The organism is Variovorax sp. VNK109 (genome assembly GCF_049445855.1).
In the GTDB taxonomy this organism is placed as follows: Bacteria; Pseudomonadota; Gammaproteobacteria; order Burkholderiales; family Burkholderiaceae_C; genus JAGOCV01.
On the sequence record NZ_JBMSDV010000001.1, the window covers coordinates 790,822 to 900,255 of the forward strand.

Annotated in this window: 115 protein-coding genes and 5 tRNA genes (1 of these 120 only partly in view); 53 read left to right on the forward strand and 67 right to left on the reverse strand. The window is 65.1% G+C overall.

Annotated features, from left to right (window positions below; all coding sequences use genetic code 11):
• Positions 1-155: 155 nt before the first annotated feature.
• Positions 156-1,217: a ParB/RepB/Spo0J family partition protein gene (locus ACO2Q9_RS03820; protein ID WP_423308474.1), complete on the forward strand. Its 1,062-nt coding sequence runs from the start codon at positions 156-158 to the stop codon at positions 1,215-1,217.
• Between the two features lie 90 nt (positions 1,218-1,307).
• Positions 1,308-2,579, forward strand: a complete 1,272-nt coding sequence (locus ACO2Q9_RS03825) for an AAA family ATPase (protein ID WP_423308476.1) — start codon at positions 1,308-1,310, stop codon at positions 2,577-2,579.
• A 3-nt stretch (positions 2,580-2,582) separates the two neighbouring features.
• On the opposite strand, the gene ACO2Q9_RS03830 is transcribed toward ACO2Q9_RS03825, so the two are convergent.
• The 11 genes from ACO2Q9_RS03830 to ACO2Q9_RS03880 all read right to left on the reverse strand — a co-directional run bounded on the left by ACO2Q9_RS03830 (position 2,583) and on the right by ACO2Q9_RS03880 (position 9,276).
• On the reverse strand, positions 2,583-3,860 hold the full coding sequence (locus ACO2Q9_RS03830) for a zonular occludens toxin domain-containing protein (RefSeq protein ID WP_423308478.1): 1,278 nt from the start codon (positions 3,858-3,860) through the stop codon (positions 2,583-2,585).
• A 27-nt stretch (positions 3,861-3,887) separates the two neighbouring features.
• Positions 3,888-4,223 carry a DUF2523 family protein gene (locus ACO2Q9_RS03835; RefSeq protein ID WP_423308480.1) on the reverse strand — a complete coding sequence of 112 codons (336 nt, stop codon included), beginning with the start codon at positions 4,221-4,223 and terminating at the stop codon, positions 3,888-3,890.
• A gap of 3 nt (positions 4,224-4,226) precedes the next feature.
• Positions 4,227-5,588, reverse strand: a complete 1,362-nt coding sequence (locus ACO2Q9_RS03840) for a hypothetical protein (RefSeq protein WP_423308482.1) — start codon at positions 5,586-5,588, stop codon at positions 4,227-4,229.
• A 99-nt stretch (positions 5,589-5,687) separates the two neighbouring features.
• Positions 5,688-5,927 carry a hypothetical protein gene (locus tag ACO2Q9_RS03845; protein ID WP_423308484.1) on the reverse strand — a complete coding sequence of 80 codons (240 nt, stop codon included), beginning with the start codon at positions 5,925-5,927 and terminating at the stop codon, positions 5,688-5,690.
• 88 nt (positions 5,928-6,015) lie between these two features.
• Entirely contained in the window at positions 6,016-6,444 is a 429-nt protein-coding gene (locus ACO2Q9_RS03850) for a hypothetical protein (protein ID WP_423308486.1), read from the reverse strand.
• 108 nt (positions 6,445-6,552) lie between these two features.
• Positions 6,553-6,714, reverse strand: coding sequence for a hypothetical protein (locus ACO2Q9_RS03855; RefSeq protein ID WP_423308488.1), 162 nt, complete (start codon positions 6,712-6,714; stop codon positions 6,553-6,555).
• Between the two features lie 13 nt (positions 6,715-6,727).
• Positions 6,728-6,898 carry a hypothetical protein gene (locus ACO2Q9_RS03860; RefSeq protein WP_423308490.1) on the reverse strand — a complete coding sequence of 57 codons (171 nt, stop codon included), beginning with the start codon at positions 6,896-6,898 and terminating at the stop codon, positions 6,728-6,730.
• Positions 6,899-6,917: 19 nt separating this feature from the next.
• A complete protein-coding gene (locus ACO2Q9_RS03865) occupies positions 6,918-7,076 on the reverse strand; it encodes a hypothetical protein (protein WP_423308492.1) in 159 nt (52 codons plus the stop codon).
• 29 nt (positions 7,077-7,105) lie between these two features.
• Positions 7,106-7,429 carry a single-stranded DNA-binding protein gene (locus ACO2Q9_RS03870; RefSeq protein WP_423308494.1) on the reverse strand — a complete coding sequence of 108 codons (324 nt, stop codon included), beginning with the start codon at positions 7,427-7,429 and terminating at the stop codon, positions 7,106-7,108.
• An 11-nt stretch (positions 7,430-7,440) separates the two neighbouring features.
• On the reverse strand, positions 7,441-8,625 hold the full coding sequence (locus tag ACO2Q9_RS03875; protein ID WP_423308496.1) for a phage/plasmid replication protein, II/X family: 1,185 nt from the start codon (positions 8,623-8,625) through the stop codon (positions 7,441-7,443).
• 3 nt (positions 8,626-8,628) lie between these two features.
• Positions 8,629-9,276 (reverse strand): hypothetical protein, encoded by a 648-nt coding sequence (locus ACO2Q9_RS03880; RefSeq protein ID WP_423308498.1) that lies wholly within the window; start codon positions 9,274-9,276, stop codon positions 8,629-8,631.
• Positions 9,277-9,387: 111 nt separating this feature from the next.
• On the opposite strand from ACO2Q9_RS03880, the gene ACO2Q9_RS03885 reads away from it, so the two are divergent.
• A complete protein-coding gene (locus tag ACO2Q9_RS03885) occupies positions 9,388-9,651 on the forward strand; it encodes a hypothetical protein (protein ID WP_423308500.1) in 264 nt (87 codons plus the stop codon).
• On the opposite strand, the gene ACO2Q9_RS03890 is transcribed toward ACO2Q9_RS03885, so the two are convergent.
• The 6 genes from ACO2Q9_RS03890 to ACO2Q9_RS03915 all read right to left on the reverse strand — a co-directional run bounded on the left by ACO2Q9_RS03890 (position 9,637) and on the right by ACO2Q9_RS03915 (position 14,182).
• Positions 9,637-9,724 (reverse strand) — tRNA-Ser (locus tag ACO2Q9_RS03890). The two genes, ACO2Q9_RS03885 and ACO2Q9_RS03890, sit on opposite strands and share 15 nt — an antisense overlap.
• Positions 9,725-9,737: 13 nt before the next feature.
• Positions 9,738-10,907 carry a radical SAM family heme chaperone HemW gene (hemW, locus tag ACO2Q9_RS03895; RefSeq protein ID WP_423309914.1) on the reverse strand — a complete coding sequence of 390 codons (1,170 nt, stop codon included), beginning with the start codon at positions 10,905-10,907 and terminating at the stop codon, positions 9,738-9,740.
• Between the two features lie 17 nt (positions 10,908-10,924).
• Entirely contained in the window at positions 10,925-11,524 is a 600-nt protein-coding gene (rdgB, locus tag ACO2Q9_RS03900) for an RdgB/HAM1 family non-canonical purine NTP pyrophosphatase (RefSeq protein WP_423308502.1), read from the reverse strand.
• Between the two features lie 16 nt (positions 11,525-11,540).
• Positions 11,541-12,269: a ribonuclease PH gene (gene rph / locus ACO2Q9_RS03905; RefSeq protein WP_423308504.1), complete on the reverse strand. Its 729-nt coding sequence runs from the start codon at positions 12,267-12,269 to the stop codon at positions 11,541-11,543.
• Between the two features lie 3 nt (positions 12,270-12,272).
• Complete coding sequence (locus ACO2Q9_RS03910; RefSeq protein ID WP_423308506.1) at positions 12,273-13,178, reverse strand: PP2C family protein-serine/threonine phosphatase; 906 nt, start codon at positions 13,176-13,178, stop codon at positions 12,273-12,275.
• Positions 13,175-14,182 carry a serine/threonine protein kinase gene (locus ACO2Q9_RS03915; protein ID WP_423308508.1) on the reverse strand — a complete coding sequence of 336 codons (1,008 nt, stop codon included), beginning with the start codon at positions 14,180-14,182 and terminating at the stop codon, positions 13,175-13,177. The genes ACO2Q9_RS03910 and ACO2Q9_RS03915 overlap by 4 nt, the downstream gene beginning before the upstream one ends.
• Positions 14,183-14,271: 89 nt before the next feature.
• On the opposite strand from ACO2Q9_RS03915, the gene ACO2Q9_RS03920 reads away from it, so the two are divergent.
• The 4 genes from ACO2Q9_RS03920 to ACO2Q9_RS03935 all read left to right on the forward strand — a co-directional run bounded on the left by ACO2Q9_RS03920 (position 14,272) and on the right by ACO2Q9_RS03935 (position 18,425).
• Complete coding sequence (locus tag ACO2Q9_RS03920) at positions 14,272-15,189, forward strand: YicC/YloC family endoribonuclease (protein WP_423308510.1); 918 nt, start codon at positions 14,272-14,274, stop codon at positions 15,187-15,189.
• Between the two features lie 18 nt (positions 15,190-15,207).
• The gene (gene gmk, locus ACO2Q9_RS03925) at positions 15,208-15,828 is read left to right on the forward strand and encodes a guanylate kinase (protein WP_423308512.1); all 621 of its coding nucleotides are present in this window, start codon (positions 15,208-15,210) and stop codon (positions 15,826-15,828) included.
• A 23-nt stretch (positions 15,829-15,851) separates the two neighbouring features.
• Positions 15,852-16,055 (forward strand): DNA-directed RNA polymerase subunit omega, encoded by a 204-nt coding sequence (gene rpoZ / locus ACO2Q9_RS03930; RefSeq protein WP_423308514.1) that lies wholly within the window; start codon positions 15,852-15,854, stop codon positions 16,053-16,055.
• A gap of 114 nt (positions 16,056-16,169) precedes the next feature.
• The gene (locus ACO2Q9_RS03935) at positions 16,170-18,425 is read left to right on the forward strand and encodes a RelA/SpoT family protein (protein ID WP_423308516.1); all 2,256 of its coding nucleotides are present in this window, start codon (positions 16,170-16,172) and stop codon (positions 18,423-18,425) included.
• A 14-nt stretch (positions 18,426-18,439) separates the two neighbouring features.
• On the opposite strand, the gene greB is transcribed toward ACO2Q9_RS03935, so the two are convergent.
• Positions 18,440-19,006 carry a transcription elongation factor GreB gene (gene greB, locus ACO2Q9_RS03940; RefSeq protein ID WP_423308518.1) on the reverse strand — a complete coding sequence of 189 codons (567 nt, stop codon included), beginning with the start codon at positions 19,004-19,006 and terminating at the stop codon, positions 18,440-18,442.
• Between the two features lie 70 nt (positions 19,007-19,076).
• A tRNA-Arg gene (locus ACO2Q9_RS03945) sits at positions 19,077-19,153 on the reverse strand.
• A 139-nt stretch (positions 19,154-19,292) separates the two neighbouring features.
• Here ACO2Q9_RS03945 and ACO2Q9_RS03950 point away from each other — a divergent pair.
• Positions 19,293-19,439, forward strand: a complete 147-nt coding sequence (locus ACO2Q9_RS03950; RefSeq protein WP_423308520.1) for a hypothetical protein — start codon at positions 19,293-19,295, stop codon at positions 19,437-19,439.
• A gap of 33 nt (positions 19,440-19,472) precedes the next feature.
• On the opposite strand, the gene ACO2Q9_RS03955 is transcribed toward ACO2Q9_RS03950, so the two are convergent.
• From ACO2Q9_RS03955 to ACO2Q9_RS03990, 8 genes are all read right to left on the reverse strand, one after another.
• Positions 19,473-20,012 (reverse strand): exopolysaccharide biosynthesis protein, encoded by a 540-nt coding sequence (locus ACO2Q9_RS03955; RefSeq protein WP_423308522.1) that lies wholly within the window; start codon positions 20,010-20,012, stop codon positions 19,473-19,475.
• A gap of 59 nt (positions 20,013-20,071) precedes the next feature.
• Positions 20,072-20,773, reverse strand: a complete 702-nt coding sequence (locus tag ACO2Q9_RS03960; protein WP_423308524.1) for a DUF899 family protein — start codon at positions 20,771-20,773, stop codon at positions 20,072-20,074.
• Positions 20,774-20,791: 18 nt separating this feature from the next.
• The gene (locus tag ACO2Q9_RS03965) at positions 20,792-21,424 is read right to left on the reverse strand and encodes a response regulator (protein ID WP_423308526.1); all 633 of its coding nucleotides are present in this window, start codon (positions 21,422-21,424) and stop codon (positions 20,792-20,794) included.
• Between the two features lie 166 nt (positions 21,425-21,590).
• Positions 21,591-22,082 carry a pyridoxamine 5'-phosphate oxidase family protein gene (locus tag ACO2Q9_RS03970; RefSeq protein ID WP_423308528.1) on the reverse strand — a complete coding sequence of 164 codons (492 nt, stop codon included), beginning with the start codon at positions 22,080-22,082 and terminating at the stop codon, positions 21,591-21,593.
• Positions 22,083-22,237: 155 nt separating this feature from the next.
• On the reverse strand, positions 22,238-22,648 hold the full coding sequence (locus ACO2Q9_RS03975) for a DoxX family protein (protein WP_423309916.1): 411 nt from the start codon (positions 22,646-22,648) through the stop codon (positions 22,238-22,240).
• Between the two features lie 11 nt (positions 22,649-22,659).
• Positions 22,660-23,430: a DNA-binding domain-containing protein gene (locus ACO2Q9_RS03980; protein ID WP_423308530.1), complete on the reverse strand. Its 771-nt coding sequence runs from the start codon at positions 23,428-23,430 to the stop codon at positions 22,660-22,662.
• Positions 23,427-24,272 (reverse strand): DUF692 domain-containing protein, encoded by an 846-nt coding sequence (locus tag ACO2Q9_RS03985; RefSeq protein ID WP_423308532.1) that lies wholly within the window; start codon positions 24,270-24,272, stop codon positions 23,427-23,429. The genes ACO2Q9_RS03980 and ACO2Q9_RS03985 overlap by 4 nt, the downstream gene beginning before the upstream one ends.
• A gap of 19 nt (positions 24,273-24,291) precedes the next feature.
• Positions 24,292-24,585: a DUF2282 domain-containing protein gene (locus ACO2Q9_RS03990; RefSeq protein ID WP_423308534.1), complete on the reverse strand. Its 294-nt coding sequence runs from the start codon at positions 24,583-24,585 to the stop codon at positions 24,292-24,294.
• A gap of 162 nt (positions 24,586-24,747) precedes the next feature.
• Here ACO2Q9_RS03990 and ACO2Q9_RS03995 point away from each other — a divergent pair, with 162 nt between their 5' ends.
• The 5 genes from ACO2Q9_RS03995 (at position 24,748) to ACO2Q9_RS04015 (ending at position 28,742) form a co-directional block, all read left to right on the forward strand.
• Positions 24,748-25,299 (forward strand): sigma-70 family RNA polymerase sigma factor, encoded by a 552-nt coding sequence (locus ACO2Q9_RS03995; RefSeq protein ID WP_423308536.1) that lies wholly within the window; start codon positions 24,748-24,750, stop codon positions 25,297-25,299.
• Positions 25,296-25,937: an NrsF family protein gene (locus tag ACO2Q9_RS04000; protein ID WP_423308538.1), complete on the forward strand. Its 642-nt coding sequence runs from the start codon at positions 25,296-25,298 to the stop codon at positions 25,935-25,937. The genes ACO2Q9_RS03995 and ACO2Q9_RS04000 overlap by 4 nt, the downstream gene beginning before the upstream one ends.
• A gap of 83 nt (positions 25,938-26,020) precedes the next feature.
• Positions 26,021-27,109 (forward strand): ROK family protein, encoded by a 1,089-nt coding sequence (locus ACO2Q9_RS04005; RefSeq protein WP_423308540.1) that lies wholly within the window; start codon positions 26,021-26,023, stop codon positions 27,107-27,109.
• A 24-nt stretch (positions 27,110-27,133) separates the two neighbouring features.
• Positions 27,134-27,991: a DMT family transporter gene (locus ACO2Q9_RS04010; protein ID WP_423308542.1), complete on the forward strand. Its 858-nt coding sequence runs from the start codon at positions 27,134-27,136 to the stop codon at positions 27,989-27,991.
• Positions 27,992-28,043: 52 nt separating this feature from the next.
• Positions 28,044-28,742 carry a glutathione S-transferase gene (locus ACO2Q9_RS04015; protein ID WP_423309918.1) on the forward strand — a complete coding sequence of 233 codons (699 nt, stop codon included), beginning with the start codon at positions 28,044-28,046 and terminating at the stop codon, positions 28,740-28,742.
• On the opposite strand, the gene ACO2Q9_RS04020 is transcribed toward ACO2Q9_RS04015, so the two are convergent.
• A tRNA-Ile gene (locus tag ACO2Q9_RS04020) sits at positions 28,699-28,775 on the reverse strand. The genes ACO2Q9_RS04015 and ACO2Q9_RS04020 overlap by 44 nt on opposite strands.
• Before the next feature lie 47 nt (positions 28,776-28,822).
• The gene (gene hrcA / locus ACO2Q9_RS04025) at positions 28,823-29,830 is read right to left on the reverse strand and encodes a heat-inducible transcriptional repressor HrcA (RefSeq protein ID WP_423308544.1); all 1,008 of its coding nucleotides are present in this window, start codon (positions 29,828-29,830) and stop codon (positions 28,823-28,825) included.
• Between the two features lie 29 nt (positions 29,831-29,859).
• Between hrcA and ACO2Q9_RS04030 the strand changes: the two genes are divergently transcribed.
• The 3 genes from ACO2Q9_RS04030 to rapZ are packed head-to-tail and all read left to right on the forward strand — an operon-like array spanning position 29,860 to position 33,302.
• Positions 29,860-30,756 carry an NAD kinase gene (locus tag ACO2Q9_RS04030; protein ID WP_423308546.1) on the forward strand — a complete coding sequence of 299 codons (897 nt, stop codon included), beginning with the start codon at positions 29,860-29,862 and terminating at the stop codon, positions 30,754-30,756.
• Positions 30,757-30,759: 3 nt separating this feature from the next.
• Positions 30,760-32,418: a DNA repair protein RecN gene (gene recN / locus ACO2Q9_RS04035; protein ID WP_423308548.1), complete on the forward strand. Its 1,659-nt coding sequence runs from the start codon at positions 30,760-30,762 to the stop codon at positions 32,416-32,418.
• Entirely contained in the window at positions 32,415-33,302 is an 888-nt protein-coding gene (rapZ, locus tag ACO2Q9_RS04040; RefSeq protein ID WP_423308550.1) for an RNase adapter RapZ, read from the forward strand. The genes recN and rapZ overlap by 4 nt, the downstream gene beginning before the upstream one ends.
• A gap of 2 nt (positions 33,303-33,304) precedes the next feature.
• Here the strand turns inward: rapZ and mutY are convergent, their stop codons facing one another.
• Genes mutY through mutM form a run of 3 tightly spaced genes read right to left on the reverse strand, consistent with a single transcriptional unit; the run spans position 33,305 to position 37,180 of the window.
• Positions 33,305-34,339: an A/G-specific adenine glycosylase gene (mutY, locus tag ACO2Q9_RS04045; RefSeq protein ID WP_423308552.1), complete on the reverse strand. Its 1,035-nt coding sequence runs from the start codon at positions 34,337-34,339 to the stop codon at positions 33,305-33,307.
• Complete coding sequence (locus ACO2Q9_RS04050; protein ID WP_423308554.1) at positions 34,336-36,309, reverse strand: dynamin family protein; 1,974 nt, start codon at positions 36,307-36,309, stop codon at positions 34,336-34,338. The genes mutY and ACO2Q9_RS04050 overlap by 4 nt, the downstream gene beginning before the upstream one ends.
• Positions 36,310-36,361: 52 nt before the next feature.
• The gene (gene mutM / locus ACO2Q9_RS04055) at positions 36,362-37,180 is read right to left on the reverse strand and encodes a bifunctional DNA-formamidopyrimidine glycosylase/DNA-(apurinic or apyrimidinic site) lyase (RefSeq protein WP_423308556.1); all 819 of its coding nucleotides are present in this window, start codon (positions 37,178-37,180) and stop codon (positions 36,362-36,364) included.
• A gap of 95 nt (positions 37,181-37,275) precedes the next feature.
• On the opposite strand from mutM, the gene ACO2Q9_RS04060 reads away from it, so the two are divergent.
• The 7 genes from ACO2Q9_RS04060 to pth all read left to right on the forward strand — a co-directional run bounded on the left by ACO2Q9_RS04060 (position 37,276) and on the right by pth (position 43,025).
• Entirely contained in the window at positions 37,276-39,033 is a 1,758-nt protein-coding gene (locus ACO2Q9_RS04060; protein WP_423308558.1) for a tetratricopeptide repeat protein, read from the forward strand.
• The gene (locus ACO2Q9_RS04065; protein ID WP_423308560.1) at positions 39,030-39,560 is read left to right on the forward strand and encodes a lipoprotein insertase outer membrane protein LolB; all 531 of its coding nucleotides are present in this window, start codon (positions 39,030-39,032) and stop codon (positions 39,558-39,560) included. The genes ACO2Q9_RS04060 and ACO2Q9_RS04065 overlap by 4 nt, the downstream gene beginning before the upstream one ends.
• A 22-nt stretch (positions 39,561-39,582) precedes the next feature.
• Positions 39,583-40,443 (forward strand): 4-(cytidine 5'-diphospho)-2-C-methyl-D-erythritol kinase, encoded by an 861-nt coding sequence (gene ispE / locus ACO2Q9_RS04070; RefSeq protein ID WP_423308562.1) that lies wholly within the window; start codon positions 39,583-39,585, stop codon positions 40,441-40,443.
• A 30-nt stretch (positions 40,444-40,473) separates the two neighbouring features.
• A tRNA-Gln gene (locus tag ACO2Q9_RS04075) sits at positions 40,474-40,550 on the forward strand.
• 46 nt (positions 40,551-40,596) lie between these two features.
• Positions 40,597-41,571, forward strand: coding sequence for a ribose-phosphate pyrophosphokinase (locus ACO2Q9_RS04080; protein WP_423308564.1), 975 nt, complete (start codon positions 40,597-40,599; stop codon positions 41,569-41,571).
• Between the two features lie 93 nt (positions 41,572-41,664).
• Complete coding sequence (locus ACO2Q9_RS04085; protein ID WP_423308566.1) at positions 41,665-42,297, forward strand: 50S ribosomal protein L25/general stress protein Ctc; 633 nt, start codon at positions 41,665-41,667, stop codon at positions 42,295-42,297.
• A 101-nt stretch (positions 42,298-42,398) separates the two neighbouring features.
• A complete protein-coding gene (gene pth, locus ACO2Q9_RS04090) occupies positions 42,399-43,025 on the forward strand; it encodes an aminoacyl-tRNA hydrolase (RefSeq protein ID WP_423308568.1) in 627 nt (208 codons plus the stop codon).
• Positions 43,026-43,027: 2 nt separating this feature from the next.
• On the opposite strand, the gene ACO2Q9_RS04095 is transcribed toward pth, so the two are convergent.
• Entirely contained in the window at positions 43,028-43,282 is a 255-nt protein-coding gene (locus ACO2Q9_RS04095) for a YfhL family 4Fe-4S dicluster ferredoxin (protein ID WP_423308570.1), read from the reverse strand.
• Between the two features lie 110 nt (positions 43,283-43,392).
• Here ACO2Q9_RS04095 and ACO2Q9_RS04100 point away from each other — a divergent pair, with 110 nt between their 5' ends.
• From ACO2Q9_RS04100 to ACO2Q9_RS04130, 7 genes are all read left to right on the forward strand, one after another.
• Positions 43,393-44,343 carry an ABC transporter permease gene (locus ACO2Q9_RS04100; protein WP_423308572.1) on the forward strand — a complete coding sequence of 317 codons (951 nt, stop codon included), beginning with the start codon at positions 43,393-43,395 and terminating at the stop codon, positions 44,341-44,343.
• Between the two features lie 74 nt (positions 44,344-44,417).
• The gene (locus ACO2Q9_RS04105) at positions 44,418-45,242 is read left to right on the forward strand and encodes an ABC transporter permease (protein ID WP_423309920.1); all 825 of its coding nucleotides are present in this window, start codon (positions 44,418-44,420) and stop codon (positions 45,240-45,242) included.
• 17 nt (positions 45,243-45,259) lie between these two features.
• On the forward strand, positions 45,260-46,252 hold the full coding sequence (locus tag ACO2Q9_RS04110) for an ABC transporter ATP-binding protein (protein WP_423308574.1): 993 nt from the start codon (positions 45,260-45,262) through the stop codon (positions 46,250-46,252).
• Positions 46,249-47,115, forward strand: coding sequence for an ATP-binding cassette domain-containing protein (locus ACO2Q9_RS04115; protein ID WP_423308576.1), 867 nt, complete (start codon positions 46,249-46,251; stop codon positions 47,113-47,115). The genes ACO2Q9_RS04110 and ACO2Q9_RS04115 overlap by 4 nt, the downstream gene beginning before the upstream one ends.
• A 91-nt stretch (positions 47,116-47,206) precedes the next feature.
• Positions 47,207-48,697 (forward strand): ABC transporter substrate-binding protein, encoded by a 1,491-nt coding sequence (locus tag ACO2Q9_RS04120; protein WP_423308578.1) that lies wholly within the window; start codon positions 47,207-47,209, stop codon positions 48,695-48,697.
• Positions 48,697-50,112, forward strand: a complete 1,416-nt coding sequence (locus ACO2Q9_RS04125; protein WP_423309922.1) for an amidase — start codon at positions 48,697-48,699, stop codon at positions 50,110-50,112. Before ACO2Q9_RS04120 ends, ACO2Q9_RS04125 begins: the two co-directional genes overlap by 1 nt.
• Before the next feature lie 18 nt (positions 50,113-50,130).
• Positions 50,131-51,477 (forward strand): tetratricopeptide repeat protein, encoded by a 1,347-nt coding sequence (locus ACO2Q9_RS04130; protein WP_423308580.1) that lies wholly within the window; start codon positions 50,131-50,133, stop codon positions 51,475-51,477.
• On the opposite strand, the gene ACO2Q9_RS04135 is transcribed toward ACO2Q9_RS04130, so the two are convergent.
• Positions 51,432-52,106 (reverse strand): histidine phosphatase family protein, encoded by a 675-nt coding sequence (locus ACO2Q9_RS04135; protein ID WP_423308582.1) that lies wholly within the window; start codon positions 52,104-52,106, stop codon positions 51,432-51,434. The two genes, ACO2Q9_RS04130 and ACO2Q9_RS04135, sit on opposite strands and share 46 nt — an antisense overlap.
• Positions 52,107-52,155: 49 nt before the next feature.
• Between ACO2Q9_RS04135 and ACO2Q9_RS04140 the strand changes: the two genes are divergently transcribed.
• Positions 52,156-52,857 (forward strand): alpha/beta fold hydrolase, encoded by a 702-nt coding sequence (locus ACO2Q9_RS04140; protein ID WP_423308584.1) that lies wholly within the window; start codon positions 52,156-52,158, stop codon positions 52,855-52,857.
• Between the two features lie 24 nt (positions 52,858-52,881).
• Here ACO2Q9_RS04140 and coaD read toward each other — a convergent pair whose 3' ends face one another.
• From coaD to ACO2Q9_RS04160, 4 genes are read right to left on the reverse strand one after another with little or no spacing between them, the layout of a single operon-like run.
• Positions 52,882-53,391 carry a pantetheine-phosphate adenylyltransferase gene (coaD, locus tag ACO2Q9_RS04145; protein WP_423308586.1) on the reverse strand — a complete coding sequence of 170 codons (510 nt, stop codon included), beginning with the start codon at positions 53,389-53,391 and terminating at the stop codon, positions 52,882-52,884.
• A 44-nt stretch (positions 53,392-53,435) separates the two neighbouring features.
• Positions 53,436-54,062 (reverse strand): 16S rRNA (guanine(966)-N(2))-methyltransferase RsmD, encoded by a 627-nt coding sequence (rsmD, locus tag ACO2Q9_RS04150; RefSeq protein WP_423308588.1) that lies wholly within the window; start codon positions 54,060-54,062, stop codon positions 53,436-53,438.
• A complete protein-coding gene (locus ACO2Q9_RS04155; RefSeq protein WP_423308590.1) occupies positions 54,059-55,405 on the reverse strand; it encodes a M16 family metallopeptidase in 1,347 nt (448 codons plus the stop codon). Before ACO2Q9_RS04155 ends, rsmD begins: the two co-directional genes overlap by 4 nt.
• Positions 55,402-56,865: a M16 family metallopeptidase gene (locus ACO2Q9_RS04160; protein WP_423308593.1), complete on the reverse strand. Its 1,464-nt coding sequence runs from the start codon at positions 56,863-56,865 to the stop codon at positions 55,402-55,404. Before ACO2Q9_RS04160 ends, ACO2Q9_RS04155 begins: the two co-directional genes overlap by 4 nt.
• A gap of 28 nt (positions 56,866-56,893) precedes the next feature.
• On the opposite strand from ACO2Q9_RS04160, the gene ftsY reads away from it, so the two are divergent.
• The 5 genes from ftsY to ACO2Q9_RS04185 all read left to right on the forward strand — a co-directional run bounded on the left by ftsY (position 56,894) and on the right by ACO2Q9_RS04185 (position 62,473).
• Positions 56,894-57,961, forward strand: a complete 1,068-nt coding sequence (gene ftsY / locus ACO2Q9_RS04165) for a signal recognition particle-docking protein FtsY (RefSeq protein ID WP_423308595.1) — start codon at positions 56,894-56,896, stop codon at positions 57,959-57,961.
• A 73-nt stretch (positions 57,962-58,034) separates the two neighbouring features.
• Positions 58,035-58,496: a DUF962 domain-containing protein gene (locus ACO2Q9_RS04170; protein ID WP_423308597.1), complete on the forward strand. Its 462-nt coding sequence runs from the start codon at positions 58,035-58,037 to the stop codon at positions 58,494-58,496.
• Positions 58,497-58,594: 98 nt separating this feature from the next.
• Positions 58,595-59,533, forward strand: a complete 939-nt coding sequence (gene rpoH, locus ACO2Q9_RS04175) for an RNA polymerase sigma factor RpoH (protein WP_423308599.1) — start codon at positions 58,595-58,597, stop codon at positions 59,531-59,533.
• Positions 59,534-59,662: 129 nt separating this feature from the next.
• Positions 59,663-61,375 (forward strand): sensor domain-containing diguanylate cyclase, encoded by a 1,713-nt coding sequence (locus ACO2Q9_RS04180; RefSeq protein WP_423308601.1) that lies wholly within the window; start codon positions 59,663-59,665, stop codon positions 61,373-61,375.
• Between the two features lie 72 nt (positions 61,376-61,447).
• Positions 61,448-62,473, forward strand: coding sequence for a Bug family tripartite tricarboxylate transporter substrate binding protein (locus tag ACO2Q9_RS04185; RefSeq protein ID WP_423308603.1), 1,026 nt, complete (start codon positions 61,448-61,450; stop codon positions 62,471-62,473).
• A gap of 97 nt (positions 62,474-62,570) precedes the next feature.
• On the opposite strand, the gene ACO2Q9_RS04190 is transcribed toward ACO2Q9_RS04185, so the two are convergent.
• From ACO2Q9_RS04190 to ACO2Q9_RS04210, 5 genes are read right to left on the reverse strand one after another with little or no spacing between them, the layout of a single operon-like run.
• Complete coding sequence (locus ACO2Q9_RS04190; protein ID WP_423308605.1) at positions 62,571-63,173, reverse strand: SCO family protein; 603 nt, start codon at positions 63,171-63,173, stop codon at positions 62,571-62,573.
• 21 nt (positions 63,174-63,194) lie between these two features.
• Positions 63,195-64,091, reverse strand: a complete 897-nt coding sequence (gene cyoE / locus ACO2Q9_RS04195) for a heme o synthase (RefSeq protein ID WP_423308607.1) — start codon at positions 64,089-64,091, stop codon at positions 63,195-63,197.
• Complete coding sequence (locus tag ACO2Q9_RS04200) at positions 64,088-65,251, reverse strand: COX15/CtaA family protein (RefSeq protein ID WP_423308609.1); 1,164 nt, start codon at positions 65,249-65,251, stop codon at positions 64,088-64,090. The genes cyoE and ACO2Q9_RS04200 overlap by 4 nt, the downstream gene beginning before the upstream one ends.
• Before the next feature lie 5 nt (positions 65,252-65,256).
• The gene (locus tag ACO2Q9_RS04205; protein WP_423308611.1) at positions 65,257-65,976 is read right to left on the reverse strand and encodes a hypothetical protein; all 720 of its coding nucleotides are present in this window, start codon (positions 65,974-65,976) and stop codon (positions 65,257-65,259) included.
• Entirely contained in the window at positions 65,924-66,676 is a 753-nt protein-coding gene (locus ACO2Q9_RS04210) for an SURF1 family protein (RefSeq protein WP_423308613.1), read from the reverse strand. The genes ACO2Q9_RS04205 and ACO2Q9_RS04210 overlap by 53 nt, the downstream gene beginning before the upstream one ends.
• A gap of 15 nt (positions 66,677-66,691) precedes the next feature.
• On the opposite strand from ACO2Q9_RS04210, the gene ACO2Q9_RS04215 reads away from it, so the two are divergent.
• On the forward strand, positions 66,692-66,916 hold the full coding sequence (locus ACO2Q9_RS04215; RefSeq protein ID WP_423308615.1) for a twin transmembrane helix small protein: 225 nt from the start codon (positions 66,692-66,694) through the stop codon (positions 66,914-66,916).
• Positions 66,917-66,979: 63 nt separating this feature from the next.
• On the opposite strand, the gene ACO2Q9_RS04220 is transcribed toward ACO2Q9_RS04215, so the two are convergent.
• The 8 genes from ACO2Q9_RS04220 to ACO2Q9_RS04255 all read right to left on the reverse strand — a co-directional run bounded on the left by ACO2Q9_RS04220 (position 66,980) and on the right by ACO2Q9_RS04255 (position 73,328).
• A complete protein-coding gene (locus tag ACO2Q9_RS04220; RefSeq protein WP_423308617.1) occupies positions 66,980-67,861 on the reverse strand; it encodes a cytochrome c oxidase subunit 3 in 882 nt (293 codons plus the stop codon).
• Between the two features lie 55 nt (positions 67,862-67,916).
• Positions 67,917-68,135 (reverse strand): DUF2970 domain-containing protein, encoded by a 219-nt coding sequence (locus tag ACO2Q9_RS04225; protein WP_423308619.1) that lies wholly within the window; start codon positions 68,133-68,135, stop codon positions 67,917-67,919.
• Complete coding sequence (locus tag ACO2Q9_RS04230; RefSeq protein WP_423308621.1) at positions 68,132-68,734, reverse strand: cytochrome c oxidase assembly protein; 603 nt, start codon at positions 68,732-68,734, stop codon at positions 68,132-68,134. Before ACO2Q9_RS04230 ends, ACO2Q9_RS04225 begins: the two co-directional genes overlap by 4 nt.
• 13 nt (positions 68,735-68,747) lie before the next feature.
• Entirely contained in the window at positions 68,748-68,855 is a 108-nt protein-coding gene (locus ACO2Q9_RS04235) for a cytochrome oxidase small assembly protein (RefSeq protein WP_423309924.1), read from the reverse strand.
• An 11-nt stretch (positions 68,856-68,866) separates the two neighbouring features.
• Complete coding sequence (gene ctaD, locus ACO2Q9_RS04240) at positions 68,867-70,516, reverse strand: cytochrome c oxidase subunit I (protein WP_423308623.1); 1,650 nt, start codon at positions 70,514-70,516, stop codon at positions 68,867-68,869.
• 30 nt (positions 70,517-70,546) lie between these two features.
• Entirely contained in the window at positions 70,547-71,710 is a 1,164-nt protein-coding gene (gene coxB, locus ACO2Q9_RS04245; protein ID WP_423308625.1) for a cytochrome c oxidase subunit II, read from the reverse strand.
• Positions 71,711-71,779: 69 nt separating this feature from the next.
• Positions 71,780-72,256, reverse strand: a complete 477-nt coding sequence (locus ACO2Q9_RS04250) for a DUF2244 domain-containing protein (protein ID WP_423308627.1) — start codon at positions 72,254-72,256, stop codon at positions 71,780-71,782.
• Between the two features lie 151 nt (positions 72,257-72,407).
• A complete protein-coding gene (locus ACO2Q9_RS04255; protein WP_423308629.1) occupies positions 72,408-73,328 on the reverse strand; it encodes a biotin synthase in 921 nt (306 codons plus the stop codon).
• Between the two features lie 30 nt (positions 73,329-73,358).
• Between ACO2Q9_RS04255 and ACO2Q9_RS04260 the strand changes: the two genes are divergently transcribed.
• Together ACO2Q9_RS04260 and trmL are read left to right on the forward strand one after the other, a co-directional pair.
• Positions 73,359-74,093, forward strand: coding sequence for a ComF family protein (locus ACO2Q9_RS04260; protein ID WP_423308631.1), 735 nt, complete (start codon positions 73,359-73,361; stop codon positions 74,091-74,093).
• Between the two features lie 14 nt (positions 74,094-74,107).
• Complete coding sequence (gene trmL, locus ACO2Q9_RS04265) at positions 74,108-74,584, forward strand: tRNA (uridine(34)/cytosine(34)/5-carboxymethylaminomethyluridine(34)-2'-O)-methyltransferase TrmL (RefSeq protein WP_423308633.1); 477 nt, start codon at positions 74,108-74,110, stop codon at positions 74,582-74,584.
• Here trmL and ACO2Q9_RS04270 read toward each other — a convergent pair.
• Complete coding sequence (locus ACO2Q9_RS04270) at positions 74,529-75,506, reverse strand: LysR family transcriptional regulator (RefSeq protein WP_423308635.1); 978 nt, start codon at positions 75,504-75,506, stop codon at positions 74,529-74,531. The two genes, trmL and ACO2Q9_RS04270, sit on opposite strands and share 56 nt — an antisense overlap.
• Positions 75,507-75,641: 135 nt before the next feature.
• On the opposite strand from ACO2Q9_RS04270, the gene ACO2Q9_RS04275 reads away from it, so the two are divergent.
• Positions 75,642-75,944: a DUF4148 domain-containing protein gene (locus ACO2Q9_RS04275; protein WP_423308637.1), complete on the forward strand. Its 303-nt coding sequence runs from the start codon at positions 75,642-75,644 to the stop codon at positions 75,942-75,944.
• A 212-nt stretch (positions 75,945-76,156) separates the two neighbouring features.
• Positions 76,157-76,492 carry a hypothetical protein gene (locus ACO2Q9_RS04280; RefSeq protein ID WP_423308639.1) on the forward strand — a complete coding sequence of 112 codons (336 nt, stop codon included), beginning with the start codon at positions 76,157-76,159 and terminating at the stop codon, positions 76,490-76,492.
• A gap of 39 nt (positions 76,493-76,531) precedes the next feature.
• Here ACO2Q9_RS04280 and ACO2Q9_RS04285 read toward each other — a convergent pair whose 3' ends face one another.
• From ACO2Q9_RS04285 to ACO2Q9_RS04305, 5 genes are all read right to left on the reverse strand, one after another.
• A complete protein-coding gene (locus ACO2Q9_RS04285; RefSeq protein WP_423308641.1) occupies positions 76,532-76,987 on the reverse strand; it encodes a MaoC family dehydratase in 456 nt (151 codons plus the stop codon).
• A complete protein-coding gene (locus tag ACO2Q9_RS04290; protein ID WP_423308643.1) occupies positions 76,984-77,601 on the reverse strand; it encodes an AAA family ATPase in 618 nt (205 codons plus the stop codon). The genes ACO2Q9_RS04285 and ACO2Q9_RS04290 overlap by 4 nt, the downstream gene beginning before the upstream one ends.
• A 28-nt stretch (positions 77,602-77,629) precedes the next feature.
• Positions 77,630-78,400 (reverse strand): sulfite exporter TauE/SafE family protein, encoded by a 771-nt coding sequence (locus ACO2Q9_RS04295; protein WP_423308645.1) that lies wholly within the window; start codon positions 78,398-78,400, stop codon positions 77,630-77,632.
• 10 nt (positions 78,401-78,410) lie between these two features.
• Positions 78,411-79,613, reverse strand: a complete 1,203-nt coding sequence (pcaF, locus tag ACO2Q9_RS04300; protein ID WP_423308647.1) for a 3-oxoadipyl-CoA thiolase — start codon at positions 79,611-79,613, stop codon at positions 78,411-78,413.
• Between the two features lie 110 nt (positions 79,614-79,723).
• A complete protein-coding gene (locus ACO2Q9_RS04305) occupies positions 79,724-79,945 on the reverse strand; it encodes a hypothetical protein (RefSeq protein ID WP_423308649.1) in 222 nt (73 codons plus the stop codon).
• 192 nt (positions 79,946-80,137) lie between these two features.
• On the opposite strand from ACO2Q9_RS04305, the gene ACO2Q9_RS04310 reads away from it, so the two are divergent.
• Positions 80,138-80,572 carry a DUF1841 family protein gene (locus ACO2Q9_RS04310; protein WP_423308651.1) on the forward strand — a complete coding sequence of 145 codons (435 nt, stop codon included), beginning with the start codon at positions 80,138-80,140 and terminating at the stop codon, positions 80,570-80,572.
• Between the two features lie 55 nt (positions 80,573-80,627).
• On the opposite strand, the gene ACO2Q9_RS04315 is transcribed toward ACO2Q9_RS04310, so the two are convergent.
• The gene (locus ACO2Q9_RS04315) at positions 80,628-81,311 is read right to left on the reverse strand and encodes a c-type cytochrome (RefSeq protein ID WP_423308653.1); all 684 of its coding nucleotides are present in this window, start codon (positions 81,309-81,311) and stop codon (positions 80,628-80,630) included.
• An 87-nt stretch (positions 81,312-81,398) separates the two neighbouring features.
• On the opposite strand from ACO2Q9_RS04315, the gene ACO2Q9_RS04320 reads away from it, so the two are divergent.
• The 9 genes from ACO2Q9_RS04320 to ACO2Q9_RS04360 all read left to right on the forward strand — a co-directional run bounded on the left by ACO2Q9_RS04320 (position 81,399) and on the right by ACO2Q9_RS04360 (position 93,388).
• Entirely contained in the window at positions 81,399-82,253 is an 855-nt protein-coding gene (locus tag ACO2Q9_RS04320; RefSeq protein ID WP_423308655.1) for an AAA family ATPase, read from the forward strand.
• A 31-nt stretch (positions 82,254-82,284) separates the two neighbouring features.
• The gene (locus tag ACO2Q9_RS04325; RefSeq protein WP_423308657.1) at positions 82,285-82,893 is read left to right on the forward strand and encodes a GNAT family N-acetyltransferase; all 609 of its coding nucleotides are present in this window, start codon (positions 82,285-82,287) and stop codon (positions 82,891-82,893) included.
• Between the two features lie 21 nt (positions 82,894-82,914).
• Complete coding sequence (locus ACO2Q9_RS04330; protein WP_423308659.1) at positions 82,915-84,108, forward strand: vWA domain-containing protein; 1,194 nt, start codon at positions 82,915-82,917, stop codon at positions 84,106-84,108.
• Between the two features lie 9 nt (positions 84,109-84,117).
• The gene (locus tag ACO2Q9_RS04335; RefSeq protein ID WP_423308661.1) at positions 84,118-86,031 is read left to right on the forward strand and encodes an autotransporter assembly complex protein TamA; all 1,914 of its coding nucleotides are present in this window, start codon (positions 84,118-84,120) and stop codon (positions 86,029-86,031) included.
• Positions 86,031-89,930 carry a translocation/assembly module TamB domain-containing protein gene (locus tag ACO2Q9_RS04340; RefSeq protein ID WP_423308663.1) on the forward strand — a complete coding sequence of 1,300 codons (3,900 nt, stop codon included), beginning with the start codon at positions 86,031-86,033 and terminating at the stop codon, positions 89,928-89,930. Before ACO2Q9_RS04335 ends, ACO2Q9_RS04340 begins: the two co-directional genes overlap by 1 nt.
• A gap of 34 nt (positions 89,931-89,964) precedes the next feature.
• Positions 89,965-90,039: transfer RNA gene (locus tag ACO2Q9_RS04345), tRNA-Arg, on the forward strand.
• 299 nt (positions 90,040-90,338) lie between these two features.
• The gene (locus tag ACO2Q9_RS04350) at positions 90,339-91,367 is read left to right on the forward strand and encodes an alpha/beta hydrolase family esterase (protein WP_423308665.1); all 1,029 of its coding nucleotides are present in this window, start codon (positions 90,339-90,341) and stop codon (positions 91,365-91,367) included.
• Between the two features lie 12 nt (positions 91,368-91,379).
• Positions 91,380-92,339, forward strand: coding sequence for a succinylglutamate desuccinylase (locus ACO2Q9_RS04355; RefSeq protein ID WP_423308667.1), 960 nt, complete (start codon positions 91,380-91,382; stop codon positions 92,337-92,339).
• Between the two features lie 47 nt (positions 92,340-92,386).
• Positions 92,387-93,388, forward strand: a complete 1,002-nt coding sequence (locus tag ACO2Q9_RS04360; protein WP_423308669.1) for a serine hydrolase domain-containing protein — start codon at positions 92,387-92,389, stop codon at positions 93,386-93,388.
• 314 nt (positions 93,389-93,702) lie between these two features.
• Here ACO2Q9_RS04360 and ACO2Q9_RS04365 read toward each other — a convergent pair whose 3' ends face one another.
• On the reverse strand, positions 93,703-95,340 hold the full coding sequence (locus ACO2Q9_RS04365) for an ABC transporter permease (RefSeq protein ID WP_423308671.1): 1,638 nt from the start codon (positions 95,338-95,340) through the stop codon (positions 93,703-93,705).
• A 68-nt stretch (positions 95,341-95,408) separates the two neighbouring features.
• Here ACO2Q9_RS04365 and ACO2Q9_RS04370 point away from each other — a divergent pair, with 68 nt between their 5' ends.
• Positions 95,409-96,479 carry an ABC transporter ATP-binding protein gene (locus ACO2Q9_RS04370; protein ID WP_423308673.1) on the forward strand — a complete coding sequence of 357 codons (1,071 nt, stop codon included), beginning with the start codon at positions 95,409-95,411 and terminating at the stop codon, positions 96,477-96,479.
• Between the two features lie 21 nt (positions 96,480-96,500).
• Here the strand turns inward: ACO2Q9_RS04370 and ACO2Q9_RS04375 are convergent, their stop codons facing one another.
• From ACO2Q9_RS04375 to ACO2Q9_RS04400, 6 genes are read right to left on the reverse strand one after another with little or no spacing between them, the layout of a single operon-like run.
• Positions 96,501-97,235, reverse strand: a complete 735-nt coding sequence (locus ACO2Q9_RS04375) for a lysophospholipid acyltransferase family protein (protein ID WP_423308675.1) — start codon at positions 97,233-97,235, stop codon at positions 96,501-96,503.
• A 7-nt stretch (positions 97,236-97,242) separates the two neighbouring features.
• On the reverse strand, positions 97,243-98,550 hold the full coding sequence (locus ACO2Q9_RS04380; RefSeq protein WP_423308677.1) for a dihydroorotase: 1,308 nt from the start codon (positions 98,548-98,550) through the stop codon (positions 97,243-97,245).
• Entirely contained in the window at positions 98,547-99,518 is a 972-nt protein-coding gene (locus ACO2Q9_RS04385; RefSeq protein WP_423308679.1) for an aspartate carbamoyltransferase catalytic subunit, read from the reverse strand. Before ACO2Q9_RS04385 ends, ACO2Q9_RS04380 begins: the two co-directional genes overlap by 4 nt.
• 2 nt (positions 99,519-99,520) lie before the next feature.
• On the reverse strand, positions 99,521-100,024 hold the full coding sequence (pyrR, locus tag ACO2Q9_RS04390) for a bifunctional pyr operon transcriptional regulator/uracil phosphoribosyltransferase PyrR (RefSeq protein ID WP_423308682.1): 504 nt from the start codon (positions 100,022-100,024) through the stop codon (positions 99,521-99,523).
• Positions 100,021-100,437, reverse strand: coding sequence for a Holliday junction resolvase RuvX (ruvX, locus tag ACO2Q9_RS04395; protein ID WP_423308684.1), 417 nt, complete (start codon positions 100,435-100,437; stop codon positions 100,021-100,023). The genes pyrR and ruvX overlap by 4 nt, the downstream gene beginning before the upstream one ends.
• 2 nt (positions 100,438-100,439) lie before the next feature.
• Positions 100,440-101,042, reverse strand: coding sequence for a YqgE/AlgH family protein (locus ACO2Q9_RS04400; protein WP_423308686.1), 603 nt, complete (start codon positions 101,040-101,042; stop codon positions 100,440-100,442).
• Positions 101,043-101,076: 34 nt separating this feature from the next.
• On the opposite strand from ACO2Q9_RS04400, the gene ACO2Q9_RS04405 reads away from it, so the two are divergent.
• Positions 101,077-102,594: a cryptochrome/photolyase family protein gene (locus ACO2Q9_RS04405; protein WP_423308688.1), complete on the forward strand. Its 1,518-nt coding sequence runs from the start codon at positions 101,077-101,079 to the stop codon at positions 102,592-102,594.
• Between the two features lie 4 nt (positions 102,595-102,598).
• Here the strand turns inward: ACO2Q9_RS04405 and ACO2Q9_RS04410 are convergent, their stop codons facing one another.
• Together ACO2Q9_RS04410 and ACO2Q9_RS04415 are read right to left on the reverse strand one after the other, a co-directional pair.
• A complete protein-coding gene (locus ACO2Q9_RS04410) occupies positions 102,599-108,826 on the reverse strand; it encodes an Hpt domain-containing protein (protein ID WP_423308690.1) in 6,228 nt (2,075 codons plus the stop codon).
• A gap of 26 nt (positions 108,827-108,852) precedes the next feature.
• Positions 108,853-109,434: the 3' end of a methyl-accepting chemotaxis protein gene (locus ACO2Q9_RS04415; RefSeq protein ID WP_423309926.1), read on the reverse strand. It continues 1,518 nt past the right edge of the window; only the last 582 of its 2,100 coding nucleotides appear in the window; the start codon falls outside the window, past its right edge — the gene reads right to left on this strand; its stop codon occupies positions 108,853-108,855.

Below are 109,434 nucleotides of genomic sequence, written 5' to 3' on the forward strand. Positions count from 1 at the left end.
ATTTCGCAGATCCGGCACAGGCCGGATTTTTCTTTTGTGATCAACCAACCCACTCCCCCCCGCCCCTCGCCCTGCGAGGGGAGCGAGGAAGCATTGCTGAAGGTATCCACAAAACAGCCTTCATTCATCAACTTACTTTCGCAGGAGAAAGAACCATGACGCAAGCTTCCACCAACCAAGACCGCAGCATCGATTTCATCGAGCTGGGCCAGATTCGCGCCTTGCCCCAAGTGCGCACCGAGTTCGACGAGAACTCGATTGCCGAGCTGGCCAAGAGCATCCAGGCACACGGCATGTTGCAGCCGGTGTTGCTGCGCGCGAGCGACGAAGGCGGCTATATCGTCATTGCCGGCGAAAGGCGCATCCGCGCTGCGCTGCGAGCGGGCCTGAGCCATGTGCCTGCACTGGTCGGCCAGGTCGACGATGACAAGGCCAATGAGATGCAGCTGGTGGAGAACATCCAGCGCGAGGAGCTGAGCCTGGCCGACACGGCCAAGGGGGTGTTGCAGCTGTATGAGCGCAACAAGAGCCAGGCGAAGGTGGGCGAGATCCTCGGCAAGTCGGTGCCCTGGGTGTCCAAGCACGTCGCAGCGGCGACGAATCTGGGATGGAACACGCGGACATGGTTCGAGCATCCAGAGAGCAAGGCGGACGACCTCGAGCTGGTGCTGACGCTCAACCAGATGGAGAAGCTGGGCAAGTGGTATCCGCGCGTGGAATCACTGACACAGCAGATCGACGAGGGACACGCTGGCCGGGCTGAAGCACGTGAGCTGCTGCAGACGATGCGGCAGGAGATCGAGGAGGAGCGCAAGGCGAAGAAGGCGGAGAGCCAGCACGCTCTGCCGATCGGGGCGCAGGCAGAACCGGAGCCGGCGCCGTGGAATGCGGAAACCGAGCTGCACGATCTGTACGCCCAGCTGGATCGGCAGTATGAAGCGATTGACCAAGTGCCGACGGCCGACCTCATCAAGCATCTGGACAAGGCGCAGCAGGCAGCGATGACCGCTGTGGTGAAAGAGTCGTTCAACGAAGGCAAGAAGATGGCCAAGAAGTCAGACCGGGAAAAGGCGCGTGAACTGGTGGCGCGCTACACGTGCGGCTATGACGATAGGGATTGGGACACCGTCGCGCACTTTCTGGGCATCCAGGGCGACAAGCTGACGCTGGCCGGACTGGTGGTTGAAGCTAGGGAGATGATCCGGCTGGATCACTGAGTTTCGCGTGCGAATTCGGGAGCCGCCTAAGGGCGGCTTTTCTTTTTTGAAACAAAAGGATACATTCTCAGTACCAACCAGAGGAGCCGCATGACCATCGAACACATAGCGATCACGAACTTCAAGGGGATCGACAAAGAAACAACATTCCAGCTTTGCCCAATCACGATCTTTATAGGGGCAAACTCCTCGGGGAAAAGTTCGGTGCTTCACTCAATCGCGGCGCTTTCCCAAACACTAAAGCTTGGAAACACCCTGCCCTCTCTAGTACTGGATAGTGAGTACGCTCATGTTCACTTAGGACGGTTTGTTGAGATTGCTCACTCCAACTCATATGACGACTCCATCTGCATCGCCTTGGATCTCGGTCCAATTGATTTGGAAGCCACACTGCCCGAAGGTGAAGCGCACATAAAAGGCCCGTGTTATGTGAGATATGAGTTCCGCTGCAATAGAAGAACACAGGAGGTCTACATATCCAGCGCAGATTTCGATGTTGGAGGCAATACGGCAAAAATAATACGATCAAAGAATTCGCCTTACAAATTTTATTGCACTACGAATTCTTCTGATCAATCCTTTGAAGTTGAACGGCGCAATAACATTTCTTTTATGCCAATCATCTCTAAGGAGAGGGGAGTAAATCAAGACCTCCTTGGACTTTTTGTTTTTCTCAGTGCGGTACAGCAAAAAATTGAAAGGGCATTGCGCTCAACTTGCTATTTGGGACCATTTAGACAAAGTCCCCTTAGGAGGTATCCGTTTAGAGGATCCTCCGCTTCCGAGGTCGGTGCACAAGGTGAAGCTACCATCACACTCCTTGCATCTGAGTATTCCCGCTCGAAAGGAAAGGCTCATCAAAAGCAGATCAACGGCTGGCTAGCAAGTATGGGACTGGCGAAAGCCGTTGGACTTTCCCGTGTAGGGACTTCAGACCTTCTTGATGTGACGCTTACGCTAGATGACGGCGAGAAGCTCCCCATCGCCGATCTGGGTTACGGACTATCCCAAGTACTTCCCGTGCTCACACAATGCAGCTATGCGACCAAGGGCTCGACGTTACTTTTTGAGCAACCGGAACTCCATCTGCATGAGAAGGCTGCTAAAAAATTGAGTGGGATTTTCATCGAGTCGGCAACCAAGCGTGGGCTTCAATTAATTATTGAAACCCACTCTAGAGACTTAGTGAACGGCGTTTTTGACGGGATCCGATCCGGAAGTATTGATGCAAATGAAGTGGCTCTGTATCGGGTAGATCGTATTGATAAAGCAAGCAGATACAAGCGCATTTCCATAAACTTTGATGGCGCTCACTTGGATGTAGATGACCCTTGGGCCGATGCAGTTCAGGGAACCCCTTGAAATTCAGTTTGCGGCTGTTATTACAGTTGCCCTAGGACTGTCGCAGATAACGGCTCGAACTTTCCCTCTCCAAGCCAGCGCTCCGGCGCAGTCGGTCAACGGTGCCCACCTGTAGCCCATGCTCTCTAGCTCCAGACTGGTCACTGTGTTGACGTACACGGCGCTGTGACTGATTGCGAAGGTGTAGACGGTCCTGCCCTTCATCGTCATGCGCCCCGTCAGATGGATGCCCTTGCTGGTGAACGGCTCCGGCATTTCTCCCGTTGCTACGGGCTGCATGTCGGAAGCCTGGCCGCTCGGGTCAGACAACTGATCCTTGTGCTGCGCGGCGTATTTGGCGGCTTCTGCTTCCGCATCCCACTTCGGTAGCTTCCCGGCCTTCTCCAGTTCCCAGTTGATGCGGGCCGGATGGTCTGGCGGTAGCTTCTCCTGCCATGGTGCGTCTGCTGCTGCCATCTTGGCGGGTAGCGGCTTGGGCTTCTTCTTGTCTCCGGCTGGCCAGAACGCCCAGATGGTGACAACGACGCTGAAGGCGATCCAGCCCCACTTGAAGCGGTTGAACTTGACCATGAAGGGCTTCACGTCGGTGGCTTCGGCCTCGCCGACGCTGTTGCCCTGGGTGTGGCTCTTGTACAGGCCGAAGTACTCGGGCTTGTACTTGCGCTCTTCGCTGCTGATGAGCGCACCACGGTAGCCGGAATGGACGTTGCGGATGTAGTGGTCTGGCTTGCCCAGCACGTCGGCCTTGCGACACTTCACGAGGATGGCGATCAGGCCCGCAATCTCCTGATCCATGTCCCTGAAGTTCTGGGTCATGAGCAGCACGTCGACGTTGAAGTGCCGGTGCAGCTTGAACCACTCGACGACCTGCTTGTTGGTGCCGAGCTTGGGGAAAGGGACGTGGCATTCGTCGATGATGAAGAGCGGCCCCCTGCCCGTCTTCGGGTGCTTCCATTCGGTGTAGAAGTCCCAGACGTGGCCGAAGCGCCGGGTTCCTTCGGGCGGTTGTTCGGTGTGGCGATCCTCGAACAGCTCGAAGGCGTCGCCCTCGCCCGTGTTCTCGTTGATGCGCTCCGCATCCCATGTGCCGCGCACTGGCTGGGCTTTCCAGCGCAGTTCGATCAGGTCCAGCCAGTCCGGGTTGATCGCGCCGAACTGCTCCAGGATCAGCGGCAGGTTGGTGATGACCTTGCGGCCCTGCTTGAGGGCCATGAGGACGTGGAAGGCGACAGACTCGTAGCTCTTGCCGCTACCGGGGATGCCCTGCAATCCGTTGATCATGGGGGTGTCTTTCGCGTGCGAAAGCGCTTACGAGCCCAGTCGCGTGAAGGGGATGAGCTGCAGGACCAGGCGGATGCCGATGGCGGCCGTGATGATCCCGATGGCCTGCGGCACGCCCAGGAGCAGCAGGATGTTGACGACCTCACCGGGCAGCGCGCCCCATGCGGCGAGGTTCGTATCGATGCCGGTGGTGTCGATGCCGCTGGCTGCATTGACAGCGACGCCTAGCGCCTTGTCCATGACCCAGCACACCACGTCGGTGAGGAGCAGCCAGATCGCAGCGAAGACGGCAACGAAGAGGAGCCCGAACCACTGGACGGCGGCGGCGATCTTCGCCAGCAGCATCGAGAAGGCTGCTGCCATGCCTCAGCCCCCGAAGATGAGGGCGCGCGCAAGAAGCAATGCGCTTATGACGATGACGACCTGGCCGAATCCCCAGACCCAGCACGGCGGCGCAACATTGCGTTCGCCGTAGCTCCAGCCGGGCACCGCGAAGTCGAGGTCGATCATCCACGCGGGACAGACGCCCTCGCCTGCCAGATTGGGCATGAGGTTCGTGCTGAGCTGGCCGAGCGGGGTGGCCATCATTTCCGCCTTGCGCGTGCCCCAGACGCCGGCTAGTCCGTCGGGGTACTTCTGCTTGTAGAGCTCAGGAATCTCAGCAAGAGGCGTATCAGACGGAAACTCGTTGTCTTCAGTCTCCTCGACCTCTGTCTCTGTGCCGGTCTTGACACCGGCACTGTTGTAAGTCGTGGTGGTCGTCGTGCGGTTGTCATAGGTGATCGTGTTGTTGTTGATGGTGAAGTTGTTGGTGACGTTGGTCACCGTCTTCGAGCCATCGGGATGCACGGTTTCCTTGGAGCCAGCATCAACGCTGGCCGGACCTGTGATCGAGGGGGTTGGCAGTTCGATGGAGCCGCCTCGATCCAGAACCTCCTGCACAACCGCGCCCGGCATCGGCGAGTTGCGCATGTAGGGCGCAATGTCATCCATGCTCTTGGGCAGCCCGGTTTCACTGACGGCGTACGCCTGGGAATAGCAATTGTGGAACTGGTTTGAACCGTTGTTGTAGGTGAAGCCGTAGAGGTTCTGCGATGTATTCCAGTAGCCTGAATAGTTCGGGCCGGGCGTCTGTCCACCACGCCAGCACATGATGGGTGATGGGCTCAGCGCAACGTAGGTGTTTCGCGTGGCTGCGCAGCTTGCTACGACGTTCGGCGGCGGTGTACAGACGAGGCCGCTTTCCATGAGCAGGAATTCGTCATTGGGACCCGTGGCGTTCGGATTGACCTTGACGTTCGAACTCTGCATCCATGCAGCAATGCCAACAGCGCCGCTTGCAACCAGCCCGGGCCAACCGCCCAACAAGGAGGCAACGCCTATGACGCCATCGAGCACGGCCGACTTGTCGACGGTGTAACCCGCCTGAAACGGGTACTTCGTGCCAGCGATGAACACATCGCCTCCGGCCGACATGGTGAGCGTTGTGCCAGTCGCAGTTGCAGGGACTCCGTAGTTGCCGGCGTACTGCCAGCCGCCGGTGATGGGTGGCGCAACGGGAACAGCGCTGCCCCACTGGGTGCCCTGCCCGGTCGGGCCGAAGGTGACGGAGCGGCCGGCGTTGTTCGTGCCGATCTGCCTGAAGTCAGGCAGCCTGCCTGCGTGCGAAGAGCCAGTCCACACGACGCAGGCGGCGAGGACGAGGAAGTAGCGGAAGAGCTCGATCATCATGCGGACCTCATGCCAACGATGAAGGCGGCAGCACTCATCGCGCCGATCAACGCGATGACCACGAAGAGCAGTGCGGTGAGTGCGCCGATGGTCACATCAGACCTTGCGGATGACGCGCTTGGCGACGTCCGGACCCTTGAACGCCAGCGCGATGCCGACGATGATCACGCCCGCTGCGATCACCTTGGCGGTGATGCCGTCCAGGCTGATCGCGTCGAAAAACGGATCGAACGGGCCTTCGGTGGACTGCGCCATCGCCAGACCCGAGAGCATCAGGCCGGAACCGGCAGCGAGGATCTTCGCGCCGTACTTTTTTGCTTGCTTGTAGAGCTTCATGGATATCTCCAGTTGGTGGCCCGAGACATTCGGGTTGCACCGGTAAGGCCCACGACGTTTCACAACGCTGGCGGGCTTACCGCTGCAATCAGGCTTTCCTGATCAGTCCAACTGCGAGACCTACGCAATACCCGATCACCCACATCGAGAACACCGCGCCAAAGCCCCATGCGTAGGCGTTGGCGATGGCACCCGGCGTGACGCCCAACTGTTCCAGCGAGATCGCAGGCCATGTCAGCTCGTGCTTGACGGTCACCGTGCAGGACGTTGCGCAGTGGATGTCCTGGTCGGGCGACTGCGGGGTGCTTGGCGCTGGAGCGTTCACCGCGCCAGCCGTCAGTTGATAGATACCTCCGTTGAAAGTGAAGTTGACGACGGTCCCGACCTTGATCGGGTTATCCGAGCAGGTAACGCCTTGCGTGCCGGGATAGGTCGTTGCCATGCCCTGGGCGACGGCAGAACACGACGAGTCCGTGACCGGGATCTCGTGTCCGCCGAGGGTGACGCTGGCGCTCATGGCTTGATCCACAGAAGCGGCAGCAACGCCGCGACGGTGAGCACGATGGAGACGATGCAGTAGAGGAACATCCGGTTCAAGGTCATCATTCACCCGCCTGTGTGCAAATCAATACCCGAGGGCTTCACGGTCGAACCAGCCGCACTGTGCGCATGCGGTGTACTCGGTGCCGCCGTCGTACTTCTCCTCTCCCTCTTCAGAACCGCAGTTCTCACAGTGGAAGCGGGAGTACTCGCCGCAGCCGAAGCCGCCCTGATCGTCGTCTTCCATGATTGGCCCTTTCTCAATCAAACTCGCCGATGTTGTGCGATCCGCATTGAGGACACTCCTTCTCGATACGGTCGTCGTCGTTATCGACATCGAAGTCATTGCCATCGGTATTCATGGAGCCAGTGACGAACTCCATGAATTCACCGGGGTACAGGCAGTCCATGCAGACATAGCCGAGAGACATAGGGCAGGTCCTTTCTCAATCAACCCTGGAACATGTCGTCATAGGACTCGCGATGACCGCAGGCGGGACAGATGAATTCGGCTTCGGTAAAGACCGCTTCATCGTCGCCCTCTTCCAGCGGGATCTCGTGGCCACAGTTCGAACATGGTGGCCATTGGCCATCGGTGTCATGGGACATGGGTGGTTTCTTTCGCTTGCGAAAGTCAGTTACTCCACCGCATCGAGCGTCAGGTCCACCGGCGTGACCATCGTCACCTCGCCGGTTTCCTTGTCGGTCGCGCGGAACGCCTTGCGCGTGAAACCGCCAAGGCGGGCCGTCACGCTGATTTCGTCGCCGGACTGACCCAGCGACTGCTTGCTGCGCACTTCCAGAACCTGCGGGCGGCTGTAGGCGTCCGGCGCGGGCGTGAGGATGCGCGTGTAGCGCGTGCCGTCGTGGCGGCGCGATGCCTCGATGCGCCCCTTGATCAGGACTTCCATGGGTGCGGGTGCTTTGCCCGTCGTGGGCAGGTTTTGAACGGCAGCGTTCATGCTTCTTTCTCCTATGCGGCCAAGCGCATCAAATCCCGGCTGACGTGGTACTCGGGGCGGTTCCGAGCCGGTGAGTTACAGAACCGCCTGTCCACGCGTTGCGGCGTGAAATCGTGAATCAGCGAATCGTTCGCCGTGACATGAATGTTTGAAGAGCGCCAGCTCACGCCGGCCTCTTCGAGCAGCTTGCGATTGCGGAAGAACGTGGCGCGGCTGTACTTGTCGCGCACGACGTTCTCGTTGAGCGTGCACATCGCCGACCAGAAGCCGTAGAGCTGGCCTCCTCGCGTGTCGCCGTATGTGTTCTGAAGGCGCGTGATCACCGCCGTCGTGTTGCGGACCGTTTCCATGGAGTGCTTCCCTTCTCTCAGCAGCCGCTCCACCTCGTTGTCGTGGATGCGCTCTAAGTACGCGTCGTCCAGTTCCGCGACCGTCGGGTTCTTCCCGAAGTCGTACTGGAGCTTGTCGCTGTGGATCTCGACCTCGACCCGCAAGCGGTCGTCGGCCAGTCGCTGCAGCGCGTTCAACTTGCGCTCGACCCGCTCGAAATTCTTCGGGTCCGTGCCAAACATGTGATCGAACAGGATGCGGAAGAAGCTGCGCAGGCGGCTGTAGTCGTGCTGCCTGAATTCCGAACCCTTGTGATAGAACTTGACCGTCGTCGTCTTGCCCGCGAAGTACACGGCCATGTCGTACTTCGCCGCCTTCTTCTGGCGCCTGGGGAAGTTGCGTAGCTGGATCGAATCGAAGAATTCCTTGCAGGCCGCCTTGCGCAAGCGAAACACATGCGCCACGTCCACGCGGTGGACGGTCCAGAAGTCGGCGGACATGAGCTCAGTGTCCAGAAGCTTCTCGACCAAGGCGACGAGGTATCGCGCTGCTTCCTTGAAATCAGTCGGCCCGCCGTAGACGTTGTGCCCCAGCATGACCTTGTGCGCGCTGGCCTCGATCAGCAAGTAAGGCTCGCAGGCGTGAAGGCGCGGACGACCGTTCTTGTCCACCACCCAGTCCTGGTACTTCGGGATCACGCTGATCCGTGAATCCCAAGAACCGAGCAGATCGCCGGTGAACAACTCATACAGGACCTCGCCCGTCGCCAAGTCGCAACCCGAGCGGAGGATGCACTGTTGCTCGATGCGTTTCATGACCGTGCGATCGATGGAGGGTGACTTGAGCTTGATCGTGTCGTAGGCCACGCCTCAAGCCCCCGCATTCCGAAAGGAAGCACCCTGCAGCGAATGGGCGCAGCTCAGTTCCTTGGGGAGCGTATGACAGAGCCTTCTCCAGCCCTGTGATGGCTCTGAAAGCATGTAGGCAGCCTGCGTACCCGGCTCAACATGCAAAGTCTCATCGGTGAGACTCTCAGGCGGTGCTACCACGCCCGCCTGAGAAAAACCGCCCCCGTGGAGCCCATCAAAACGCACCTGCTGCGCTTCAGCCGGGTTCCCCGCAAGCGGGGCCCCTCCGGCTGCGCGCGCACAGGTGCAGCGGCCATCGCCGGAGCACAGACGAACATTGCGGGACTCGCACCATGTGATCCCAAGCTGAAGACCTTGCACCTTGAACCACATCCCGCTGTCCATGGTGTCGCCGAGCTTCACGACGTGGGCGCAGTGGACGGAGCCTCGAACGCGCACCTGGACATGGATAGCGGGCTTCTTGGTCTTGTGGCCGTCCCACTGGTTGTAGGCGGCGGCAAAGAAGCGTTCGAAAGTCAGCGGGAAGTGATGGTCGAAAGCGTCGTAGGGACGCGGACCCTTAACTGGTGAACCCCCAGCGACGGCACCGGAAGAGGCACTACCGGTGCCGCCTTGGTGCTGGGGGTTCGAAATCGGTTGTAGGGACATGGTGCCTCCATGGGAAAACTAAGCGGTTCTTAGTCCACGAAGATAAGGACTGCTTAGTCACACGGCAACCAAAATCTGATAAAACCCGCTTATTGCTAAGGGGTATTTACCATGCCAACAACGATGGATTTGTTCGGAAAAGCGCTTGAAGTGAAGCATGCAGCCGCATGGGCGAGGGACTTCAACATCACGCCGGAAACATTCTCAATGGCAAAGAAACAAGGCCGCCTAAGCCCGGTTCTCGCTGGGAACATCGCACTTGAATTGGGAGAAGACCCAGAGCACTGGGTCGCAATAGCTGCGCTTGAAGCTCAGAAGCCCAGCGAACTGCTAGCACGTTTGCAGTCGCGTGCAAAGGTCTGGCGGAGGCGGTGAGATTCGAACTCACGAACGGTTTCCCGTTGCCGGTTTTCAAGACCGGTGCAATCGACCACTCTGCCACACCTCCGGAAGGCGCGATTCTACGCCGTCGGTAGAAAGATCGACTGCAGGTCGCTCAGGAAATCGAAGCCGCGCACGGTCGGGCGCACGCGGTGGAAGTCGCGCTCGATCAGGCCTTTGTCTTCCGCTTCCTTCAATCCTTGCTGGATGGCCGTGATGGCGAGGCCTGTGCGTTCGCTGAATTCGGTAAGGCTGAAGCCTTCCTTCAAACGCAGTGCATTGAGCATGTATTCGAAAGGCAGGTCGGCGCGGCCGATGTCGTCGTCCTGCGTGACGGGGTTGCCTGCGAGCGCGTTGTCCATGTACAGGCGCGGTTCGCGCCAGCGCACCTGCCGCACGACGCGGTGCGCGAAGCTCAGCTTGCTGTGCGCGCCGGCACCGATGCCGAGGTAGTCGCCGAACTGCCAGTAGTTCAGGTTGTGCCAGCAGCGATGGCCGTCTCGCGCATAGGCCGAGACTTCGTAGCGGTACAACCCGGCGTCTCGCGTGCGCTCGGTGATGCGGTCGAGCATGGCGTACGCGATGTCGTCCTCGGGCACCACGGGCGGGAACTTCGCGAACATCGTGTTCGGCTCGATGGTGAGGTGGTACACCGACAGGTGCGGCGGCGCGAGCGACAGTGCGGTGTCCAGGTCCTCATCCAGTTGCGCCAGCGTCTGCCCGGGCAACGCGTACATCAGGTCGAGGTTGAAGGTATCGAAGGCCTTGCTGGCTTCTTCCACGGCCGCGAATGCCTGCGCACGATCGTGCACGCGTCCCAGCGCCTTGAGGTGCGCGTCATTGAAACTCTGCACACCGACCGACAGGCGCGTGACACCCGCCGAGCGGAAGGCGCGGAACCGGTCTTTTTCGAACGTGCCGGGGTTGGCTTCGAGCGTGATCTCGCAATCGGCATCGAGCTTCAGGCGCGCGCGGATGTCGCCCAGCAGCCGGTCGATGCCCTGCGGCGAGAACAGGCTGGGCGTACCGCCACCGATGAAGATGCTGTGGACCGGGCGGCCCCAGATCAGCGGCAGCGACACGTCGAGATCCGCGATCACCGCATCGAGGTAGCGCTGCTCGGGCAGCTCATCCTTCTTCATCTCATGCGAGTTGAAGTCGCAGTACGGGCACTTGCGGATGCACCACGGAAGATGCACATACAGCGACAGCGGCGGCAGCGCAGACAGCTGCAGCGCGCCCGCGCGCATATAGTGCTGGATGTCCTTCACAGCCAGCGCTCGCGCATGAGCACGAGCATGGCGCGCGCGGCCTGGCCGCGATGGCTGCGCGCATTCTTCACTTCGGGCGGCAACTGCGCGAAGGTCTGGCCGAGTTCGGGAATGAACATCACCGGGTCGAAACCGAAACCATGCTCGCCGACCGGCTCGCGCGTGATTTCGCCGACGGCACGGCCGACTGCGATGAGCGGCTCCGGGTCTTCGGGTGTGCGCACGGCGACAAGCGTGCTCACCAGCGCAGCGCGACGTTGCGTCACGCCCGTCATCTGCTCGAGCAAGGCGCGCACGTTGTTGGCGTCGCCCTTCTCGTAGCCAAACTGCGTGGCGTAGTAGGCCGTGTCTACGCCGGGCAGACCGTCGAATGCGTCGACGCACAGGCCGGCATCGTCCGCCAGCGCAGGCAGACCGGTCGCGCGCGCGGCAAAGCGCGCCTTGGCGAGTGCGTTCTCGACGAAGGTGCGGAAGGGTTCTTCCGCCTCGCCCACGCCGAGCTCGGACTGGCGCACGAGCTGCACGCCCAGCGGCGCGAACATGGCCTGCAGCTCGGCCAGTTTGCCGGCGTTGTTGGAGGCGAGGACGAGCTTCACGTTGGCTGTCGATCTCTCAGCCCGCGAGTGCCTGCCGCTGCAAGACGATCAGTTCACCAATGCCCTTGTCTGCCAGCGCGAGCAGTTGATCCATCTCGACGCGCGTGAAAGCCGCACCCTCCGCCGTGCCCTGCACTTCGACGAAGTGACCGGCACCCGTCATCACGACGTTCATGTCGGTATCGCACGCGACGTCTTCGATGTATTCCAGATCGAGCAGCGGAGTGCCTTCGACGATGCCGACCGAAATGGCAGCGACTTCACCCGTCAGCGGCGACTCCTTGAGCTTGCCCGCAGCCATCAGCTTGCCCACGGCGTCCTGCGCAGCGACGAAGGCACCCGTGATGGCGGCCGTGCGCGTGCCACCGTCGGCCTGCAGCACGTCGCAGTCGAGGTGGATGGTGCGTTCGCCGAGCTTCTTCAGGTCGAACACCGCGCGCAGCGAACGGCCGATGAGGCGCTGGATTTCCTGCGTGCGACCGCTCTGCTTGCCGCGTGCGGCCTCGCGGTCGCCGCGCGTGTGCGTGGCGCGCGGCAGCATGCCGTATTCCGCCGTGACCCAGCCCTCGCCGGAACCCTTCTTGTGGCCGGGCACTTTCTCTTCCACCGACGCGGTGCAGAGCACGCGCGTCTGGCCGAACTCGATCAGCACCGAGCCTTCTGCGTGGATGGTGAACCCGCGCGTGATGCGCACGGGACGCAACTGGTCAGCGGCGCGGTTGCCGCTTCTTGAAAATTCGCTCATGGTTCAGGCCTTTTTTGCGGCGGAGCGCCGGATGGCTTCGTTGATTTCGGCGATGGAACGCTCGATCGCGGCGTCGTCCAGATCGTCGGCCGTGGTGTCGAGCACCCCGGCCTGGATGGTGGACGCAAACACGCCGTCGTTGATGCTGTCGGTGGAAATGCCGCGCGTCGATTCGAACGCGTCCGGCGTTTCCCATTCGAGCGCGATCACGGTCACGTTGTCACCATACTCGCCGCCGTTGCGCAATGCCTGCTCGACCATCTCGGGGACGGCGTCGGCCACGTTCTGGCGCGAGAGTTCATGGACGATCTCTTCGTCCTTCAGGCTGCCCCACAGGCCGTCGGAGCACAGCATGACGCGGTCGCCCTGCTGCAGCGTCACAGGGCCGGACACGTCGAAGACAGGTCGCGTAGGCGAACCGAGGCAGGTGTAGAGGATGTTGCGGTTCACCGGCGTGAGGCGCAGCACCGACGACGCTTCGCGATGTTCGAGGTACGAGTGGTCGCGCGTGCGCGTGAGCAGTTCACCCTCGCGCACGACGTACAGGCGCGAGTCGCCGCAATGGATCCAGGTGGCGCTGTTGCCCTGCACGATGGCCGCCACCAGCGTGGTGCGCGGCGTGTCGAGCATGCCCTTCTCGCCGGCGTAACGCATGATCTGGTGATGGGCCGCCATCAGCGAGGCGGTGAGGAATTCGCGCGGATCGCGCACCGTGGGTTTGGCCTCGCGCTGGTACAGCGCCGACACGGTCTGCAGCGCCAGTTGCGCGGCCACCTCGCCTTCCGGATGCCCGCCCATGCCGTCGGCAAGCACGAAGAGGCCGGACTCCCGCGTGTAGCAGTAGCCCATGCGGTCCTCGTTCTTGGCGCGGCCGCCGCGGCGGCTGATCTGGAAGACGGAAAACTTCATTTGATCTTCGTGCTGAAGCCCGTCGCCTTCTTCAGGTTCTTCTTGGTGTCGGTCAGCATGTTGTCGAACTGCAGGCGCACCTTCTCACCGACGGACAGCTTGGTGTAGCGACGCTCGCCTTCGCGGCTGAGTTCCTTCTGCAGCGCGAACACCGATTGTGGGCGCGACAGCGGATCGAGCGACATGCACCATTCCACCACCTCGATCAGGTTGTCGGAGTAGACGCCGCGCAGGCGCGAGAGCGACAGCGACAGGCGGTCCTTCTCGAGTCGCTGGGGCGCGTCGTTGGGAGGGTAGCCTTGCATGCAGGCGTAGATGCAGGCACCGATGGCGTAGATATCCGTCCATGGACCCATCGACGAATCGCGCCGGTACATCTCGGGCGCAGCGAAGCCGGGCGTGTACATCGGGCGGATGAAATTGCCTTCCTTGCTCAGCACTTCGCGCGCGGCGCCGAAGTCGATCAGCACCGCCTTGTTCTCGTCAGTCACGAAGATGTTGGCCGGCTTGATGTCCAGGTGCAGCATCTTGTGCTGGTGCACGATGCGCAGGCCGCGCAGGATTTCGTCGAACAGCGAGCGGATGGTCGACTCGCGGAAGACCTTCTGCTTCTTCAGTTCGCGCGCGGTGATGATGAAGTCCTGCAGGGTCGCACCCTCCAGGTAGTTCATCACCATGTAGACGGTTTCGTTCTCGCGGAAGAAGTTGAGCACGCTCACCACGGAGGCGTGCGAAATCTGCGCGAGCGAGCGGCCTTCTTCGAAGAAGCTTTTCAGGCCAAGGCGGTAAAGCGACAGTTTCTCGGGCTGGACCTGCGGCAGCAACTCACCCACGGCCCTCGTGGCCAGGGACGAAGGCAGGTACTCCTTGACGGCGACCTGCTCACCTTCGTTGTCCACCGCGAGGTACACGACGCCGAACCCGCCTGCCGAAAGCTTGCGGACGACGCGGTAGCCTCCGATGACGGTATCCGGCGGCAGGGAAGCTGGTTTGACCTTTGACATAATTCGGGCGATGAGCTCCGGCCGGGGCACAGCGACACAACGGCTCTTGGCCGCCGCCGGGCACCCCCCTCTACCTTCAGCGAGTCTTGATGCCAGTTTACAGCATGACCGGCTACGCCAGTGCCCAAAAAGGCACGGGTGCAGCCGCTTCCTCCGCGGATTCCGTGTCTCCTGCAACAGTCCGGCTCGGGCTGGAGATCCGCTCGGTCAACAGCCGTTTCCTCGACCTGGCCTTCCGCCTGCCCGACGAATTGCGCCAGCACGAACCCGCCCTGCGTGAACTGCTCACCCAGCGGCTCAAGCGCGGCAAGGTCGAAATGCGTGTGGCCATCGAGTCCTCCAGCGCGTCCAGCGTGACCGAGCCATCGCCCCGCCTGCTGCAGCGCCTGAACGCGGTGCAGGACACCGTCAGGGCCTGGCTGCCCCAGGCCACACCCCTGAGCGTGGGCGAGATCATCCGGCTGGGCAGCCAGGAAGGCCCGACCGGCCACGACTGGAGTGAGGACCTGCCCGCCCTGGCCGAAGAAGCCGTCACCGCGCTGCTGGCCGCCCGCGAGCGCGAAGGTTCACGACTGGCCGAGATGCTCAAGGACCGCATTGCGCAGTTGCGCGCCCTGGCCCAACAGGCCGGCCCGCTGGTGCCGCAGTTGGTGGAGCAGCAGCGCCAGCGCTTCCTCGAACGCTGGAAGGAAGCCATGGCCTTGACCGAAGGAGCCACCCTGCCCGAAGCGGCGCAGGACCGCGCTCTCTCCGAAGCCACGGCCTTCGCCATCCGCATCGATGTGGCCGAGGAATTGACGCGGCTGTCGTCCCACCTCGACGAGATCGGCCGGCTCGTCACCAAGGGCGGCGAAATCGGCAAGCGCCTGGACTTCCTGATCCAGGAACTGCACCGCGAGGCCAACACGCTGGGCTCCAAGTCCGCAGTCCTCGAGATGACACGCATTTCGGTGGACATGAAGGTGCTCATCGAACAGATGCGCGAGCAGGTCCAGAACATCGAATAAGCGAGAATTCAGGCACGCATGGATTACCCCGGAAACCTCTTCGTCGTGGCCGCCCCCAGCGGGGCCGGCAAATCGAGCCTGGTCAACGCATTGCGAGAGCTCGACTCGCTGGTGCAGCCTTCTGTCTCGCACACCACGCGGGCGCCGCGCGGGCAGGAAAAGCACGGCCGCGAGTACTTCTTCGTCTCCCAGGCCGAGTTCGACGCCATGGTGCTGAACAACGCGTTCCTCGAGTGGGCAAACGTACACGGCCATCGCTATGGCACCTCGCGAAAGGCGATCGAGGAGCGCATCTCGCAGGGCGCGGATGTCATCCTGGAGATCGACTTCCAGGGCGCCATCCAGATCAAGCGGATCTTCGCCAACGCGGTGCTGATCTTCATCCTGCCACCGAGCTGGGAAGAACTGCGCTCGCGCCTGCAGCGGCGCGGCGAGGACGCACCGGACGTGATCGAGCTGCGTCTGCAGAATGCCGCCACCGAGATGGCCCAGGCCCATGAGTTCGACTTCGTTATAATCAACGAGTTGTTCGAGCGTGCGCTTTTCGACCTGAAAGCAGTCGTGCACGCGCAGCGGCTGAAGTTTGCGGCACAGCGCAGGACGCGCGCCGATACCTTCCAGGCGCTGGACATTCCCTGATCACATTCCCCCGGAGATCCCAAATGGCCCGCATCACCGTCGAAGACTGCCTGCAGCAGATCCCCAACCGTTTCCAGCTGGTTCTGGCCGCGACCTACCGCGCCCGCATGCTCAGCCAGGGCCACGCGCCCAAGATCGAGAGCAAGAACAAGCCCGGCGTCACGGCCCTGCGCGAGATTGCCGAAGGCAAGGTTGGCCTGGAAATGCTCAAGAAGGTCCCGCTGTAATTAAATTTATTTAATCAGCCCGGTTTTTGGGCTGGTTTTCATGGAAAAGCACCGCATTGCGGTGCTTTTTTTGTTGGCGAGCCGGTGTTTTGCCGCTCTTGCTACATTAAAGCCATGAGCGCATTGATGAAGCCCACCATGCAGGCCGCCGTCCGGCCCGCCGGCGTCAGCCCGGCGGCCCTGAACGCGGCTGCGGCCAGCTTCGCCGCGCTCACCGACAAGATGGTCTATCTGGACGCGTCGGACGTCGAACAGGTTCGCCGCGCCTACCGCTTTGCGGACGAGGCGCATCTGGGTCAGCTGCGCAACAGCGGTGAGCCTTACATCACCCATCCCATCGCCGTGGCCGCCCAATGCGCGGAATGGAAACTCGATGCGCAAGCCCTGATGGCCGCCTTGCTGCATGACGCCATCGAGGATTGCGGTGTCACCAAGCCCGAGCTGATCGAGCGATTCGGCGCACCGGTAGCCGAGCTGGTGGATGGCCTCACCAAGCTGGACAAGCTGCAGTTCCACACACGCGAGGAAAGCCAGGCCGAGTCGTTCCGCAAGATGCTGCTGGCCATGGCGCGCGATGTACGTGTCATCCTGATCAAGCTGGCCGACCGTACGCACAACATGCGCACGCTGCACGACGTGCCACGCGAGAAGTGGTCACGCATCTCGTCGGAGACGCTGGACATCTACGCCCCGATCGCCCACCGCTTGGGCTTGAACCAGACCTATCGCGAACTGCAGGAGCTGGCTTTCACCCACCTGAAGCCCTGGCGGCACACCGTGCTGTCCAAGGCCGTGGCCAAGGCGCGCAGCCGCCGTCGCGACCTCATCCAGAAAGTGCAGCGCGAGGTGGAAGCCGCCTTCACCCAGGCGAAGATCGACGTGCGCATCGCCGGCCGCGAGAAGACGCTGTACTCCATCTACCGCAAGATGGACGAGAAGCACCTGAGCTTCGCGCAGGTCACCGACATCTACGGCTTCCGGCTGATCGTGCCCAGCGTGCTGGACTGCTACACGGCGCTGGGCATCCTGCACCAGATGTACAAGCCGGTGCCGGGCAAGTTCAAGGACCACATCGCGATCGCCAAGCTCAACGGCTACCAGTCGCTGCACACCACACTGGTCGGGCCATCGGGCGTGAACGTGGAGTTCCAGATGCGCACCGAAGCCATGCACGTGGTGGCCGAATCCGGCGTCGCCGCGCACTGGCTGTACAAGGCCAACGAACCCGGTAGCGCGAATGCCGACCGCATGGGCACGAAGTGGCTGCAGTCGCTGCTGGACATCCAGAACGAGACGGTGGACGCCACGGAGTTCTGGGACCACGTCAAGGTGGACCTGTTCCCCGACGCGGTCTACGTGTTCACGCCCAAGAGCCAGATCATGGCGCTGCCGCGCGGCGCGACCGTGGTGGACTTTGCCTATGCCATCCACTCGAGCGTGGGCGACCACACGGCTGCCGCGCGCATCAATGGCGAGCAGGTGCCGCTGCGCACCGAGCTCAAGAACGGCGACATCGTGGAAGTCATCACCGCGCCGATCTCCACGCCCAATCCGGCGTGGCTGGGCTTCGTGCGCACGGGGCGCGCGCGCTCCAAGATCCGCCACTACCTGAAGACGTTGGCGCAGACCGAGTCGCAGGAGCTGGGCGAAAAGCTGTTGCTGCAGGCGCTGCGCGCCGAAGGCATGGAAAAGCTGCCCGACAACGACCCGAAGCGCGGACCGATCTGGGAAAAGCTCCTGCGCTTCACCGGTAGCCGCAATCGTGCCGAACTGCTGACCGACATCGGCCTGGGCAAACGCATCGCCAGCATCGTGGCCAAGCGGCTCGTCGGCTACATGGCCGAAGAAGGCCTGCGCCCAGACGCATTGCTGCTCAGCCGCGAGCGCTACACCGCGCATGAAACCTTGTCGCAAGGCGCGGTCACGCTGGATGGCAGCGAGAACTCCTCCGTGGTATTTGCGCCCTGCTGCCGGCCGATCCCGGGCGACGGCATCGTGGGCTACCTCGGCCATGGCGAGGGGCTGGTGGTGCACACCGACGAATGCGCCGTGGGCCGCCGCCTGCAGTACAAGGACGCCGAGCGCTTCTTCGCCGTGGAATGGGCGGACGAGCCCGTGCGCGCGTTCGAAACCGGCATCATCGTGACCGTGGCAAACGGCAAGGGCGTGCTGGCACGCATTGCCGTGGCACTGGCAGGTGCCGAAGCCGACATCAAGCATGTGGAAATGCCGGACGACGCCGCGCAGGAAGTGAACGACCTGCGCTTCGTGATCGCGGTGCGCGACCGCAGCCATCTGGAGACCGTCTTGCGCAACCTGCGCCGCACGCCCTCGGTCATCGGGGCCAGGCGCGCCATGCCGGCGGGCTGAGCTCCTGCGCCGGCTCAGTCCTTCGCGGGCTCGGGGTAGGTCACGGAAAGAACTTCGATCTCCTGCGCGCCGACCGGCGTGACCAGACGAACCACATCACCCTGGCGCGCCTTGAGCAACGCCCTTGCCACCGGCGCAATCCAGCTCACTTGTTGAAGAGCGCTCTCGGCTTCGTCGATGCCCAGGATGGTGACAGTCCGCTCTGCGCCGGACTCTTCTGCGTAGGTCACCCGGGCACCGAAGAAAATCTGGTCGCTGCCGTGATGCACGCTGGGATCGGCAACCTCGGCGATGTCCAGCCGCTTGGTGAGGAAGCGGATACGGCGGTCGATCTCGCGCAGCCGCTTCTTCCCGTACAGATAGTCGCCGTTTTCCGAGCGGTCGCCGTTGCGTGCAGCCCAGTGGACAGCCTCCACCACCTTGGGCCGCTCGTTGTCCATCAGATCGAGCAATTCAGCGCGCAGGCGCGCGTAACCCTGGGGGGTGATGTAGTTCTTGCCGCCCGCAGGCAACGGCGGAAGACCGGCATCGTCGCCGTCCTCGTCGTCGTGATCGGTTTCCTTGGTGAAAGCCTTGCTCATGAGTCGATGCGCCCAAAGAAAAACGGCCTAGAGCAGGACTCTAGGCCGTTGAATGTTCACTTGCATCAAGTGGTGCGGCTGGCAGGATTCGAACCCACGACCCCTTGGTTCGTAGCCAAGTACTCTATCCAACTGAGCTACAGCCGCGTAGCCCGCTATTGTAGCACGGGTTTCCGGAACGCGAAAATTCCTGTCCGGACGTGGCGGTATGCCCGTTGTGCCCTTGCCAGCATTTCTGGAAACCGTCCTACAGAGGGAAGACACGTGCAACTGCAGAATTCCCCGAATGCCTTCCCTCTCCGAATTCCATTTCAGCTGGCCGCTGGCCATCGGGATCAGCGCAGCGGTGGCCGCGGTCGTACTCATCGTGCTGGTGATCCGGGCGAGACGGCCGCACCCCGAGGCAGAAACGCGCCTTTCCGAGTACGAATGAACCGGCAGCAGCGCATGAGCGCGCACTGCCTGCTCACGACATCGCCATCCATACGGTCATAGAGATGGGCAGCAGTGCGATGGCCACCAGAAGCAGCACGCCGTCGCGCAGCATCAGTGACAGGCCCGTGAGCACGATCACGGACATCGGGATCGACGTCGCGAACGGAATGATCTCCAGCGGAGGCACGGCCAGGGCAAGCGCGATGACGGCGAATGCGACGATCCGGCTAAACGGAGGACGCGTCAGCGCGGAGAGACGCTTGTTGAACAAGTCGTCCGCCTTCAGGGCGACGGGGCGGAGGCGTTGAACGGCGCGTTTGAGCTTGCCGGACGGCAGGCTTCTTCGGGCAAGGAACTGCGGCACCCACATGTGTGTGCGGCCCATGGCCATTTGCGCGGCGAAGAAAACGATGCAGGCGGCGAGCAATGTGGGCATGCCGGGAATCGAGCCGATGGGGGTCAACTCGAACATCGCCGGCAGTGCGATCGCGGGCCCGAAACTGCGATTGCCGAAGCTCTCCATGATGTCGCCGATGCTGACGCGCGGTTCCGAATGCGCAAGCAGGTCCATCGTGTCCAGCATTTCGCCGACGGTCTCGGGCGAATGGGTATTCATCCTTGCTGCCATCTTCAATACCTGAGCTTGGGATACCAATCGGTACCACGGCCCCCGGGCGTGAGATCGAGCACGGACCACAGGGATGCGAGATCGGGTGAATCGCGCGGGTCCTGGCCCGGATCGGCCATGTCCTTCGTCATCTCGCTTGCCCAGAACAGGCGGACCTTGTCGCCGTCGCGCCTGAAGACGGTGAGCGCCGGGTATTCGGATCCATCCGGCTGCAAGACTCCGAGGTCGTTGGCGTAGTCGTCGCCGACGGTCTGCACGAACTCCAGATCGCGCCAGCCGCGCTCCTGTGCAAACGCGAACTGGCGCTCGACCGACGAGCGCCCCAGGATCTTGAGCGCCACGCGCTGCTTGATATCGGCAGCGTTGCCATTCACCGAACCCAACAGGTTGGTGCACATCGGACAGGGCCGCTCGCGCTGGGGACCGTACATCCAGAAATAGGTCACGAGCGTGTCCTTGTCGCCGAAAAGATCGATGAGTCCGACCTCGAAGCCCTGCTCATCCTTGAAGCGGTAGTCCTTGGCGATCACCGGCCCGGGCGGCAGCTTGCGCCGCAGTTCCACCAGGCGCGTGGCGTGGCGCCGCAACTCGATTTCCTCGGCCAGCAAGGCCTCGCGCGCAGCGTCGTATTCGGCCGATGCGCCCGGGAACGGCGTCTTCGCCCTGGTGGCGAGTTGCGTGGCGGGAACGAGTGTCATGTTCATGCCAACAGGTGCGAGGGATCAGTCGATCAGCTTGTTCTTGAGCGCGTAGTACGTCAGGTCGCTGTTGGTGCTGAGGTTCAGCTTTTCCATCAGGCGTGTGCGGTACGTGCTCACCGTCTTGACGCTCAGCGACAGCGTTTCGGCGATGTCGCCGGCCGACTCGCCCTTCGCGAGCTTGAGGAACACCTGGAATTCGCGTTCGGACAGCTGCTCATGCGGGGGCGCGTCATCCTTGCGGTCGAGTTGCCGGGCCAGCAGGTCGGCCACGACGGGCGTGATGTAGCGGCGGCCCAGCGCGATGGTGCGGATCGCATCGACGATGGTCTTCGGATCGCACTCCTTGTTGAGGTAGCCGCTCGCGCCCTGGCGGATCAGGTTCATCGCGTAATGCTCTTCGGGGTAGCCGCTGAGGATGAGGATGCCCACATCCGGTGCCTTGGCGTGGATCATCGACAGCGCGTCGATGCCGCTCTGGCCCGGCATGGACAGGTCCATGACGAGCACGTCGAGTTCGGTGTTGCGTACGAGGTCGATGGCTTCGCGGCCACTGCCCGCCTCGCCCACCACGCGCAGGTCGGTGTGCTCGGAGAAGAACTGGCGCAAGCCAGAACGCACGATGGCGTGGTCGTCGACGATTCCGATTCTGATCATTGTTTGCTTACCTGATGCGTGCTGCCTCCGCTGGATGCGGTGGTTCAGTGCGGCCATTATTGGATGGCATGCGCATGAATTGGCGCTGGCGCTCGCGCGCCGGCACTGAAATGGTTTCAGCCTTACAGGCCAGGCAGGCGCATTCCTACAAACCAGCCCGTGCCGGTCAAAGCACCTTGTGCTCCGCCATGTCCTTCGGCGGCTCGTCCGTGAAGAGCGACTTGGCCATCTTGAAGAGCTGGGTGACTTTCGAGTCCTTCACGTCCCAGTATTCCGCCTCGACGATGCGCACCTGCAGGAGCTGGAGGTCCGGGTCGGCAGGTCCGCCGGGGAACCAGGCTTCTGCGGGCTTGCTCCATAGCCGCTCCACGATCTGCGCATTCTCGATGACGCTGGCCTGTCCGGTGATCGAAACATAACTGTCCTTGCCGGTGTCGGCGTAGGCGATGTTGACCAACCCGTCCGACGCCACGCGCCGCGCCACTTCGCCCGAACGCGACACGAAGAAGTAAAGGTTGCGGTCCGCATCGAGCGACTTGTTCTGTGTCGTCAACGGATGGCTGTGCAGCTTGCCGTCGCTGTGGCGATGCGTGAACATGCCGAAGCGGATGTCCTTGATGAGTTCCCACAAGGTGTCGTGTGCGGTCTTGTCTGCCATGTTCTTGCTCCTGGATGATTGGGTGAAGCAGACATGGTCAGCCAGCCGGACGCTGCAAGCCGTAGTCCCGCGCAGGCGATGCATGTCGGCGCAGGCCTTAGCCACCCGGGAACGATGGCGCGACCGCCTGGCGCGCGGTCAGGCGATGCCGGCCGTCAGAGCCGCCGCGCGATCAGCGCATCCATGCTGAACCGGCCGCCGCCCCTGCCGACCAGGTAGAGCAGCAGGCCAGCCCACGACAGATGGGTCGGCCATGCGTCGGGATAGACGAAGCACTGGATCACCGCCGTCATGCCGAGCAGCGCCAGCGCGGAGAAGCGCGTCGCGAGGCCGAGCACCAGCAGCAGCGGAAACAGATGCTCGGACACCGTCGCGAGTTGGGCGGCGAGTTCGGGCGGCAGCAAGGGCAGCCGGTACTCGTCGCGGAACAGCGCGACCGCACCGTCGCTCACGGTGAACCAGCCTTCGACCTTGGTGCGGCCCGACTGGAAGAAGATGGCGGCGATGGCGACGCGGTTGACCAGCGCCAGCAGTGAATGCGGTGTGAGGGCTTCGAGCCTCGACATGCCGAATCTTTTCACGAGGGGTTCTCCAGGGATGCGAATGCGCCGAGGCCGATCAACCTGACGAGCAGCGCGGCAACGTCTGCGTGCGCGTCCGCTGCGAGCGCGGCACCGGTGGCCTCGCCGAGCGGAAGGCCTCGCGCGCAGGCGTCCAGGAACGCGCAGTCTGCTTCGCCGACCGGATGCCATTGCACGGATTCGCCGGGTCGCGTGAGCAGCGCGCCCTCGCCGTGCCACGGCAGCTCATCGGGCATGGCCACTCCGTCGATGCGGTTGCAGGACCACAGCGTGTATGCCGGATGCTCCGCACACCAGTGCCAGCGCGCCGCAGGATGGGGCTGCAGGCCAAGGGCACCGAGCGCATCGGGCGGCAGGCCGTTGAGCCACCGTGCGTCGAGCGGCGTGGCATCACGGGCCGCATGGCAGAGCGTCCATGCCTGGTCGAGCAAGGCCACGGCCGGAAGGTACGGCAAACCCGACGCCGGTTCGAAATGTTCGAGGAAGCCGGGAAAGCTGTCTCCATAGCGCAGCAGGCGCGGATCGCGCGGCGGGCTCGCGGCCACATGCACGGCCGCAGCGGCGCGGAACCAGTCACGGCCGACCAGCCGCACAACGGCCGGGAAGTTCGCCTCCAGCGCATCGATGCAGGCCTTCATCACCGTGTTGCGATAGACGGCGAAAGCGGGCTGGCGCGCCAGTTGCGGCATGGTGACGCCACTGCCATGCAGCAGCGCATCGACGAAATCACGTTCGAAGGCGATGGCGCCGGTTACGGAATCGTTCACGACATCACCTCCTCGGCAACGCCTTCGAGCATCGAGGCGGCTCGGCTTCGCTCCTGCATCAGCACGTCGAATTCGGGCAGTTCGGCATCGCGTTCGATGAGCGTCGGTCGGGGACCCGCGCGACGCACGGCATCCTCGTACAACGCCCAGACCTCGGGTGCCACGGGCGCGTCGTGCGAGTCGATCAGCAAGTCGGCGCCGAGCTGCGGGTCCTGCGTGTGGCCGGCCAGATGGATTTCCATCACCGCGTCGAGCGGGAAGCGTGCGATGTAGTCCTGCGCGTCGTAGCCGAGGTTGTGCGACGACACGGCGACGTTGTTCACATCCAGCAGCAGTCCGCAGCCGCTGCGGCGCGCGAGCTCGGCCAGGAATTCGCATTCGTCCCACTCGTGCCCGTCGATGCGCAGGTAGTGCGACGGATTCTCGATCGCGACGCGACGACGCAGCCGGTCCTGCAGTTCGCCGACGTGGCGCACGATGCGCGCGAGCGATTCACCGGTTCGCACGACCGGCAGCAGGTCCGGCAGGCAGATGCCGTCGACGGCATTCCAGGCCAGATGCTCCGATACGAGCACTGGTTCGATGCGCCCGGCCAGCGTGGCCAGGCGAGACATGTGTTCGGGGTCGGGCAGCTGCGTGCCGCCCAGTGACAACCCCACGCCATGCAGCGACACTGGATGCCGCGCGCGCACGCGCTCGAGCCACGCGATGCGCGGCCCGCCATCCACCATGTAGTTCTCGGCATGCACTTCGAACCACAGGCCGGGTGCACGTGCCTGCAACGCATCGTCGAAATGCGCGGGCTTGAGCCCGAGTCCGGCTCCGGGTGTGCTCGCTGTCATGGCGCAGTCGTCGCGCGCCTCAGGACTTGGCGGGCGTGAGCGAACCCATGCCCTTGGGGGTCTTGATGCCGACGCAGGTGCCGGCGGGCACGTTCTTCCAGGCATTGGCCTGGTAATCCATCTTCGATGTGCCCGCGCACGTGGTGCCGGGGCCGGCAGCGCAGTCGTTCTTGCCGGCCATGGACACGCCATAGCATTTCTCCATCTTCGCGGCCTTGTCGGCCATGGGTTTGTCCTGCGCGACAGCCACGGTGGCGACACTGGCGGAGAGTGCGGCAAGGGCTGCGCAGACGGCGAGGGAACGGTGGTTCATGGTTTGCTCCTGTAAGGAATACCGGGTCACCATGACCCGGCTGACTCCTAGTTCGCAGCAAACGCGTCTGCGGTTACGCTCTGGGGAAAACCATGACGGTAAAAAATATCTGCCGCGCCTGTAACCGGGTGGCGGCACAGGACGAACTCCATCACGCGCCAGATGATCGCCAGTGAAGTCGAGACCGAATTGCGCGCCCTGTTCCTTGCGGGACTGGGTGGAGACGCGGCCGCCTACCGCACTTTCCTGCAACGTGCGGGACGGCATCTGCGTGCTTTCCTCGCGCGGCGCTTGTTTGGCTGGCCCGATGAAGTGGAGGACCTTGTCCAGGAATGCCTGCTTGCCATGCACAACCAACGCCATACCTACCAGAGCGACCAGCCGCTGACGGCCTGGGTGCATGCCATCGCGCGCTACAAGCTCATCGACCTCCTGCGTGCGAAGTCACGTCGCGAAGCCCTGCATGACCCCCTGGATGACGAGCTCGAAGTCTTCGCGGCTTCAGCGGAAGAGGCGAGCGATGCGCGGCGCGATCTCGACGGTTTGCTCGAATCGCTGCCCGACCGGCAGCGCCTGCCTATCCGTCACGTCAAACTCGAAGGCCTGTCCGTCGCCGAAACCGCCAAACTGACCGGCATGTCCGAATCTGCGGTCAAGGTCGGCATCCATCGCGGCCTCAAGGCGCTGGCCACGCGCATCAGGAGCCTTGCATGAAAACAGACCGTTTGATCGATCTGCTGGCATCGGACGCTGCGCCCGTTGCGCGGAACGTGGCGTCCAGGCGGATGGGCCTCGCGCTGCTGTTGGGGCTTCCCCTGGCCGCGCTGATCGTCGCCACCGAATACGGGTTCCGCGACGACCTGATGCAGGTGGCGGCCCAGCCCATGTTCTGGGTGAAGCTCGGCTTGCCGCTCGTCGTGGCGATTGCCGGCTTCGTCGTGGCCACCCGACTCGGCCGGCCCGGCGTGCGCGCGGGCCTGCCGGTCGCCGGCTTGCTGCTGCCATTGGCGTTCGCCTGGGGTCTGGGCCTGTTCGCCTGGTTCGATGCACCGGCCGCCGAACGCGCATCATTGCTCTGGGGGCAGACGTGGCGCAGTTGTGCGTTCAGCATCGGCCTCATCGCATTTCCTGCCTTCGCAGCCGCGCTGGCGGCACTGCGCTCGCTCGCGCCGACGAAACCTGTCGCTGCAGGTGCCGCGGCCGGCGCCTTCGCGGGCGGCCTGGGTGCGGCGGTGTATGCGCTGCACTGCCCGGAACTCGCGGCGCCGTTCATCGCGGTCTGGTACGTGCTCGGCGTGGCGTTGCCAGTCGTTGCGGGCGCGGTGGCGGGACGCTTCCTGCTGAAGTGGTGAATTGCGGGTCGGGCACCCGTCCTACTCGCGCGAGTCCGGCTCTCCCCTACCCTGCGTTCTTCATCGTCTCGCAGCGGAAATCCATGCCGAACAGGAAAAAAGTCGCCCCGCTTTCCAACGCTTCCCGGCCCGCCCGGCGCAACAGCCACGGCATCCACGACCTGCCGCTGGTCACCATCGACAGCTACAGCCTGGAACTGCGCGACGACGAGCGCGCGGGCTTCGTGGGCGATCGGGCCAGTCGCACGGCTTTCACCGGAATCCTGCATGCCTGGCGCAGGCAGATGAAACGGGTCATGGGTGGCGCAGACCCGCTGGGCGACGTGAAGACGCACGAGCTCGGCAGCAGAACCGACGACCTGCTGCAGGGCGACACACCTGCCGCCCACACGGTGCAGGCGGCCGTGGAGGACTATGCACACCAGCTTGCCCATGTGACGCATCGCTTCATGTCGCACAAGGCGTGGCAGGGGGTCGAGCGCATCATCGTGGGCGGCGGCTTCCAGCAGAGCGAAACCGGCAAGCTCGCGATCGCTCGCGCCGCGCAACTGCTCCGCAGCCAATCGCAGCCCGTGGACCTGCGCCTGCTGCACTACCACCCGGATGAAGGCGGGCTGGTCGGCTGGGCGCACATCGTTCCCGCGCGCGAGCTGCGGGGCATGACGGCTTTCCTGGCCGTGGACATCGGCGGCACCAACGCGCGCTGCGGCATCGTGCGGCCCAACTACGACGAAGCGCACGACCTGCGCAATGCCGAAGTGGTCATGCGCGCGAAATGGGGCCATGCAGCCGACGAGGACGTGACGCGCCGTGCCAACGTGGTGGGCGGCATCGTCGGCATGCTGGAGAAGCTCATCGACAGCGCCAACCGCACAGGCATCGAACTCGCGCCGTTCGTGGGCGTCGCGTGCCCCGGTGTGGTCCGCCGCAACGGCACCATTGCCAACGGCACGCAGAACCTGCCGGGCGACTGGGAGGCACCGAACTTCAACCTGCCCGCGGCCATGCGGGAGAAGCTGCCGAAAATCCAGGGGCAGCAGATCCGCGTCCTGCTGCACAACGACGCGGTCGTGCAGGGCCTGTCGCAACGGCCGTTCACCTCGGACGTGAAGCGATGGGGCGTGCTGACGCTGGGTACCGGGCTGGGGAACGCGAGCTTCACCAACAAGTAATGCCGCGTCGCGTAAAGTCGCGGCGTGAACGGTACCTCGTCATCCGCCCGTCAGGGCATCGTCATGATTCTTGCGGGTGCTGCGTTCCTGTCGGTCAGCGACGCGATCGCGAAGTGGCTGGGCGACTTCTACACACCGGCACAATTGCTGTTCCTGCGCGGGCTGATCGCAGCGCCCGCGCTCGCCGGCGTGATCGTGTGGACGCAAGGTCTCGACGGACTGCGCACGCGCAACGGTGGCCTTCACGTCTTCCGCGGTCTTGCCAACGTCGTCACGGCCAGCATCTTCTACGCGGGGCTTGCCAAGGTGCCGCTGGCTGCCGCCACCGCCGTGGCTTACAGTGCGCCGCTGTTCGTCACGGTGTTGTCCGTCGTGTTGCTGCGCGAATACGTTGGGTGGGTGCGCTGGACCAGCGTCATCGCCGGATTCGCGGGCGTGCTGGTGATCGTGCGGCCGGACAGCGGCGGGTTCGAATGGGCGTATGCATACCCGCTGGCTGCCGCACTCGGTTACGCCATCCTCATGGTCAGCGCGCGATGGATCGACGATGGCGAGGGCATGCTCACGACGATGTTCTACATCGCGCTCGGGCAGATCGTCTTTGCCGGCGTCACCATGCCTTGGCTCTGGACGGGCGTCGAGCTTTCGCATGCACCGGCACTGGCGGCGCTCGCGCTGTGCAGCGCGCTGGGCCTCGGGCTCATCACGCAGGCCTTCCGCCATGCGCCCGCGTCGCTGATCGCGCCACTCGACTACAGCGGACTCATCTGGGCTGCAGCGATCGGCTGGCTTTTCTGGCGCGAAGCCTTCAACGCCAGCTTCTTCCTCGGTGCAGCGCTGATCGTGGCCAGCGGCACTGCCGTGATGCTGCGGAAAGACTGAAGCATTGCAGCACCGAAGCAGCGGAACGCGGCATCGCTGGCATGATGCCGACATGATCATCGTCCACCACCTCGACCACTCCCGTTCACAGCGCGTCCTCTGGTTGCTTGAAGAACTCGGGCTCGAGTACGAGCTGAAGCTGTACCGACGCCATCCGCAGACCATGCTCGCGCCGCCCGAGCTGCGCCAGGTCCACCCGCTGGGCAAGTCGCCCGTCATCGAGGACAACGGCCTCGTCGTCGCCGAGTCCGCCGCCATCCTCGAATACCTGGTCGAGCGCTACGGCAACGGGCGCTTCACGCCGCCCGCCGGAACGCCGGAGGCCTTGCGCTGCCGCTACTGGTTGCACTATGCGGAAGGCTCCGCAATGTCGCCGCTGCTTCTCAAGCTCGTGTTCGACCAGATCGAGACGAAGGCGCCGTTCATCGTCAGGCCGGTCGCGAAGGCGATCGCCAGAACCTTCAAGAAAGGGTTCGTGCTGCCGCAGATCAGGCAGCACATGGACTTCATCGAAGCCGAACTGGGCAAGAGCGAGTGGTTCGCCGGCACGGAGCTGACGCTGGCCGACATGCAGATGAGTTTCCCGCTCGAAGCGGCTGCCGAACGCGCCGCCGCCACGGAGGGACGCCCCGCCATCGCCGCGTGGCTCGGGCGCATCCATGCGCGGCCCGCGTATCAGCGCGCGGTGGCGCGGGGAAACGGTTGGATGGTAGGGCGTGTTGGACTTGAACCAACGACCAAAGGATTATGAGTCCTCTGCTCTGACCAACTGAGCTAACGCCCCACGGATGCGGACCGCGCATTGTAGGCTGCGGCCACCCGTCGGCCGCGCTACTTGGGGTTGTGGCTCAGCGCGTTGCTCACCAGGCGCGAGGTGATGTCCACGATCTGGATCATGCGGTCGTAGGGCATGCGCGTGGGGCCGATCACACCGAGCGTGCCGACGATCTGGCCGTCCACTTCGTAGGGCGCGCTGACCACCGACAGTTCTTCCACCGGCACCATCTGGCTTTCGCCGCCGATGTAGATGCGCACGCCCTCGGCCTTGCTGGACACGTCGAGCAGGCGCGCGAGTTGTGCCTTTTTCTCGAACATGTCGAACGCCCGGCGAAGCTGGCCCATGTCACTCGAAAAATCGCTCACGGCCAGCAGGTTGCGCTCACCGGAGATGACGACATCGTCCTCCTTCTGCGTCAGTGCTTCGGTGCTCACCGTCACGGCCGCCTGCATGAGTGTGGCGATTTCGCCGCGCAGTTGCTCCATCTCGTTCTTCAGGCGCTCGCGCACCTGCTCGATGGCCAGGCCTGCGTAGTTGGCGTTCAGGTAGTTGGCCGCCTCGACGAGCTGCGACTGGTTGTAGTCGGTGTCGGTGAAGATGACGCGGTTCTGCACGTCGCCGTCGGGCGTGACGATGATGACGAGCACACGCTTGTCCGACAGCCGCATGAATTCCATGTGACGGAACACGGACGAGCGGCGCGGCGCCATGACGACGCCGACGAACTGCGACAGGTTGGACAGCAGTTGCGCCGCGTTGGCGATCACCTTCTGCGGCTGGTCAGGCACGAGGTGCGGCGTACTCAGCTCGTGCCGCTGCGCGGTGAGCATGGTGTCCACGAACAGGCGATAGCCGCGCGAGGTCGGGATGCGCCCGGCCGAGGTGTGCGGGCTGGCGATGAGGCCCGCTTCTTCCAGGTCCGACATCACGTTGCGGATGGTGGCAGGCGAGAGTTCGATCCCCGACGCGCGGGACAGCGTACGCGAACCGACGGGTTGTCCGTCGGCGATGTAGCGCTCGACCAGCGCTTTGAGCAACAACTTGGCACGATCATCGAGCATGCAACGATTTTAATGATCTAATTTCCCGCATGAGCAGCAAATTTCGCCAGGTTGCCCTGATCGGCAAGTACCAAGCCGCTGCCCCCGGGGGGTCGGCCGCCACGTCCCGCAAGACGCTGGAAGATCTGGCCAAGTTCGTCCAGAACCTGGGCTGCGAGGTGGTGATCGAGCACGACACGGCCAGCAACTCGGGCATCACCGGTTTTCCCGTTCTCGACGTCGAGGCGATTGGCCAGCAGAGTGACCTGGGCCTGGTGCTCGGGGGCGATGGCACGATGCTGGGCATCGGCCGCCGGCTTGCACCGTACGGCGTTCCGCTGATCGGCATCAACCAGGGTCGTCTGGGCTTCGTCACCGACATCCCCATCGAGAACTACCAGGCCACGCTGACGCCCATGCTCATGGGCGAGTACGAGGAGGACCATCGCAGCCTGATGCATGCGCGCGTGATGCGCGGCGAGGAATGCGTGTTCGATGCCCGCGCCATGAACGACGTGGTGGTGAACCGCGGCGCAACCTCGGGCATGGTGGAACTGCGCATCGAGGTCGACGGCCGCTTTGTCGCGAGCCATCGCGCAGACGGCCTGATCATCGCCACGCCCACGGGCTCGACCGCGTACGCGCTGTCGGCCGGCGGGCCGATGTTGCACCCTTCGGTGCCCGGCTGGGTCATGGTCCCGATCGCGCCGCACACGCTGTCCAACCGTCCGATCGTGCTGCCGGACGCTTCCGAGATCGCCATCGAACTCGTCGCCGGACGCGACGCCAGCGCGAACTTCGACATGCAATCGCTCGCCTCGCTGCTGCACGGCGACCGCGTGACGGTGCGGCGCTCGCAACACCATGTGCGCTTCCTGCATCCGCGTGGCTGGAGTTATTTCGACACGCTGCGCAGGAAGCTGCACTGGAACGAGGGAGGGTCCTGAGCCATGGCGTTGCGGCGCATCGTGCTGCGCGACTTCGTGATCGTGCACGAGCTCGAACTCGACCTGTCCGCAGGCTTCACCGTTCTCACCGGCGAAACCGGTGCCGGCAAATCCATCCTCGTCGATGCCTTGCAGATGGCGCTGGGCGCCCGCGCCGACGCCGGCGTGGTACGTGAAGGCGCGGCCCGCGCCGACATCAGCGCCGAATTCGACGCGCCACCCCAACTGGCGTTCTGGCTGCAGGATGCCGGCTTTGAAGCCAACACTGAGGCAGATTCCGACACGCTGCTGCTGCGCCGCACGGTGGACGCGCAAGGCAAGAGCCGTGCATGGATCAACGGCAGCCCCGCCACCGCCACGCAGTTGCGCGAGGCCGGTGATTTCCTGCTGGACATCCACGGCCAGCATGCGTGGCAAAGCCTGACCCGGCCCGAGTCCATCCGCCAGTTGCTGGACGCGTACGCGGGCGTGAATGCCGGCGAACTCGACGCGCCGTGGCAGCAATGGCGTGCCGCGCAAAAGTCACTGGAAGACGCACGCAATGCGCAGGACACGCTGCAACGTGAACGCGAGCGGCTGGCCTGGCAGATCGGTGAAGTCGACAAGCTTGCACCGGGTGCAGGTGAATGGGACGAACTCAACGCGGCCCATACACGACTCTCGCATGCCCAAGCGTTGCTGGACACGGCCCACCAGGCGCTGAACGCCCTGGAAGACGATGAATCCGGCGCGCTGGCCGGTCTTGCACGGGCACAGACATCGTTGGCTGGTCAGGCGCACATCGACCCCGAATTCCAGGCCTTGTCCGACGTGCTCGCCTCCAGCCTCGCGCAGGCCGAGGACGCCGTCCACACGCTGCACGGCTACCTGCGCAAGACGGAACTCGACCCGTCTCGTCTCGCCGAGCTGGACGAGCGCGTCGCGCTCTGGCTGTCGCTCGCCCGCCGCTACAAGCGCACGGCGCCGGAGCTGCCTGCCCTGCTTGCCGGATGGAAGGAAGAACTGTCGCGCCTGGACGCTGCAGCCGACCTGCACGCGCTGGAGAAGGCCGAAAATGCGGCGCGCGACGGATTCCTTTCGCAAGCGCGCAAACTCTCCCGAGCGCGCGCGAAAGCCGCTCCGCAACTGGCCACGGCCATCACGCAAGCCATGCAGGGCCTGGGCATGCAGGGCGGCCGGTTCGAGGTCACGCTCACCCGGCTCGACGAACCCGCACGCGGCGGACTTGAAGAAGTCGGCTTCCTCGTCGCCGGACACGCCGGCAGCACGCCGCGCCCCGTGGGCAAGGTGGCGTCGGGCGGCGAACTGTCGCGCATCGCGCTAGCCATCGCGGTCACCACCAGCCAGCTCGGCGCGGCGCAGACGCTGATCTTCGACGAAGTGGACGCAGGCGTTGGCGGCGCGGTGGCCGAGACCGTGGGCCGGCTCATGAAGCAGCTCGGCAAGGACCGGCAGGTGCTCGCGGTCACCCACCTGCCGCAGGTGGCTGCATGCGCGGATGCGCATCTCGTCGTCGCCAAGCGTGCCAATGAAGGACGAACCGAAAGCACCGTGCAGCCTGTCATCGGCGAGCAGCGCGTCGGCGAAATTGCCCGCATGCTTGGCGGTGAACGTCTGTCCGGCACGTCACTCGCCCACGCGCGCGAGATGCTGGGAGGTTGAACGTGGAGCTCGTCCTCATCAGCGGCATGTCCGGCTCCGGCAAGTCGGTGGCCCTGCATGCGCTGGAGGATGCCGGCTACTACTGCGTGGACAACTTGCCGCCCGAGCTGTTGCAGCAATTCATCGCGCTCGAAATCCAGCACCAGGCCGCACGCGTGGCGATCGCCATGGACGTGCGAAGCGCGACGTCACTGCCGCTGGTCCCTCAGCAGCTCGCTGAACTGCGCCAGCAGGACATCACGGTGCGCACGCTGTTCCTTGACGCCAACACCGACACACTGGTGCGCCGTTACTCCGAAACCCGTCGCAAGCACCCGCTGTCCGTCTCGCCGGCTCGCGCCGACGTGCTGGAGCAGCAACGCGCTCTGGTCGAAGCCATCGAACTCGAGCGTGAACTGCTGGCCGATATGCGCGACCAGGCCCACGTCATCGACACCAGCCTGATCCGCTCGTCGCAGTTGCAGAGCTACGTCAAGTCGCTCATCTCCGCGCCGGCAAGCGCAATGACGCTGGTGTTCGAATCGTTCGCTTTCAAGCGCGGCATCCCGCTCGACGCGGACTATGTGTTCGACGTGCGCATGCTGCCGAACCCGCACTACGAAACAGACCTGCGCCCGCTCACGGGACGTGACGAACCCGTCGTCACCTGGCTGCGCCAGCACGAGAGCGTCAGCGTGATGTTTGCGCACATCGAGCAGTTCCTCAAGCACTGGCTGCCGGCACTCGCACACGACCATCGCAGCTATGTGACCGTGGCCGTCGGTTGCACGGGCGGGCAGCACCGTTCGGTGTTCCTGGTGGAGCAACTGGCTCGCGTGTTCGGTTCGCACTGGGTCACGCTCAAGCGTCACCGCGAACTCGACAACCAGGCGGAAGGCCGATAGCTTCAGCCGCCGAGCAACTTGCGTACAGGCGCAGGCAGACCGAGCTGCGGCCATCGCGCAGCCTCGACCCACGCCCCTTCCGCCTGGAGCTTTTCGTTCGCAGGCAGCTGGATCTGCACCGGGTGGATGTGCAGGTCCTTGTGCGTCAGCACGTGCGTGAATACCGGCAGATCCACCGCATTGTCCCGTTGAGGCGCGGGCACGGCTGAAGCCAAAGATTCATGGCTATCAAAGACGGGCAGGCAATACAGACCGGCCCAGATGCCCGTGGACGGTCGCTTGTGCAGCCACACCGCGCCGTCCTTCGTGCCCGCCCACAGCAGCCACAGCGACTGCGCGGTGCGCTTGAGTTTGCGCGTCTTCACCGGATACTTCTCCGGTTGCCCTTCGCGCACGGCCGCACAAATGTCCTGCAGCGGGCAGAGCAGGCAGGCAGGCTTGCGCGGCAGGCAGACCGTTGCGCCGAGGTCCATCAGGCCCTGCGTGTAGGCCGGCATGTCGGCCTCGTCGGCCGGCAGCAAAGCGGTGGCTTCGTTCCAGAGCTTCTTCTCGTTCGCCGATGAAGCCAGATCGCCGCCGAAACCCAGTGCCCGTGCCAGCACGCGCTTCACATTGCCGTCCAGGATGGCGACGCGCTCACCGAAACAGAACGACGCGACAGCCGCCGCCGTCGACCGGCCGATACCAGGCAGGGTCTGCAACTGCTCCGCCGTGCGCGGGAATTCGCCACCGAACCGCTCGACCACCTCCTGCGCGCACCGGTGCAGGTTGCGGGCACGGCTGTAGTAACCCAGACCGCTCCACAAGCCCAGCACGTCGTCCTGTCCGGCTGCAGCCAGCGCACCCACATCGGGGAATCGGGCAAGAAACCGTTCGAAGTAGCCGATGACCGTGCTCACCTGCGTTTGCTGCAGCATGATTTCTGAGAGCCACACGCGGTACGGATCGCGCGTGTTCTGCCACGGCAGGTGACTGCGCCCGTGGCTGCGCTGCCAGCGCACCACCCGCGCGGCGAGGCTGGCGGGCGCTCCGCTCATGCAGCGCTGACTTCGGCGTCGGGTGTGGGTGCAGCTGCGGCAACTGCAGTGGGGGGCGGTGTGAGCAGGTGGCTGGTGAGTTCGCGCAGCTTGGCATCGAGCTCGTCGAGCGAAGCACCGTTGCCCTCGATCTCGCCAATGCGTCCGTCCAGGCCCCCAGCCGCTTGCTGGATGCGCTCGATGGCTTCGAGGCGGCGACCGAAATTGCGGCGACGCTCGCGCAGTTGTGCGTCCAGTTGCGCGGCCGCGCCCTTGCTCCACAGTTCCACCTCGCTCAGCGCGTTGTCGTAGAGCATGCGCAGGCGCGTGAACAGCGCCCGCACCAGCCGGTCGGAGAATTCGGGTTGCGCCAGGCGGATGATGTTGCCCACGCCCAGATACTGCAGGTGGCTCTGCTCGATCTGCACGAGCTCATCGACGAACCGGCTCATTTCCGGTTCCTTGGGCGCCTGCAGCGAGAAGCTGTACTCGGCGTTGAGCTGGCGGAACATCGCGCCGAGCATCGCCTGGATTTCGGAAGTGAGCGACTGCACGCGCGTGAGCTGGTCGGTGAGCTTCCTGAACGCATCGTCATAAGACCGCTTCACGCCGAGCTTGATGCCCGGCTGACGCAGTGCGGCATTGAGTTCGCTGAGCGTCGCTTTCAAGCCGTTGGAGCCGAGGATGTCGAACACCTCGCGCAGCAGTTTCAGGTGCACCGAACGCACCGCCTGGATCTTCGCGCCGCTGACTTCGAACTCCACCTGCTCCTGCTCGATGCGCGCGCGCATGTTGCGGATGACGTTGGTGTTCTTGCCCCGCAGGCCCTGCAATTCGAGCATCTGGTCGGCCAGGTCGCGCCGGCGGATATTGAGCACGCGGCTGGCTTCGGTGCGCAATTCGGCGATGCCACCGTCGATGGCGGCACGCAGGATCGCTTCACGCCGGCCGAGCATGCCCTGGCCCAGCACGTCTTCGAGCCGGGGCAGGCCGCTGTGCTTGAGCAGCTTGTCGTCCTTGGACACCTTGGCCAGCAGGCCCTTCTGGGCGGAGACCGGCACCACGCGTTCCTGCGGCAGGCCGAGGATGCCGGCGGCCGTGGTGCGCTGGCGATCGATCTGGGCCTGGATCTGCTCGGCAGTGCTCAGCGCGTCCCACAGCGTGTCGATCTTGTTGAGAACCACCAGCCGCGCGTCGGACCGGTTGCCTTCGGTGATGAGGTGCTCGCGCCAGATGGCAAGGTCGGACTTGGTGACGCCCGCATCGGCTGCCAGGATGAAGACCACCGCATGCGCCTGCGGGATCAGGCTGACCGTCAGTTCCGGCTCGGCACCGATCGCATTCAGGCCCGGTGTATCCAGGATGACCAGGCCCTGCTTGAGCAGCGGATGGGCAATGTTGATGAGCGCATGCCGCCAGCGCGGAATCTCCACGAGGCCTGCGGCATTGGCAATGGGATTGTCGTCGGGCGTTTCGTCGTTCCAGAAACCCAGCGCGCGGGCTTCGTCCTTCGAGACGTGGCGCACTTCGGCCACCTTCTGCATGGCGGAGGCCAACTGTGCGGCATCGCTCACATCCAGGTCGACACGCGTCCACTTCTCGGGCTTCTCGCGCCATTCCATCAGCGTCTGGGGTTGTTCACGCGTCTCGATGGGCAGCAGGCGCAGGCAAGGCGGCACGTCGGCGTCGTAGCCGAGTTCCGTGGGGCACATCGTCGTGCGACCCGCACTGGCCGGCATGATGCGGCGACCGTAGCCGGCAAAGAAGATGGCGTTGATCAGTTCGGATTTGCCGCGCGAGAACTCCGCGACGAAGGCCACCATGACCTTGTCCGAGCGCACCTGCGTCTCGAGCCGGCGCAGGCGCTCCTCGACGGCCGTGTCCAGCAGTTCATGCTCCCCCATCCAGTCGGCCAGGAGCTTCAGACGCAGGGCAAACTGTCGGCGCCATGCGCCATGCTGGTCGAACTGCTGATTGAAGGACTTGGGCACCGGCACTCCTGGAAGGGAATCCAATTTATAGCATCGACTGCCGCGGCGCCCCCTAGTATTTCTGGCACACCGGACAGAAATACGTGGCGCGTTGCCCTTGGCGCAACAGGCGTATGGGCGTGGCACAAGTGCGGCACGGCATGCCCGCGCGGTCGTACACCATGGCTTCCAGCTGGAAGTAGCCGCTTTCACCCCAGGCATTGGAGAAGTCGCGCAGCGTGCTGCCGCCCTTCTGCACCGCCAACGCCAGCACTTCCCGGATGGCTGCATGCAACCTCAGCGCCCGTGGCCGGCTGATGCGCGATGCCGCCAGCGTGGGCCGGATGCCGGAACGGAACAGCACTTCCGACGCATAAATGTTACCGACGCCCACGACCACATCGCCCGCGAGCAGCACCTGCTTGATGGCTGCGCTGCGGCTTCTCAGCCCCGCGAAAAACTTCTCGAACTCGAACGCATCCCCGAGCGGCTCCATGCCCAGGCCGCCGAGCAGCTTGACGGCCACCGGATCCAGCTCGCCGCCATCGGCATACACCACCGCACCGAAACGCCGCGGGTCGTTCAGCCGGAGCAGGCCGCGGCTGGTGATCAGGTCGAAATGGTCGTGCGTCCCCGGCGGTCCGGCTTGCGCGGTGAAACTCAGGCTGCCCGACATGCCCAGATGCATCAGCAGCATGCCGCGATCCAGGTCCAGCAGCAGATACTTTCCGCGGCGACGCACACCCAGCACCTGCCGGCCCGTCAGGATGGCCGGATCGCAACCCAGCGGCCAGCGCAGCGGCTTGCCCATCTCCGCGCCATGGACATGCGCTCCCTCGATGCGCCCGGCAAAACTCAGGCGGGTGACTTCGACTTCTGGCAGTTCGGGCATGGAAAAAGCTTACCGCGGGGCCGACAAGTCGGCTGGCTCGTCGGGTAATACATCAGGTCATACGTGAGCCGATGGGCTTGGATTATTATGGGTCGATGAAGTCATTGCACCGCCTTGCCATGGCCGTCATGGCCGCCTGCGCCATGTCTGCGCATGCCCAGAACATGCAGGCACAGGCCACGCAGAGTCCGCCTGCTGCGGCCACATCCGGCCCCCCCGTTGCGTCGGCGATGGACGCCGAACTGTTCTACCGCCTTCTGCTGGGCGAAATGTCCGTGCGCGCCGGCGAGCCGGACGCTGCTTTCGGCCTCATCCTCGACTCGGCGCGCAAGACTGGCGACGCCGCGCTGTACGAGCGCGCCGTCAACATCGCACTGCAGGCCCGTGCCGGCGAATCCGCACTCCAGGCCGCGCGCGCCTGGAAGGACGCCGACCCGAAATCGCGTGAAGCGAACCGCTACGTGCTGCAGATCCTTCTGGCACTCAACCGTATCACCGAGACCGTCGACCCGCTGCGCGCAGAGCTTGCGAACACGCCACCTGCCGAACGTTCCATGGCGCTGGCCGTCGTGCCCCGCTACTACACGCGCGCCAGTGATCGCAAGCTTGCCGCCACGGTCGTCGAGCAGGCGCTGGCGGCTGACCTGGCCAATCCAGTCACGGCCACTTCCGCATGGACTGCCGTGGGCCGCATGCGCATGGCTGCCGGTGACACGGCCGGCGCCATCCAGGCGGCCACCCGTGGCCAGGCGGCAGACCCGTTCGCCGAAGGTCCGGCGATGCTGGCCATCGAGATGATGGACCCCAAGACACCGCAGGCCGAACCCATCATCAAGCGCTATCTGGATGGCAAGCCCGTGCCGGAACTCCGCATGGGCTATGCGCGCGCGCTGCTGGATGGCCAGCGTTACGCCGAAGCGACAGCGCAACTGCAGATCGTCACGACAGAAAAGCCGGACTTCGCCGAGGCATGGCTCGTGCTGGGCAGCCTGCAGGCGCAGGACAACCAGCAGGACGCAGCCGAAGCATCGCTCAAGCGCTACATCGTGCTGGCGCAGGACGTGCGCGGCGCCGAAGAAAAAAAGCGTGGACTGGCACAGGCGTATCTCGCGCTTTCGCAGATCGCGGAAAAGCGCAAGGACTATGCGGCCGCTGAAGCCTGGCTGTCCCGCATCGAGAACGCCGAAGACCTGCTGGGTGCGCGCACGCGCCGCGCCTCCATCCTCGCCAAGCAGGGCAAGATCGACGAGGCGCGCGAACTCATCCGCACGCTGCCCGGACGCAATGCCGCCGAAATCCGCCTGCGCCTGCTGGCCGAAGTGCAACTGCTGCGGGACAACAAGCGATACCAGGATGCTTATGACCTGCTGTCGAAAGCCATCGCCACCTCGCCGGAAGACACCGATCTGCTTTACGACCAGGCCACGTTGGCCGAAAAGCTCGGCAGCCTGAGCGAGATGGAGCGCATCCTGCGCCGCGTCATCGCCATCAAGCCCGAGGCACACCACGCCTACAACGCACTCGGCTATTCGCTGGCCGATCGCAACGTGCGGCTGGACGAAGCGCGCGAACTCATCAAGAAAGCGCTCGAATTCGCGCCCAACGATCCATTCATCACCGACAGCCTGGGCTGGGTGGAATTCCGCGCGGGCAATCGCGCCGAAGCACTGCGCATCCTGGACACCGCGTTCAAGGCCCGTCCGGACGCAGAGATTGCCGCGCATCTGGGTGAAGTGCTCTGGACGATGGGCCAGCGCGATCGTGCGCTGTCCATCTGGCGGGAGGGCCTGCTGCTCAACAGCGAGAACGAGACGCTGCAGGAAACCCTGAAGCGCCTGCGCGCCAAGCCGTGAGTCCCGCCGCGCACGGTCCCGGCCCATTCCGCAACCGCCGCGAGGCTCTCGCCCTCGGCGCAGCGGCTGCGCTGGTGCTGTCGGGTTGCGCGACGCCGTCCATCACGTCCGCCCCCATTGCGGCCGACGCGCCCGCCTGGAGTGGCCGCATGTCACTGCAGGTGGAATCCAGCCCGCCCCAGTCGCTGGCTGCGGTGTTCGACTTGAAGGGCGGCATCGAAGCCGGGCAACTTTCACTCGGCACACCGCTGGGCAACATCCTCGCGCAACTCTCCTGGAGTGCCGGCAGCGCGACGCTCCGCACGCCCCGGGAAACGCTTGAGTACCCTTCCGTGGATGCGCTTTTGGCCGAAGTCACGGGCACGCCGATTCCAGTGGCTGCCCTGTTCGACTGGCTGGCCGGCAAACCCGCCACTGTGGACGGGTGGCAGGCCGACCTGACGCAGCACGCCGACGGGCGACTGCATGCCAGGCGCAGCAGCCCGGCGCCGGCGGCTGATCTGCGGCTCGCATTCGAGCGGCAGTAGTTTCTCTTCTAGACTCCACGCCATGCGAGCCCTGTACGACGTGGCGGCCCCCGCCAAGCTGAACCTGTTCCTGCATGTGACGGGCCGGCGCGCCGACGGCTATCACCTGCTTCAATCGGTGTTCATGCTCATCGACTGGTGCGACACACTGCACTTCGAACGCCGCGACGACGGCAGCATCACGAGGGAAGACCTGGGTGCGCCGCTACCGGCGGACGATCTCGTCCTCAAGGCTGCGCGCGCGCTGAAAACCCGCGCCGCCGCGCCCGCATCGCTGGGCGCTCATATCGGCGTCGAGAAGCGGATTCCCTCGGAGGCGGGCATGGGGGGGGGCTCGTCAGACGCGGCAAGCTGCCTGCTCGCGCTGAATCGCCTGTGGGGCCTCGGGCTGTCGCTGGCAGAGCTGTCACGAATCGGATTGTCCCTGGGGGCCGACGTCCCGTTTTTCCTCGGCGGCACCAATGCATGGGTGGAAGGGATCGGCGAGGAAATCCGCCCCATCCAGTTGCCGCCCGCCCGCTTCTGTGTGGCCAAACCGACGCAAGGCGTGGAAACCGCATCAATTTTCCGCAGCCCCCATCTCAAGCGGGATTCCGGGACTGCTATAATCTCAGGCTTTGCTGCAAACCCTTGGGCCTTTGGCCACAACGACCTGCAGCCGGTGGCCGAACAGCTCTGTCCCTCCATCACCCAGGCATTGGCCTGGCTGGAAAAACAGGGATTGCAAGGCCGCATGACCGGCTCCGGAAGTGCGGTGTTTGCGCATCTGCCGCAAGGCGGGCAGCCTAACCCGGAGGGGTCGGCACCTGACGGTTGGCAAGTGCGTGTTTGCAGCAATTTGGAAGTCCATCCTTTGGCTGGTTGGGCTTCCAGCGACGATTGATGGTGGGTGGCGAAAGCCGCCAACCTGTGTAGGGGAGTCGCCAAGCTGGTTAAGGCACCGGATTTTGATTCCGGCATGCGAAGGTTCGAATCCTTCTTCCCCTGCCAAATACGTTGAACGTCTAGGGCACTACTTTTCATCGCCGGAAAGCTCATGCAAGCGCATCACCCCGATTTCATGGTCTTTACCGGCAATGCCAACCCCGGCCTTGCCGCCGAAATCGCCCAGCATCTGGGCATCTCGCTGGGCAACGCGCATGTTGGCCGTTTTTCGGACGGTGAAGTCACCGTCGAGATCAACCAGAACGTCCGTGCCCGTGACGTGTTCGTGGTGCAGTCCACCTGCGCACCGACGAACGAGAACCTGATGGAACTGCTGATCATGGTGGACGCGCTCAAGCGAGCGTCCGCCGAACGGATCAGCGCCGTCATCCCGTATTACGGCTATGCGCGCCAGGACCGCCGTCCGCGCTCGAGCCGGGTGCCGATTTCAGCCAAGGTGGTGGCCAACCTGTTGCAGACGGTGGGTGTCTCGCGCGTGCTGACGATGGACCTGCACGCCGACCAGATCCAGGGTTTCTTCGACATTCCGGTGGACAACATCTATGCGTCCCCGGTCCTTCTCGGCGATCTGCGCCAGAAGAACTACGAAGACCTGATCGTGGTGTCGCCCGACGTGGGTGGTGTGGTGCGTGCGCGTGCGCTGGCCAAGCAGCTCAACTGCGACCTGGCCATCATCGACAAGCGCCGCCCCAAGGCGAACGTGAGCGAAGTGATGCACGTCATCGGCGACATCGACGGCCGCAACTGCGTGATCATGGACGACATGATCGATACCGCCGGCACGCTGGTGAAGGCGGCAGAAGTATTGAAGGAACGCGGCGCGAAGAAGGTGTATGCGTATTGCACGCACCCCATCTTCTCCGGCCCCGCGATCGAGCGCATCGCCCAGGGCACGGCGCTGGACGAGGTGGTGGTGACCAATACCATCCCCCTGTCCGACGCTGCCAAGGGGTGCGCAAAGATCCGCCAGCTCACCGTGGCGCCGCTGATCGCCGAGACGATCCAGCGCATCGCCAAGGGTGAGTCGGTCATGAGTTTGTTCTCTGACCAGGAAAACCTCTTCTGAGGTTTCCGGTCCGGGACAAGTAGCCGGGCTCCCGAGGGGGCCTTTTTTAACCGGAGCCGCACTGGTCGCGGTGGGCTCTTACTGGAGAAAACCATGAAATTCGTCGCTTTTGAGCGCGCAAAGCAGGGAACGGGTGCGAGCCGCCGTCTGCGCAACACGGGCAAGACCCCCGGCATCGTCTATGGCGGTGAAGGCCAGCCCCAACTGATCGAACTCGATCACAACGCCCTGTGGCACGCCCTGAAGAAGGAAGCGTTCCACTCCTCCATCCTCGAGATGGACCTGGGTGGCAAATCGGCCAAGGTGCTGCTGCGCGACGTGCAGTTCCACCCCTTCAAGCAACTCGTGCTGCACATCGACTTCCAGCGCGTGGACGCCAAGACCAAGCTGACCATGAAGGTGCCGCTCCACTACTCCGGCGAAGAAGAATCGCAAGCCGTGAAGTTCGAACAGTGCCTGGTGAACCACATCGTCACCGAACTCCAGGTGTCGTGCCTGCCGGCCGACCTGCCCGAGTTCATCGCGGTGGACCTCTCCGGCCTGAAGAAGGGCACCTCGCTGCACCTGAGCGACATCACCCTGCCCAAGGGCGTGACCGCCGTCGTGCGTGGCAATGCCACCAACCCGGTGCTCGTTTCCGTGGTGACCCCGGCTGAAGAAGCGCCGGAACCGGCCGCTGCTGCTGCCGCTCCGGCCGCCGCACCGGCACCGGCCGCGAAGAAGTAATCCTTCTTCCGGCCCGGCCTCGGTTCGAGGTACCCAACGGCCCACTTCGGTGGGCCGTTCTGTTTTCAGACGCCGTCCACCCGGCGCGATAATCCCGCCCCATGATCAAACTTTTTGTCGGCCTCGGCAACCCTGGCGCCGAATACGAAGCCACCCGGCACAACGCGGGCTTCTGGTGGATCGATGCACTTGCACGCGACCTGAAGGTGCACCTGTCGGCCGAGCGCAGCTATCACGGCCTCGTCGCCCGGACCACGCTGAACGGGCAGACCGTCTGGCTGCTCGAGCCGCAGACCTTCATGAACGTTTCGGGGAAATCGGTCGCCGCGCTCGCGCGCTTCTTCAAGATCGCGCCGGAAGAAATCCTCGTGGTGCACGACGAACTGGATGTCGTGCCCGGACAGGCCAAGCTCAAGTTCGGTGGCAGCCATGCCGGCCACAATGGCTTGCGCGACATCCACGCGCAACTCGGTACCGGTGACTACTGGCGGCTGCGTCTGGGCATCGGTCATCCTGGCGTGAAATCCGAAGTGATCCACTGGGTGCTGAAGAAGCCGAGCCCCGAGCAGCGTACGGCGCTGGAAGACTGCATCACGCGCACCCTCAAGGCGGTTCCGGACCTCGTGGCAGGCGAAATGGAAAAAGCGACGCTGATCGTGCACACGAGCAAGCCGCCCCGGCCGAAGCCGCCGCGCCAGACGCCGCCCGCAACAGACGGCAATTCCTGAGATTACGCTGACGCAGCCTGCAGGCGCTGGTACTTCTGCCAGAGTGTTTCGCGGCTCTCGACGTGCTGGGGATGGATGGGAATGCAGGCGACAGGGCAGACCTGCACGCACTGGGGCTCGTCGAAGTGACCGACGCACTCGGTGCACCTGGCAGGATCGATCTCATAAATTTCCTGCCCGAGATAGATGGCCTGGTTCGGGCACTCGGGCTCGCACACATCGCAGTTGATGCATTCGTCTGTGATCATCAGCGCCATGGCACGATTATCGCTCGTGCAGTCCTGCATGGTTGGCTGTATGCTGGCATCCCCACGTCGCCGTCATGCCGGGCGGTCTTGTCGCCCGGGCCACGGAATCTTTCGTTTTCATGAGTCTGTTTCTTTTCAAGCGTTTCGTCACGCTCCTGGTCACGCTGGTGGGTGCTTCCATCGTGGTTTTCCTGGTGCTCGAAATCCTGCCGGGCAATGCGGCGCAGATCCTCATGGGGCCGGACGCCTCGCCCGAGGCCGTGCAAGCCCTCGCTGAAAAACTCGGGCTCACCCTTCCCGCCGCAGAACGCTACTGGCTCTGGATCACCGGGCTTGTGCAAGGCGACATGGGCCTGAGCTACGCCTACAGCACCCCGGTGAGTGAACTCGTGATGGAACGTCTTGCCGTGACGGTGCCGCTGGCCGTGATGGCCATGACGCTCACGACGGCCATCGCGCTCGTTGCCGGCATCTACGCCGCCGCCCGCCACAACAAGCTGGGCGACGTGGGCGTGATGAGTGTGACCCAACTGGGCATCGCGGTGCCCAACTTCTGGTTCGCCATCCTGCTGATCCTGTTCTTCTCCGTGTACCTGCAGTGGTTCTCGGCAGGTGGATTTCCCGGATGGGAAGAGGGCGCGTGGGAGGCGCTGAAGGCGTTGATCCTGCCAGCCCTGTCGCTTGCCGTGGTGCAGGCTGCGATCCTGGCCCGCATCACACGCTCTGCCGTGCTGGAGTTGCTGCGCGAGGACTTCGTGCGTACCGCGCGCGCCAAAGGCGTATCACGCACGGCGGCGCTGTGGCGGCACGTGTTGCGCAACGCGATGATTCCGGTCATCACCGTCATGGGCCTGCAGTTTGCGGAATTGCTCGCGGGCACCATCGTGGTGGAGAACGTGTTCTACCTGCCGGGCCTCGGCCGGCTGATCTTCCAGTCGATCTCCAACCGCGACCTGATCGTCGTGCGCAACTGCGTGATGCTCCTGGCGGCCATGGTCGTCATCGTGAACTTCATCGTCGACGTGCTCTACGCCGTCATCGATCCGCGCGTGAAAGCGAGCGACGTATGAACACGCCGAGCCACCAGCCCGCCGATCTTGCCCTGGGCAACGCGAGCAGGCCTTTGTCCGCGCCGCCGGGCTTCATGCATCGCGCATGGCGGCATCCGAGCTTCGTCATCGGCGCTGTACTCACACTCCTGCTCATCGGTGCCGCCGCCCTGTCGCTGGTCTGGACACCGCACAACCCGTACGAAGTGAACATGGAGGCCAAGCTGCTCAAGCCGGGCTTCGACCACTGGCTGGGCACCGATCCGTTCGGGCGCGACGTGCTGTCGCTGTTGCTGGTGGGAGCGCGCTCGTCCATCCTGGTGGGCATCATCGCGGTGGGCATCGGCCTGGCCATCGGCGTGGCGCTGGGTCTGCTGGCTTCGGCGCGCCGCGGTTGGGTGGAAGAACTGGTGATGCGCCTGTCGGACTTCACCTTCGCCTTCCCCGCCATCCTCTCGGCCATCATGATGACTGCCGTGTTCGGTGCCGGCATCGTCAACGCCATCATCGCCATCGGCATCTACAACATCCCCACCTTCGCACGCATCACGCGCGCATCGGCCAACGCGGTGTGGTCGCGCGAATTCGTGCTGGCAGCGCGCGCCTGCGGAAAAGGTCAGTGGCGCATCACCGTCGAGCACGTGTTGCCCAACATCCTCTCGGTGCTGATCGTGCAGGCCACCATCCGCTTTGCCATCGCCATCCTGGCGGAAGCAGCGCTGTCTTACCTGGGCCTGGGCACACAACCACCACAGCCTTCCTGGGGCCGCATGCTTGCCGAGGCGCAATCGCTGATGTTCCAGGCACCCATGCTGGCGGTGTTTCCCGGCGTGGCCATCGTGCTGGCGGTGCTGGGCCTCAACCTCCTGGGCGACGGCCTGCGCGACCTGCTGGACCCGCGCCTTGCGCGCAAACGATGAAAGAGGATCCGCGACGCATGCCCTTGCTGGAAGTCACCGATCTCCATGTCCGCCTGAACACGCCGCGCGGCCCGGCCGAAGCCGTGCGAGGCATCGGCTTCACGCTGGAACGCGGCGAGACGCTGGGCATCATCGGCGAGTCCGGCTGCGGCAAGTCGATCACCGTGATGTCGCTGATGGGCCTTTTGCCCGAGACCGCACGCTTGAGCGGCAGCATCCGCTTCGACGGGCAGGAACTCACGCAGTTGAGCGACGCACAGATGTGCCGCATCCGCGGCAACCGCATCGGCATGATCTTCCAGGAGCCGATGACCGCGCTCAACCCTGTGCACACCATCGGTCGCCAGGTGGCAGAACCGCTGCGGCTGCATCGCGGCCTGTCGGCCTCCGCAGCACGCGAGGAAGCGATTGCGCTGCTGGATCGTGTCGGCATTCCGCTCGCGTCGCAGCGCTTCGATGCGTACCCGCACCAGTTCTCCGGCGGACAACGCCAGCGCATCACCATCGCGATGGCACTGGCCTGCGGTCCCGATCTGCTGATCGCCGATGAGCCGACCACGGCGCTGGACGTGACCATCCAGCGCCAGATCCTCGACCTCATCAGCGAACTCGTGGCCGAGCGCGGCATGGCGCTCATGCTTATCTCCCACGACCTCGGCGTGATCGCCCAGAACGTGCAACGCATGCTGGTGATGTACGGCGGCTCTGTCGTGGAGAGCGGGCCGACCGGCGAAGTGTTCTCCAGCATGCGGCATCCCTACACGCGCGGGCTGTTCGCGGCGCGGCCGCGCATCGGCGCGCCGCGTGGTGCACGCCTGGCCACCATCGCAGGCACGGTGCCCGAACTCGTCGACCTGCCGCCCGGCTGCCCCTTTGCGGGCCGCTGCGACTTCACTGTGCCGGATTGCCGCACCCGGCGGCCCGACGCGGTGCCGCTGGGCCATGGCCACACGGCGCGCTGCATCCGGCTCGATGATGTCGCGGCCGCAAGTCACGGAGCGGCAGCATGACGGCACCGGCGATGAACGACGCATCCGCACCGTTGCTGCGCGTCACCGATCTCGTGCGCGAGTACACGCTGCCACGCGAAAGCCTGTTCCGCCCGCCGGCTGCCGTGAAGGCACTGCAGGGCGTGAGCTTCACCATCCACAAAGGCCGCAGTCTCGGCATCGTCGGTGAATCAGGCTCCGGCAAGTCCACGCTCGCGCGTCTGGTGATGGCGCTGGATGCGCCGACCTCCGGCAGCGTCGAACTCGAAGGCCGCAACCTGCACACGCTTTCCACGCGTGACTTGCAGCGCGCACGCCGCGACTTCCAGATGGTCTTCCAGGACCCCTACGGCTCGCTGGACCCCCGCCAGACCGTTGCGCGCATCGTGTCGGAGCCGCTGGCCGCGCTGTCGCAGGCCACGCGCGCCTCGCAACGTGAACAGGCCGCACAGGCACTCGAGTCCGTGGGCCTGCGCAGTTCGGATCTGGACAAGTACCCGCACGAATTTTCCGGTGGCCAGCGCCAGCGCATCGCGATCGCACGCGCGCTCATCACGCGGCCGAAACTCATCGTGGCTGACGAGCCCGTCAGCGCGCTCGACGTTTCCGTGCAAGCGCAGGTGCTCAACCTCATGCAGGACCTGCAGCAGGAGTTCGGCATCACCTACATGCTCATCAGCCATGACCTCGCCGTCGTCAACCACCTGTGCGACGACGTGGCCGTGATGCATCAGGGCCGCATCGTCGAGCAGGGACCGCCGGAGAAGCTGTTCCACGCCGCCGAGCACCCTTACACGCAGACGCTGCTGGCGGCCGTTCCTCGGGCGGAACCCCGGCCGCATCTGCCTGCTGCTGACGCCGGGCTTCAACACTTGCCGTCATGAACAAATGCTTGCCTCTCTTCCCGCGCTCAAGGATGATGTATCTCCTTCGCGGGCCACACCGATCCTTGGCCTTTATCCTGGAGAAAACACCATGTTGAACCGCCGTACCGTCCTCACTTCCGCAGCCCTGGCTACCGTGCCGCTGGCACTGCCCACGGGTGCGCTCGCCCAGAGCCGCAAGGACACCGTGTCCCTGGCCATGGCACTGGAGCCGCCGGGACTGGACCCGACCGCAGGCGCTGCTTCGGCCATCGCCGAAATCGTGCAGTACAACATCTTCGAGACGCTGACCAAGATCAACTCCGACGGCTCGGTCACCCCGCTGCTGGCCGAAAGCTGGGAAGTCTCGCCCGACCTCAAGACTTACACATTCAAGATCCGCAAGGGCGTGAAGTTCCAGAACGGCGAGCCGCTCACCGCGCAGACCGTGAAGTTCTCCTTCGACCGCGCCGCCGGCGAGAAGAGCACCAACAAGGACAAGCGCACTTTCGCCGCCATGGGCGTGCAGGTGGTGGACGACTACACCGTCGTGATCCTGAACAAGGAAATCGACCCCGACTTCCCGTTCCTGCTGGGCCAGGCCACGGCCATCATCGTCGAACCCAAGAGCGTGGACACCAACGCCACCAAGCCGGTGGGCACCGGTCCGTTCAAGCTCGACGCCTGGAACAAGGGCTCGTCGGTGGCGCTGTCCAAGTGGGACGGCTACCGCAACGCGTCCGCCATCAAGCTCAAGCGCGCCACGTTCCGCTTCATTTCCGACCCGGCCGCGCAAGTGGCCGCCCTGCTGGCCGGTGACGTGGACGTGTTCGCGCGCGTCACGCCGCGAAGCGTGCCGCAGTTCAGCAACAACCCGAAGTTCCAGGTGGCAGTGAGCGGTTCGCGTGCCAAGACCATCCTGGCCATCAACAACAAGAAGAAGCCGCTGGACGACGTGCGCGTGCGCCGCGCCATCGCAGCCGCCATCGACCGCAAGGCCGTGATCCAGGGTGCGGGTGACGGCTATGGCGCTCCTATCGGCAGCCACTATGTGCCGGGTGCGTTCGGCTATGTCGACACGACAGGCGTGAACCCCTACAACCCCGAGAAAGCCAAGACGCTGCTCAAGGAAGCCGGCATCACCACACCACTGGAACTCACGCTCACGCTGCCCCCGCCGCCATATGCGCGCCAGGGCGGTGAAGTCATCGCTGCACAACTGGCCAAGGTCGGCATCGTCGCGAAGATCCAGAACGTCGAATGGGCGCAATGGCTGTCGGGCACGTACACCAACAAGAATTACGACCTGACGATCATTTCGCATGTCGAGCCGTTCGACCTCGGCAACTTCGCCAAGCCCGACTACTACTGGGGCTACCAGTCGGCCAAGTTCAACACGCTGTACGACAAGATCAAGAACACGGGCAATGCGGGCGAGCGCGCCAAGCTGCTCGGCGATGCGCAGCGCCTGATCGCCGAAGACAGCGTGGCCGCGTTCCTGTACCAGCCGCAGTGGGTGACGGTCGCCAACAAGAACATCCGTGGCCTTTGGAAGGACATGCCGGTGTTCGTGAACGATCTGTCGGCGCTGTCGTGGGCCTGATTGCCCCGCTTCATGAACTGGGCGCCTCGGCGCTCCACGACGCCTACAGCCAGCGCCAGCTTTCGCCCGTCGAGGTGACGAAGGCGGTACTCGCGCACATCGAGCGCTGGGAGCCGCATCTGCAGGCAACCTGGCTGCTGCGGCCCGAAGCGGCGCTGGCGCAGGCGCGTGAGTCCGAAGCGCGCTGGCTCGCCGGCAAGCCGCTGGGCCCGCTCGATGGCGTGCCGGGCACCATCAAGGAAAACATTGCCACGCGTGGCGACCCGTTGCCGGCAGGTACTGCGGCTGTCGAGCTCGTGCCCGCCGTCGCGGATGCGCCGCCGGCCGCGCGCCTGCGCGAAGCCGGCATGGTGACCGTGAGCAAGACCACCATGCCCGACTACGGCATGCTGTCCTCCGGGCTCTCGAGCTTTCACACACTGGCCCGCAACCCGTGGGATCTGGGCAAGACCCCGGGTGGCTCCAGCGCGGGGGCAGGCGCTGCGGCGGCCGCAGGCTACGGCCCGCTGCACATCGGGACCGACATCGGCGGTTCGGTTCGCCTGCCGGCCGGCTGGTGCGGCATCTTCACCCTCAAGCCGAGCCTCGGCCGCATTCCCATCGACCCGCCGTACATGGGCCGCGCCGCCGGCCCGATGACGCGCACCGTCGAAGACTCCGCGCTCCTGATGAAAGTGCTCTCCCTGCCCGACGCGCGCGACACGATGAGCCTGCCCTGGCAGGACATCGCGTGGCACACGTTCGACCAGGGCGCCGAAAAGCTCAAGGGCCTGCGCATCGGTCTTCTGCTCGATGCCGGCTGCGGGCTGCCCGTCGAATCGGAAGTACTCACGGCCGTCGAGCATGCGGCGCGCCTGATCGAAGGCGCAGGCGCGCGTGTCGAACTCATGAAACCGTTCATGACGCAAGGCATGCTCGATGGCATGGACCACTTCTGGCGCATGCGCTCGCGCATGGACCTGAATGCCCTTGCGCCGGAACGCAAGGCCCGCGTGCTGCCCTACATCCGCGAATGGGCCGACAGCGCGGACAGCATGAGCGCAGAAGACGTGTTCCGTGCGTTCAACCAGTTCCACGCGACGCGCCTGGCCGCCGTCGCCGCCTGCCGGCCATACGACTACGTGATCTCGCCCACGTCGCCCATGCCGGCGTTCGACGCGCACCTGCCCTCGCCGACCAACGATCCGCTGCATCCGCTGGAGCACATCGGCTTCACCGTGCCGTACAACATGTCGGAGCAGCCTGCGGCGTCGATCAACTGCGGCTACACCCATGGCGGCAAGGAACCTCCGCTGCCCATCGGCCTGCAGATCGCAGGGCAACGCTTCGACGACCTCGGCGTACTGCAGGTGGCGCGTGCGTTCGAGATCATCCGCGACACGCAGCGCCCCTGGCCGGAGCCGCCGGCGGCCTGACGCCACAGGCATCACGCCATGCCGACGCTCACTGACTGCCTGGGCAATCCTGTCACGCTGCAGGATGCATCCAGCCTGCGGGCGCTCGACGATTTCGTCGAGGGCTTCATCGCCAGCGAAGCGCGTGCGGTGAACCTGCTCGAGATCGCCGAGGAGGACCGCAGCGCCATCGTGCAAGGCTATGCGGCAGCGTTGCACATGTTCGCGGAAACCGCAGATGCACCGCGCCATGCGCGGCCCTATCTCGACCGCGCGCTTGCTGCAGAAGATGCGACGCCGCGCGAGTTGCGGTTCGTGCAGGCGGTAGCGGCCTGGGTGCACGGCGACACTGCGCGCGCAGCTTCGTTGCATGAAGCGCATGTCCGCGACTATCCGCGCGATCTCGCGTCCCTCAAACTCGGTCACTACCACCTGTTCAACCGGGGTGATTCGCCGGGCATGTTGCGCATGGCGCTCGCCGCACTGCCCCACGCGGGCGACGTGCCCTACCTGCACGGCATGGCTGCGTTCGCCTGGGAGCAATGCCACTTCCTGCCGCAGGCAGAGGCGGCCGCGCGCAAGGCGATCGACATGCGCCGCAAGGAACCATGGGCGCATCACGCGCTCGCGCACGTGATGCTGACGCAAGGGCGTGTGCATGAGGGCATCGACTTCCTGCGCGACGTTGCGCCGACGTGGGACGGCCTCAACTCGTTCATGGTCACGCACAACTGGTGGCATCTCGCCCTGTTCGAGCTGGAACTGGATCACCACGACGAGGTGCTGCGCATCCATGACGAGGAAGTCTGGGGCGTCGCGAAGGACTATTCGCAAGACCAGATCAACGCAGTGTCATTGCTGGCGAGGCTGGAACTCGCGGGTGTGGATGTCGGCGATCGATGGGCCGATGCAGGCAAGTACCTCGCGCGTCGTACAGGCGACCACGTGTTGCCGTTCCTGGACATGCAGTACCTCTACGGACTGGCCCGCGCAGGCCGCCCCGAAGCAGACGCGCTGATGGCCAGCATCGAATCGCACGCATCGAACGCAGATCCTGCGCTCGATGCACAGGGAACATGGCAGCGCGTGTGCGTACCCGCCAGTCGCGGGTTGCTCGCCCATGCACGCGGCGAACATGCACGCGCCGTCCAATACCTGGGCGAGGCGTTACCGCGCCTGGTGGAAACCGGCGGAAGCCACGCACAGCGCGATCTGTTTTCGCAGATCCATCTGGATGCATTGATGAAAAGTGGGCACGCCACGGCAGCGCAGAACATCCTGCAGCCTCAACTCGCCCACCTGCCCGAATCGAAGCGGTTGCGGCGGCAAGCCGCAACGGTCTATGCGACCTTGGGATTGGGCAGCGTCACCGAGTACCTGGCCTGATCGTAGACCGGCTGCGCGGGCAGATCGACCAGATGCCGCGTGTCGGCCCAATCGATGATCTCGACCTTGCCGTCGCCCACGCGCACACGGTTCACACCCGCGTTCGGGATATCGCTCTGGCGCGGACCGTGCAGGCCGAGTGAGCGCGCCGTGCGATACACCATGTCAAGCACTCCGCCGTGCGTGACCACCAGCACGGTCTGGTCGCCGTGCGCGAGCGCGAGGCGCTGCATCGCGTTCATCACGCGCTCATGGAACTGTCGCGTGCTCTCGCCGCCAGGCATGGCGTAGTCCGGCAGGAACTGCGTCCACTGCGCCCATGCATCCGGATGTTCCGCCTTGATGTCATCGACCCGCATGCCTTCGACAGCCCCGAAATGCTGTTCGCGCAATGTGTTGTCGAAGACCGGGTCGAGCGACAGCACCTTCTGCGCCGGCTCGGCCGTCTGCCGCGTGCGTGTCAGGTCACTGGCGTAGAAATGATGGATCTGCTCGCCTTCGAGCCGCAGCCCCAGCCGGCGCGCCTGCTCGAGGCCGGTGGCATTGAGCGGTACGTCCACATGGCCCTGGAAGCGGAGCTCGCGGTTCCAGTCGGTCTCGCCATGGCGGATGAGGATGAACTCGGTCATTGGTTCGATTTTACGGGCGGGCAACTCACACGTGGGAGAAAATCCCGGCATGGCACAGCTCATTCTCATCCCCGGCCTCGCGGGCGACGCCCGCATGTGGCGCGCGCAGCTCGAAAGCCTCGCTGACTTCAGGCCTGTGGTGACAGACGCGGGCAGCACGCACGCCAGCATCGAAGCCATGGCCGCCGGCTTGCTCGCGCAGCACGCGGGCGATCTGGTGCTTTGCGGCGCGTCGATGGGCGGCATGATCGCCATGGAGGTCGCACGGCAGGCCCCCTCGCGTGTGTTGGGGCTGGCACTGCTGGGCACGAATGCACGACCGGAAACGGACGACATGCGCAAACTGCGCGAAGACGCCATTGCACTCTTCGAGCAAGGGCGCGTGGAAGAAGTGATCCGTCCCAACGTCGCGTTCGCCTTCCATCCACAGCAGGCCGCGGACATGACGCTGGTGACGGCCTACCTCGACTTCGTCCTGGACGCAGGGGCGAAGGCGTTGATCGACCAGAATCACGCGGTGATCGCGCGTCCCGACGCGCGACTGCATCTGGCCTCCGTGCGCTGCCCCACACTCGTGATGTGCGGTGACAGCGACATGCTCACGCCGCCTGAATGCGCAGAAGAAATCGCAGCGCTCGTACCGGGTGCTCGACTGGTGATGGTGCCGCAGTGCGGGCACATGCTGACGATGGAGCAGCCCGAGATCGTGAATGCCACGCTGCGCGCGTGGCTGGCTGCGCTGCCGGCCTGAACGTCCTGGCTGGCCCGGCCCGGTTCAGGCCGCAGGAATGTCGCGGCCCAGGCTGCGCACCTTCTCGTGCAACCGTTCCTGCACGGTCGGTGACACGAACTTGTCCACTTCGCCACCGAGCATCGCGATCTCGCGCACGAAGGTGCTGGAGATGAACTGGTATTTGTCGCTGGGCGTGAGGAAAACGGTTTCGACTTCCGGCATCAGGCTGCGGTTCATGCCTGCCAGCTGGAATTCGTAGTCGAAGTCGGTGACGGCGCGCAGGCCACGCACCATGGCCTTGCCGCCGCGCGCGACAACGAAGTCACGCAACAGGCCGGAGAAACTTTCCACTTCCACCTGCGGGTACTGCCTGGCCACCTCGCGCGCCATTTCGATGCGCTCCTGCAGCGTGAAGAGCGCCCGTTTGTGATGCCCCGCAGCCACCGCCACGATGACGCGGTCGAACAGTTGTGTGGCCCGGCGGACCACGTCCTCGTGGCCCAGGGTCATGGGGTCGAACGTCCCGGGGTAGACGGCAAGCACGCTGGACATGGACACTTCTCCTCAACGCTGTCTGGCGGATTTGTTGCAGCGCATTATGCCGTCGCCAGCAGATGGGCGTGAACCGCGCCGGCCTTGAGGTGCCGGTGCACCCGCAGGCCCGACGCAGCCGCTGCCTCGTCGCCCCATGCGCCCGGCGCCTCGAGATAGAGATAGCCGTCGGCCGACAGCACGCGGGCAGCCGCGCGAACGGCAGGCTCGAACAGGTCTGCATCGAACGGCGGGTCGAGGAAGACGAGATCCGCCGAAGCGGCCGCGAGCCGGCCGAGCCCCGCAATGCCGTCGCCGCGCTCGACGGTCACGTTGTCCGCACCCAACCGGACCCGCGTGGTCTCGATGGCAACGACCAGCGATGCATCCATCTCGAACATGCGCACGCGCGCAGCGCCGCGTGACGCCGCTTCGAAGCCGAGCGCGCCGGTGCCCGCGAACACGTCCACGCATTGCCAGCCGGTCAGGTCCTGCCCCAGCCAGTTGAACAGCGTCTCGCGAACGCGGTCGGGCGTGGGACGAAGTCCGGGCCTGTCGGCCACTTGGAGCCTCGTGCGTTTCCACTGGCCACCGATGATGCGTACCTCATGCGGGGCATTCTTCGTCCGCGCGGAAGGGCCGGGTGCGGCGGCACGCGCCGTCGCCGAGGCGCTGGCGGCCTTGCGGTTCAAGGCTTGCCACCCACAACGACCGTCACCATCGTGTCGGGCGAGAGCTTGCGTGCAAACGCCGCCTTGATATCGGCCACGGTGACGGCTTCGATGCGCTGCGTCCAGGTATCCAGATAGTTCAGCGGCAGGTTGTTCCACGCGATACCCGACACGTTGCCCAGCAGCTTGCGATTGGTGTCCAGCTGAAGGGCGAAGCCGCCAATCAGGTTGTCTTTCGCGGCCTTGAGTTCGGCTTCTGTCGGGCCGTCGGCGACGAACTGGCGCAGCACATCGCGCGAAACCTGGACAGCTTGTGCCGCCTGATCGGGACGCGTCTGCAGCCCGATGGAAAACGCCCCTTCGTGCAGCCCCGGCGAGAAGTAGCTGTACACGCTGTAGCTCAGACCGCGCTTCTCGCGCACTTCGCCATACAGGCGCGAAACGAAGCCGCCGCCACCCAGGATGTAGTTCCCCACGGTCAGCGCGAAATGATCCGGATCGGAGCGGCGGTAGCCCGGCTGTCCGATGAGCACATGTGCCTGCGCAGAATCGAACGGAATGCGGATGTCCCGTGGCGCATCCAGTTTCGGCACCTCGGCCACCACCGGCTCGTTGCCCGAACAGCCACCGGCGGGCAAGCGTGCCAGCAACGTGCTCACCATCTGGCGCGCCTGCTCGCGCGTCACGGCACCGACGATGCTGACCTTGGCCCGGCAGGCGCGCACGCGCTGCGTGTAGTAGGCCTGCATGTCCTCCACGCCAATCTGCTTGAGCGTGGCTTCCGTCGCATCACGGCCGTAGGGATGCCCGCCATACACGGCCGGGTTGTAGGCGCGCGAAGCGATCGTGGCAGGCCGTGTTTCCGCCTCTTTCAATGCCGCGATGCTGCGGTCGCGCTCACGCTGCCAGACATCGGCAGGAAAAGCGGGCTCGGCGATCTGCCGCGCAGCCAGTGCCGTGGCGCGCGCCAGCAGATCGGGCGCCGTGAGCGAGCGCAGGGAGAAGCTCATGCGGTCCTGCCCGGCGCTCCCGCCGAACGACGCACCGAGATCGGTCCACGCTTCGCTCAACGCGTTTTCGTCCAGCGCGGGCTGGTTGCCGTGAGCACGCACGCCGCGAGACGTCATGCCCGCCGTCACACTGGCAAGGCCGGTCTTGTCCTGCGGATCGCGACGTCCGCCCGCGTCGAAATCGACCTGCACATCGACCATGGGAATGGCCGGGCTTTCGACCAGATAGACCTGTGCACCATCGGGCTGCACCCAGCGCTGGATGGCGATGACGGCATGCGCACCCGAAGCGAAAACCGAAACGGCGATGGCCGCGATGGCGGCCCTGATCTGACGGTCACGCACAAATGTCACCGCGTTTCTCCCGTGTGGCGCGTTGCCGCCGGTGCAGCGCGCGGCGCGCGCGTCTTGTCGACGGGCTGCGGCCGCAGCACGGCAACGGTGAGTTGGTCATCACTGAAGTACCGGGACGCCACCGATTGCACCTGCTGCGCGGTGATCGCACGCAGCCGGGCGATGAGGGTGCCGCTTCCGTCCAGCGGCAGGCCCTGCACCCAGTAGGCACCGAGCTCGCGCGCCTGGCCCATCACCGAATCGAGCTTGTAGGTCTCACCGGCAACCCATTGCGTCTTCACGCGATTGAGTTCGGCCTCGCTCACGCCTTCGCGCTGAATGCGCGCGAGCTGCTCGCGCAGCGCGGCTTCCACCTGTTCCGGCGTCTTGCCCGGTGCGGGCACGCCATCGAGCGTGAATATCTGCGGACCGCGGCCCCACAGGCCATTGCCTGCGCCGGCGGAATCTGCCACGCGGTCCGGGCCTTGCGCGAGCGCACGATCCAGGCGCGCACCGGGGTAACCGTCCAGCACCGAAGCAAGCACGGTGAGCGCGAGCGCGTCATCACTGCCCTCGTCCAGCTTCTCCAGGCCCGGCACGCGCCACGCCATGATCAGGTAAGACTGCTCTGCCTGCGCCTTGAATTCGATGCGGCGCACGCCGCGCTGCGGCGGCTCGATGCGCGGTTTGCGCGGCGGTACCGCGCGTGCGGGGATGACCCCGTAATATTTCTCGGCCAGACGGCGGACTTCGGCGGTATCGACATCGCCTGCCACGATCACGGCTGCATTCGCCGGCACATACCACTTGCGGAAAAAGTCGCGCGCATCCGCCGGTGTCATCGCATCGAGGTCGCTCATCCAGCCGACGATGGGCCGGCGGTACGGCGATGCATTGAAGATCGACGCATTGAGTTGTTCGTAAAGCAGTGCGCGCGGTGAGTCTTCGGTGCGAAGTCGTCGCTCCTCCTTGACCACCTCGATCTCCTTGCGGAACTCTTCGTCAGGCCACTGGTTGTTCGCAAAGCGATCGGCTTCCAGTTTCATCACTTCCTCGAGCTTCGAGGACGGGATCTGCTGGTGATAACCGGTCATGTCACGGCTGGTGAACGCATTCTCGCGGCCCCCGAGCGACGCGACGCGCCGGGAGAAGTCTCCCGGCGGCAAGGTCGGCGTGCCTTTGAACATCATGTGTTCCAGCACGTGGGCCACACCCGAAGTTCCATCCACCTCGTCGATGGATCCCACGCGCACGAGCAGCATCTGCACGGCCGTCGGCGCACGACGATCGGGTTTGACGATGATCGTCATGCCGTTGGAAAGCGTGAACCGGGAAAACGGAGCCGACGCGGTTGCCACAGTTGTCGTTGGAGTCGCCGGAGCCGCCGGTTGCGCCATGGCCGGTGTGGTCAGGCAAAGTCCGACGGACCCGGCGATGACGGCAGCCACCCTCGGCAAGGTGCGGGAAAGGAGGTGTTTCATAGAATGGCTTGATTCTAAGAACCCCCCAATGTTCAGTTTCTTCAAGAAAAAGACCCCCGCGCCTTCCCCCGCTCCCGAATCCGCGGCGGCTACTCCGGTTGCAGCCATGTCAGCGACGTTACCGGCTGTTGCGACAGCCGGGGTTCCGACGCCCGCTGCGGAGCCGCGCAAGGGCTGGCTCGACAAACTCAAGACCGGCCTGCGCAAGACAGGCAGCGGCATCACATCGGTTTTTACCGGAACGCGCATCGATGATGCCTTGTACGAGCAGCTTGAAGACGCGCTGCTGATGGCAGATGCCGGTACCAAGGCCACGCAATACCTGCTCGACGATCTCAAGCGCCGCGTCAAGGAAGCGAAAAGCACCGAGCCTGCAGCCGTCAAAAGCCTGCTGGCCGACGCGATCACCGAGCTGCTTGCACCCCTCGAAAAACCCCTTGTCATAGGAGAACACACGCCGACGGTGATCATGGTGGCCGGCGTGAACGGAGCCGGCAAGACCACGTCCATCGGCAAGCTCACCCGGCATCTGTCCGCCGGCGGAGCCTCTGTCTTGCTGGCTGCAGCCGATACCTTCCGCGCAGCCGCCCGCGAACAGTTGGGCGTCTGGGCTGACCGCAATACGGTGGAGATCGTGAGCCAGGAAGGTGGTGACCCTGCCGCCGTGAGCTTCGACGCCGTGAACGCCGGCCGGGCACGGGGCAAGGACGTGGTGCTTGTGGATACTGCGGGCCGCTTGCCCACGCAACTGCACCTGATGGAGGAGTTGCGCAAGATCCGGCGCGTCGTCACCAAGGCGGACGCGTCGGCGCCCCATGAGGTGCTGCTCGTCATCGACGGTAACACCGGCCAGAACGCGCTCGCGCAGGTTCGTGCCTTCGATGAAGCGCTCGAGCTGACCGGCCTGATCGTCACCAAGCTGGACGGCACCGCGCGCGGCGGCGTGCTGGCCGCCATCGCCCTGTGGGCGCGCGAGCGTCAGGCTGCCAACCCCGCCCTGCGGCCGGTGCCCGTCTATTTCATCGGCGTCGGCGAAAAACTGGAAGATCTCGAGACTTTCAGCGCCCGGGAGTTCGCACAAGCCCTGCTGGCCTGAGCCTCCTGCTTCTGGCATCATGGTCCGATCCGGCGTGCGACCGGAATGCTCGACGAAGCAGAAGGAGACAGGCATGAACACAGCCACCCACGAGGCGGCAGGCGGCTCGCGCAAGCTCGACCGCCTGCTGGCGCATTACGGCGAAAGCCACTGCCATCCCACCAACGAACTGATCCACTTCATTGCCATCCCGGCGATCATGCTCAGCCTGATCGGGCTGATCTTCTGGATCCACCCTTGGGCAGCCTACGCCTTCCTGGCGATCAGCATGGTCTATTACGTCCATCTGGGCTCGGGCGTCGTCATGGCGTCCATGCTGGTCTGGGCCGCGGCTTCGCTGGCGCTGGTCCACGCCATGGGGGCCATGGTTTTGCCGCTTTCGGCAGGGATTTTCGTGGTGGCCTGGATTTTCCAGTTCATCGGCCACAAGGTGGAGGGCAAGAAGCCTTCCTTCTTCGAGGACTTGCAATACCTGCTGGTCGGCCCGATCTTCGTACTGACCCGGTTGCTCGAAAAGCTGTCCATACGCTGGTAAGGAAAAGCTATCGCGCCCATTGAAAGATAGGGAACTCCGGCGTTAGCACTCTCTCCAAGGGAGTGCTAATATTCTTTCTCATGAAAGGAGTTTCTGGTATGTCCATTCAAACTGGAGTCTCTGCGAACGCAGTCGCTGTTGCCAATCCGTGGGCGCTTGTGCCCCCTCTGGGCAACCTCGACGCTTACATTTCTTCGGTCAACCGCCTGCCCCTGCTCACCCTCGAGGAAGAGCAGGACGCGGCACGCAAGCTGCGCGATTCCGGTGATGTGGAAGCTGCCGGTAAGTTAGTGCTCTCTCACTTGCGGCTTGTGGTGTCGATTTCGCGCCAGTACCTGGGCTACGGCCTGCCCCATGGCGACCTGATCCAGGAAGGCAACATCGGCCTGATGAAGGCCGTGAAGCGCTTCGACCCCGATCAGGGCGTGCGTCTGGTGAGCTACGCCATGCACTGGATCAAGGCGGAAATCCACGAATACATCCTGAAGAACTGGCGCATGGTCAAGGTGGCGACCACCAAGGCCCAGCGCAAGCTGTTCTTCAACCTGCGCTCGATGAAGCAGGGCTTCAAGGCCGATGCCGAAGCCGGCGAGGCCACGCACCGCGAAACCTTGTCGGAGCATGAAATCGACGTGGTCGCGCGCCAGCTGAACGTGAAGCGCGAGGAAGTCATCGAGATGGAAACCCGCCTGTCGGGCGGTGACGTCATGCTCGACCCCGGCCCGTCGGACGATGGCGAGGAAGGCTTCGGCCCCATCGCTTATCTGGCCGATGCCGCGCACGAACCGACGGCGCTGATCGAGTCGCGCCAACGTGATTCGCTGGCCACGGACGGCATCAGCACGGCGCTGGCCGGGCTGGACGACCGCAGCCGCCGCATCGTGGAAGAGCGCTGGCTGAAGGTGAATGACGACGGCTCCGGCGGCATGACGCTGCACGAGCTGGCCGCCGAATATGGCGTGAGCGCCGAGCGCATCCGCCAGATCGAGGCGTCGGCGATGAAGAAGATGAAGAAGGCGCTGGCGGCTTACGCCTGATCGGCAGGTTACAAATCCGCCATCGCTTCCGCGTCTTTTTGACCACACCAGCCCGGCCCGTGCCGGGCTTTTTTCTGGCTGGCCGCACAGGGGCTCTGCGACAATCGGGCAAGGGAAAGTCAGAACAACATGTGGCGAACAATCTGGCGCCAGGCTTGCACGGTCCTGTTGTGGACCGCACTCGCGATCCATGCGCAAGCCCAGCCCGTACCCGGCGGTACGCTCGATCTTTACAACGAAATGGAACCCGTGGCGCTGGACAAGCACGCGGCGTACTGGATCGACCCCACAGGACAGGCAAGCCTCAAGGATGCGACGGAGGTTGCACCCGACGCGTGGAAGCCCTACGAGCAAAGCCGCATCCATGCCATCGATGGCAAAGCCTTGTGGCTGCGTTTTGACGCAACCATCGGCGACAGCCGTTCACGCTGGTTTCTTGAAGTCGTGCTGTCCGGGCTCGACCGTGGCACGCTCTACTACCGGGACCTCAACGGCCAATGGATCATCCAGGACGCAGGTGACAACGTACCCGTGCCGCTCTGGCCGCTGCCTGGCCGTTTTCCGACTTTCGAGCTGAGTTCCCAGCCACAGGTGGGCGTGACCTACTGGCTGCGCATCGAGCACGCACGCATCGCGTTCGCATCCCCCATCCAACTGGCCAACCACAAGACACTCACGGGCTCGCGTGAGAGCGGCCAGTTCATGCTCGGCGCGTATTTCGGGCTGGCCGCACTCGTGATCGTTCTCGGCGCCGCTTATTCGATCGGCTGGCGGGATCGAAACCTGGCCGCCTACGGCCTCTACGTGCTGGTGCTGACGATGGGCCAGCTTGCCTATCTGGGCATCGGCGGCCAATACCTGTGGCCGAACTGGCTGCACTGGAACCAGATCGCCGCGTTCGTGTTGCCGCCGCTGTCGACGGCCGCAGGGCTGTGGATGGTCCGCGTCATCACCCAGCCCGCGCGCTTCTCGGTACAACTCGATCGCGCCGCCATCGCACTGATGATCATCCAGATCCTCGTTTGCGTCGCCGACGGCCTGTTCAGCACGATGCTGACCTTCCGCTTGCTCACCAGCATGACGCTCGTGACCATCGTCGCCATCCTCGGCCTGCTGGTCGTCGTGTGGTGGCGCGGCGATGACCCCGATGCCATCCTGCTCACAGTCGGCCTGCTGCCCGTGGCCATCGGTGCGTTGTTCCCCATGGCGCGCAGCCTCGAGCTCATTCCCACAAGCGCCCTGACGCGCTACAGCCTGGCCATCGCCGCTGCCTTCGAGACACCCATCCTGCTGTACGCGCTGAGCCGTCGTGCCATGCGCCGGCGCGAAAGCTTCCACCGCAACGAGGGGCTGCCGCGCACCGATGCGCTGACCGGTCTGGCGACCGCCAACGTGCTGGAACGCAAGCTGACCGAAGCGCTCGGGCGCGCCGAGGGCGACAATTTCGCGCTGCTCGCGATCGAAGTGGCCAACCGCGACGCCATCGCCCGTGAATACGGGCCGGAAATGGGCGAGCGCGCGCTGGTCGTGGCAGGGCTGCACCTGCGTGCGCTGGCGAAGGACGTCGATATCGCCGCCCGCCTGTCGGACGCGCAATTCGGCCTGCTCGTGCGCGGCCCGATCCACGAAGACCAGCTCAGCAGTCTGGCAACCGCCATCGTCGCGCGCGGGCTGCGCGAATCACGCGCCTTGCCGCCATCGGTGTCGCTGCGCTTCCACGTGGTCGCGACTCAGCCGCGACGTGGGCCGGATGCACCCGAGGCGGCCATCCTTCTGCAACGATTGCAGGATCATCTGCTCGCGATCACGTCGGATTCGCGCAAGACCATCCGCATTGTCTGAAACTGTCGCGAATGCGGGTTAGCATTGCGGTCTTACGGCCGGAAGAGCCGGCCTTCAATCGAGGAAGACAGCATGCATTCGAATTTCTCCCGTCGCGCCCTGCTGGCCGCCGTCCCTGCGACGGCGCTGGCTGCAGCGCTGATCACCCCGGCGTTCGCCCAGACCAAGGCGGTCCGTCCGGCCGCCCCTGACATCGCCGCCTCCTGGCCGAGCAAGCCCGTGCGCATCATCGTCGGATTCCCTGGCGGTTCCACGCCCGACCTCGTGGCTCGCACGATCGCCGAGCCGTTGAGCAAGGCGCTGGGCCAGCCGGTCCTCGTCGAGAACCGCGTGGGTGCAGGTGGCAACATTGCCGCCGATCTCGTGGCCAAGGCGACCGACGACCACACCATTGGCGTGATGATCAACGGCAACATGACGATCGCGAAACTGCTGAACCCGTCGGTGCCGTACGACCCGCTCAAGGCGTTCGCTCCGATCAGCCTGATCGGCACGGCCCCCCTGGTCCTGGCAGCGCCTGCCAACGCCCCCGGCGCGAGCGCGCAGGATTTCTTCGTCGCCGCGCGCAACGCGGGCGACAAGTGGAGCTACGGCACGCCCGGTGTCGGCACCGTGGGTCACATCGGGATGGAACTGCTGAAGACCAAAACCAACATCAACCCGGTGCATGTCCCCTACCCGGGCAACCCGCAGGTGATCAACGCCATCATCGGCGGGCAGATCCAGCTGTCGCTGCTGCCCCCGGGGCTGGCAGCGGCGCAGGTGCGTGCCGGCAAGCTTCGCGCCATCGGCGTGACCTCGATCAGCCGCAGCCCGTTGGTGCCGGAAATCCCCAGCCTGTCGGAAGGCGGTGTCACCGGATTCCAGCTCGAGATCTGGACGGCCGCTGCAGCGCCGGTTTCCATGCCCAAGCCGATCGTGGCCAAGCTGTCGGCGCTGGTGAGCGAGATCGCGCGCTCACCCGATGTCCGCTCCAAGCTGTTCCAGCAAGGCTGGCAAGTGGCGGGCACTTCCGCTGAAGGCCTGGCCAACCGCATCAAGTCGGATACCAACCTGCTGGGTGGTGTGATTGCGATGCGGGGAATAAAAGCAGAGTAACCCCCCGAGGCGCCTTTGGCGCTTCCCCCCAAAAGGGGGCGGCCTGGTGGACCGGCGGAGCCGGATCCACGGGCCCTCGCTTTTTTGGCCTTCGGCCTCAGGCTAGCAGTTGCTTTAAATCCGATGTCAGGGCTGCGGCACCCATGCCGTAGCGGGTGTACAGGCGCAGGCGGCCCTGGGTGTCGTAGACGTAGCTGGCGGCGGAGTGGTCCATCGTGTAGCTCGTGGGTGTCTGGCCGGGCACTTTCTTGTAGTACATCTTGAAGTCCTTCGACAGGGCTTCCAGTTGCGCGGGCGTGGGCCGCAGCGCGAGGAAGGTGGGATCGAAGTTCTCCATGTAGGCCTTGAGCACTTCAGGCGTGTCGCGCTCTGGGTCGACAGTAATGAATACGCCTTGCAGGCGGTTGCCGTCTGCGCCCAGGGCCTTCTTCACTTCGGCCAGTTCGAACATCGAGGTCGGGCACACGTCCGGGCACTGCGTGAAGCCGAAGAACAGCACGACCAGCTTGCCGCTGAAATCCTTCATGCTGCGCACCTGGCCGTTGTGGTCGGTGAGGCTGAAGTCCTTGGCGTAGTCGGCGCCGGTGATGTCCACCGATTTGAATGCGGGCTTGGGGTCCGAGCAGGCAGCCAGCAGCGTCACGGCCGCAGCGGGCAACAGGGCCATGCCGCCAGCGCGCAGGAAATCACGTTTGTTCATGCGTTCCATCACAAAGGTTGATCACAACACGTAGTGGTCCACCAGCAGCGCCGCGAACAGCACGCTCAGGTGGATCAGCGAAAAGCGGAAGGTCTTGCGTGCCAGTGCGTCCGAGTAATTGCGCCACAGCGCAAATCCATAGGCACAGAAACCGATGCTCAGCACCACGGCGGCGGCAAGATAGATCCATGAACTCATGCCGTAGGCGAACGGCATCAGGCAAGCCGCGAACAGGATGATCGTGTAGAGCAGCACCTGCAGGCGCGTGAACTCGCTGCCATGTGTGACAGGCAGCATGGGAAGGCCGGACTTGCGGTAGTCCTCGACGCGATACAGCGCGAGCGCCCAGAAATGCGGCGGCGTCCACAGGAAGATGATGAGGAAGAGGATGAGCGCCTCCGGCCCCACGTTGTCTGTCATCGCGGCCCAGCCGAGCACCGGCGGCATGGCGCCCGAGGCGCCACCGATCACGATGTTCTGCGGCGTGAGCGGCTTGAGGATCACGGTGTAGATGACCGCGTAGCCCACGAAGGTGGCAAAGGTGAGCCACATCGTGAGCGGATTGACCCACACGTAGAGCAGCACGGAACCGGCAGCACACAGCGCCGCGGAGAACGCAAGCGTTTGCCGGTCGCTCAGCTCACCCTTGGCGGTCGGCCTCCAGGCCGTGCGCTTCATCTTCGCGTCGATGCCCTTTTCCACGAGGCAGTTGAAGGCTGCAGCGGCGCCGGCTACCAGCCAGATTCCCAGACAGGCGACTGCCGCGAGGCGGACGTCGTGCCAGCCCGGCATGCCCGGTACGGCGAGCACCATGCCGATCAGCGCGCAGAACACGATGAGTTGCACCACACGCGGCTTGGTCAGCGCGTAGAACTGCGAGAAGCGCGAAGGCCAGGCGTTCAGTGCAGCGTCGCTCATGCCGACACCTCCGTCACCCTGAGACGTGAGGCATTGATGGTGTGCGGGTCGGAGCGGCTTTCGCACAGCGCCCAGGTGAGGATGACGAGCATGGCCGCCGCGCCGCCCGTGTGCGAAACCGCGGCAATGAGCGGCCATTCGAAGACGATGTTGGACAGCCCCGTGGCGAATTGCCAGATGCCCAGACCGACCATCCAGCGCGACTGCGTACGCAGCGCGGGAATGCGCCAGAGCCTCCAGGCGGCCATGAACAGCGTCGTGAGCGCCACGATGGCCCAGAGACGATGCACATAGTGAATGGCCGTGAGGGCCGCAAAGCCGATGTGCTCACCATCAGAAGTCATGCCCAGCGGACGCCAGATCTCGAAGCCCTGCGCGAAATCCATGTAGGGCCACCAGCTGTCCTGGCACTGCGGGAAGTCGCGGCATGCGAGCACGGCGTAGTTCGTGCTGACCCAGCCGCCCAGCGCGACCTGCAGGAAGATCGCGACAAACGCCGCAAGCAGCCACCGGCGCGTGCCCGGTGCCACGGCGACCGGCACCAACGCATGCTGCGCATGCCCGTACTGCACGGCCTGCGCGCACAGCAGCACCAGCAGCGTGAGCCCGGCCAGCAGGTGCAACGTGACGATGGCCGGGAACAGTTTCATCGTGACCGTGAGCGCGCCGAATGCACCGACCAGGCAGACCCAGACGAGCGTTGCCGTCGCCCACCAGGGGCTCACGGGTACGCCGCCCTGATTGCGTTTGCGTTCCAGCCAGGTGACGGCCGCGAGTGTCAGGATCAGCACGCCCACGCCAGTTGCCAGATACCGGTGGATCATTTCGACCCAGGCCTTGCCATGCGTGACTGGGCCTGTCGGCATGGCTTGCTGGGCCGCGCTGATCTCGGCATGTGCGCCCACCGGGCTGGCATTGCCGTAACACCCCGGCCAGTCCGGACATCCGAGTCCGGAATCGGTGAGCCGTGTGAAGGCGCCGAACAGCACGAGGTCGAAGGTGAGGAAAAGCGTCAGTACGGTGAGCACATGCAGGCGACGCACCGGCGAAGCCTGCTTGTTGCGCATCCACACCCAGGCCAGCGGCCCGAGCGCGATCACGACGCCCATGAGCATCATGCGCGCCACGGGAGACAGGTCGTACAGGGGCTGGGCGTCCATGCGGTTCACTTCTGAGGCCGGCCGGCCTGGTCCCACGATGCAGACGCGCGCAGCAGGCGTTCGAGATCGCGCTTGGCACGGGCTGCTCCGGCGTTGTCCATGTCAGGCGGAAAGCGCATCATCCAGTTGCCCATCGGGTCCACGACATACAGGTGGCTCTGCAACGTGTGTCCGGGAGCAGGCTCGATCCATCCCGACAACTCCGCCATTGGAATCCGCAGCACGGTTGCGCCCGCGAGCGCAGGCTTCAGGTTCCCGGGCACGGGCGCGTCGTCGGTGATGATCCAGACACGGTCGAGCCTGTCCTTCTCCCGTCCGACACCCTCGCGCAACTGGCGTTGCAGGTACAGGTCACGCTCGCACACCGCGTCGCATGCACCGGGGGTAACCGCCACCAGCAACCACTGGTGGCGCAGCGACGTCAGCGGCACCGGCGTGCCGTCGAGCGCAGTGGCGTCGATCGCCGGCATGGTGCGCTGCGGCTCGATCAGTTCGCCATAGGCGCGCCGGCCTTCCGGACGGATCACGTAGTAGGTGAAGTACGAAGCGATCACCGGCGCAGCGCACATCAGCAGCACTGCGATCATCTTCCAGCGGCCGCGCACCGTTCGCTGCGGATCGGCCATGGAGCCCGGCACAGGCATGGAATGCACCGTCAGGCCCAGCGGTTCGTCAGGTGGTCGGACGCTGGCGTCTGCGGGGGGCAATGAATTGGAACCAGACATAAAGGAATGCAATCAGGGCGCAAAGGCCGAACCATTGGAATGCGTAGCCATAGTGCTTCTCGACACCCGTGCCGACTTCAGGCCAGTCGCGCAGCAGGCCCTCGCTGCCAGCGCCGGTCTGCAGCACGCTGCCGTCGGCCAGCGCCAGCCCGGTTTCGGAACGAAAAGCCGCCAGGTCGAGATTTTGCCGGATACGCGATGCCCCTTTTCCTTCAGTCCCCTTCGCGTCGCTGCCCCCGAGTTCGAGCAGGTGGGGCGGCGCGTTGGCAATGCGGCCGGTGATCTCCACCAGGCCCTGCGGTGTCGCGATCTCGGGCAGCTGCGTGCGGTCCACGAAATTGCGGGGGACCCAGCCCCGCTGCACGACGACAGCGCGATCTGCGCCTTCCAGAAGCAGGGGAGTCAATACATAGAACCCGGGACGGCCATACATCTGCCGGTTGTCGAGAAACACCGTGTGTTGCGCAATCCATGTTCCGCGCAACACCACTGGCCGGTGCAGAAGCGGCACGAGATCGGCCCGGGGTTCGAGGTCGCGCGCGGACAACGCCGGGGCCTTGCGCTGCGTGTCGATGGCGGCCTGCAACGCCTCCTTCTGCGAGGCGCGCGAAAGTTGCCACCGGCCGAGGGACGCGGTGATGGCGATGCCGGCGACCGCAGCCACGGTCACGAGCCAGAAGCGCAGGAAGGAGCGTGTCACGGGATAATCGCTTGCATGAAATTTCTGCTGATCGCGCTTGCCTTTGTCGCCATTCTCGCCAGTCTGGGTTCCGCGCTTTTCTTCATGCTCAGGGATGGGCAGGACGGGAAGCCGAAGACCAGCAACATGGCGCGGGCACTGGCGTTTCGCGTCGGGCTCTCGATTGTGCTCTTCCTGTGCCTGCTGCTCGCGTGGAAGTTCGGCTACATCCAGCCGACGGGCCTGCCGGTGGGCAAGTAAGGCTTGCTGGAGAACAAGAAAAAAGCGCCTTCCGGCGCTTTTTTCTTTTGCGGGGTTGCCCCGTCAGGTCCAGTAAACCAGCACGTAAAGGCCCAGCCAGACCACGTCCACGAAGTGCCAGTACCAGGCAGCGCCTTCGAAGCCGAAATGACGCTCGGGCGTGAAGTGACCCTTCTGCAGGCGCAGCGTGATGAACAGCAGCATCAGCATCCCGACCAGCACGTGGAACCCGTGGAAGCCGGTCAGCATGAAGAAGGTCGAACCGAACACGCCCGAATTGAGCTTGAGGTTCAGGTCGGTGTAGGCGTGGAAGTATTCGTAGCCCTGCACACACAGGAAAGTCACGCCCAGCAGCACGGTCGCCCACATGTACGCGATGGTCTTGCCGCGATGGTTGTCGCGCAGTGCGTGGTGCGCGATGGTCAGCGTCACACCGGAGGTGAGCAGCAACGCGGTGTTGATCGTGGGCAACCAGAACGGGCCCATGGTCTGGAACGGCTCGATGATGCCGCCCGGCGAAGCGGTGATGCCAACGCCGGTGCTGGGCCATGCGGCCTTGAAGTCCGGCCAGAGCAATGCGTTGTCCAGGCTGCCGAGCGCCGGCACCGAATGCGAACGGGCCCACCACAGCGCGGTGAAGAAGGCACCGAAGAACATGACTTCAGAAAAGATGAACCAGCTCATGCTCCAGCGATAGGACAGGTCGATCTTGTGACCGTACTGGCCACCTTCGCTTTCGCGGATGGCATCACCGAACCACTGATACAGCACGACCCACCACCACAGCAAACCGAAGGCGAGCGAGTAAGCGCCCCACTGGTGGCCGTTGATCCACTGGCCGGCACCGAGAATCACGAAGAACAGGCCGATGGCCGCCATCACCGGATGGCGCGAAGGACCCGGGACGAAGTAGTAAGGCGTGGTGCCGCTTGCAGATGAACTCATGTGGACTCCTGACTCTCTCTAGGCTTTCTTTGACTCTTCTCGTGGGGCGGCGCTTTCAACCTGCCACCCAGTTGACCAGCAGGATCAGGCCGCCGACGAACAGCGCGGCACCGAGCAGGCCGACAACAATGATGTGGATCGGCGACAGCTTCGCCACATCCTCCTGGAAATCCTTGCTTCGACGCAGACCGAGGAACGACCACGCGACGGCCTGAACCGTGCGCAGCAGCGAGCCTTGGCGTTTCTGCGATTCCTGTTGCATGGCGGTGCTCACGTTCCCGCTCCTGCCGGCACCAGCACGCGCGAGGCGTCGGCCGTCGGCGCGGGCGGCGTCTTGCCGCCGACCTCAAAGAAGGTGTACGACAAGGTGATGGTCGTCACGTCCTTGGACAGCTTCGGGTCGATGATGAAGGCGACCGGCCACGTCTTCTTCTCGCCGGGCTCGAGCGTGTACTGGTTGAAGCAGAAACATTCAAGCTTGTTGAAATGCGCGGCCGCCTGGCGTGGCGCATAGCTCGGGATGGCCTGCGCGGCCATGCGGCGGTCCTGGATGTTCTGGAACTCGTACATCACCGTGCTGAGTTCGCCCGGGTGAACCTGCATGGAACGCACCGCCGGCTTGAAGTCCCACGGACCACGTGCATTCGCGTCGAACTCGACGGTGATCACGCGCGTCCTGTCCACCTGCGTGTTGGCCGGCAGGCGGTTGGCCACACCGGGTACTTCGCGCTCGGCCAGCGAAAGGATATTGATGCCTGTGAACTCGCAGATGGCCTTGTAGATCGGCACGAGCGCATAACCGAAAGCGAACATGCCGGCGACGACCACCACCAGCTTGCCCACCATCCTTGCGTTCTCGCGGCGAATGTTCATGGCCCGACGTCCTTCAGCGGAACCACGCCATGCGGGCGATGAAACCGAGGAAGAACACCACCGCGATCGAGGCCAGGATCAGGCCCATGCGGCGGTTGCTCTTCTTCTGCTCGGGTGACATGACCATGACGATCAGCCGATCACCTTGGTGGCCGACGCATCCAGCCGGGGCGGCGTCTCGAAGGTGTGGAAGGGCGCGGGAGACGGGACTTCCCACTCCAGGCCTTCTGCGCCGGCGCCGTCCGGGTCGTTCCACGGACGCTGCGGAGCCTTTTCACCCTTGCCGCGCATCGTCGGCACGACGATGAACAGGAAGAAGTAGACCTGCGCGATACCGAAGAAGAACGCGCCCACGGTGGCAATGGCATTGAAGTCGGCAAACTGCATGGGATAGTCGGCATAACGACGCGGCATGCCGGCCAGGCCCAGGAAGTGCATCGGGAAGAAGGTCACGTTGAACGCGATCAGCGACCACCAGAAGTGGATCTTGCCGCGCGTTTCGTTGTACATGACGCCGGTCCACTTGGGCACCCAGTAGTAGTAACCGGCGAACAGAGCGTACAGCGAACCGGCCACCAGCACGTAGTGGAAGTGGGCCACGACGTAGTAGGTGTCCTGCAACTGGATGTCGATCGGTGCCACGGCCAGGATCAGACCGGTGAAACCGCCCATCGTGAACACGAAGATGAAGCCCACCGCGAACAGCATCGGCGTCTCGAACGTCATCGAGCCCTGCCACATCGTCGCGATCCAGTTGAAGATCTTCACGGCTGTCGGCACGGCGATCAGCATGGTCGCGTACATGAAGAACAGCTGGCCGGTCACCGGCATGCCGGTGGTGAACATGTGGTGCGCCCACACGATGAAGCTGGCAATGGCGATGGAGGCCGTGGCGTACACCATCGAGGCGTAGCCGAACAGCTTCTTGCGCGCGAAGGCCGGCACGATCTGGCTGATGATGCCGAACGCCGGCAGGATCATGATGTACACCTCGGGGTGGCCGAAGAACCAGAAGATGTGCTGGTACATCACCGGGTCACCACCACCGGCGGGGTTGAAGAAGGTCGTGCCGAAATGACGGTCCGTCAGCGTCATGGTGATCGCGCCTGCCAGTACGGGCATCACGGCAATCAGCAGGTAGGCGGTGATGAGCCAGGTCCAGCAGAACATCGGCATCTTCATCAGCGTCATGCCCGGAGCGCGCATGTTCAGGATGGTCACGATGATGTTGATCGAGCCCATGATCGACGAAGCACCCAGGATGTGCATCGCAAAGATGCCGGCGTCCATGGACGGGCCCATCTGCAGCGTGAGCGGCGCGTAGAGCGTCCAGCCCGCAGCGGGTGCGCCGCCCGGCATGAAGAACGACAGCACGAGCATCAATGCTGCGGGGATCATCAGCCAGAAGCTGAAGTTGTTCATGCGCGCGAACGCCATGTCGGAAGCACCGATCTGCAGCGGGATCATCCAGTTCGCGAAGCCCACGAAGGCCGGCATGATCGCACCGAACACCATGATGAGGCCATGCATGGTGGTGAACTGGTTGAACAGCTCGGGGTTCACCAGTTGCAGGCCGGGCTGGAACAGCTCGGCGCGGATCAGCAGCGCCAGGATGCCGCCGACCATCAGCATGGTGAAGGAGAACAGCAGGTACAGCGTCCCGATGTCCTTGTGGTTGGTGGCGAACACCCAACGGCGCCAGCCGGTGGGGGCATGGTGGTCGTGGTGGTCGTCGTGCGCGTGATCGCCGTCGTGGCCGTGGTTGTCGAGAACAGCACTCATGGGATATTCCTTGTCAATTCCTGGTGGCGATCACTTGCCACGCTGCGCCAGCACATCGGCCGGCTGCACCAGCTGGCCCGTCTTGTTGGACCAGTTGTTCTTGGTATACGTGATGACGGCGGCCAGGTCCGTATCGGACAGTTGCTTCCACGCCGGCATTGCGCCGTTACCGGCACCATTCAGCAGGATGTGGATCTGCTTGTTCTTGTCGGCGTCCAGCACGATGGCCGAGGCGTCCAGCGCCTTGATCGGGCCCGCGCCCTTGCCGTTGGCCTGGTGGCAGGCTGCACAATTGGCCGCGTAGACGCGCTCGCCGCGCTTGGTGATGTCGTCCAGCGTCCAGACCTTGGCCGGATCGTCCAGCTTGGCGGCCATCTTCTTCTTTTCGGCCTCGACCCACTTGGCGTAGTCTTCGGCAGACACGACCTTCACGTGGATCGGCATGTAGGCGTGTTCCTTGCCGCACAGCTCCTGGCACTGGCCATAGAAGTCGCCGAGTTTTTCGGCGCGGAACCAGGTGTCGCGCACGAAACCGGGAATCGCGTCCTGCTTGATGCCGAAAGCCGGCACGGCAAACGCGTGGATCACGTCGTTGGCGGTGGTGATGACGCGGATCTTCCTGTTGACCGGCACGACCATCGGGTTGTCGACCTTCAGCAGGTAATCATCGCCCTGGGCCTTGCCGGAGTCGGACATCACGCGCTGGTTCACGTCGAGCGTGGAGATGAAGCTCACGCCCTCGCCCTCGCCCTTGAGGTAGTCGTAACCCCACTTCCACTGGTAGCCGGTGACCTTGACGGTGACATCGGCGTTGGTGGTGTCCTTCTGGGCCACCAGCACCTTGGTGGCAGGCAGCGCCATGCCGATCACGATGAGGAAGGGAACCAGCGTCCAGCCGATTTCGACCCAGATGGGTTCTGCCAGCACCTTGGCCTTGTGGCCGACGGACTTGCGGTGCTTCCAGATGGAATAGAACATGACCGCGAACACCGCCACGAACACGACCGTGCAGATGATCAGCATCATCCAGTGCAGCCAGTGCTGCTCTTCGGCGATACGGGTGACGGGGGGATGCAGGTTCAGCTGGTTCACAGCCGGACCGCCCGGCAGGTCATTCACTGCATGGGCGGCGTTGCTGAACCACACGCCCGCCAGCAGCAGTGCCGACGCCAGCTTTTTGGAATTGCTCTTCATCGTGTTCACTTAACTTCCAAGTCCAATTTAACAATCACCCCGCGGCCTGGACTGCGGGTGGTCGCCTCCTCAGGCCGTGCGCAGCGCCATGCGCAACTCGCGCGCCAGCGCGCCGCGCAGCTCGGGGCGCACGTAGCGCCCCACCTGCACCGTGCGACCCTGACCGGACACTTCGATCAGCGAGGTATCACCCGTGGTCGGTTCGATGCGAACCCACTGCCGGTTGAATTCCGCGCGCTCCAGGCGTCCCGCGTTTTCCAGCTCCACCACCAGTTGCGCGCCCTGCAGTGAAATACGTTCGCCGTCCGTGGCATGGCGGGCGTACACCAGGAAGGCGGCCCCCACGGCCATCAGTTCGATCCAGGCGAAAGGAAGCACCAGATGCGCCCCCCGGACCCAGAAAAAAGCGCCGATCCCAAGGGAAACGACGCAGAGCGAAACGTACATCCAGCCGAGTTGGGCAGGCGTGACCGAGCAATTGCGCTTCAGGAACCAGTGGATGTTCTGGCCGGAGACGGTGGCGAAACGGAATACTGGGTTCGACACAGTTGAAGTTCACAAATGCCGGCAAACAGATCGCCCGAAGGCTGTCCGCACGCCGCGCAGCATGGGAAGATGCCCGAAACTGACACAACGGGCAATTGTAGCGCGGCTTGCAGGCGGGACAGCCCGTTTCAGATGGGGCGCCGGCCCGTTTTCAGCGTGGCCGCGACGGTGTGTTGCGGCCTTCACGCAGCATCGAACGCATGGCGTCAAGGGAAACCGCGCTTTCAGCCGCGAGTTGCACCTTGGGCTGGGGTTTGAAGGCATGCCCGTAGATGATCTCGAAGGTCAGCGCCAGCCGGCCGTCCTGCACGGGGTCGGCCAGCCGCGCAGTCAGCGCCTGCTCCAGCCGGGCACGCCAGCCTCGGCCTCGCAGCCCGCTGAATCGCCCCGGGTGCAGGTTGCGACCGAGACCGCGCAACTCATCCAGCAACGCTGCGGGCGTCTGGTAGGTCAGCACGATGCGCTCCATGTCCATCACCGGCTCTGCGAAGCCGGCGTGCACGAGCATGTCGCCCCAGTCGTGCATATCGGTGAACTCGTGCGCGGGTGCCGGCCAGCCGAGGTCCGCATAGACCGCCCGGAGTTCGCGCAGCGTATCGGGGCCCAGGCACGAAAACATCAGGAATCCCCCGACGGCCACCTGCTGCTGCCACTGGCCTATCAGGTCCTGCGGATCGGCCGCCATGTGCAGGGCCATGTTGGCCCAGAGCATCTGGACGTCCCGGCCCGGCGCTCCGAAGCGGACAGCGCCCGCACGCCAGCGTCGGGGCGACCACCACGCCGGCCGGAGTGCATCGCGGGCTGCGGCGTCGCGTGCCGGGTTTTGCGCATTCACATGGGCGACGGCGCCCGGGTAGCGCTGCGCCACGCGCCGGTGCGCCTCCAGCCCGCCACCCACGGCGTCCCAGTCCATCCACGATGCCGGCTGCAGCTTGATCCATTCGAGCCGCTCCTGCATGCGATTGCCCACTTCCTCGTGCAGCCACGGCGATTGCGGCGGCGCCTTCCGCAGCCAGCGCTGGGCAGCCACGGGGTCGATGGTGGGGGGGCGCTGGTCGGAGGGCGTGGCCATGGTGATGTGCGGCCCGAGTATATTGAGCCGATGTTCCGTCAGTGGCTGGAGGGTGTTTCCAGCATCATTCCCAGCCAGTGCGCGCTGTGTCGGCGCTGGCCTTCCGAGCCCGCGTGCCGCAGCTGCGTCGGACGCTTCGCGGGGCCCCGCGCGCGTTGCGCCACCTGCGCGTTGCCGCTCGACGCCATCAGACTGGCGCGCGGTGACCTGCGATGCGCGCGCTGCACGAGGAAACCTCCACCGCTTTCCGCCTGCATTGCAGCGGTGGACTACGGTTACCCGTGGGCCGAATGCATCGCAGATTTCAAGTTCCGGGGGCAGGCCGGCTGGGCCGGACCGCTGGCGCGACTCATGCAGTCCGCGCCAGGCGCAGCCGGATGCATTGCTTCTGCCGATCTCGTGCTGCCCATGCCCCTGTCCGTCGAGCGCCTGCGCGAGCGCGGCTTCAACCAGGCGCTGGAACTTGCGCGTCATCTGCCGGGAATCGCGCGGGGCCGGATCCGGACCGACCTGCTGCTGCGCATCCGCCACACGCCGGCGCAAAGCAGTCTGGACCGCTCGCGGCGGCTCGCCAATGTGCGCGGCGCTTTTTCGGTGGAGCCACTCTCGGCGGCCGCCCTGGAAGGCCGCCGCGTGCTGCTCGTCGATGACGTGATGACAAGCGGTGCGTCACTGTACGAAGCGGCATCACGGCTTCGCCAGGCCGGCGCGGCGGAAGTCTGCGGGCTCGTGATCGCGCGCACCGACGAGGCCACAGGCGACTGAGAAAATCGGCGCCCATGTTCAACATCGTCCTCGTTCACCCGGAAATCCCGCCCAACACCGGCAACGTCATCCGGCTGGCCGCCAACACGGGTTGCGCGCTGCACCTGGTGGAGCCACTGGGGTTTTCGATGGACGACCGCCACATGCGTCGCGCAGGCCTGGACTATCACGAGTACACCACCGTCGCGCGCCATGCCGACTGGGACGCCTTCATCGCAAGCACCCGACCCGCGCGTGAGCGGATGTTCGCCATGACCACCCGGGGGTCGGGTCCGGTGCACGACGCGCGTTTCCAGCCCGGCGACTGGCTCGTCTTCGGCTGCGAGACACGCGGCCTGCCCGAGGAAGTCCGTGAACAATTCGCGCCGGCCCAGCGGTTGAGGCTGCCGATGCTGGACGGTCAGCGCAGCCTCAACCTGTCCAACGCAGTCGCCGTCACGGTGTTCGAGGCGTGGCGGCAGAACGGCTTTGCGCCGGTTGGGCCGGGCTGAGGCGCTCGGACGCGGTCTGCCGGGGTGCCGGTTCGCCCAGGAAATCGAGAAATGCCTTCACCCGCGCCGGCATGAGCTTGCGGCTGGGTAGCGCCGCATAGATCGTGTAGCGGCCAAAAATCCATTCGGGCAGGAGATGCACCAGCGCACCGCTGGCCAGGTGCGACGCCACCAGCAGCCGGGACAGTACCGCCACGCCTGCGCCGTCCAGCGTTGCGCGATACAGCACATCGAAGCTCACCGACTGCACGCCGACCGGCATGTCCAGCGACACCGGCGCCGTGCCGCCCTCAAGCGGCTTCAGATGCAAGCGGCGCGAGCTCGGGCCCGAAGCCTGCTGCCAGGGGAAGCGCAGATAGTCGTGGTTGCGCAATTCTTCCGGCGTGGTCGGCGTGCCGTAGCGTTGCAGGTAAGCCGGTGCCGCACAGACGATCCACTCGGTGGTGATGAGCGGCCGCGCCACGACGCTCGCGTCATACCCTTCCTCCACCACCATGAACGTCATGTCGAACTCCTCCACGCGGTTCTGCGGGAACGGATCGATCATCAGGTCGAGCGAGACTTTCGGGTACTTCTCGCGCCAACGGGCAATTCGGGGCGCGAGGAAGTAGGAAGCGAGCACGGGTGTGGCAAGCAGATGCAGCGTCCCCTGTATTTCCCGGGTGCTCGCCGTGGCGGCGGCCTCGGCGTCATCCACCTCCGCCAGGATGCTGCGCACGCGCTGCAGATACAGCTCGCCGGATTCGGTCACCGCCACGCGCCGGGTCGTACGCTGGATCAGCCTTGCACCGAGATGCTGCTCCAGCTGGGCAATCGCCCGGGTCACCGCGGCCGGCGACATCTCGAGCGCCCGGGAAGCGGCCGCGAACCCGCCTTCATCGATGACGCGCTGGAACACGCGCATGCACAGGAGTTTGTCCATGATGAAACTGAAGTTGTATCCTGATTGTTATTATTTCAATTACCGGAATGTTCAATTGATGACTATATAGTTTTTCTTTTGCTCGGCAAGGTCTACATTCACTCCATCAACAACCCAACCCGAAAGGATTGAATCATGAAGACCTCCCGTATCCTGGCTGTATCCGCCCTGTCGCTGTCGATGATGGCAAGCTTTGGCGTCGCCCACGCCGATGAAGCAGACGGTTCGCAGCTGCCGCTGAACACGACCTCCATGCGCGCCCGCGCCGACGTTCAGGCCGAAGCCATGAACCCGGTGAAGATCACCAACGGCGGCACGGGCGTTCTCGCCCCCCGGGACACCGTCACGAGCCGTGAAGCGGTTCGCAACGAGGCCATTGCCGCGGCTCGCCAGAACCAGATTCCTTACGGCGAACTGGGCAACTCGGAAGCGATGTAAGTCGCACCGCCGTTGTGCCATCAGGGCCCCGGCCGGTCGAAATGACCGGCCGGGGCCCTGATGCTTTCGCGACAGCTCAAGGGGATTCGGCATACCGATTGATCAGGGTAAACCCTATAATCGAGGACTTTGCCCGGCCGCGACACCCCTCGCCGCCGTCACGGCTTGCAGAGACCCACAAGGTGCTGCCAAGTCAGCCCTGTGAATGTCCCATGAAGAAGATCTTTGGCCGGCCCTCCGGCCCGGCTCCGCTGGAGTCCGGTCTGGCGAACCGCATCGCCCGCCTCGCCGCCCTGCGCGCGCAAGTCAAATCCATCGTCGGTGATATCGAAGGCCGCCCCGCCGAGCAATTGCGCCACCGCATCAGCGTTTGCCTGGACGCGACCGACCTGTGGCTGTTGCGCCCCGATCTGCACATGGTGATTGCCCGTGCGCATTCGGAGGTCGTGGCCTGCGAGCGCATCAACAGCCTGATTCCTCACTTCGAAGGCTGGCTGCCGGAGCGACAGTTGCAACCGATCCAGCCCGGCGGCTCCACACTCGCCTGACGGCCGTCCGCCCTGCTCTCCCGGAATTCGGGGGGTATTTCAGGGGTATTGCCGGACCAGCGATTCGGCAATGCACACCGGTTTCGGTGCACCTTCGCGCTCGACCGTGACTTCGAAGGTCATCTGCCGGCCACCGTGCTCGATGGGGTCAGACGCCAGCAGCTTCATGCGCCCGCGCAGGCGGCTGCCCACCGGCACCGGCGAGGTGAACCGGACCTTGTTCAGCCCGTAATTCACGCCCATCCGCGTCTCTTTCACGGAGAACGAGGTCTCGAAGAATTTCGGCAGCAAGGACAGTGTGAGAAAGCCATGCGCGATCGGTCCGCCGAACGGCCCCTGCTTCGCCTTCTCCACATCCACATGGATCCACTGATGATCACCCGTTGCGTCGGCGAACAGGTTCACCTGCTCCTGCGTCACGGTGGTCCAGTCGCTCAGGGCAATTTCCTGCCCGACCAGCGCATCCATTTCCGCGAAGGTCTGCAGCACCCTCATTTGTCGAGCCAGTCGCAGATCGCCTTCCATTGGCCGAGGTCGCGCTCCACGCGTCCCGGCGCCACGTCGAACACCGACAGGCCGCGCGCCGCCAGATGGATGTAGTTCTGCGTGTCACGCAGGTAGCCCAGAACCGGAAGACCGAGACTGTCGACGAATTCGTGCAACTTGTCAGCCGCGATGGTGCGCGAATCCACACGCATGCCCACGATGCCCACCTGCAGTTGCGTGGCCTTGCGATGCTCGGCCAGCTGGTCGAGGAAGGCTCGCGTCGCGAAGATGTCGAACACGCTGGGCTGCAGCGGCACGATCACCTTGTCGGCCAGGCGCATGACGTCGTTGAATCGCCAGCCGTGCAGGCCGCCGGGCGTGTCCAGCACGACGTGCGTGGTGCCCTTGGGTGGCTTGACGATCAGGTCGGCATTGACCTCCCAGGTGGCGATGGGCCGCGCGGCCGACGGGCGCAGGCCCAGCCACAGGCGCGACGACTGCTGCCGGTCGGCGTCGCCCAACATGACCGCATGGCCCTTGCTGGCGAAATAACCCGCGATGTTGGTGGCCAGCGTCGATTTCCCGACACCGCCTTTTGGATTCGCAACAACCACGACAGGCATGAGCTTCTCCTCGCTTGGAAATGTGGCCCTATGTTAGCCGGGCTTGGAAGAATCCATCCCAGACCAGCTTGCAGCCGGTCAGCAGCATGCCGGCATAAAGCATGCGGTAGAACCACAGCGGACTGATGCGCCGCGCCACTTTGACGCCGATCCAGACACCCAGCGGCGCCAGCGGCAGCAGCGCGATGGACGTCGCCAGGTTGCGCATGTCCAGCAGGCCGAGCCAGCCATAGGGAATCCACTTGGACAGGTTGAGCACGAAAAAGAACACGGCCATCGTCGCCGTGAAGCGCACGGGCGAGAGCTTCAGCGGGATCACGTAGGCGTTGATGGGCGGGCCGCCCGCATGCGACACGAAACTGGTGAAGCCCGCCGTGGCCGCGAGCATGCCGCCCGCCCAGCGCGGCGGCGGCCTGCTGTCCGGACGCGGCGGGAACAGCAGGCGTTGCGCGAGAAACACCAGTGTGAAGATGCCCACCAGCCCGGCGACCAGATGCGAGTCCAGCAGCTTGAACATGACGGTGCCGATCACGGTGCCGACGAGTCCGCACGGGATGAGGAACCTCAGCAGTTCGCGGTCGAAGTCACGCCGATAGGCCGCCAGGCCGAGCAGGTCCATCACCAGCAGCACCGGCATGAGGATGGCAGCGGCCTGCGGCACGGAAACCGCCAGTGCCATGATCGGCACGGCCAGCGATCCGAAGCCGGCGCCGAAGCCGCTCTTGCTGATGCCCAGCAGGATCACGGCGGGAATGGCTACCGCGTAGAAGTACCCATCCGTGATGAGTGGAAAGTCCACGGACGGCGACTCAGACGCGCTCGAGGATCACCGCGATGCCCTGCCCCACGCCGATGCACATGGTGCAAAGCGCGTAGCGGCCGCCCGTGCGGTGCAGCTGGTTCACCGCCGTCGTCGCCAGCCGCGCACCGCTGGCACCCAGCGGATGACCCAGTGCGATCGCGCCGCCGTTGGGGTTGACGCGTGCGTCGTCGTCTTTCAGACCCAGCATGCGCAGCACCGCCAGGCCTTGCGCCGCAAAGGCTTCGTTGAGTTCGATCACGTCGATCTGCTCGAGCTTGATGCCGGTAAGCGCCAGCACCTTCTGCGTGGCCGGCGCCGGGCCGATGCCCATGATGCGAGGGGCCACACCTGCGGTGGCCATGCCGACGATGCGGGCCTTGGGCGTGAGGCCATTCTTGCCCGCGGTCTTCTCATCGGCCAGCAGCAATGCGCAAGCGCCGTCGTTCACCCCGCTGGCATTGCCGGCAGTCACCGTGCCATCGGGCTTCACGACGCCCTTGAGTTTGGCAAGCGCTTCCAGGCTGGTTTCGCGCGGGTGCTCGTCCACCGACACCGTGAGCGGGTCGCCCTTCTTCTGCGGCACGGCCACCGGGGTGATTTCTGCATCGAAGAAGCCGGCCTTCTGCGCGGTCACGGCCTTGAGCTGGCTGGCCAGTGCCATGCGGTCCTGCGCTTCGCGCTCGATGCCGTAGTCGGTGGCGACGTTTTCTGCCGTCTCGGGCATGGAATCCACGCCGTATTGCTGCTTCATCAGCTTGTTGACGAAGCGCCATCCGATGGTGGTGTCGTACACCGCGTTGTTGCGGCTGAAAGCCGTCTCGGCTTTCGGCATGACGAAGGGTGCGCGGCTCATGCTTTCCACGCCGCCGGCGATCAAGAGACCGGCTTCACCGGCCTTGATGGCCCGGGCGGCGGTGCCCACGGCGTCCAGGCCCGAGCCGCACAGGCGGTTGATGGTGGCACCGGGCACTTCGAGGGGCAAACCCGCCAGCAGCGCGGCCATGCGCGCGACGTTGCGGTTGTCTTCCCCGGCCTGGTTGGCGCAGCCGATCAGCACGTCGGTCACGGCCGCCCAGTCCACACCGGTGTTGCGGGCCATGAGCGCTTTCAGCGGAATCGCCCCCAGATCGTCCGTGCGGACCGAAGACAGTGCGCCGCCGTAGCGGCCGAAGGGGGTGCGGATCGCGTCGCAGATGAATGCTTCAGGCATGAAAGAAAGCTCCTCAGAGCCGCTTACTGTAGCGGTTCATGCGATGAGGAGCTGTCGCCGCCGGGATGGGCCGGCGGCCGGTCAGGCCGGCGCGAGTCCGGCGTAACGCGTCAGGTCTTGCGGAAACCCAGTACCAGCACGACTGCGCCGATGGCGACCGCGCCGATGCTCAGCCACTGGGGAATGTTGACGCTTTCCTTGTCCTTCACCGTGAGCTCGATCGGGCCGAGCTTGGCTTCGGTGCGGTCCTTGGTGAAGCTGAAGCCGCCCGTGAAAAAGCCGGCCAGGCCCAGGACGATGAGAACGATGCCCGTGATGCGTGCTGCTGTCATGATTTTTTTCTCCTTCCGGGATGCGAACTGGGGTTGAACGCGGGGCTCGCCTCCCGGCACTGCGGCCCTTGGGTCGCAATGTAGGACCGCCCAGGGACGTGCTCCGTAGGACGCCGCCGCACGGTCGTGTCGCCTTTGCGCGCTTTCACCCGCAGCACACAGGGGCGCTGCCTGCGTGCTACTCTCCCTGCGATGTTCAACCCCTCGCAAGACGACGTGCGCCGCTTCTTCTGTGGCGTGCACGCCAAGAACCAGGGCAACCAGCCCATGGAGGCGATCGAAACGCTGGCGGGCCAGTGGATCGCCGAGCACCCCGAGTACCACGCCGACCTGTCGGACGCTGACGCGGCCGTGAAGCGCGTGTACACCGGCGGGGACGATGCACAGAACCCGTTCCTTCATCTGTCGATGCACCTGTCGATCAGCGAACAGTGTTCCATCGACCAGCCGCGCGGCATCCGCCAGGCCGTCGAGCTGCTGGCCGCGCGGCGCGATTCGCTGCACGACGCCCACCACGAAGCGATGGAGTGCCTGGGCCGGATGCTGTGGGAAGCGCAACGCGCCGGCCGGCCGCCCGACGGAGCCGCCTACATCGAATGCGTGCAGCGGCGCGCCACACGCGACTGACGCCACCCATGAAAAAGCCGCCCGCAGGCGGCTTTTTCATTGAAGCGCAGCTCTATCAGCGGCGGAATTCGCTTTGCGGAACGACCTTCAGGTCGCCGTCGAGCGAGCTGATGTAGTTGGCCATGGCCTTGAGCTCCGCATTGGAGAACTGCTTGGCGACGCCTGCCATCACGCCGTTGGTGCGGCCGACCTTGGCGTTGTTTTCCTGCTTGTACGACTTGAGTGCGACGAACAGGTAGTCCGCATGCTGGCCCGCGATGTGCGGGTAGGCCGGGTCGATCGGCTTGGCGAAATTCGTGCCGTGGCAGGACACGCAGGCGCCCTTCTTGAGCAGGGCATCGACCTGGGCACTGGGCTTGCGGGCAGGTTCGGCGGGAACTTCAGGCGCGTTGGCGGCCTTGCCGTGCTGCGCGTAATAGGCCGAGACGTCGGCGATGTCCTGGTCGTTCAGCGAGTCGGCGATGCCGCGCATGGTGGGATGCTTGCGTTCGCCGGCCTTGTACGCATTGAGCGCGGCGGCGATGTACTTGGCGGACTGGCCCGAGATCTTGGGCACCTTGTGAACCTCAGGGAAGCTCGACTGGTAGCCGACGATGCCGTGGCAACCGATGCACATGGCCACCTTCTTCTGGCCGTTCTCGACATTGCCCGTCACTTCCTGTGCGAAGGCGGCGGTCGTGTGAAAAGCCGTCACGGAAGCGACAGCCAATCCAATCATCGTGGTCAACAACTTGTTCATTTTGCGCGCACAATCTGTAAAAGTTCAGACTTGTAATCAACCTTCGATTATATCTGTGCACCTCCAGCGCACGGACCCCGATCTTCCATGAAATTCCAAGGTTCCCAGAATTACGTCGCCACCCAGGATCTGATGCTGGCGGTCAACGCCGCCATGACGCTCAAGCGTCCACTGCTGGTCAAGGGAGAGCCGGGCACCGGCAAGACGATGCTGGCCGAAGAGGTGGCGCAGGCCCTGGACATGCCGTTGCTCCAATGGCACATCAAGTCCACCACCAAGGCCCAGCAGGGCCTGTATGAGTACGACGCGGTGAGCCGGCTGCGCGACTCACAGCTGTCGGACATCGACGGCGGCGAGCGCGTCAAGGACATCCACAACTACATCGTCAAGGGCGTGCTCTGGCAGGCGTTCACCGCCGACAAGCCCGTCGCCCTGCTGATCGACGAGATCGACAAGGCCGACATCGAATTCCCCAACGACCTGCTGCGCGAACTCGACCGCATGGAGTTCTATTGCTACGAAACGCGCGAGCTCATCCGCGCGAAGAACCGCCCGCTGGTCTTCATCACGTCGAACAATGAAAAGGAACTGCCCGACGCCTTCCTGCGCCGCTGCTTCTTCCACTACATCAAGTTCCCCGATGCCGAGACGATGAAGCAGATCGTGGACGTGCACTTCCCCGGCCTCAAGGGCGAACTGCTTTCGGCCGCGATGAAAACCTTCTACGACGTGCGCAACCTGCCGGGCCTCAAGAAGAAGCCGTCCACCTCGGAACTGCTGGACTGGCTGAAGCTGCTCGTCGCCGAGGACATCCCCGCTGCCGCCCTGCACTCGAAGGACGACAAGGTCGCCGTGCCGCCGCTGGTGGGCGCGCTGCTCAAGAACGAGCAGGACGTGACGCTGTTCGAGAAGCTGGTGTTCATGCAGCGCAACAATCGCTGAGACAACAATCGCCCAGAACAGGAGGACTGACATGGCCTTCATCGAACCCGTCACCCTGACCGGCCGCCACTGGGCGGTGCTCGAGCCCCTGCAGCTGGAGCACAGTGAGGAACTCATCGACGCAGCGCGCGACGGCGAGCTCTGGAACCTCTGGTACACCAGCGTCGCCGGCCCGGACGCACTGCTCACCTACGTGAAGGACGCCCTGCGGATGCAGCAGGAACAGGGCGCGCTGCCTTTCGTCGTGCGCCGCAAATCGGACAATCGCGTCGTCGGCAGCACGCGTTACTTCAACGTGGACGCGAAGAACCGGCGTCTGGAGATCGGGCACACCTGGTACAGCAAGAGCGTGCAGCGGACCGGCGTCAACACCGAAGCCAAGCTGAACCTGCTCAAGCACGCGTTCGAGACGCTGGACTGTATCGCCGTGGAGTTCCGCACGCACTGGTTCAACTTCGACAGCCGCGCGGCCATCGCGCGCCTGGGCGCCAAGCAGGACGGGGTACTGCGCAACCACCAGCTCATGCCCAACGGCACGCTGCGCGACACGGTCGTGTTCAGCATCATCCAGAGCGAGTGGCCCGCCGTGAAGGCGCACTTGCGCTGGACGCTGAACAAGCCAGGGCGCGAAACGCCCTGACCGGGCGCCGGAAGAATCCGCATGCTGATCGACTTCTTCTACACGCTGCGCTCGGCCAAACTGCCGGTGTCGGTGAAGGAATACCTGACGCTTCTCGAAGCGCTGAAGGAAGGCGTGGTCGGCCCGATGTCGGAAGAAGGCGGCTACAGGATCGACGACTTCTACTACCTCAGCCGCACCGCGCTGGTGAAGGACGAGAAGCACTACGACAAGTTCGACCGCGCCTTCGCTGCCTACTTCAAGGGCGTGGAAATGGTGGCCGACTTCACCAAGGACATCCCGCTCGAATGGCTGCGCAAGAACCTCGAGCTGGAACTCAGCCCCGAGGAAAAGGCCGCCATCGAGAAGATGGGCTGGGACGAGCTCATGGAGACGCTCAAGAAGCGTTTCGAGGAACAGAAGGAACGCCACGAAGGCGGCAACAAGTGGATCGGCACAGGCGGCACCAGCCCGTTCGGCGCCAACGGCTTCAACCCGCAGGGCATCCGCATCGGGCAGGAGAAGAGCCGCAACAAGAGCGCGGTGAAGGTCTGGGACCAGCGCGCCTACAAGGACTACGACGACAGCCAGGAACTGGGCACGCGCAACATCAAGGTCGCGCTGCGCCGCCTACGCAAGTTCGCGCGGGAAGGGCTGGAAGAAGAACTGGACCTGCCCGACACCATCCGGTCCACTGCCGCCAATGCAGGCTGGCTGGACATCAAGATGGTGCCCGAGCGGCACAACAACGTGAAGGTGCTGCTGCTCATGGACGTGGGCGGCACGATGGACGAGCACATCCAGCGCGTGGAAGAACTGTTCTCTGCCACCAAGAGCGAGTTCAAGCACCTCGAGTTCTACTACTTCCACAACTGCGTCTACGACTTCATGTGGAAGAACAACCGCCGCCGCTTCTCGGAGAAGTTCCCGACGCTGGACATCATCCGCAAGTACAACAAGGACTACAAGCTGATCTTCGTCGGCGACGCGACGATGAGCCCGTATGAAATCCTGCAGCCCGGCGGCAGCGTCGAATACAACAACGAGGAAGCCGGCGCCGAGTGGCTGCAGCGGCTCACCAATGCCTTCCCCAAGTTCGCGTGGATCAATCCCGAACCGCAAGGTGTCTGGCAATACCGCCAGAGCATCTCGGTCATCCAGCAACTGATGAACCAGCGCATGTATCCCCTGACGATCCGGGGGCTGGAAGAGGCCATGCGGCTTCTCTCCAAGTAAGATGCCTGCGTGAATTTCCCCCGTGCCGCACAAGCACGCGCCGTCGCCTGTGCGGCTCTTGTTTCAGGCACCTTCCCTTTCTGCTGGCCTCAAGCGGTGTGGGCGCAGGACAGCGCCGCGCCGCCCGCACGCGTGACACCTTCCGTCACGCCGCAGGGTGCTGTCGGAACGAAGGACGCCGTGGTCGAAGCCGCAGCGTTCGACATCGAGGTCCGCGCGCCAGACGACGTGCGCGAAATGCTCGAAAAGCACATGGAGTTACAGCGCTATCGTGCTGTTACCGACATCGACGAAGCCGAACTCGCGCGCCTGGTCACGCTGGCGACGCGCGACGTCCGCAACCTCCTGGGCACGCTCGGCTACTTCAACCCGCAGGTCGACATCCATCGCGAACAGCGGCCCGCACGCCCCGCAGTCATCGTGGACGTTCAGCCGGGTACTGCAACGGTGGTGCGCGCCGTCGAATTGCGCTTCTCCGGCGCGATTGCCACGGAGACCGGCCGCGAAGAAGCGCCTGCAATCGCGCAGCGTGAGGACATCCGCCGCCTGTGGACGCTGCCGCAAGGCCGCCGGTTCACACAGGACGGCTGGGACAACGCGAAGGCTTCCGCGCTGCGACAGCTCACCGTCAAGCGCTACCCGTCCGGCCGCATCTCCTCGAGCCTGGCGGACATCGACGCCGACACCGGCAGCGCGCGGCTGGATGTGACGATGGAGTCCGGCCCGCTGTTCCGGCTGGGCGAGACGAAGGTCAGCGGCATGGAGCGTTACGACCCGCTCATCGTGCCGCGTCTGGCGCGCATCGAGCCAGGCGAGATCTACGACCAGGCGCGCCTGAACGATGCGCAGCAGCGACTGACGAGCAGCGGCTATTTCGACTCCGCGTACATCTTCATCGACCCCGATGCAGACCCGAATGCAGCGCCGGTGCAGGTGCAGGTGCGCGAAGCACCCATGAAGAGGGTCGTCCTCGGCGTCGGCATCACCACCGACAGCGGGCCGCGCGCGTCCATCCAGCACACGCACAACCGCGTGCCCGGCATCGGGTGGCGCGTCACCAACACGCTGCAGGCCGAGCGCAAGTCGCCGCACGCGCAGACCGACTGGCTTGCGCCGCCCGGCGCGGACGGCTGGCGCTGGGGCGCACTTGGCCGTGCCGAACGCCTCGATGACGACCAACTGCTCACTTATGCACAGCGCCTGCGCTTCGGCCAGAGCAAGAACGAAGACGCGATCGACCGCAACATCTACCTGCAGTACGACCGCGCCAACGTGCTGCCCTCGCCTTCGGCACGCGCCGTGGTGGACGATTCGGACCTGGGCGATGGCTCGGCGATCACCGCCAACTATGTGTGGACCGGCCGGTACTTCGACAGCCTGCCCTTCCCGTCGCGCGGCTATGGCCTGGGCCTCGAACTTGGCGTCGGCACCACGCTAGGCAACGAGAACAAACCCTTCACACGCGTGCTCGGCAGCTGGCTCAGCGTGCTGCCGATGGGCGAGCGACGCGGCCGCCTGGCCATGCGCGCGCAGGCCGGCGCCGTGATCGCAGCAGACAGCGCACGGCTGCCGGGAACGCAGTTGTTCCGCACCGGCGGTGACAGCACGGTCCGCGGTTATTCGTACCGATCCATAGGCATCGAGGTGCCAGGCGGCATCGTGCGGCCGGGCCGCTACATGGCGGTAGGCAGTGTCGAATGGCAGCGGCCGATCTACAGCGACGGCCTGCCGACCGATTGGGAACACACAGTATTCATGGACGCCGGTGCCGTGGCCGATTCGGTGGGCTCGCTGCGGCCGAAAGTCGGCATCGGCACCGGGGCACGCTGGCGCAGTCCGGTGGGGCCGCTTCAAGTCGACGTGGCTTACGGCGTCGAGACGAAGAAGCTGCGCTTGCACATGAGCGTGGGGTTCGTTTTCTGATGGCAACCACCGCGGCTCCCCAGAAACGGCAAGGTCTGGCGCGCGTGCTACGCTGGGCAGCGGGCACGGTCGGCGTGCTGGTGGCAGCCGGCGTTGCCGGCGTCACGGGCCTGTGGTGGTGGGCGGGTCAGGACGGATCACTTGCCACCGCATGGCGCCTGGCTGCGCGCTGGGCGCCCGATATGCAAGCCCTGCAACTGCGCGACGTGACCGGTGCATTGCGCGGCGACGGCCGCATCGGCCTCGTCGTCTGGGAACAGGACGGCCTGCGCGTCGAGGCGCACGAAGTGACGCTGGCCTGGCAGCCATACGGGCTGCTCGCGGGCACGGTGCAGCTCGATCGCCTCGGCGCACAGCGGGTCGGTGTTGCCGACAGCCGCGCGCCATCCACGACGCAGGCCACACCGCCCGTGTCGCTCGCCTTGCCCATCGGCGTCGCCGTCGGCACGCTGAGCGTCGGCCAACTGCAGTGGCAGGGCAGGCCCGCGTTCGAGGCGCGCGAGCTGCGCGCCACCTATCGTTTCGACGGCCTGCGTCATCGCGTGGGCATCGACAACGTCACCGTCGCGCAAGGCAGCTACAAGGGGCAGGCCTCGGTTGGCGCGCGCGGCGCGATGCAGCTCGACGCTGAAATCGCGGGGGTGCTGGGCACGACGGTTCCAGGCGCGAACACCCCCACCACGCTCACGGTCGAGGCGCGCATCAACGGCCCACTCACGGAACTCGAGATCGACGCGAATGCCGTGGCGAGCACCCCGGCGTCGTCCGCCGCCAAATCGCAGGACACGCCGCGCGCCACCCTGAAAGCCCGCGTGACGCCCTGGGCTCCGCAACCCGTGCAGCATGCGCAGGCGACATTCCGCGAACTCGATCTTGCAGCATTCTGGCCCGGCGCGCCGCAAACACGCCTGAGCGGCGACGGTCACGTTCGGCCCGACCCTGCGCATCCGGACTCCTGGACACTGGCGACCACGCTGGACAACGACCTGCCCGGTCCGATCGACCAGAACCGCGTGCCCGTCGAGCGGCTCGAAGGCCATGGCGAATGGCGCAATGGCGTCGGCCTGGTGCGTCAACTCGATGCGCGACTCGCTGGCGGCCGTCTCACCGCCAGCGGCGAATGGACCGATGCGACGCGGCTGGCGTGGAAGCTCCGCGCGCAGGCACGAGGTATCCAGCCCCAGCGTGTGCACGGCGCCATGGCTGCGCTGCCGCTCGATGCGGAGGCGAACGCCAATGGCGCCGGGTCTTCGACCAACTTCGACGTGAAACTCGCCACCGCCACGCTCGAGGGCCCATCGAAGGCCGGCGATGCTGCGACTGCCAACGCACGCGCATTGCGACTGCGTGAAGCGCGCGCACAAGGCAGATGGGCCGATGGCCTGCTCACGCTGGACACATTGCTCGTACGCGCAGACGACGCGCGCATCGATGCAGCGCTGCGCGTGCGGCCCGCCGCGCCCTCCGTCGAAGGCCGCGCAACCATCACGGCCCCCGGAGCCCGCATCGACGCGAGCGGCAGCGCCGGCCCGGCTGCCGGGAACGGGCAACTCGACGCCGATGTCGCCAACGCTGCACAACTTCTCGCCTGGCTGTCGCGCATTCCGGCCCTGGGCGACGCCATACGTGGCATCGACGGCGGCGTCGACATCCGAGGGCAGGCGAACCTGGGCCTCCGCTGGCAGGGCGGATGGCGCGATCCCGCCGTGCAGGCCCGCTTGTCCGCACCGTCGCTGGACCTGCGGATGGGCGAAGGCGCCGCATGGGAATTGCGCGCCGCCGAATTCGGCGCGAACGGCAAGCTGGCCGACGCAACGCTTTCGCTTCGCGGACGCCTGGCACGCGGCACGCAGCGCATGACGTTGCAAGCCGCGGCGCAAGGTGGCCTGACGGGTTTCACTTCGGCCGTGGGCACGCCGTGGGACCCCGGCACCTGGACACGGCTGCCCTGGCAACTGCGCGTGGGCGCACTCGACGCCTCGATCGAAGAACCCGCACTGGGGGCCGGCACATGGCGCGTCACGCTGCGCGGACCCGTGGCGTTGCGCGGCCAGGACCGCACTTCGTTCGAAGCGGGCGCGGGCGAGGCGACGCTCGCCGCGCCCACGTCTTCGACGCCACCTGCCGTCATCGCCTGGCAACCGGTGCGATGGCGTGCGGGCGAGCTCACCACGGCAGGCCGCGTGACGGGCCTGCCCATGGCCTGGCTCGAGCTCATCGCCGGTCAGCAGATGGCGGGGCTCGGATTGACCGGCAACCTCGTGTTCGACGGCAGCTGGGATGCCGTGCTGGCCGACAGCCTGCGGCTGAAGGCGAGCCTTGCGCGCAGCAGCGGCGACGTCACCGTGCGCGCGGAAGACGGTGCGGGTTCCGCCACGCGCGTGGCTGCGGGCGTGCGCACGGCACGCGTCGACGTGGAGAACGAAGGCGAACAGTTGCGCGTCGCATTGCATTGGGACAGTGAGCGCGCGGGCACGGCGCAAGGACGACTCGGCACGCGGCTGGCCCGGCAACCCGCCGACCCGCAAACTGCCAACGCCGGCGGCTGGACATGGCCGTCGGACGCGCCCCTCAGCGGCCATCTGCGCGCGCAGTTGCCGCGCATCGGCGTGTGGTCCGTGCTCGCGCCGCCGGGCTGGCGACTGCGCGGATCGCTGGGTGCGGATATCGCCATCGCAGGCACACGTACCGCACCGTCGCTGCAAGGCAGCCTGCAGGCCGACGACCTGGCGCTGCGCTCGGTGGTGGACGGAATCGAGTTCGGCAACGGCCGGTTGCGTGCACAGCTCGAGGGCACGCGCATCCGAATCACCGAATTCCTGCTCGAAGGCGCGGGCGACAAGGGCGCGGGCGGACAACTCGTCGCGCAAGGCGAAGCAGGCTGGATCGACGGCAAGGCACAGGCGCGGCTGCAGGCGCAGGTGCGCAAACTGCGCGCGAGCATCCGCACCGACCGGCAGCTCACCGTGTCGGGCGACATCGTGGCCGAACTCGCGGGCCGCGACGCCAGACTCACCGGCAAACTGCTCGTCGATCAGGCCAACATCCTGTTGCCCGATGAAAGCAAACCAGCGCTGGGCAGTGACGTGGTGGTGCGCAGCGGCACCGCCGTCGCATCGGGCGAGAAGGCGCCGGAGCGCACCGCACCCGAGACCGCAACACCGAAGGAAAGCGGCAAGCTCGCCATGGACGTGCGCATCGACCTCGGCCGCGACTTCCGCATCCAGGGCCGTGGCATCGACACGCGCGTGGCCGGCGAGCTGGAACTCACCGGCAGCTCGCTCGCCTCACCGCTGCTCAACGGCTCGGTGCGCACCATCGGAGGTCAGTACCGCGCGTACGGCCAGCGGCTGGACGTGGAGCGCGGCGTGGTGCGCTTCGCCGGTACGCCCGACAACCCCACGCTCGACATCCTGGCCCTGCGCGCCAACATGCTCTCGGACCAGAAAGTCGGCGTGCAGATCACCGGCACGGCGCTGCTGCCGCGCGTGCGGCTCTACGCGTCACCCGACATGAGCGATGCGGAAAAGCTGTCGTGGCTGGTGCTCGGCCGCTCGTCCGCCAGCGGCGGCGCAGAGGCCGCATTGCTGCAACAGGCTGCCCTCGCCCTGCTGGGCAGCCGCAATGGCGCGATGTCCGGCGGCCTGGCGTCGGCACTGGGGCTGGACGAGCTTTCGGTTCGCGGCTCATCCACCAGCGAGTCCGGCCAGACGGTCGAAGGCGCCGTCACCTTGGGCAAGCGCTTCTCGCGCAATTTCTACGCGGCGTACGAACGCAACCTGTCGGGCGCGCTCGGCACCCTGTACGTGTTCTACGACCTCTCGCGCCGCTTCACCCTGCGCGCCCAGACCGGCGAGACCAGCGCAGTTGATCTGATCTACACGCTGAGCTACGACTGAGCGCCAACGCAAGCGCAATACAATTCTGCGTCCGCTCCTCGTAGTTCAATGGATAGAACGAGTGCCTCCTAAGCGCTAGATACAGGTTCGATTCCTGTCGAGGGGACCAGTAGAAAATGTCACCTCAACAACGGCTCACCTGTCAGGCAACACATTCGCTCGCCGTCGGAGTGCTCCTACCCGCCGACTGAACACGCTGCGGTCCTACGCCCTGGCCCGCACCATGCCGACGATTGCAGAATCCAGAGTGCCGATGATCGAACCATTCAAATCCGCTGGAGTTGTGCCATGCGTCCGATCATCGCCATCTGTTCTTTTTGCCTGGCTGCCGCAACAGTCGCCGCTTGCGACCCGACCACGCCCAAGTCGCCGACGCCTTCTGCGCTCGCCCAGCAATACTGAAGCAATATGGCCACCCGCCGGGCGAGTTCCCTTTCGTTGCTGTCCAGCTTCCTTGGCGCAACACGGCACATCACCCGAGCGCCTCGTCCCAAATTCATCAAGACATTTCAACAGTTGCTGCGCAAGGCCACGCCACCAGCGGCGAAAGAGCGCCCTGCCGCCGGCCGTGGAAAAATGGCGCGGCGGTTCCTTCAGTGGGAGGGCAGCAGACGGGCGTACTGGCTGTACGAGCCGGAGTTCCAGGCCGGGTCCCCCCTGCCCCTCGTGGTGATGCTCCATGGCTGCCAGCAAGATGCGAAGGACTTCGCGCAAGGCAGCCACATGAACAAGCTGGCGGAGCACTACGGGTTTGCCGTGGCTTACGCTGAACAGACCCAGCGCGCCAACAGGATGCGATGCTGGAACTGGTTTGCCCGCCATCATCAAGGCCAGTCCGGGGAGTCGGCGTTGATCAGCGCCCTGGCACTGGACGCGGCACGCAAGGCGGGAGCCGATGCCTCCTGCATCTACCTGGCCGGCATGTCGGCGGGTGGCGCGATGGCGCTGGTTGCAGCCCATGCGTACCCCGATGTTTTTGCAGCCGTCGCCTGCCATTCCGGTGTGCCGCTGGGCGCCGCATCGAACGCCTACGAAGCGCTGCGCGTGATGCGTCACGGGCCCTCAGGTGTCGTCTCCACGCCGTCGGTGTTTGTGCCGACCATCGTCTTCCACGGCAGTGACGACACCTTGGTCCATCCTGTCAACGCAGCCCGGATTGTGGACGCCGCATTGCGCGCAGCTTCGAAGTCGACGGGCGGACAACTCGTCCCTCTTCCATGGCCTGCGCAGGCCGGTGCATCCGGCAGCAACGAAGTCACGGTCTCGCGCTGGGTCGATCGTCAAGGACGTGTGCAGGTGGAATCCTGGTCGATCGGCGATATGGGACATGCCTGGGCAGGCGGTTCAGATGCCGGCAAGTTCACGGCCCGGTCGCCCGTGGATGCTTCAGAAGCAATGGTCGCTTTCTTCCTGAGCCACAGGCGATCGCCGCGGTAGACTGCGCCCACCATGTCCGCAGCCCAGACCCAGCCTTACATCCCGAAGTTCGAAGTCCTGCCGCGTGACCTGTCGGCTTACAAGACGGGCAACACGGGCATCGACTACGTCCACCGCTTCGAATCCGGCAAGCCCGGACCGCACGTGCTGGTGAATGCACTCACGCACGGGAACGAGATCTGCGGCATGGTCGCCGCCACGCACATCCTCGACGCGGGGCTGCGGCCGAAGATCGGTACGCTGACGGTGAGCTTCGCCAACGTGGCCGCGTACGAGTCGTTCGACATCGAGCATCCGTTCAAGAGCCGGCAACTGGTGCACAACCTCAACCGCGTCTGGTCGGCGGCAGAGCTGGACGACGCGACCGACAGCCCCGAACTGCGCCGTGCACGCGAACTGCGGCCGGTCGTGGCCGCGGCAGATCACATCCTGGACATCCATTCCACTTCGCAACCCGTCGTGCCCTTCTGGGTCTACCCGGCCCATGCGCGCAATGCCGCACTGGCCACCGCCATCGGCCGCCCGCCGGTGCATCTGGTGATGCCGCGCGGCCTGGGCTCGGGCACGCCGCTCATCCAGCACGGGGCGCACGGCGATGCGCAGAGCACGGCCGGCGCGGCGGTGGTCGTGGAGTGCGGCCAGCATTTCGCGCAGTCTGCTGCCGACCTGGCGACTGACGTGGCGCTGGCATTCATCGCGCACTTCGGTTTGACGGACCCGCACCCGGCTGCTGCCGCCGCTCAGCCGCAGCGGCGATTCGAGTTGCTGGAGACGCACGTCATCAAGTCGATGGATTTCCACTTCATCAAGCCGGTGATCGGCTTCGAGGTATTCGCAAAAGGCGAGCTGATTGCGGTGAATGGCACGGAGAACATCGTCGCACCCTGCGACGATTGCACCGTCTTCATGCCCTCGCAGGATGTGGTGCTCGGCAAGGAAGCGTGCTATCTCACGCGGCCGGTATCGTCCTGAGCCGGATCGCGGGGAAGATGCGGCATCACACCATCGACGGAGAATTCATGCGCGCCGCAGTCCTGTCCTTCTCGCTTTGCCTGTTCGCCGCAACGTCCGCCCTTGCACAGACGGCGTTCTCCTGGCGCGATTCGACGGCCGATGAACAACGCCTCGATGCCATCGCGTTCGAGGGGTTCGACAAGGGCATCGCCGAAGGCATGGGTGATGTGCAGAGCGTGGTGGTCGTGCTGCAAGGGCGCACCGTCTACCAGTATTACCGCGATGGCAACCCCGACACACTGCGCGACATGCAGTCCGTGACCAAGAGTGCGCTGGCTGTGCTGATGGGAATCGCCATGCAGCGCGCGCAGATCACATCGCTCGACCAGCGCGTGCTGGACCTGATGCCGCAATGGCAGTCCCTCAATGCAGATCCGCGCGCACAGGCAATCACGCTGCGTCACCTGCTCTCGATGACATCCGGCTTCGCCGTGCAGGACGCCACCGGCATTGCGCCGCCGCTCCCGCCTGCGCAAGCATGGGCGAGACCGTTGCGTGGCCAGCCCGGCCAGCTCTTTGCCTACGACAACAGCATGCCCGTGATGGTCGGGGCCATCCTGGAGAAGGTCACCGGGCGCTCATACGTCGACTACGCGAGCGAGCACCTGGTGAAGCCTCTCGGGATGAAAGAACCTTCGTACGCCCGGGGGCTTGTGTCCATGCGCACGATCGACATGGCACGACTCGGGCAACTCGTCCTGCAGGACGGCCGCTGGGGCAATGAAGTGTTGCTGCCTCCGAGTTTCGTCGCAGACATGGTCAAGCCGCACAGCGCAGGGGGGCCGCCTGCCGGCCTGCCGTACGGGCTGTTCTGGTGGGTGCCCTCGGGAACGACATACTTTGCCAGTGGCTATGCGGGGCAACTGGTCATGGTGCACCCGCCGCTCGACCTCGTGATCGCCGTGACATCGACCGTATCGGTTGGCAGTCAGGAGCGTGGTCAGGCCACCCGGCTCGCGCGCGGCCGTCTTTTCAAGGCAGCGCAGAAGCGCCTGGAGATGAAGTAGCCCCGGGCAGTGCTATGCGGGCATGTACACCGCTCGATGGTGCGACGCCGGGGCCTTGAAACTGAAAAGCCCGCATGGGTTTCATGCGGGCTTCGGGAATTGGTCGTGGGCTCTTACGCGACCCACGTTACGGCACATTCACATGCTGGAGAACTTGTTGTTTTTCTCGTCGGAAGCTCTCTCTGCGACGTGCCGCCGTGAGATACGGCTTTGCCTGGCCAGGCATCCGGCAGAGGCCGCAAATGCGTGTTGCACATGTAGCGGCGTGTCGGCGAGGCGCGATTGTAGCAGATATATGGATGGACATCCAGTCCTTATCCGCGCGCAGCCTCCTGGCGGGAGCGGAGCGTCCGGCTGAGCAGCAGCACGGGGATCAGCCCCACCATCACGAGCGCGAGCGACGGCAGCGCGGCTTCGCCCAGGCGTTCGTCGCGCGCGAGCTGATAGGCCACCACGGCCAGCGTGTCGGTGTTGAAAGGGCGCAGCACCATGGTGGCGGGCAGTTCCTTCATGACGTCGACGAAGACGAGCAGCGCCGCCGCAGCCGTGGTGCGCCGCAGAAGCGGCCAGTGCACGCGCGCGAGCAGACCGGTCGCGTTCGCACCGAGCACGCGCGCAGAATCGTCCAGGCTCACAGGAATGCGTGCATAGCCGCTTTGCATGGACTGCAGCGCCACCGCCGAGAAGCGCACGAGATACGCCCACACGATGCCGACGATGGTCGCCGTGACCAGCCCGCCCGCACCGGATTGCGGCCATGCCGATTGCATCCAGCCCACGGGCAGCAACAAACCGACGACGATGACCGCGCCAGGCACTGCATAGCCCAGGCTCACGAGCTGCGTCACGCCGCGCGTGACCACGTCGGGCGCGCGACGCACCGCAAACGCCAGGCCCAGCGCGAGCATCACGGCCAGTGCCGAGCTGATGGCGCCGAGACGCACGCTGTTGAAGGCCCAGTCGATGAAACGGTCCCACGGCAGCACGGACCAGTCTGCAGCCAGAGGTCGCAGCATGAAGAGCACCGGGAGCGCGAAGCCCATGAGCACGGGCAGTGCGCAGACAAGCCACGCCACGGCAAGCGGCCCGCCGCGCAGCCGCACGGGTCGTGCTTCAGCGGAACCCGCGCGCGCGCCACGGCCCGCCGCAAAACGCATGCGCTTTTGCGCGCCCTGCTCCAGCCGCAGCAGCACGATCACCACGATGAGCAAGACAGTCGCAAGCTGCGCGGCGGCGATCCGGTTGTCCATGGACAACCAGGCCTTGTAGATGCCGGTCGTGAAAGTCTGGATGCCGAAGTAGCTGGACACACCGAAGTCCGCCAGCGTTTCCATGAGCGCGAGCGCCACGCCCGCGGCCACGGCAGGCCGCGCCAGTGGCAACGCGATGCGCAGGATGCGGCGCGACAGCGGTGCACCGAGCAGCCGTGCAGCCTCCATCAGATGGGCGGCGCGCTCACCCAGCGCCGCACGCGCGAGCAGGTACACATACGGATAGAGCGCGAAGATGAACACCCACGCCGCGCCGCCGACGCTGCGCACTTCAGGCAGCAGGCGACCCCGCAGGCCGAAAGTCTCGCGCATCCACACCTGCAGCGGGCCGCTGAACTGCAGGAAGTCGGTGTATGCATACGCCACCACGTAAGCGGGCATGGCCAGCGGCAGCAGCAGCAGCCACTCGAAGGTGCGGCGGCCCGGAAAATCGAACAGCGTCACAGCCGCGCCCGTCGCCATGCCCAGCACTGCGGCACCGAAGCCGACCATCAGGCAAAGGCGAAGGCTGGTCCACGCGTAGTCGGGCAATACGGTGCGCGACATCCCGGAAAGGATCTGCGCGGTCTCCTCGTTCCACTGCAGCCACGAGCCGAGCACGGCCAGCACCGGCAGCGTGATCACCAGCCCCACGAGCAGCAGGAGAACGGGCTGCAGCCTGCGCTGCTGGGGAAAGGACATGGATCGGAAGGCCTCGCGGCGCTCAGTGCAAATGAGAATTGTAAGCATCTGACATCTACAATGGCCGCATGTTCCTGGAAGTCTCGCAACTGTCGGTGCGCTACCCTGGCCGGCAGAAGCCTGCCGTGGATGCCGTTTCGTTCGGCCTCGCGGCTGGCGACATCGGCGTGCTGATCGGCCCTTCGGGCTGCGGCAAGACCACCCTGCTGCGCGCCGTGGCCGGCCTCGAAGCCGTGGCCGGCGGCGACATCCGCCTTGCAGGTGACGTGGTCGGCAGCCCGCAAGGCCAGATGCCGCCCGAGACGCGCCGCATCGGCATGGTGTTCCAGGACTACGCACTCTTTCCGCATCTGGACGTCGGCCGCAATGTCGGCTTCGGCATCCATCACCTGCCGCGTGCCGAACGCACCGCCCGCGTGGCCGAGGTACTCGCGCTCGTGGGCCTTTCGGGCATGGAGGCGCGGCATCCGCACGAGCTTTCCGGCGGCCAGCAGCAACGCGTCGCGCTGGCGCGTGCACTGGCGCCCCGCCCCCGCCTGCTGCTTCTGGACGAACCCTTTTCCAACCTCGATGTGGACCTTCGCGAGCGGCTCGCGCACGAAGTCCGCACCATCCTCAAGCAGGCGCAGACCACGGCGCTCTTCGTCACGCACGACCAGATGGAAGCCTTCGCCATCGGCGACGCGATCGGGGTCATGCACGAGGGCCGGTTGCACCAGTGGGCCGATGCGTACACGCTCTACCATCGACCCGCGACGCGCTTCGTGGCGGACTTCATCGGCCATGGCGTGTTCACGCCGGCCATGGTGCGCGATGAGGCTGGCCGCGTCGTGGTGAGCACGGTGCTCGGTGAGCTTGCCGACGTGGGCCATCATTCGAACGGCGGCCATGGCCACGACGGCACCGGCCAGCACGACCTGCTGCTGCGTGCCGACGACATCGTGCACGACGACGCGGCGCCGGTGAAGGCGCAAATCCTGCGCAAACTGTTCCGCGGTTCAGAATTCCTCTACACGTTGCGTCTGGCCAGTGGCGAAGTCGTGCTGGCCCACGTGCCCAGTCACCACAACCACCAGATCGGCGAGTGGATCGGCATCCGGCCGCAAATCGACCACGTGGTCACCTTCCCGCGCGGCTGATCGCCACGCAACTGCCGCCGGTCAGAGTTTGCGCAGGCTGTCCACCTGCGCGTGCATCAGGCGTGACAGCGCACGTCGATCGCCTTGCGGCTCGCAGGGCTCGCCGAAGTTGACCACCGCCACGATGGGCGGTGCGGTCAAAGTGCGCCAGATGGAGCCGATCAAGGTCTCGTCGCCGATGTAGCTGGGCGCGAAGCTCGTCTCGCCCGTCGCTGCGTCCACGAAACGCATGCCCACGGGCTGCAGTGGCGCCGGCGCGGAAATGGCCGCCTGCATCAGGTTCGCGTGGAAAGGCAACATCGCACGCCCATCGCCGGTCGTGCCCTCGGGAAACACCGCGACCACATCGCCCCCACGCAGGCTGTCGGCCATGTGATGCACGACGCGCAGCGCATCCCGCCGCGATTCGCGCTCGATGTAGAGCGTGCCGGCGCCGGTGGCGAGACGCCCGATCAGCGGCCAGTGCTTCACATCGGACTTGGAGACGAAGCGGCAGTGCCGCGCCGCGTGCATGACCAGGATGTCCAGCCACGAGATATGGTTGGCCACCAGCAGCGCCGGCCCGCTCACGGGCGGCTGGCCCGTGACCTTCAGCGTGATGCCGAGGATGCCCAGCATCTCCGCGGCCCAGACCTGCACGCGCAGGTTGCGCTGGTGCTGCGTCATGCGCGGGAAGCGCACGATGATGATCGCGAGCCCGCGCAGCACATGGCCGAAGCCGATGAGCATCCGCCAGAGCGCGCGCAGGCCCTTCACGTTACGTTCACGCTGCGTTCGTGGCCTGCTCGTAGGCGAAGTGCCCACCGACAAGCGTGCAGCGCACGCGGCCCGGCAGCTCGTATCCGCCGAAGGGGGTGTGTTTGCCCTGGCTCTGCAAGGCATCGGCCGTCACAGTCCACTCCGTGGCGGCATCGAAGATGCAGAGATCGGCCACGCCGCCTTCGGCCAGTCGCCCCGTGCTGGCCTGCAGTGTTCCGAGTGCTGGCGCAAGCACGCGCGCCGGTTCGCTCGTCAGCACGGCCAGCGCACGCGTGAGGCCCACTCCGCTTTCCTGGCCCCACTTGAGCGCGAGGCTGAGCAGCAGTTCGAGCCCGGTGGCGCCAGGCTCGGCTTCGGCGAAGGGCAGCGTCTTGGCATCCTCGTCCACCGGTGTGTGGTCGGAAACCAGCGCATCGACCGTGCCATCGGCCAGACCTTCGCGCAGCGCGTCACGATCGCGTTGCTGGCGCAGAGGCGGGTTCAGCCGCGCACGGCTGTCGAAGAAGCCGATGTCGGCATCGGTGAGGTGCAGCGAGTTGATGCTCACATCGCAAGTCACCGGCAGCCCGGCATCCTTCGCTTCGCGCACGAGTTCGAGGCCGGCCGCGCTGGAGATGCGGCACAGGTGCACGCGTGCGCCGGTGACCTTCACGAGTTCGAGGATGGTGTGCAGCGCGATGGTTTCGGCGATCACCGGCACGCCGGCGAGACCCATGCGCGTGGCCAGCGGTCCGCTGGCGGCGACGCCCTTGCCCAGGTACATGTCCTGCGGGCGCAACCACACGGTGTAGCCGAAGGTCGCGGCGTACTGCAGTGCGCGTTGCATCACCTGCGTGTTGGCCAGCGGCACCTCGGCCTGGCTGAAGCCGACGCAACCCGACTCGGTGAGCTCGGCCATCTCGGTCAGTACTTCACCCGCGAGATTGCGGGTGAGCGCGCCCAGCGGGAACACGCGCGACTGGTGCAATTTCTCGGCGCGGAACTTGAGCATTTCCACCAGGCCCGGCTCGTCGAGCACGGGGTCGGTGTCGGGCGGGCACACGAGGCTGGTGACGCCGCCGGCCACGGCCGCGGCCATTTCGCTTTCCAGCATGCCTTCGTGCTCATGGCCCGGCTCGCGCAACCGTGCCGCCAGGTCCACCAGCCCGGGAGCGACGATGCAGCCGGTCGCGTCGATGGTGCGGTTCGGCGCGAATTCCGCAGGCGCCGAACCGATGCTCACGATGCGGCCGGCGGCGATCGCGATGCTGGCGACGTCGTCGAAGTTGGAGGCCGGGTCGATCACCCGGCCGTTCTTGATCAGGATTTTCATGCGTGCTCCCTCACGTTGCCGGCCACGATGCTCATCACCGCCATGCGCACGGCGATGCCGAAGGTCACCTGCGGCAGGATCACGCTCTGCTTGCCATCCACCACGGCAGAGTCGATCTCCACCCCGCGGTTGATCGGCCCCGGGTGCATGACGATGCAGTCCGGCTTGGCCAGCTGCAGCTTCTCCGGCGTGAGGCCGTAACTCTTGAAGAACTCCTGGCTGGACGGCAGCAGCGCGCCACTCATGCGTTCGTTCTGCAGGCGCAGCATGATGATCACGTCGCAGCCCTTGATGCCTTCTTCGAGGGTATGGCACACGCGCACGCCCATCTGCGCCATGTCGCCGGGCACCAGCGTGCGCGGGCCGACCACACGCACCTCGGCGCAGCCGAGCGTCGTGAGCGCATGGATGTCCGAGCGCGCCACGCGCGAGTGCAGCACGTCGCCGACGATGGCGACGGTGAGGTTGGAGAAATCCTTCTTGTAGTGCCGGATGGTGTACATGTCCAGCAGGCCCTGCGTAGGGTGCGCGTGGCGGCCGTCGCCCGCATTCACCACGTGCACGTGCGGCGCGACGTGCTGGGCGATGAGGTAGGGCGCGCCGCTCTCGCTGTGCCGCACCACGAACACGTCTGCCGCCATGGCCGACAGGTTGGCGATGGTGTCCAGCAGCGACTCGCCCTTGGACGCCGACGAGCGTGCGATGTCGAGTGTGTAGACGTCGGCCGACAGCCGCGTGGCCGCGATATCGAACGTGGTGCGTGTGCGCGTGCTGTTCTCGAAGAACAGGTTGAACACGCTCTTGCCCCGCAGCAGCGGCACCTTCTTCACCTCGCGATCATTCACGCTCACGAAGTTGACTGCCGTGTCCAGGATGTGCGTGAGGATGTCGCGCGGCAAGCCTTCGATGGACAGCAGGTGCGTCAGCTCACCATGCTGGTTGAGTTGGGGATTGCTTCGGGATGGCATTGTTATTGGTCTTCCACATGAAAACTGAACCGGCCCGCATCGTCGCGGGCCAGCGCCAGCAGTTGCCCGGCAGGCAGCGCCACACGGGCAGCGGCGTAGTCGGCCTGCACCGGCAATTCGCGTCCACCGCGGTCCACCAGCACGGCCAGCGAGATGGACGCAGGGCGTCCGTAGTCGAAGATCTCGTTGATGGCAGCGCGGATGGTGCGGCCGGTGTAGAGCACGTCGTCCAGCAGCACGATGCGCGCGCCGCCCACCTCGAAGGGCAGCTTCGTCTGGCCGCCGGACGACAGGCCGCGCTGCGCGAAGTCGTCGCGGTGCATGGCCGAGGAAATGATGCCGGGCTGCCCGGCCAACGACAGGTCTTTCTGCAGGCGTTCGGCCAGCCAGGCACCCCCCGAGGTGATGCCCGCCAGATGGACCGGTCCGTCGCCCGCCAGGAGGTTGCGCACGCCGCGCAGCAGCTCCAGGTAGAGCGCTTCCGCGTCCAGGGTCAAACTGCTCATGGGATGTTCCTCAGGAATTGCTCCAGGATGATGCAGGCCGAGGCTGCGTCCAGGTCGGCGCTGCCACCGGCGGCCGCCTCGGTCGTACTGTAGCGCTCGTCCACTTCATACACCGGAAGGTTGAAACGCCCGCGGAGCTGGCGCGCGAATTTCCGCGCGCGCGCGGTGTTCTCGTGCTCGGCCCCGTCGGGATGGAAGGGCACGCCCACCACCAGCGCGTCAGGCTGCCACTCGCGGATGCGTGCGCCCACGGGCTCGAAGCGCGCATCGCCCTCGGCGCGGATCGTGCCCTGCGGCGTGGCGGTGCGCAGCATGCGGTTGCCGGTGGCAACGCCTGTGCGCTTGGCGCCGTAGTCAAAAGCCAGGAAAGATTGCAGATGGGGGGGAACGTCGGGCACGGCGGGCGTGCTCATGTTCAGGCGTGCCCCGCGTCAGGCGAGAGCATCCACGACTGCAGGCCCAGCAAGGCCAGGGCGCGGTCGTAGCGTTGCTCGATGGGGGTGTCGAAGATGACGGCCGGGTCGGCCCCCACAGTCAGCCAGCTGTTCTCGGCCAGTTCGGATTCGAGCTGGCCCTCGCCCCACGAGGAATAGCCCAGCGAGACCAGCACCTTGCGCGGACCCGCGCCGGTGGACAGGGCTTCCAGCACATCCTTGGAGGTGGTCATTTCCAGACCTGCGCCTTCGATGAACATGGTGGACGCGTAGACCGCTTCGGAGCTGTCTTCCCCGGCAGAAATGGCCTCGTGCAGCACGAAGCCGCGTTCGGTCTGCACCGGGCCGCCCTGCAGCACGGGAGCTTCCTTCAGGTCGCTGCGGTGAAGGGGGAGTTCGACCTTCTCGAACAGGTTGCGCAGGTTGATGTCGCTGGGCTTGTTGATCACCAGCCCCAGCGCGCCGCGCTCGCTGTGCTCGCACAGGTAGACGACGCTCCTGGAGAACACCTCGTCCTGCAAGCCCGGCATCGCGATCAGGAAGTGATGCGTCAGGTTGATGGAGGAGGCAGAATCGGCAGGCATGCCCGCATTTTAGACGGTGCACACCCGGACGGTTATGGACAAACCTTATGCCCGTGGGCTCATGTGGTTCCGGCGCGATCTGCGCGCCGATGACAATGCCGCGCTCTACCACGCGCTTCGCAACTGCCGCGAAGTGCTCTGCGTGTTCGTGCTGGACAAGGACATCCTCGATCCGCTGCCGCGCGAGGACCGGCGCGTCGAATTCATCCGCGAGTCGCTTGTCGCGCTCGACGCGGACCTGCGCAAGCTGGCCGGCCGCGCGGGTGCCGGGCTCGTCGTGCGGCATGCATCGGCCGTGGCGGAAATTCCCCGTCTCGCCCACGCGCTGCAGGCCCAGGCCGTTTTCGCCAACCACGACTACGAGCCGTCGGCCATCGAGCGGGACGCACAGGTCTTCGGCAAGCTTGCCGAGGAAGGCGTGGTGCTGCAGACCTACAAGGACCAGGTGGTCTTCGAGCGTGAGGAAGTGCTCACCCAGACCGGCAAGCCCTACGCCGTCTTCACGCCGTACAAGAAAGCCTGGCTCGCCAAGGTGAACGAGTTCTACCTGCGCCCCTATCCCGTGGAGAAATACGCCGACGGGCTTGCGACTCGCCCGGGCGACTGGCAGCAGGATGTGCCGGGCCTGAAAGACATCGGCTTCAAGACCAGCAACCTTGCGGAACTGCCGATCCCCACAGGCAGCGCAGGGGGCCGCGAACTGTTCGAGGATTTTTTCGACCGCATCGACCGCTACGACGAAACACGCGACTTCCCTGCCGTGAAGGGGCCGAGCTACCTCAGCGTGCACCTGCGCTTTGGCACGGTGTCGATCCGCAAGCTGGCGGGCACGGCCTGGCAGCTCACGGCGCAGGGCAGCCGCGGCGCGGCCACGTGGCTGTCCGAGCTGGTCTGGCGCGACTTCTACTTCCAGATCCTTGCCAACTTTCCGCATGTCGCCACGCCCGGCCCCAAGGGCCTGGCCCACAGCTTCCGGCCCGAATACGACAAGATCCACTGGGAGCAGGGCAAGCATGCGGACGCCATGTTCAAGGCCTGGTGCGAAGGCCGCACCGGCTATCCGCTGGTGGACGCGGCCATGGCGCAGATCAACCAGAGCGGCTACATGCACAACCGGCTGCGTATGGTCGTGGCCAGCTTCCTGTGCAAGGACCTGGGCCTCGACTGGCGGCGCGGCGAAGCGTACTTTGCCGAAAAACTCAACGACTTCGACCTGTCGGCCAACAACGGCGGCTGGCAATGGGCCAGCTCCAGCGGATGTGACGCGCAGCCATGGTTCCGCATCTTCAACCCGGTGAGCCAGAGCGAGCGCTTCGATGCCGAGGGCAAGTTCATCCGCAAGTACCTGCCACAACTCGCGGGGCTTTCGGACAGCGTGATCCATGCACCATGGAAAGCGAGTCCTGTCGAGCTGGAGGCCGCTGGCGTCCGCCTGGGAGACAACTACCCCCGGCCGGTGGTCGACCACGCGGTGGCGCGCGAACGGACGCTCGCGCGCTATGCGGTGGTCAAGAGCGGAAAAACGCCTGAAAAACAAGCGCCGGAGAAATGAAAGCTCACGCCTCCACTGTGCCCAGCGCGTAGCGACGCACCAGGCTCAGCAGTTCTTCTTCCGAATACGGCTTGCCCAGGTAGTGGTTCACGCCCAGCTGCATGGCGTGTTCGCGGTGCTTCTCGGCAATGCGCGAGGTGATCATGATGATCGGCAATTCGCGCAGGCGCTCGTCGTTGCGGATGTTGCGCGCGAGGTCGAAGCCGTCCATGCGGGGCATCTCGATGTCCGACAGCACCACCATCGGCTTTTCTTCCTGCAGCCGCTCCAGCGCCTGCAGACCATCCGCCGCGAGCGACACGCGATAGCCTTCGCGCTGCAGCAGGCGCTGCGTCACGCGGCGCACGGTGATGGAATCGTCCACCACTAGCACCAGCGGCACCTGCGGCGGCGCCGACACGGCGGGCACAACCGCCTCGCCTCCCGCAGCGGCCGCCACCTGCGCCAGCATCTCGGGTTGCGCGTAGTCTGCGCTCATGCTGCGGGCCAGCGCGCCGTACACGGCGGCCAGCGCCACCGGGTTGTAGATCAGCACCACGGCACCGGTGGACAGCACGGTCATGCCGGCCAGACCCGGCAGGCGCGCAAGCTGCGGCCCGAGGTTCTTCACCACCACTTCCTGGTTGCCCAGCACTTCATCCACATGCAGCGCAACGCGCTGCTGTGCGCTGCGGAACACGACGACCTGCGACGTCTTGGCCGTCGGGTCGGTGCTGCGCGCAGAAGCCTGCAGCAACGCGCCGGACCAGAAGAACGGGACGTCCTCGCCGCCGAACGGATACGTGCTGCTGTTGTATGCCTGCTCGAGCTCGCGGCTCGGCGCGCGGCGCACCAGTTCCACGAGGTTCGACGGCACGCCGATCGACTGGTTGCCCATGCGCAGCATCACGACCTGCGTGACAGCCGTCGTCAACGGCAGCACGAGACGGAAGCTGCTGCCCTGGCCGGTGCGCGTGCTGGTTTCGATACGGCCCCCCAGCGCGTTCACTTCGGAACGCACCACGTCCATGCCGATGCCCCGGCCGGCCAGTTCGGAGACCTGCGTCGCGGTGGAGAAGCCGGGCATGAAGATCAGCGACGCGGCTTCCTGCTCGCTCAGTTCCTGGTCGGGCGAGATGAGTCCCTGTGCGATGGCCTTCTCGCGGATGCGTGGCAGGTTCAGGCCCGCACCGTCGTCGCGGAATTCCACCGACACGTCGTTGCCCTCCTGCCGCACGTCCACCACGATGGTGCCGCTGGCATCCTTTCCGGCAGCGGTGCGGTCGTCCGGCAATTCGACGCCGTGGGCCACGCAATTGCGCAGCAGGTGCTCGAACGCGGGCGTCATGCGGTCCAGCACGCCGCGGTCCATCTCGATGGAGCCGCCGGTGATGTCCAGCTTGACCTGCTTGCCGGCATCCTTGGACGCCTGGCGCACCACGCGGTACAGCCGCTCGGAAATTCCTTCGAACTCCACCATGCGCGTGCGCAACAGGTCGCGTTGCAGTTCGCGCGTCTGGCGCGCCTGTGCGTTCAGGTCGTCTTCCGTCGCCTGCACGGTGCGCTGCAGGGTGCGCTGCACGGTGGCCACGTCGTTCACCGACTCGGCCATCATGCGCGTGAGTTCCTGCACGCGGGTGAAGCGGTCGAACTCCAGCGGGTCGAAGCCCTGCTGCGAGTCCTTGGCCTGCGCGAGACGCGACTGCATCTGGCTTTCGGCCTGCACTTCGATGTCACGCAGTTGCTGGCGCAGGCGGTCCAGGTTGCCGGTCAGGTCGCCGAGCGACGAGCGCAACTGGCCGAGTTCGGACTCCAGCCGCGAACGCGTGATGATGACCTCCCCGGCCTGGTTGACCAGGCGATCGAGCAGTTGCGAACGCACGCGCACGGCCTGTTGCGAGGACGCACGCAACGGGGCGAGACTGCTCGTGGAAGCGGGCACCACAGCCCGCACAGGCGTCGGCGCGGTCACGGCACTGACACCCGGCGGCACGGAAGACGGGGCCGGTGCAGCCCCATCGGGCACGGGCTCTGCATCCATCACCGGCGCGTGCGGCTGCGCGGCCTCGATGGCCTGCGCTTCCTGTGCCTGCGTGTCGGCCATGCGCAGCGCTTCGAAGGTCTGCTGCATCACGTCGAAGCGGCCTTGCAGCGCTTCGATCCATGCAGCCGGCGGCACTTCCTGGGAACCGAACTGCTCGATGCGCGACTCCATGTTGTGCGTCATCTCGCCCAGGCGCAACGCACCCGCCAGGCGTGCACTGCCCTTGAGCGTGTGCAGGTTGCGCAGCGTCTCGACGCGCGCACCCATGTTGTCCGGGCGCTCGGCCCACTGGCGCAGCGCGCCCGCCAGGCGCGGCAACAGTTCGATGGCTTCTTCTTCGAAGATCGGGAACAGGTCGGCGTCGACCGCGTCCACCGCATCGATCACATCGTCGTCTTCGTCCTGCGTCTCCGACGGCGCTGCGAACACGGCCGCAGGAGCCACGTAGCCGGGCTCCACGAGCGCAGGTTCGGGCTGCTTTCCGGCAAGCGGCTCCTCCACGGTGCCGAAAAACGAATCGGACGCTTCGGCGTGCGGGACTGGTTCGATCGGCTCCAGCACGGGCGGGGCCTGCGTGTCGTGGATCTCGTAGATGCCCTCGTCCAGCGGCGGCATCTCGGTCTCGGGGCCACGCATGTCCACCGGTGTCGCGCAGACCTCGCGCAAGGCTTCGAGCAGGGGTTCGGACGGTACCTTCAGGAAGCCGGCCGCAAATTGATGCAGCAGGCGGCGGATTTCCTCGGCCGCCTCGGTGAACACCTCGGCCTGCTGCTGCGTCCCGGACGATTGCAGTTGCACGTGCTGCAGCGCCGCCTCGAACAGGCGCGCCAGCGCGGACAGGGCCTGGAAGCCGACGGTGGCAGAGCTGCCCGCCAGCGAATGCGCGAGCGCCACCGTCGAGTCCGAGACCGGACGCGGCAACTCCATCGACCACTCGGTCACCTCCGTCACCAGACGACGCGACCATTCGTCGGCTTCGTTAAGGTAGACGTTGTAGAGCGGGATGCTGATGCGCAGTGAACCGATGACCTTGGTCTGTTCGTCGAAACTTTCTTCCGCAGGTGCGGACACCGGGGCAGCAGGCGCGGCATCTCCGGATTCGGCGGCTTGTGCGCCGGCCACGTCGGAGACGGCGGCCAGGCTGGCAAAGTCGATTCCCTGGATGTCCAGCGGCGCCGCATCGGGGGACAACGCAGACTGCGGGTCCACGGCAGGCTCTGCCGGGGTCTCGGTGTGGCGGAAGTCCGTGGGCGGGTACGAGTCGGCGAACACAGGCGCGTTTTCGACCACGGTTGCGGGTGTCTGCGCAGCGGCTTCTTCGGGCCAGCGCGTGGGTTCGAAATCTTCCAGTACGACGACGGTGGCGTCGTCCACCGGCACCGAACCATCGTCCAGCGGGACGTCTTCACCGAACAGCGCGTCGACGTCGACGTCAGCCTGCACCGGCTCGGGTACCTGCGCGGGCATCGGGTCCTGTGCCGGCAATTCGGGAGGGCGTGTCTCGGAGAAGTCCGACACCGGCGGCAGGTCGAACGGCGGCGGCGAAAAAGCCGTGGCGTCGAACGAAAAATCGCCAGCAGGCGCAGCCTGCTCGATCACGTCGAAACTCATCGCGGTGATCTCGGCGCTGTCGGCTTCGAGCTGGGGTTCGAACTGCGGCGCAGCGGGCGCGACGTCGACGGGCGACGCAGCGTCGGCCGGAATCTCCGAATCGATGACGCCGTGTGCGGGCGTGGCGATCGGAACCCGCTGCGAATCCATGCGCATGGCATCGCCGGCGGCGCGGAAGGTGTCGGCACGCCAGCCCTGCGCAGCGCCCGCGGCAATGTCCTCGACCCATTCGCCGAACGCGTTCATCGCATCGGTCGACAGGCCCAGCAGGTCGGCGGTGACGGGCTTCTGTTCCGCCAGCCATGCATTGAGCACCTGCTCCATCGACCAGGCGGCCTCGCCGAACTCGGTGAGGCCCACCATGCGCGAGCTGCCCTTGAGCGTGTGGAACGCGCGGCGCAGTGTGGTCTGCTGGTTCAGGTCTTCCGGCGATTGCGCCAGCGCCTGCAAAGCGGCAAGACCGGTCTGCACCACTTCGCGCGCTTCTTCCAGGAAGATGTCCTGCAAGTCGTCTTCGTCGATGTCGCTCTGCGTGCTGACGACAGGCGCGGGCGGCGGCGGCGCGGTCACGGCGGCTGCGAGATGGCTCAGTGCCTCGCTGGCCTGCTTCGCGTCGGGCACCGCTAGCGCCTGCGTCGCCTGCTGGACCGAACGGGCCAGATCGCTCTGGTCGGCCAGTTCGGCCTGCGAGGCCAGCGTCTGCAGGCGTTGCGTGATGTCGTTGTCGGGCAACTGGCCCGCGCTGACTTCCTGCACGGCAGCCTGGACGACCGTCTGTACCTGCTGGTCCAGCGTGACAGGCGCGGGGGCTTGCGATACCGCAGCCTCCGTCTGGCGGCCCATCAGCGGCTTGAGTTCGCCGGCGTCGGCGTCGTAGACGAACAGCTTCTTGGCCAGCGCAGGCTGGTAGTTCAGCATGTCGATCAGGAAGCCGAGCGCGCCCAGGTTGTTGCCGAGCTTCTCGAAGGTGCCAGCCGCACGTGCGCGCGCTTCATCCACCTCGGTGATCAGGATTTCCTCGACGCTGTCGCGCATGCGGAGCACGGCCTGCGTGGCATGGTCCAGGCCCAGCACCGACAGGACGCCGCGCATCTGCGACAACTCGCCCGGCACGCTGCGCAGCATGCTCTTGTCCGCCGGATTGCGGAAGAACGAATCCATCGCCTTCTCGAGCTCGCCCAGGTGCGTGCGCAATTCGCCGACCACGGTGCCCATGGTCTGGCGATCGCTCACGCGGCGGTAGAGATCTTCCATCCAGTGCTCGAGCGGGCGCGGCTGGCCACCCATGCGCACGCCTTCGAGGCGCTCGGCCAGTTGCGTCGCGCGGATCTCGAGTTGCGGGTCCGCCGGATCGAGGTCTTCGAACGCGGCTTCGAGGTAGAGCACGCTGGTGGCCACTTCCATCGCCAGCTCGGCTGGCGGCGGCTTGCCGCTGCGCGCCGTGGTGTCGATGGCACGCGAGAGCGCCTGCGCCATCGGCGCGCTCGGGGGGTAGATCTTGAGCAGCGACTCGGTGACAACGCCGAAAGCATCGGTCAGGTTGCGCAGCTTGCCGGCATCGCCGCCGGACAGGCCGGACCAGAGTTCCTTCGCCGCTTCGATGCGCTTGCGCGCGAGCGCCAGCACGGCGGGATCGAACAAGCCGTATTGCGGGCGCAGGTAGTTGACCGCCGGTCGCGTGGGCAGACGCCAGGCTTCGCGAACGGCCGACAGCGTCGGCGCGATCTGCCCGGCAGCGGGAACCGCCTGCGCGCAGAAAAACAGCAGGTCCTGCGCGAGCCGCTCGGACACCGACGGGTCGCCCTTGGCAAGCGTGGTGTACTGCAACAGGATGCGCGAACCGGCGCGCTTGGTGTACAGGTCCTGCGGCAGCAGGCCGAGTGCCACCGCCTCGAAGTACGCGGCTGCCAGCATCCAGAAAGCGCCGGCACGCGTGGCACCTTGTGATTGCGACAGGCCCAGGCACAGGTCATGCAGTTCGCGCGCGGCCGCAGCATCGCCGGTCTTGACGACACGAAGCACCAGCGGGTCGAGCCGACCACGCACTGCGGCGTCATAGCCGAGCGATTCACCGCCTGCCGGCACTTGCGGTTGTTGCCAGTGCCACGGCTGCGGCCACAGGTCGGCCGGGTGCACGCGGTCGGCACCGGCAATTTCCTGTGCTTCGCGGTACTGGGGGAACAACGCGACAGGCGTCACGGACTTGCCGGACACCACGCCATCCAGGAATTCCGCCATCGCGAAGCCGCCGTGCTCGATGCGCGATGCGGCCTCTTCGGTGCACAGCTCGGGCTGCAGCAGCAGGCGCTCACCCGCCGATTCCATGGCGGCGACGAGGCGCGACGCCTCGACCTGCCCCACCATCAGCAGCGCACCGGCGGCCTGGTGCAGTTGCTGGCGCGCCAGGCGAAGCTGGCCGGCGTCGGGCTCGGGGCCGTTGCCAGCACGTGCGGCCTCGGACTCGCGCGCATATCGCTTGAACGATTTGCCCGCGGCGTCGAGCGATTTGCGCACCTCGTCGCGTATCCACGCGAGCGGGCCCAGGTCCTGCGACTCAGGGTCGATGTCGGGGGCGGCGTTGGGGCTGGTCTGCATCATGATGAGCGGTCAGCTGTTGACGGGTGTCAGGCGATCTTGAATCGCGCGACCGACTGGCGGAGTTCTTCGGCCATGCGCGAGAGTTCACGCACCTGCTGCGCCGTGGAGCGCGTGCCTTCACCGGTCTGTTCCGTCACCGCAAAGATGTGCTGGATGTTGGACGCCACCACCGAAGCGGACTGCGCTTCGCGCGAAGCGGAGGCAGAAATCTGCTCGATCAGGTCAGCGAGCTGGCGCGACACGCGGTCGATCTCGGACAGCGCCGTGCCGGCGTTGTCGGACAGCTTCGCCCCCTCGACCACACCCTGCGTGGAACGCTCCATGGCCGCCACCGCATCCTGCGTGTCGGTCTGAATCGCCTTCACCAGCGCCGAGATCTGGCGTGTGGCATCTGCGGAACGTTCAGCAAGCCGCTGCACTTCTTCCGCCACCACCGAGAAGCCGCGACCGGCTTCACCGGCAGACGCCGCCTGGATGGCGGCGTTCAGCGCCAGCACGTTCGTCTGTTCGGTAATGTCCGAGATCAGTTCGGTGATTTCACCGATCTCCTGCGACGATTCGCCCAGCCGCTTGATGCGCTTGGAGGTTTCCTGGATCTGGTCGCGGAT

Excerpts from the sequence above, each read along its gene's own strand:
- ACO2Q9_RS03820 (WP_423308474.1), top strand. The coding sequence starts at position 156 with ATGACGCAAGCTTCCACCAACCAAGACCGCAGCATCGATTTCATCGAG.
- ACO2Q9_RS03825 (WP_423308476.1), top strand. The coding sequence starts at position 1,308 with ATGACCATCGAACACATAGCGATCACGAACTTCAAGGGGATCGACAAA.
- ACO2Q9_RS03830 (WP_423308478.1), bottom strand. The coding sequence starts at position 3,860 with ATGATCAACGGATTGCAGGGCATCCCCGGTAGCGGCAAGAGCTACGAG.
- ACO2Q9_RS03835 (WP_423308480.1), bottom strand. The coding sequence starts at position 4,223 with ATGGCAGCAGCCTTCTCGATGCTGCTGGCGAAGATCGCCGCCGCCGTC.
- ACO2Q9_RS03840 (WP_423308482.1), bottom strand. The coding sequence starts at position 5,588 with ATGATCGAGCTCTTCCGCTACTTCCTCGTCCTCGCCGCCTGCGTCGTG.
- ACO2Q9_RS03845 (WP_423308484.1), bottom strand. The coding sequence starts at position 5,927 with ATGAAGCTCTACAAGCAAGCAAAAAAGTACGGCGCGAAGATCCTCGCT.
- ACO2Q9_RS03850 (WP_423308486.1), bottom strand. The coding sequence starts at position 6,444 with ATGAGCGCCAGCGTCACCCTCGGCGGACACGAGATCCCGGTCACGGAC.
- ACO2Q9_RS03855 (WP_423308488.1), bottom strand. The coding sequence starts at position 6,714 with ATGGAAGACGACGATCAGGGCGGCTTCGGCTGCGGCGAGTACTCCCGC.
- ACO2Q9_RS03860 (WP_423308490.1), bottom strand. The coding sequence starts at position 6,898 with ATGTCTCTCGGCTATGTCTGCATGGACTGCCTGTACCCCGGTGAATTC.
- ACO2Q9_RS03865 (WP_423308492.1), bottom strand. The coding sequence starts at position 7,076 with ATGTCCCATGACACCGATGGCCAATGGCCACCATGTTCGAACTGTGGC.
- ACO2Q9_RS03870 (WP_423308494.1), bottom strand. The coding sequence starts at position 7,429 with ATGAACGCTGCCGTTCAAAACCTGCCCACGACGGGCAAAGCACCCGCA.
- ACO2Q9_RS03880 (WP_423308498.1), bottom strand. The coding sequence starts at position 9,276 with ATGTCCCTACAACCGATTTCGAACCCCCAGCACCAAGGCGGCACCGGT.
- ACO2Q9_RS03885 (WP_423308500.1), top strand. The coding sequence starts at position 9,388 with ATGCCAACAACGATGGATTTGTTCGGAAAAGCGCTTGAAGTGAAGCAT.
- hemW (WP_423309914.1), bottom strand. The coding sequence starts at position 10,907 with ATGCGCGCGGGCGCGCTGCAGCTGTCTGCGCTGCCGCCGCTGTCGCTG.
- rph (WP_423308504.1), bottom strand. The coding sequence starts at position 12,269 with ATGAGCGAATTTTCAAGAAGCGGCAACCGCGCCGCTGACCAGTTGCGT.
- ACO2Q9_RS03910 (WP_423308506.1), bottom strand. The coding sequence starts at position 13,178 with ATGAAGTTTTCCGTCTTCCAGATCAGCCGCCGCGGCGGCCGCGCCAAG.
- ACO2Q9_RS03915 (WP_423308508.1), bottom strand. The coding sequence starts at position 14,182 with ATGTCAAAGGTCAAACCAGCTTCCCTGCCGCCGGATACCGTCATCGGA.
- ACO2Q9_RS03920 (WP_423308510.1), top strand. The coding sequence starts at position 14,272 with ATGCCAGTTTACAGCATGACCGGCTACGCCAGTGCCCAAAAAGGCACG.
- gmk (WP_423308512.1), top strand. The coding sequence starts at position 15,208 with ATGGATTACCCCGGAAACCTCTTCGTCGTGGCCGCCCCCAGCGGGGCC.
- rpoZ (WP_423308514.1), top strand. The coding sequence starts at position 15,852 with ATGGCCCGCATCACCGTCGAAGACTGCCTGCAGCAGATCCCCAACCGT.
- ACO2Q9_RS03935 (WP_423308516.1), top strand. The coding sequence starts at position 16,170 with ATGAGCGCATTGATGAAGCCCACCATGCAGGCCGCCGTCCGGCCCGCC.
- greB (WP_423308518.1), bottom strand. The coding sequence starts at position 19,006 with ATGAGCAAGGCTTTCACCAAGGAAACCGATCACGACGACGAGGACGGC.
- ACO2Q9_RS03950 (WP_423308520.1), top strand. The coding sequence starts at position 19,293 with ATGCCTTCCCTCTCCGAATTCCATTTCAGCTGGCCGCTGGCCATCGGG.
- ACO2Q9_RS03955 (WP_423308522.1), bottom strand. The coding sequence starts at position 20,012 with ATGGACCTGCTTGCGCATTCGGAACCGCGCGTCAGCATCGGCGACATC.
- ACO2Q9_RS03960 (WP_423308524.1), bottom strand. The coding sequence starts at position 20,773 with ATGAACATGACACTCGTTCCCGCCACGCAACTCGCCACCAGGGCGAAG.
- ACO2Q9_RS03965 (WP_423308526.1), bottom strand. The coding sequence starts at position 21,424 with ATGATCAGAATCGGAATCGTCGACGACCACGCCATCGTGCGTTCTGGC.
- ACO2Q9_RS03970 (WP_423308528.1), bottom strand. The coding sequence starts at position 22,082 with ATGGCAGACAAGACCGCACACGACACCTTGTGGGAACTCATCAAGGAC.
- ACO2Q9_RS03975 (WP_423309916.1), bottom strand. The coding sequence starts at position 22,648 with ATGTCGAGGCTCGAAGCCCTCACACCGCATTCACTGCTGGCGCTGGTC.
- ACO2Q9_RS03985 (WP_423308532.1), bottom strand. The coding sequence starts at position 24,272 with ATGACAGCGAGCACACCCGGAGCCGGACTCGGGCTCAAGCCCGCGCAT.
- ACO2Q9_RS03990 (WP_423308534.1), bottom strand. The coding sequence starts at position 24,585 with ATGAACCACCGTTCCCTCGCCGTCTGCGCAGCCCTTGCCGCACTCTCC.
- ACO2Q9_RS03995 (WP_423308536.1), top strand. The coding sequence starts at position 24,748 with ATGATCGCCAGTGAAGTCGAGACCGAATTGCGCGCCCTGTTCCTTGCG.
- ACO2Q9_RS04000 (WP_423308538.1), top strand. The coding sequence starts at position 25,296 with ATGAAAACAGACCGTTTGATCGATCTGCTGGCATCGGACGCTGCGCCC.
- ACO2Q9_RS04005 (WP_423308540.1), top strand. The coding sequence starts at position 26,021 with ATGCCGAACAGGAAAAAAGTCGCCCCGCTTTCCAACGCTTCCCGGCCC.
- ACO2Q9_RS04015 (WP_423309918.1), top strand. The coding sequence starts at position 28,044 with ATGATCATCGTCCACCACCTCGACCACTCCCGTTCACAGCGCGTCCTC.
- hrcA (WP_423308544.1), bottom strand. The coding sequence starts at position 29,830 with ATGCTCGATGATCGTGCCAAGTTGTTGCTCAAAGCGCTGGTCGAGCGC.
- ACO2Q9_RS04030 (WP_423308546.1), top strand. The coding sequence starts at position 29,860 with ATGAGCAGCAAATTTCGCCAGGTTGCCCTGATCGGCAAGTACCAAGCC.
- recN (WP_423308548.1), top strand. The coding sequence starts at position 30,760 with ATGGCGTTGCGGCGCATCGTGCTGCGCGACTTCGTGATCGTGCACGAG.
- mutY (WP_423308552.1), bottom strand. The coding sequence starts at position 34,339 with ATGAGCGGAGCGCCCGCCAGCCTCGCCGCGCGGGTGGTGCGCTGGCAG.
- mutM (WP_423308556.1), bottom strand. The coding sequence starts at position 37,180 with ATGCCCGAACTGCCAGAAGTCGAAGTCACCCGCCTGAGTTTTGCCGGG.
- ACO2Q9_RS04060 (WP_423308558.1), top strand. The coding sequence starts at position 37,276 with ATGAAGTCATTGCACCGCCTTGCCATGGCCGTCATGGCCGCCTGCGCC.
- ispE (WP_423308562.1), top strand. The coding sequence starts at position 39,583 with ATGCGAGCCCTGTACGACGTGGCGGCCCCCGCCAAGCTGAACCTGTTC.
- ACO2Q9_RS04080 (WP_423308564.1), top strand. The coding sequence starts at position 40,597 with ATGCAAGCGCATCACCCCGATTTCATGGTCTTTACCGGCAATGCCAAC.
- ACO2Q9_RS04085 (WP_423308566.1), top strand. The coding sequence starts at position 41,665 with ATGAAATTCGTCGCTTTTGAGCGCGCAAAGCAGGGAACGGGTGCGAGC.
- pth (WP_423308568.1), top strand. The coding sequence starts at position 42,399 with ATGATCAAACTTTTTGTCGGCCTCGGCAACCCTGGCGCCGAATACGAA.
- ACO2Q9_RS04095 (WP_423308570.1), bottom strand. The coding sequence starts at position 43,282 with ATGGCGCTGATGATCACAGACGAATGCATCAACTGCGATGTGTGCGAG.
- ACO2Q9_RS04100 (WP_423308572.1), top strand. The coding sequence starts at position 43,393 with ATGAGTCTGTTTCTTTTCAAGCGTTTCGTCACGCTCCTGGTCACGCTG.
- ACO2Q9_RS04105 (WP_423309920.1), top strand. The coding sequence starts at position 44,418 with ATGCATCGCGCATGGCGGCATCCGAGCTTCGTCATCGGCGCTGTACTC.
- ACO2Q9_RS04110 (WP_423308574.1), top strand. The coding sequence starts at position 45,260 with ATGCCCTTGCTGGAAGTCACCGATCTCCATGTCCGCCTGAACACGCCG.
- ACO2Q9_RS04115 (WP_423308576.1), top strand. The coding sequence starts at position 46,249 with ATGACGGCACCGGCGATGAACGACGCATCCGCACCGTTGCTGCGCGTC.
- ACO2Q9_RS04120 (WP_423308578.1), top strand. The coding sequence starts at position 47,207 with ATGTTGAACCGCCGTACCGTCCTCACTTCCGCAGCCCTGGCTACCGTG.
- ACO2Q9_RS04130 (WP_423308580.1), top strand. The coding sequence starts at position 50,131 with ATGCCGACGCTCACTGACTGCCTGGGCAATCCTGTCACGCTGCAGGAT.
- ACO2Q9_RS04135 (WP_423308582.1), bottom strand. The coding sequence starts at position 52,106 with ATGACCGAGTTCATCCTCATCCGCCATGGCGAGACCGACTGGAACCGC.
- ACO2Q9_RS04140 (WP_423308584.1), top strand. The coding sequence starts at position 52,156 with ATGGCACAGCTCATTCTCATCCCCGGCCTCGCGGGCGACGCCCGCATG.
- coaD (WP_423308586.1), bottom strand. The coding sequence starts at position 53,391 with ATGTCCAGCGTGCTTGCCGTCTACCCCGGGACGTTCGACCCCATGACC.
- ACO2Q9_RS04160 (WP_423308593.1), bottom strand. The coding sequence starts at position 56,865 with ATGAAACACCTCCTTTCCCGCACCTTGCCGAGGGTGGCTGCCGTCATC.
- ftsY (WP_423308595.1), top strand. The coding sequence starts at position 56,894 with ATGTTCAGTTTCTTCAAGAAAAAGACCCCCGCGCCTTCCCCCGCTCCC.
- ACO2Q9_RS04170 (WP_423308597.1), top strand. The coding sequence starts at position 58,035 with ATGAACACAGCCACCCACGAGGCGGCAGGCGGCTCGCGCAAGCTCGAC.
- rpoH (WP_423308599.1), top strand. The coding sequence starts at position 58,595 with ATGTCCATTCAAACTGGAGTCTCTGCGAACGCAGTCGCTGTTGCCAAT.
- ACO2Q9_RS04180 (WP_423308601.1), top strand. The coding sequence starts at position 59,663 with ATGTGGCGAACAATCTGGCGCCAGGCTTGCACGGTCCTGTTGTGGACC.
- ACO2Q9_RS04185 (WP_423308603.1), top strand. The coding sequence starts at position 61,448 with ATGCATTCGAATTTCTCCCGTCGCGCCCTGCTGGCCGCCGTCCCTGCG.
- ACO2Q9_RS04190 (WP_423308605.1), bottom strand. The coding sequence starts at position 63,173 with ATGAACAAACGTGATTTCCTGCGCGCTGGCGGCATGGCCCTGTTGCCC.
- cyoE (WP_423308607.1), bottom strand. The coding sequence starts at position 64,091 with ATGAGCGACGCTGCACTGAACGCCTGGCCTTCGCGCTTCTCGCAGTTC.
- ACO2Q9_RS04200 (WP_423308609.1), bottom strand. The coding sequence starts at position 65,251 with ATGGACGCCCAGCCCCTGTACGACCTGTCTCCCGTGGCGCGCATGATG.
- ACO2Q9_RS04205 (WP_423308611.1), bottom strand. The coding sequence starts at position 65,976 with ATGTCTGGTTCCAATTCATTGCCCCCCGCAGACGCCAGCGTCCGACCA.
- ACO2Q9_RS04215 (WP_423308615.1), top strand. The coding sequence starts at position 66,692 with ATGAAATTTCTGCTGATCGCGCTTGCCTTTGTCGCCATTCTCGCCAGT.
- ACO2Q9_RS04220 (WP_423308617.1), bottom strand. The coding sequence starts at position 67,861 with ATGAGTTCATCTGCAAGCGGCACCACGCCTTACTACTTCGTCCCGGGT.
- ACO2Q9_RS04230 (WP_423308621.1), bottom strand. The coding sequence starts at position 68,734 with ATGAACATTCGCCGCGAGAACGCAAGGATGGTGGGCAAGCTGGTGGTG.
- ACO2Q9_RS04235 (WP_423309924.1), bottom strand. The coding sequence starts at position 68,855 with ATGTCACCCGAGCAGAAGAAGAGCAACCGCCGCATGGGCCTGATCCTG.
- ctaD (WP_423308623.1), bottom strand. The coding sequence starts at position 70,516 with ATGAGTGCTGTTCTCGACAACCACGGCCACGACGGCGATCACGCGCAC.
- coxB (WP_423308625.1), bottom strand. The coding sequence starts at position 71,710 with ATGAAGAGCAATTCCAAAAAGCTGGCGTCGGCACTGCTGCTGGCGGGC.
- ACO2Q9_RS04255 (WP_423308629.1), bottom strand. The coding sequence starts at position 73,328 with ATGGCCACGCCCTCCGACCAGCGCCCCCCCACCATCGACCCCGTGGCT.
- ACO2Q9_RS04260 (WP_423308631.1), top strand. The coding sequence starts at position 73,359 with ATGTTCCGTCAGTGGCTGGAGGGTGTTTCCAGCATCATTCCCAGCCAG.
- trmL (WP_423308633.1), top strand. The coding sequence starts at position 74,108 with ATGTTCAACATCGTCCTCGTTCACCCGGAAATCCCGCCCAACACCGGC.
- ACO2Q9_RS04270 (WP_423308635.1), bottom strand. The coding sequence starts at position 75,506 with ATGGACAAACTCCTGTGCATGCGCGTGTTCCAGCGCGTCATCGATGAA.
- ACO2Q9_RS04275 (WP_423308637.1), top strand. The coding sequence starts at position 75,642 with ATGAAGACCTCCCGTATCCTGGCTGTATCCGCCCTGTCGCTGTCGATG.
- ACO2Q9_RS04280 (WP_423308639.1), top strand. The coding sequence starts at position 76,157 with ATGAAGAAGATCTTTGGCCGGCCCTCCGGCCCGGCTCCGCTGGAGTCC.
- ACO2Q9_RS04285 (WP_423308641.1), bottom strand. The coding sequence starts at position 76,987 with ATGAGGGTGCTGCAGACCTTCGCGGAAATGGATGCGCTGGTCGGGCAG.
- ACO2Q9_RS04290 (WP_423308643.1), bottom strand. The coding sequence starts at position 77,601 with ATGCCTGTCGTGGTTGTTGCGAATCCAAAAGGCGGTGTCGGGAAATCG.
- pcaF (WP_423308647.1), bottom strand. The coding sequence starts at position 79,613 with ATGCCTGAAGCATTCATCTGCGACGCGATCCGCACCCCCTTCGGCCGC.
- ACO2Q9_RS04305 (WP_423308649.1), bottom strand. The coding sequence starts at position 79,945 with ATGACAGCAGCACGCATCACGGGCATCGTTCTCATCGTCCTGGGCCTG.
- ACO2Q9_RS04310 (WP_423308651.1), top strand. The coding sequence starts at position 80,138 with ATGTTCAACCCCTCGCAAGACGACGTGCGCCGCTTCTTCTGTGGCGTG.
- ACO2Q9_RS04315 (WP_423308653.1), bottom strand. The coding sequence starts at position 81,311 with ATGAACAAGTTGTTGACCACGATGATTGGATTGGCTGTCGCTTCCGTG.
- ACO2Q9_RS04320 (WP_423308655.1), top strand. The coding sequence starts at position 81,399 with ATGAAATTCCAAGGTTCCCAGAATTACGTCGCCACCCAGGATCTGATG.
- ACO2Q9_RS04325 (WP_423308657.1), top strand. The coding sequence starts at position 82,285 with ATGGCCTTCATCGAACCCGTCACCCTGACCGGCCGCCACTGGGCGGTG.
- ACO2Q9_RS04330 (WP_423308659.1), top strand. The coding sequence starts at position 82,915 with ATGCTGATCGACTTCTTCTACACGCTGCGCTCGGCCAAACTGCCGGTG.
- ACO2Q9_RS04340 (WP_423308663.1), top strand. The coding sequence starts at position 86,031 with ATGGCAACCACCGCGGCTCCCCAGAAACGGCAAGGTCTGGCGCGCGTG.
- ACO2Q9_RS04350 (WP_423308665.1), top strand. The coding sequence starts at position 90,339 with ATGGCCACCCGCCGGGCGAGTTCCCTTTCGTTGCTGTCCAGCTTCCTT.
- ACO2Q9_RS04355 (WP_423308667.1), top strand. The coding sequence starts at position 91,380 with ATGTCCGCAGCCCAGACCCAGCCTTACATCCCGAAGTTCGAAGTCCTG.
- ACO2Q9_RS04360 (WP_423308669.1), top strand. The coding sequence starts at position 92,387 with ATGCGCGCCGCAGTCCTGTCCTTCTCGCTTTGCCTGTTCGCCGCAACG.
- ACO2Q9_RS04365 (WP_423308671.1), bottom strand. The coding sequence starts at position 95,340 with ATGTCCTTTCCCCAGCAGCGCAGGCTGCAGCCCGTTCTCCTGCTGCTC.
- ACO2Q9_RS04370 (WP_423308673.1), top strand. The coding sequence starts at position 95,409 with ATGTTCCTGGAAGTCTCGCAACTGTCGGTGCGCTACCCTGGCCGGCAG.
- ACO2Q9_RS04380 (WP_423308677.1), bottom strand. The coding sequence starts at position 98,550 with ATGAAAATCCTGATCAAGAACGGCCGGGTGATCGACCCGGCCTCCAAC.
- ACO2Q9_RS04385 (WP_423308679.1), bottom strand. The coding sequence starts at position 99,518 with ATGCCATCCCGAAGCAATCCCCAACTCAACCAGCATGGTGAGCTGACG.
- pyrR (WP_423308682.1), bottom strand. The coding sequence starts at position 100,024 with ATGAGCAGTTTGACCCTGGACGCGGAAGCGCTCTACCTGGAGCTGCTG.
- ruvX (WP_423308684.1), bottom strand. The coding sequence starts at position 100,437 with ATGAGCACGCCCGCCGTGCCCGACGTTCCCCCCCATCTGCAATCTTTC.
- ACO2Q9_RS04400 (WP_423308686.1), bottom strand. The coding sequence starts at position 101,042 with ATGCCTGCCGATTCTGCCTCCTCCATCAACCTGACGCATCACTTCCTG.
- ACO2Q9_RS04405 (WP_423308688.1), top strand. The coding sequence starts at position 101,077 with ATGGACAAACCTTATGCCCGTGGGCTCATGTGGTTCCGGCGCGATCTG.
- ACO2Q9_RS04410 (WP_423308690.1), bottom strand. The coding sequence starts at position 108,826 with ATGATGCAGACCAGCCCCAACGCCGCCCCCGACATCGACCCTGAGTCG.